Source organism: Streptomyces sp. NBC_01241 (assembly GCF_041435435.1).
In the GTDB taxonomy this organism is placed as follows: domain Bacteria; phylum Actinomycetota; class Actinomycetes; order Streptomycetales; family Streptomycetaceae; genus Streptomyces.
Window position 1 is genome coordinate 804358 of the sequence record NZ_CP108494.1, and the last position, 112834, is coordinate 917191.

The 112834-nt window shown below is 69.5% G+C and carries 107 protein-coding genes and 3 pseudogenes (1 of these 110 cut by a window edge); 65 read left to right on the top strand and 45 right to left on the bottom strand.

Annotated features, from left to right (window positions below; translation table 11 throughout):
* Positions 1-232, bottom strand: partial view of an FAD-binding protein gene (locus tag OG306_RS03050; RefSeq protein WP_266744499.1) — the 5' portion only. 1028 nt of this gene lie to the left of the window's left edge; only the first 232 of its 1260 coding nucleotides appear in the window; it begins with the start codon at positions 230-232; its stop codon lies off the left edge, out of view.
* Positions 233-607: 375 nt separating this feature from the next.
* Here OG306_RS03050 and OG306_RS03055 point away from each other — a divergent pair, with 375 nt between their 5' ends.
* Positions 608-2101, top strand: a complete 1494-nt coding sequence (locus OG306_RS03055) for an exopolysaccharide biosynthesis polyprenyl glycosylphosphotransferase (RefSeq protein WP_406735480.1) — start codon at positions 608-610, stop codon at positions 2099-2101.
* Between the two features lie 114 nt (positions 2102-2215).
* On the opposite strand, the gene OG306_RS03060 is transcribed toward OG306_RS03055, so the two are convergent.
* Positions 2216-3199 (bottom strand): GDP-L-fucose synthase family protein, encoded by a 984-nt coding sequence (locus OG306_RS03060; protein ID WP_371665098.1) that lies wholly within the window; start codon positions 3197-3199, stop codon positions 2216-2218.
* 130 nt (positions 3200-3329) lie between these two features.
* On the opposite strand from OG306_RS03060, the gene gmd reads away from it, so the two are divergent.
* The 5 genes from gmd to OG306_RS03085 are packed head-to-tail and all read left to right on the top strand — an operon-like array spanning position 3330 to position 8407.
* Positions 3330-4343, top strand: coding sequence for a GDP-mannose 4,6-dehydratase (gene gmd, locus OG306_RS03065; protein WP_266744502.1), 1014 nt, complete (start codon positions 3330-3332; stop codon positions 4341-4343).
* Positions 4340-4633: a hypothetical protein gene (locus OG306_RS03070; RefSeq protein ID WP_266744503.1), complete on the top strand. Its 294-nt coding sequence runs from the start codon at positions 4340-4342 to the stop codon at positions 4631-4633. The genes gmd and OG306_RS03070 overlap by 4 nt, the downstream gene beginning before the upstream one ends.
* Positions 4630-6891 (top strand): LamG domain-containing protein, encoded by a 2262-nt coding sequence (locus tag OG306_RS03075; protein ID WP_266907430.1) that lies wholly within the window; start codon positions 4630-4632, stop codon positions 6889-6891. Before OG306_RS03070 ends, OG306_RS03075 begins: the two co-directional genes overlap by 4 nt.
* Positions 6888-7583 (top strand): hypothetical protein, encoded by a 696-nt coding sequence (locus OG306_RS03080; RefSeq protein ID WP_266907428.1) that lies wholly within the window; start codon positions 6888-6890, stop codon positions 7581-7583. Before OG306_RS03075 ends, OG306_RS03080 begins: the two co-directional genes overlap by 4 nt.
* Positions 7580-8407, top strand: a complete 828-nt coding sequence (locus OG306_RS03085; protein WP_266744506.1) for a glycosyltransferase family 2 protein — start codon at positions 7580-7582, stop codon at positions 8405-8407. The genes OG306_RS03080 and OG306_RS03085 overlap by 4 nt, the downstream gene beginning before the upstream one ends.
* A gap of 1 nt (position 8408) precedes the next feature.
* Here the strand turns inward: OG306_RS03085 and OG306_RS03090 are convergent, their stop codons facing one another.
* Positions 8409-9569, bottom strand: a complete 1161-nt coding sequence (locus OG306_RS03090) for a glycosyltransferase (protein ID WP_371665099.1) — start codon at positions 9567-9569, stop codon at positions 8409-8411.
* A 106-nt stretch (positions 9570-9675) separates the two neighbouring features.
* Here OG306_RS03090 and OG306_RS03095 point away from each other — a divergent pair, with 106 nt between their 5' ends.
* A complete protein-coding gene (locus OG306_RS03095) occupies positions 9676-11190 on the top strand; it encodes a hypothetical protein (protein ID WP_266744508.1) in 1515 nt (504 codons plus the stop codon).
* Here OG306_RS03095 and OG306_RS03100 read toward each other — a convergent pair.
* Genes OG306_RS03100 through OG306_RS03110 form a run of 3 tightly spaced genes read right to left on the bottom strand, consistent with a single transcriptional unit; the run spans position 11159 to position 15347 of the window.
* Positions 11159-12403, bottom strand: coding sequence for a hypothetical protein (locus OG306_RS03100; protein WP_266744509.1), 1245 nt, complete (start codon positions 12401-12403; stop codon positions 11159-11161). The genes OG306_RS03095 and OG306_RS03100 overlap by 32 nt on opposite strands.
* On the bottom strand, positions 12400-14085 hold the full coding sequence (locus tag OG306_RS03105) for a lipopolysaccharide biosynthesis protein (protein WP_266744510.1): 1686 nt from the start codon (positions 14083-14085) through the stop codon (positions 12400-12402). Before OG306_RS03105 ends, OG306_RS03100 begins: the two co-directional genes overlap by 4 nt.
* Complete coding sequence (locus tag OG306_RS03110; RefSeq protein WP_266744511.1) at positions 14082-15347, bottom strand: glycosyltransferase; 1266 nt, start codon at positions 15345-15347, stop codon at positions 14082-14084. Before OG306_RS03110 ends, OG306_RS03105 begins: the two co-directional genes overlap by 4 nt.
* Before the next feature lie 209 nt (positions 15348-15556).
* Here OG306_RS03110 and OG306_RS03115 point away from each other — a divergent pair, with 209 nt between their 5' ends.
* Entirely contained in the window at positions 15557-16006 is a 450-nt protein-coding gene (locus tag OG306_RS03115) for an adenylyltransferase/cytidyltransferase family protein (RefSeq protein WP_266744512.1), read from the top strand.
* Here OG306_RS03115 and OG306_RS03120 read toward each other — a convergent pair.
* Both OG306_RS03120 and OG306_RS03125 read right to left on the bottom strand, forming a co-directional pair.
* Positions 15972-16697 (bottom strand): CDP-alcohol phosphatidyltransferase family protein, encoded by a 726-nt coding sequence (locus OG306_RS03120; RefSeq protein WP_266744513.1) that lies wholly within the window; start codon positions 16695-16697, stop codon positions 15972-15974. The genes OG306_RS03115 and OG306_RS03120 overlap by 35 nt on opposite strands.
* Positions 16698-16887: 190 nt before the next feature.
* Positions 16888-17571: a ribonuclease H family protein gene (locus OG306_RS03125; protein ID WP_266744514.1), complete on the bottom strand. Its 684-nt coding sequence runs from the start codon at positions 17569-17571 to the stop codon at positions 16888-16890.
* A gap of 132 nt (positions 17572-17703) precedes the next feature.
* Between OG306_RS03125 and OG306_RS03130 the strand changes: the two genes are divergently transcribed.
* From OG306_RS03130 to OG306_RS03140, 3 genes are all read left to right on the top strand, one after another.
* Positions 17704-17895 (top strand): DUF6381 family protein, encoded by a 192-nt coding sequence (locus OG306_RS03130; protein ID WP_266744515.1) that lies wholly within the window; start codon positions 17704-17706, stop codon positions 17893-17895.
* Positions 17896-17968: 73 nt separating this feature from the next.
* Entirely contained in the window at positions 17969-18166 is a 198-nt protein-coding gene (locus OG306_RS03135) for a hypothetical protein (RefSeq protein ID WP_266744516.1), read from the top strand.
* Between the two features lie 73 nt (positions 18167-18239).
* A complete protein-coding gene (locus OG306_RS03140) occupies positions 18240-19931 on the top strand; it encodes a serine/threonine-protein kinase (RefSeq protein WP_266744517.1) in 1692 nt (563 codons plus the stop codon).
* A 91-nt stretch (positions 19932-20022) separates the two neighbouring features.
* Here OG306_RS03140 and OG306_RS03145 read toward each other — a convergent pair whose 3' ends face one another.
* The 4 genes and pseudogenes from OG306_RS03145 to OG306_RS03160 form a co-directional block, all read right to left on the bottom strand.
* Positions 20023-20664 carry a hypothetical protein gene (locus OG306_RS03145; RefSeq protein ID WP_266744518.1) on the bottom strand — a complete coding sequence of 214 codons (642 nt, stop codon included), beginning with the start codon at positions 20662-20664 and terminating at the stop codon, positions 20023-20025.
* Positions 20661-21401 carry a hypothetical protein gene (locus tag OG306_RS03150; protein ID WP_266907420.1) on the bottom strand — a complete coding sequence of 247 codons (741 nt, stop codon included), beginning with the start codon at positions 21399-21401 and terminating at the stop codon, positions 20661-20663. The genes OG306_RS03145 and OG306_RS03150 overlap by 4 nt, the downstream gene beginning before the upstream one ends.
* A 77-nt stretch (positions 21402-21478) precedes the next feature.
* A pseudogene (locus OG306_RS03155) lies at positions 21479-21649 on the bottom strand (acetylxylan esterase); the annotation flags it as partial.
* A 171-nt stretch (positions 21650-21820) separates the two neighbouring features.
* The gene (locus tag OG306_RS03160; RefSeq protein WP_266744520.1) at positions 21821-22834 is read right to left on the bottom strand and encodes an alpha/beta fold hydrolase; all 1014 of its coding nucleotides are present in this window, start codon (positions 22832-22834) and stop codon (positions 21821-21823) included.
* Between the two features lie 219 nt (positions 22835-23053).
* On the opposite strand from OG306_RS03160, the gene OG306_RS03165 reads away from it, so the two are divergent.
* On the top strand, positions 23054-24178 hold the full coding sequence (locus OG306_RS03165) for a PP2C family protein-serine/threonine phosphatase (RefSeq protein ID WP_266744521.1): 1125 nt from the start codon (positions 23054-23056) through the stop codon (positions 24176-24178).
* Positions 24179-24220: 42 nt separating this feature from the next.
* Here the strand turns inward: OG306_RS03165 and OG306_RS03170 are convergent, their stop codons facing one another.
* The 3 genes from OG306_RS03170 to OG306_RS03180 form a co-directional block, all read right to left on the bottom strand.
* The gene (locus OG306_RS03170; protein ID WP_266744522.1) at positions 24221-25432 is read right to left on the bottom strand and encodes an FUSC family protein; all 1212 of its coding nucleotides are present in this window, start codon (positions 25430-25432) and stop codon (positions 24221-24223) included.
* A complete protein-coding gene (locus OG306_RS03175; protein ID WP_327350022.1) occupies positions 25402-26328 on the bottom strand; it encodes a hypothetical protein in 927 nt (308 codons plus the stop codon). Before OG306_RS03175 ends, OG306_RS03170 begins: the two co-directional genes overlap by 31 nt.
* Positions 26329-26425: 97 nt before the next feature.
* Positions 26426-27394 (bottom strand): hypothetical protein, encoded by a 969-nt coding sequence (locus tag OG306_RS03180; protein WP_371665100.1) that lies wholly within the window; start codon positions 27392-27394, stop codon positions 26426-26428.
* Positions 27395-27774: 380 nt separating this feature from the next.
* On the opposite strand from OG306_RS03180, the gene OG306_RS03185 reads away from it, so the two are divergent.
* On the top strand, positions 27775-28995 hold the full coding sequence (locus OG306_RS03185; protein ID WP_266744525.1) for a cysteine desulfurase-like protein: 1221 nt from the start codon (positions 27775-27777) through the stop codon (positions 28993-28995).
* A 44-nt stretch (positions 28996-29039) separates the two neighbouring features.
* On the opposite strand, the gene OG306_RS03190 is transcribed toward OG306_RS03185, so the two are convergent.
* On the bottom strand, positions 29040-30593 hold the full coding sequence (locus OG306_RS03190) for a glutamate synthase subunit beta (protein ID WP_266744526.1): 1554 nt from the start codon (positions 30591-30593) through the stop codon (positions 29040-29042).
* A 68-nt stretch (positions 30594-30661) separates the two neighbouring features.
* A pseudogene (locus OG306_RS03195) lies at positions 30662-32253 on the bottom strand (IS200/IS605 family accessory protein TnpB-related protein).
* 250 nt (positions 32254-32503) lie between these two features.
* On the opposite strand from OG306_RS03195, the gene OG306_RS03200 reads away from it, so the two are divergent.
* Both OG306_RS03200 and OG306_RS03205 read left to right on the top strand, forming a co-directional pair.
* A complete protein-coding gene (locus tag OG306_RS03200; protein ID WP_266744527.1) occupies positions 32504-32659 on the top strand; it encodes a hypothetical protein in 156 nt (51 codons plus the stop codon).
* A gap of 174 nt (positions 32660-32833) precedes the next feature.
* The gene (locus OG306_RS03205; protein ID WP_266744528.1) at positions 32834-33283 is read left to right on the top strand and encodes a hypothetical protein; all 450 of its coding nucleotides are present in this window, start codon (positions 32834-32836) and stop codon (positions 33281-33283) included.
* An 84-nt stretch (positions 33284-33367) separates the two neighbouring features.
* On the opposite strand, the gene OG306_RS03210 is transcribed toward OG306_RS03205, so the two are convergent.
* Positions 33368-34297, bottom strand: coding sequence for a TIGR03619 family F420-dependent LLM class oxidoreductase (locus tag OG306_RS03210; RefSeq protein WP_266744529.1), 930 nt, complete (start codon positions 34295-34297; stop codon positions 33368-33370).
* A gap of 178 nt (positions 34298-34475) precedes the next feature.
* Positions 34476-35570 carry an MGDG synthase family glycosyltransferase gene (locus tag OG306_RS03215; protein WP_266744530.1) on the bottom strand — a complete coding sequence of 365 codons (1095 nt, stop codon included), beginning with the start codon at positions 35568-35570 and terminating at the stop codon, positions 34476-34478.
* A 366-nt stretch (positions 35571-35936) separates the two neighbouring features.
* On the opposite strand from OG306_RS03215, the gene OG306_RS03220 reads away from it, so the two are divergent.
* Genes OG306_RS03220 through OG306_RS03230 form a run of 3 tightly spaced genes read left to right on the top strand, consistent with a single transcriptional unit; the run spans position 35937 to position 38535 of the window.
* Positions 35937-36749, top strand: coding sequence for an SDR family NAD(P)-dependent oxidoreductase (locus OG306_RS03220; protein WP_266744531.1), 813 nt, complete (start codon positions 35937-35939; stop codon positions 36747-36749).
* 8 nt (positions 36750-36757) lie between these two features.
* Positions 36758-37714 (top strand): DMT family transporter, encoded by a 957-nt coding sequence (locus tag OG306_RS03225; RefSeq protein WP_266744532.1) that lies wholly within the window; start codon positions 36758-36760, stop codon positions 37712-37714.
* A 41-nt stretch (positions 37715-37755) separates the two neighbouring features.
* Positions 37756-38535, top strand: a complete 780-nt coding sequence (locus tag OG306_RS03230; protein ID WP_371665102.1) for a polysaccharide deacetylase family protein — start codon at positions 37756-37758, stop codon at positions 38533-38535.
* Here OG306_RS03230 and OG306_RS03235 read toward each other — a convergent pair.
* Positions 38493-39152, bottom strand: a complete 660-nt coding sequence (locus tag OG306_RS03235; protein ID WP_266752056.1) for a dienelactone hydrolase family protein — start codon at positions 39150-39152, stop codon at positions 38493-38495. The genes OG306_RS03230 and OG306_RS03235 overlap by 43 nt on opposite strands.
* Before the next feature lie 171 nt (positions 39153-39323).
* On the opposite strand from OG306_RS03235, the gene OG306_RS03240 reads away from it, so the two are divergent.
* A complete protein-coding gene (locus tag OG306_RS03240) occupies positions 39324-39548 on the top strand; it encodes a hypothetical protein (protein ID WP_266744534.1) in 225 nt (74 codons plus the stop codon).
* A 43-nt stretch (positions 39549-39591) separates the two neighbouring features.
* Positions 39592-39804, top strand: coding sequence for a hypothetical protein (locus OG306_RS03245; protein WP_266744535.1), 213 nt, complete (start codon positions 39592-39594; stop codon positions 39802-39804).
* Positions 39805-40075: 271 nt separating this feature from the next.
* Here the strand turns inward: OG306_RS03245 and OG306_RS03250 are convergent, their stop codons facing one another.
* Positions 40076-40438 (bottom strand): hypothetical protein, encoded by a 363-nt coding sequence (locus OG306_RS03250; RefSeq protein ID WP_266744536.1) that lies wholly within the window; start codon positions 40436-40438, stop codon positions 40076-40078.
* A 53-nt stretch (positions 40439-40491) separates the two neighbouring features.
* Positions 40492-42144, bottom strand: coding sequence for an aa3-type cytochrome oxidase subunit I (gene ctaD, locus OG306_RS03255; RefSeq protein ID WP_266752057.1), 1653 nt, complete (start codon positions 42142-42144; stop codon positions 40492-40494).
* Between the two features lie 669 nt (positions 42145-42813).
* Between ctaD and OG306_RS03260 the strand changes: the two genes are divergently transcribed.
* Complete coding sequence (locus tag OG306_RS03260; protein ID WP_266744537.1) at positions 42814-44508, top strand: sensor histidine kinase; 1695 nt, start codon at positions 42814-42816, stop codon at positions 44506-44508.
* A gap of 14 nt (positions 44509-44522) precedes the next feature.
* Here OG306_RS03260 and OG306_RS03265 read toward each other — a convergent pair whose 3' ends face one another.
* Complete coding sequence (locus tag OG306_RS03265) at positions 44523-45260, bottom strand: response regulator (protein ID WP_266752058.1); 738 nt, start codon at positions 45258-45260, stop codon at positions 44523-44525.
* A gap of 263 nt (positions 45261-45523) precedes the next feature.
* On the opposite strand from OG306_RS03265, the gene OG306_RS03270 reads away from it, so the two are divergent.
* Positions 45524-46861 (top strand): globin domain-containing protein, encoded by a 1338-nt coding sequence (locus OG306_RS03270; RefSeq protein WP_266744538.1) that lies wholly within the window; start codon positions 45524-45526, stop codon positions 46859-46861.
* Here OG306_RS03270 and OG306_RS03275 read toward each other — a convergent pair.
* Together OG306_RS03275 and OG306_RS03280 are read right to left on the bottom strand one after the other, a co-directional pair.
* Entirely contained in the window at positions 46812-47486 is a 675-nt protein-coding gene (locus OG306_RS03275; protein ID WP_266907407.1) for a vitamin K epoxide reductase family protein, read from the bottom strand. The two genes, OG306_RS03270 and OG306_RS03275, sit on opposite strands and share 50 nt — an antisense overlap.
* Positions 47483-47962, bottom strand: coding sequence for a hypothetical protein (locus OG306_RS03280; protein WP_266752059.1), 480 nt, complete (start codon positions 47960-47962; stop codon positions 47483-47485). Before OG306_RS03280 ends, OG306_RS03275 begins: the two co-directional genes overlap by 4 nt.
* Positions 47963-48201: 239 nt before the next feature.
* On the opposite strand from OG306_RS03280, the gene OG306_RS03285 reads away from it, so the two are divergent.
* On the top strand, positions 48202-48708 hold the full coding sequence (locus tag OG306_RS03285; protein ID WP_371665103.1) for a pyridoxamine 5'-phosphate oxidase family protein: 507 nt from the start codon (positions 48202-48204) through the stop codon (positions 48706-48708).
* A gap of 422 nt (positions 48709-49130) precedes the next feature.
* Here the strand turns inward: OG306_RS03285 and OG306_RS03290 are convergent, their stop codons facing one another.
* Positions 49131-49805 (bottom strand): ScbR family autoregulator-binding transcription factor, encoded by a 675-nt coding sequence (locus OG306_RS03290; protein WP_371665104.1) that lies wholly within the window; start codon positions 49803-49805, stop codon positions 49131-49133.
* A 551-nt stretch (positions 49806-50356) separates the two neighbouring features.
* On the opposite strand from OG306_RS03290, the gene OG306_RS03295 reads away from it, so the two are divergent.
* Together OG306_RS03295 and OG306_RS03300 are read left to right on the top strand one after the other, a co-directional pair.
* Positions 50357-51037 (top strand): HAD family hydrolase, encoded by a 681-nt coding sequence (locus OG306_RS03295; protein ID WP_266744542.1) that lies wholly within the window; start codon positions 50357-50359, stop codon positions 51035-51037.
* A 476-nt stretch (positions 51038-51513) separates the two neighbouring features.
* Positions 51514-52443, top strand: a complete 930-nt coding sequence (locus tag OG306_RS03300; protein ID WP_371665105.1) for a pyridoxamine 5'-phosphate oxidase family protein — start codon at positions 51514-51516, stop codon at positions 52441-52443.
* A 356-nt stretch (positions 52444-52799) separates the two neighbouring features.
* On the opposite strand, the gene OG306_RS03305 is transcribed toward OG306_RS03300, so the two are convergent.
* A complete protein-coding gene (locus tag OG306_RS03305; RefSeq protein ID WP_432762228.1) occupies positions 52800-53000 on the bottom strand; it encodes a hypothetical protein in 201 nt (66 codons plus the stop codon).
* Between the two features lie 165 nt (positions 53001-53165).
* On the opposite strand from OG306_RS03305, the gene OG306_RS03310 reads away from it, so the two are divergent.
* The 10 genes from OG306_RS03310 to OG306_RS03355 all read left to right on the top strand — a co-directional run bounded on the left by OG306_RS03310 (position 53166) and on the right by OG306_RS03355 (position 61448).
* On the top strand, positions 53166-53657 hold the full coding sequence (locus tag OG306_RS03310) for a hypothetical protein (protein WP_371665106.1): 492 nt from the start codon (positions 53166-53168) through the stop codon (positions 53655-53657).
* A gap of 53 nt (positions 53658-53710) precedes the next feature.
* Positions 53711-54559 carry a hypothetical protein gene (locus tag OG306_RS03315; protein ID WP_266907401.1) on the top strand — a complete coding sequence of 283 codons (849 nt, stop codon included), beginning with the start codon at positions 53711-53713 and terminating at the stop codon, positions 54557-54559.
* Positions 54546-55952 carry a V-type ATPase 116kDa subunit family protein gene (locus tag OG306_RS03320; RefSeq protein WP_371665107.1) on the top strand — a complete coding sequence of 469 codons (1407 nt, stop codon included), beginning with the start codon at positions 54546-54548 and terminating at the stop codon, positions 55950-55952. Before OG306_RS03315 ends, OG306_RS03320 begins: the two co-directional genes overlap by 14 nt.
* On the top strand, positions 55949-56365 hold the full coding sequence (locus OG306_RS03325) for an ATP synthase subunit C (protein WP_266744547.1): 417 nt from the start codon (positions 55949-55951) through the stop codon (positions 56363-56365). Before OG306_RS03320 ends, OG306_RS03325 begins: the two co-directional genes overlap by 4 nt.
* Before the next feature lie 2 nt (positions 56366-56367).
* Complete coding sequence (locus OG306_RS03330) at positions 56368-56589, top strand: V-type ATP synthase subunit F (RefSeq protein WP_266744548.1); 222 nt, start codon at positions 56368-56370, stop codon at positions 56587-56589.
* Entirely contained in the window at positions 56586-57110 is a 525-nt protein-coding gene (locus OG306_RS03335; protein ID WP_266744549.1) for a V-type ATP synthase subunit E, read from the top strand. The genes OG306_RS03330 and OG306_RS03335 overlap by 4 nt, the downstream gene beginning before the upstream one ends.
* The gene (locus tag OG306_RS03340) at positions 57098-58840 is read left to right on the top strand and encodes a V-type ATP synthase subunit A (protein ID WP_266744550.1); all 1743 of its coding nucleotides are present in this window, start codon (positions 57098-57100) and stop codon (positions 58838-58840) included. Before OG306_RS03335 ends, OG306_RS03340 begins: the two co-directional genes overlap by 13 nt.
* The gene (locus OG306_RS03345) at positions 58837-60216 is read left to right on the top strand and encodes a V-type ATP synthase subunit B (protein ID WP_266744551.1); all 1380 of its coding nucleotides are present in this window, start codon (positions 58837-58839) and stop codon (positions 60214-60216) included. The genes OG306_RS03340 and OG306_RS03345 overlap by 4 nt, the downstream gene beginning before the upstream one ends.
* Entirely contained in the window at positions 60213-60848 is a 636-nt protein-coding gene (locus OG306_RS03350) for a V-type ATP synthase subunit D (RefSeq protein WP_371665108.1), read from the top strand. The genes OG306_RS03345 and OG306_RS03350 overlap by 4 nt, the downstream gene beginning before the upstream one ends.
* A gap of 318 nt (positions 60849-61166) precedes the next feature.
* Positions 61167-61448 (top strand): dsRBD fold-containing protein, encoded by a 282-nt coding sequence (locus tag OG306_RS03355; RefSeq protein WP_371665109.1) that lies wholly within the window; start codon positions 61167-61169, stop codon positions 61446-61448.
* Positions 61449-61809: 361 nt separating this feature from the next.
* Here OG306_RS03355 and OG306_RS03360 read toward each other — a convergent pair whose 3' ends face one another.
* The 5 genes from OG306_RS03360 to OG306_RS03380 are packed head-to-tail and all read right to left on the bottom strand — an operon-like array spanning position 61810 to position 66409.
* Positions 61810-63177, bottom strand: coding sequence for a Ni/Fe hydrogenase subunit alpha (locus OG306_RS03360; RefSeq protein WP_266744554.1), 1368 nt, complete (start codon positions 63175-63177; stop codon positions 61810-61812).
* Positions 63174-63956, bottom strand: a complete 783-nt coding sequence (locus tag OG306_RS03365; protein ID WP_266907397.1) for an oxidoreductase — start codon at positions 63954-63956, stop codon at positions 63174-63176. The genes OG306_RS03360 and OG306_RS03365 overlap by 4 nt, the downstream gene beginning before the upstream one ends.
* Position 63957: 1 nt before the next feature.
* The gene (locus OG306_RS03370) at positions 63958-64794 is read right to left on the bottom strand and encodes an FAD/NAD(P)-binding protein (RefSeq protein WP_266907395.1); all 837 of its coding nucleotides are present in this window, start codon (positions 64792-64794) and stop codon (positions 63958-63960) included.
* Positions 64794-65252: a Crp/Fnr family transcriptional regulator gene (locus OG306_RS03375; protein ID WP_266744557.1), complete on the bottom strand. Its 459-nt coding sequence runs from the start codon at positions 65250-65252 to the stop codon at positions 64794-64796. Before OG306_RS03375 ends, OG306_RS03370 begins: the two co-directional genes overlap by 1 nt.
* Complete coding sequence (locus OG306_RS03380; protein WP_266744558.1) at positions 65249-66409, bottom strand: 4Fe-4S dicluster domain-containing protein; 1161 nt, start codon at positions 66407-66409, stop codon at positions 65249-65251. Before OG306_RS03380 ends, OG306_RS03375 begins: the two co-directional genes overlap by 4 nt.
* Positions 66410-66587: 178 nt before the next feature.
* Between OG306_RS03380 and OG306_RS03385 the strand changes: the two genes are divergently transcribed.
* From OG306_RS03385 to ppk2, 8 genes and pseudogenes are all read left to right on the top strand, one after another.
* Positions 66588-67091, top strand: a complete 504-nt coding sequence (locus OG306_RS03385) for a hydrogenase maturation protease (RefSeq protein WP_266744559.1) — start codon at positions 66588-66590, stop codon at positions 67089-67091.
* A 72-nt stretch (positions 67092-67163) separates the two neighbouring features.
* Positions 67164-67493: an Hsp20/alpha crystallin family protein gene (locus tag OG306_RS03390; protein WP_323183780.1), complete on the top strand. Its 330-nt coding sequence runs from the start codon at positions 67164-67166 to the stop codon at positions 67491-67493.
* A gap of 355 nt (positions 67494-67848) precedes the next feature.
* Positions 67849-68037, top strand: a complete 189-nt coding sequence (locus tag OG306_RS03395) for a hypothetical protein (RefSeq protein ID WP_266744560.1) — start codon at positions 67849-67851, stop codon at positions 68035-68037.
* Positions 68034-68711, top strand: a complete 678-nt coding sequence (locus OG306_RS03400; RefSeq protein ID WP_266744561.1) for a cytochrome b N-terminal domain-containing protein — start codon at positions 68034-68036, stop codon at positions 68709-68711. The genes OG306_RS03395 and OG306_RS03400 overlap by 4 nt, the downstream gene beginning before the upstream one ends.
* A complete protein-coding gene (locus OG306_RS03405; RefSeq protein WP_266744562.1) occupies positions 68708-69670 on the top strand; it encodes a hypothetical protein in 963 nt (320 codons plus the stop codon). The genes OG306_RS03400 and OG306_RS03405 overlap by 4 nt, the downstream gene beginning before the upstream one ends.
* 522 nt (positions 69671-70192) lie before the next feature.
* Positions 70193-70471: an SHOCT domain-containing protein gene (locus OG306_RS03410; RefSeq protein WP_266752060.1), complete on the top strand. Its 279-nt coding sequence runs from the start codon at positions 70193-70195 to the stop codon at positions 70469-70471.
* Complete coding sequence (locus OG306_RS03415; RefSeq protein WP_266744563.1) at positions 70468-71058, top strand: hypothetical protein; 591 nt, start codon at positions 70468-70470, stop codon at positions 71056-71058. Before OG306_RS03410 ends, OG306_RS03415 begins: the two co-directional genes overlap by 4 nt.
* 146 nt (positions 71059-71204) lie before the next feature.
* Positions 71205-72087 (top strand): annotated as a pseudogene (gene ppk2 / locus OG306_RS03420) (polyphosphate kinase 2).
* On the opposite strand, the gene OG306_RS03425 reads toward ppk2, so the two are convergent.
* A complete protein-coding gene (locus tag OG306_RS03425) occupies positions 72000-72902 on the bottom strand; it encodes a universal stress protein (RefSeq protein ID WP_266752061.1) in 903 nt (300 codons plus the stop codon). The pseudogene ppk2 and the gene OG306_RS03425 sit on opposite strands and share 88 nt — an antisense overlap.
* Positions 72903-73225: 323 nt before the next feature.
* Here OG306_RS03425 and OG306_RS03430 point away from each other — a divergent pair, with 323 nt between their 5' ends.
* From OG306_RS03430 to OG306_RS03445, 4 genes are all read left to right on the top strand, one after another.
* Positions 73226-74572 (top strand): nicotinate phosphoribosyltransferase, encoded by a 1347-nt coding sequence (locus tag OG306_RS03430; protein WP_266744564.1) that lies wholly within the window; start codon positions 73226-73228, stop codon positions 74570-74572.
* Positions 74573-74748: 176 nt separating this feature from the next.
* Positions 74749-75210 carry a cyclic nucleotide-binding domain-containing protein gene (locus OG306_RS03435; protein WP_266744565.1) on the top strand — a complete coding sequence of 154 codons (462 nt, stop codon included), beginning with the start codon at positions 74749-74751 and terminating at the stop codon, positions 75208-75210.
* 42 nt (positions 75211-75252) lie between these two features.
* On the top strand, positions 75253-75876 hold the full coding sequence (locus tag OG306_RS03440; protein WP_266907391.1) for a CBS domain-containing protein: 624 nt from the start codon (positions 75253-75255) through the stop codon (positions 75874-75876).
* 406 nt (positions 75877-76282) lie between these two features.
* Positions 76283-78235 carry a multicopper oxidase family protein gene (locus tag OG306_RS03445; protein ID WP_266744567.1) on the top strand — a complete coding sequence of 651 codons (1953 nt, stop codon included), beginning with the start codon at positions 76283-76285 and terminating at the stop codon, positions 78233-78235.
* Between the two features lie 362 nt (positions 78236-78597).
* On the opposite strand, the gene OG306_RS03450 is transcribed toward OG306_RS03445, so the two are convergent.
* On the bottom strand, positions 78598-79458 hold the full coding sequence (locus OG306_RS03450; protein WP_371665111.1) for a universal stress protein: 861 nt from the start codon (positions 79456-79458) through the stop codon (positions 78598-78600).
* On the bottom strand, positions 79455-80357 hold the full coding sequence (locus OG306_RS03455) for a universal stress protein (protein WP_266744569.1): 903 nt from the start codon (positions 80355-80357) through the stop codon (positions 79455-79457). Before OG306_RS03455 ends, OG306_RS03450 begins: the two co-directional genes overlap by 4 nt.
* 282 nt (positions 80358-80639) lie before the next feature.
* Here OG306_RS03455 and OG306_RS03460 point away from each other — a divergent pair, with 282 nt between their 5' ends.
* The 10 genes from OG306_RS03460 (at position 80640) to OG306_RS03505 (ending at position 91133) form a co-directional block, all read left to right on the top strand.
* On the top strand, positions 80640-81338 hold the full coding sequence (locus OG306_RS03460; RefSeq protein ID WP_266907388.1) for a CBS domain-containing protein: 699 nt from the start codon (positions 80640-80642) through the stop codon (positions 81336-81338).
* Positions 81339-81421: 83 nt separating this feature from the next.
* Positions 81422-83212 (top strand): acetate--CoA ligase, encoded by a 1791-nt coding sequence (gene acsA / locus OG306_RS03465; protein ID WP_266744571.1) that lies wholly within the window; start codon positions 81422-81424, stop codon positions 83210-83212.
* A 25-nt stretch (positions 83213-83237) separates the two neighbouring features.
* Positions 83238-84305 carry a pyruvate dehydrogenase (acetyl-transferring) E1 component subunit alpha gene (gene pdhA, locus OG306_RS03470; RefSeq protein ID WP_266907387.1) on the top strand — a complete coding sequence of 356 codons (1068 nt, stop codon included), beginning with the start codon at positions 83238-83240 and terminating at the stop codon, positions 84303-84305.
* Positions 84302-85303, top strand: a complete 1002-nt coding sequence (locus OG306_RS03475; RefSeq protein ID WP_266744573.1) for an alpha-ketoacid dehydrogenase subunit beta — start codon at positions 84302-84304, stop codon at positions 85301-85303. Before pdhA ends, OG306_RS03475 begins: the two co-directional genes overlap by 4 nt.
* 1 nt (position 85304) lies before the next feature.
* Positions 85305-86693 carry a dihydrolipoamide acetyltransferase family protein gene (locus OG306_RS03480; protein WP_371665112.1) on the top strand — a complete coding sequence of 463 codons (1389 nt, stop codon included), beginning with the start codon at positions 85305-85307 and terminating at the stop codon, positions 86691-86693.
* Positions 86690-86944: an acyl carrier protein gene (locus OG306_RS03485; RefSeq protein ID WP_266744575.1), complete on the top strand. Its 255-nt coding sequence runs from the start codon at positions 86690-86692 to the stop codon at positions 86942-86944. The genes OG306_RS03480 and OG306_RS03485 overlap by 4 nt, the downstream gene beginning before the upstream one ends.
* A 119-nt stretch (positions 86945-87063) precedes the next feature.
* Entirely contained in the window at positions 87064-88653 is a 1590-nt protein-coding gene (locus tag OG306_RS03490; protein ID WP_371665113.1) for a CBS domain-containing protein, read from the top strand.
* 241 nt (positions 88654-88894) lie between these two features.
* Positions 88895-89497: a CBS domain-containing protein gene (locus OG306_RS03495; protein WP_266744578.1), complete on the top strand. Its 603-nt coding sequence runs from the start codon at positions 88895-88897 to the stop codon at positions 89495-89497.
* Positions 89498-89510: 13 nt separating this feature from the next.
* The gene (locus OG306_RS03500) at positions 89511-90137 is read left to right on the top strand and encodes a CBS domain-containing protein (RefSeq protein ID WP_266744579.1); all 627 of its coding nucleotides are present in this window, start codon (positions 89511-89513) and stop codon (positions 90135-90137) included.
* 120 nt (positions 90138-90257) lie between these two features.
* The gene (locus tag OG306_RS03505; protein WP_266744580.1) at positions 90258-91133 is read left to right on the top strand and encodes a universal stress protein; all 876 of its coding nucleotides are present in this window, start codon (positions 90258-90260) and stop codon (positions 91131-91133) included.
* Positions 91134-91217: 84 nt separating this feature from the next.
* Here OG306_RS03505 and OG306_RS03510 read toward each other — a convergent pair whose 3' ends face one another.
* The 6 genes from OG306_RS03510 to OG306_RS03535 all read right to left on the bottom strand — a co-directional run bounded on the left by OG306_RS03510 (position 91218) and on the right by OG306_RS03535 (position 100019).
* Positions 91218-91673, bottom strand: a complete 456-nt coding sequence (locus OG306_RS03510) for an Hsp20/alpha crystallin family protein (RefSeq protein ID WP_266744581.1) — start codon at positions 91671-91673, stop codon at positions 91218-91220.
* Positions 91674-91729: 56 nt separating this feature from the next.
* Complete coding sequence (locus tag OG306_RS03515; RefSeq protein WP_266752062.1) at positions 91730-92722, bottom strand: putative PEP-binding protein; 993 nt, start codon at positions 92720-92722, stop codon at positions 91730-91732.
* Positions 92723-92747: 25 nt separating this feature from the next.
* A complete protein-coding gene (gene ppsA, locus OG306_RS03520; protein WP_371665114.1) occupies positions 92748-94169 on the bottom strand; it encodes a phosphoenolpyruvate synthase in 1422 nt (473 codons plus the stop codon).
* Positions 94170-94500: 331 nt separating this feature from the next.
* Entirely contained in the window at positions 94501-95910 is a 1410-nt protein-coding gene (locus OG306_RS03525; protein WP_266907788.1) for an AAA family ATPase, read from the bottom strand.
* 216 nt (positions 95911-96126) lie between these two features.
* Complete coding sequence (locus tag OG306_RS03530) at positions 96127-98529, bottom strand: glycoside hydrolase family 65 protein (protein WP_266744584.1); 2403 nt, start codon at positions 98527-98529, stop codon at positions 96127-96129.
* Positions 98530-98945: 416 nt separating this feature from the next.
* Positions 98946-100019 carry an alcohol dehydrogenase catalytic domain-containing protein gene (locus tag OG306_RS03535; RefSeq protein ID WP_266744585.1) on the bottom strand — a complete coding sequence of 358 codons (1074 nt, stop codon included), beginning with the start codon at positions 100017-100019 and terminating at the stop codon, positions 98946-98948.
* Positions 100020-100197: 178 nt separating this feature from the next.
* Here OG306_RS03535 and OG306_RS03540 point away from each other — a divergent pair, with 178 nt between their 5' ends.
* The 4 genes from OG306_RS03540 to OG306_RS03555 all read left to right on the top strand — a co-directional run bounded on the left by OG306_RS03540 (position 100198) and on the right by OG306_RS03555 (position 104585).
* A complete protein-coding gene (locus OG306_RS03540; protein ID WP_266744586.1) occupies positions 100198-101625 on the top strand; it encodes an MBL fold metallo-hydrolase RNA specificity domain-containing protein in 1428 nt (475 codons plus the stop codon).
* A gap of 210 nt (positions 101626-101835) precedes the next feature.
* Positions 101836-102489, top strand: coding sequence for a CBS domain-containing protein (locus OG306_RS03545; protein ID WP_371665115.1), 654 nt, complete (start codon positions 101836-101838; stop codon positions 102487-102489).
* Positions 102490-102647: 158 nt separating this feature from the next.
* Positions 102648-103649 carry an Acg family FMN-binding oxidoreductase gene (locus OG306_RS03550; protein WP_266744588.1) on the top strand — a complete coding sequence of 334 codons (1002 nt, stop codon included), beginning with the start codon at positions 102648-102650 and terminating at the stop codon, positions 103647-103649.
* A gap of 60 nt (positions 103650-103709) precedes the next feature.
* Positions 103710-104585 carry a universal stress protein gene (locus OG306_RS03555; RefSeq protein WP_266744589.1) on the top strand — a complete coding sequence of 292 codons (876 nt, stop codon included), beginning with the start codon at positions 103710-103712 and terminating at the stop codon, positions 104583-104585.
* 323 nt (positions 104586-104908) lie between these two features.
* On the opposite strand, the gene OG306_RS03560 is transcribed toward OG306_RS03555, so the two are convergent.
* Positions 104909-105514: an Rv1733c family protein gene (locus OG306_RS03560; protein WP_266744590.1), complete on the bottom strand. Its 606-nt coding sequence runs from the start codon at positions 105512-105514 to the stop codon at positions 104909-104911.
* 259 nt (positions 105515-105773) lie between these two features.
* On the opposite strand from OG306_RS03560, the gene OG306_RS03565 reads away from it, so the two are divergent.
* The 3 genes from OG306_RS03565 to OG306_RS03575 all read left to right on the top strand — a co-directional run bounded on the left by OG306_RS03565 (position 105774) and on the right by OG306_RS03575 (position 107973).
* A complete protein-coding gene (locus OG306_RS03565) occupies positions 105774-106505 on the top strand; it encodes a helix-turn-helix domain-containing protein (RefSeq protein ID WP_371665116.1) in 732 nt (243 codons plus the stop codon).
* A gap of 191 nt (positions 106506-106696) precedes the next feature.
* The gene (locus tag OG306_RS03570) at positions 106697-107158 is read left to right on the top strand and encodes a Crp/Fnr family transcriptional regulator (RefSeq protein ID WP_266744592.1); all 462 of its coding nucleotides are present in this window, start codon (positions 106697-106699) and stop codon (positions 107156-107158) included.
* Positions 107159-107268: 110 nt separating this feature from the next.
* The gene (locus OG306_RS03575; RefSeq protein WP_266744593.1) at positions 107269-107973 is read left to right on the top strand and encodes a response regulator; all 705 of its coding nucleotides are present in this window, start codon (positions 107269-107271) and stop codon (positions 107971-107973) included.
* Positions 107974-108033: 60 nt separating this feature from the next.
* On the opposite strand, the gene OG306_RS03580 is transcribed toward OG306_RS03575, so the two are convergent.
* The 3 genes from OG306_RS03580 to OG306_RS03590 form a co-directional block, all read right to left on the bottom strand.
* Complete coding sequence (locus OG306_RS03580) at positions 108034-109755, bottom strand: GAF domain-containing protein (RefSeq protein ID WP_432762229.1); 1722 nt, start codon at positions 109753-109755, stop codon at positions 108034-108036.
* 682 nt (positions 109756-110437) lie between these two features.
* Positions 110438-111310: a CBS domain-containing protein gene (locus OG306_RS03585; RefSeq protein ID WP_266907378.1), complete on the bottom strand. Its 873-nt coding sequence runs from the start codon at positions 111308-111310 to the stop codon at positions 110438-110440.
* 293 nt (positions 111311-111603) lie between these two features.
* On the bottom strand, positions 111604-112023 hold the full coding sequence (locus OG306_RS03590; RefSeq protein ID WP_266744596.1) for a CBS domain-containing protein: 420 nt from the start codon (positions 112021-112023) through the stop codon (positions 111604-111606).
* A gap of 449 nt (positions 112024-112472) precedes the next feature.
* Between OG306_RS03590 and OG306_RS03595 the strand changes: the two genes are divergently transcribed.
* Complete coding sequence (locus tag OG306_RS03595; protein ID WP_327259502.1) at positions 112473-112646, top strand: SHOCT domain-containing protein; 174 nt, start codon at positions 112473-112475, stop codon at positions 112644-112646.
* The last annotated feature ends 188 nt before the right edge of the window (positions 112647-112834 follow it).

Consider the following 112834-nt stretch of genomic DNA (forward strand, 5'->3'; position numbering starts at 1 on the left):
CGGTGACCGCTCCGGCCTTCGGGTCGATCTCGATCCTGCGGGGCAGCCCCGCCAGGGACACCAGCTCACCCCGGGTATCGGCGACGGTGTTGAAGGAATGCCGGGTCCCGAGCGCGTGCACCGCGGTCGCGGCGGACACCGTTTCCCGCAGCTCGGCCTCGGAGCGGGGGGTGCTCAGCCGCCGTGCTCCGAAGGTGATGTTTCCGGCCCAGTTCTTCTCCACGGGAGTCACCGCACGTCCCCACTCTCGTTCCTGGCCGGGTGACCTGATCCCGACGGTGCATCCTCCCAGACGAGCCTGTTGCTGCAACCATGCGACTGGACCTACATGTCCGCACACCGTCCGATTCCAGCACCCTCCAAATGCGAACAGTCACCCACAGACCCAGCGATCCGGCGCGGAACGGGATGAGTTCAGAGTCAGTGCGCATGTCTGAACTTCACTGGAACTCCAGCGAAATGGCACGTGTGTGGATATCGTGCACCGAGCGCGGGCGCATCCGTCAGTCCATGGGATCGGCGGATGCGTCCTGTTTGTGGCGATGCAACTGTGACTGGGGGGTTCATGGGGCATGTCGAGCTACCCGATTCGGACAGATCAGGACCCGTGGGACTGGCGGGGGCGCCGCGTCCACGGACTGCTTCAAATCGGCCTCGCGGCAAAGAACTTGACGATGCATGGAGGGCGCCTGCAGGACAACGCGAACGTTCGGGGCCGGCTGCGGCCAGAAGACGGTCGGGCCGGCGCCTGCAGGTCGTCATCGGCGTCGAACTGCTCGGCCTGGGGATTCCGGCATGGCTCGTCCTGTGGGCGGGCGGCCAGCCGCGGCCCGGGGTCGCCGCGGCGGTGGCCGCGCTGGCGTGGTCGGGTGTACGGGCCGTGCGCGGCCGGTACACGGGCCGGTCTCCGGGCGATCCGCCGGGGGTGCTGACCACGGCCGGCGACTGGCTGCTCCTCATCGGCGTGCTCGCCGTGCTGCGGACCATGACCGGTGACGCGGTCGATCCCGTGACGGCGGTCGTGGCACTGCTGCCCGGTCTGCCGGCGGGCCTGGCTGCTTGGGGGGTACGGCGGTTGCGGCGGCATCGGACGGTGCGGCGGGTACTGGTGGTCGGTGAGGCTTCGAGGGTGGAACGAGCGGTGCGGCTGCTGGGTTCCCGCGCGGATCATCCGTACCGGGTCGTGGCCGCCGTACCGGTGGGGACCGCGCCGCTGGAGTGCGAGGTCCAGGTGCCGGGCCGGCTCGCACCGGCACCGGCCGACGACGACGCGTCGACGGTGCTGGGCGGCGCCTTCGCCCATGATGCCGACCTGGCTCTGGTGGTGCCCGGGCCGCAGCTCTCCGAGGAGCGGCTTCGCCGGCTCTCCTGGGGACTGCACGACGGCGGGCTTCCGCTCTCCGTGCTGTCGGAGCTCTCGGGCATAGCGGCCGGCCGGATACGGCCGGCCGCCGCCGCCGGGCTGACCCTGCTGCACGTCGCACCGCCGGTGCGCCGGGGACCGCAGATGATCCTGAAGGCCATGGTGGACCGCATCGGCGCCGCGCTCGGCCTGCTGGTCCTGGCGCCTCTGCTGCTCCTGATCGGGGCGGCGGTGCGGCTCGGCTCCGACGGGCCGGCGCTCCACCGTCAGATCCGCCACGGGCAGCACAGCCGGCCGTTCACGATGTGGAAGTTCCGGACGATGGTGGTCGATGCCGAGAGGCACAAGCAGCAGCTCATCACGGCGAACGAGAAAGACGGCCCGATGTTCAAGATGCGCCGCGACCCCCGGGTGACCGGAATCGGCCGTCTGCTGCGCCGGACGTCTCTGGACGAGCTGCCGCAACTGCTCAATGTGCTCCGGGGCGACATGTCACTGGTCGGTCCACGGCCTCCCCTGCCGGAGGAGGTGTCCCGCTACGACGAACGGGAGCTGAGGAGGCTCGCCGTCAAACCCGGGCTGACCGGCCTGTGGCAGGTCAGCGGACGTTCGGACCTGTCCTGGCAGGAGACCGTCTCGCTCGACCTGTGGTACGTCGACAACTGGTCGGTGGCCACGGACATGGGACTCATGGCCCGTACGCTGCGCGCCGTCACCGACGGCCGCGGGGCGTACTGAGAGCGGCGGCCGTCGATGCGAGGAGTGCGGGACAACCGGCCGTTCGGGGCCGGTGGGACGGGCGGCCGTCGCATTGCGGCGGCCGGCCCGTGCCGGTGGACCGGTCGGCTCCGCTCAGACCTGTGCGGTCCGCCGCTCCAGCCACCACGCATACGTGCGGGCGATCCCGTCGCGCAGCGGGATGCGCGGTGCGAAGCCGAGGGCCGTGAGCCGGGAGATGTCGAGCAGCTTGCGCGGGGTGCCGTCGGGCTTCGACGTGTCCCACGCGATGGAACCCTGATAGCACGTCACATTCTTTACGGTTTCGGCGAGTTCGCGGATCGTCAGGTCCTGGCCGCAGCCGATGTTGACGGGTTCGTCGCCGTCGTAGCGCTCCAGCAGCAGGAGGCACGCGTCGGCCAGATCGTCGACGTGCAGGAATTCGCGGCGCGGGCTGCCGGAGCCCCACAGCGTGACCGTGGGCGAGCCGTCCCGCCACGCCTCGTGGAAGCGACGGATCAGCGCGGGCAGTACGTGCGAGGTCTCCAGGTCGAAGTTGTCGCCCGGACCGTAGAGGTTGGTGGGCATGGCGCTGATGTACGCGGCGCCGAACTGCCGGCGGTAGGACCGGACCTGCACGATTCCGGCGATCTTGGCCAGTGCGTACGCCTCGTTGGTCGGCTCCAACGGGCCGGTGAGCAGGGCACTTTCCGGGATCGGCTGCGGGGCGTTCCGGGGGTAGATGCAGGACGAGCCGAGAAAGAGCAGCCGCTCGACCCCGGCGCAGTGCGCTCCGGCGACGACGCTCAGCTGGATGCGCAGATTGTCCTCCAGGAACTGCACCGGATACGTGCTGTTGGCCATGATCCCGCCGACCTTGGCGGCGGCCAGCACCACGGCGTCCGGACGGGTCTCGCGGAGGAATGTCTCGGTCCGCGCGGCGTCGCGCAGATCGAGGTGGTCGCGATCGCGGGTGATCACCTCGTGTCCGGCAGCGGTGAGGCGGCGTACCACCGCCGAGCCGACCAGGCCGCGGTGGCCCGCGACGAATATGCGGGCACCGGGCCGTAGGAGGGGGCGGACGGATTCCTGGGGAGGGCCGGGGAGATCAGTCGTCATGGCTCGGATTGTGCCAGCAGCGACGGACCAGGGTGACGTTTTGCCGTAGATCGCTCAATTGCGAAATTTCGGTGCGAAGCAATTTCGGTGTGAACCAACAGCCTTTCAGGCGAACACAGAGGGGGTAGTCGTGGCGAAGACCGCGCTCATCACCGGCGTGACCGGACAGGACGGTTCGTACCTGTCCGAGCTGCTGCTCGACAAGGGGTACACGGTCCATGGACTGATACGCCGCTCGTCGAGCTTCAACACCGAGCGGATCGACCACATCTACCAGGGACCGGAGGAGGACGACCGTTCTTTCGTCCTGCACCACGCCGACCTCGCCGACGGGGTCGCTCTGGTGAATCTGCTGCGCGACATCCGGCCGGACGAGGTCTACAACCTGGGTGCGCAGTCGCATGTCCGCGTGTCGTTCGACGCCCCGCTGTACACCGGTGACATCACCGGTCTCGGAACCATCCGGCTGCTGGAGGCCGTCCGCGCGAGCGGTATCGACACCCGGATCTATCAGGCGTCGTCGTCGGAGATGTTCGGCGCGACACCGCCGCCGCAGAACGAGAAGACGCCGTTCCACCCGCGGAGCCCGTACAGCGTCGCCAAGGTGTATTCGTACTGGGCGACCGTCAACTACCGTGAGGCGTACGGGATGTTCGCGGTGAACGGGATTCTCTTCAACCACGAGTCCCCGCGCCGCGGCGAGACCTTCGTGACCCGGAAGATCACCCGTGGGGTGGCCAGGATCAAGGCGGGTCTGCAGACCCATCTCCATCTGGGCAATCTCGACGCCGTGCGCGACTGGGGGTACGCCCCCGAGTACGTCGACGCGATGTGGCGGATGCTGCAGCGCGACAGCCCGGACGACTACGTGGTGGCCACCGGCGAGGGCGTCAGCGTCCGGCAGTTCCTGGAGTACGCCTTCGCCCACGCGGGGCTGGACTGGCGGGAGCACGTCCGCTACGACGCCAAGTACGAGCGTCCCAGCGAGGTCGACGCGCTGATCGGTGACGCCGCCAAGGCCGAGGAACTGCTCGGCTGGAAGCCGGCGGTGAAGTCGCAGGAGCTCGCCAGGATCATGGTCGAGGCGGACATCCGCCAGCTCTCCGACCAACTCGCCGGAACAGCCGTGCGGGTGGACCGATGAGACATCCGTACCTGTCCGACGGCCGGACCGGCACACCGGCCGGTCCTGCGGACACCCACAACACCCGGCAGCCGCTTCCGGTGGCCCCGCCGGGGAGCGACCCGGGCGCGATCCCCGCCTCCACCGGCTGCCCGGTGGAGGCGAGCACGTCCGCACTGGTCCGGGCCCCCGGCCCGGTCCGCCCACTCGTCCCGGCCGGCAGCGGACCGGACCGTCCCCGCCGCCGGCCGGACGAGGCAGAAACCGCGGTCCCAGGGCCGCAGCTCGTTCTCACCTTCGGAGCTGAATGATGAACGGAAGTACGGGGCGCAGACCCGCCGGACGCAGAAGGGCACGGGCTACGGCCGCTGCGCTCTGCCTGCTCGCCGGAACCCTGACCGCCGCCGCGTCCGGGGGCTCCCCCGCCGCGGCCCTCACCCCGCCGGTCTCGCTGACCGCGGACAATCTCACCACCTGGCAGACCAACGGCATCGTCTGGTCGATGGCTGCCTCGGACGCCGGTGTCGTCTACACCGGCGGCACCTTCTCCACCGTCCGGCCACCGGGCGCGCCCGCCGGCACCTCCGAACAGCCCGCGGTGAACTTCGCCGCGTTCGACGCGGCGACGGGTGCGCCGACGGGGTGCACGCTGTCGTTCACGCTCTCCTCGGGTACGGCGACGGTACGGACCCTGGCGCTCTCGCCCGACCAGAAGACCCTGTACGTCGGTGGGCAGTTCGGGGCGGTGAGCGGGGTCGGGGTGAGCAATATCGCCGCGATCGACACCGCGACCTGCACCCCGCGCCAGGACTTCAAGTTCTCCGTCTCCGCGACCGTACGGGCCCTGGCCGTCACCGCCGACACCGTCTACCTGGGCGGTGACTTCAACACCGTGGCGGGACAGACCCGGAACAAGTTCGCCGCGGTCACCACCGCCGGCGCGCTGAAGCCGTGGACGGCCAACGCGGACGAGATCGGCCGGGCCGTCGAGCTGACGCCCGACGGCAAGAACGTGCTGCTCGGCGGAAACTTCTTCACCGTCAACGGCACCACCTCGCACGCGCTGGCCGTGGTGGACGCCACGACCGGGGCCGTGGCCAAGAGCTATCCGGCGGGATTCATCCCGAACACGTCCACGGTGCAGGACATCACCACCGATGCCACCGGCTTCTACACCGCCAACGAGGGCACCGGAGGCGGTGTCTTCGACGGCCGCATCGCGCTGAACCTCAGCGATTTCGAGCAGCGCTGGCGGGACACCTGCCTGGGCGCCACCCAGGCCGTCCTCGTACACAACGGCGTTCTGTACAGCGGCAGTCACGCGCACGACTGCGCCAGCATGGGTGAGTTCCCCGACCAGCCGCGCAAGCATCTGCTGGCCCAGTCCGTCGACGATCCGAAGCTGCTCCCCTGGTTCCCGGACACCAACGACGGCATCGGGGAGCCGGTCGGACCGCGGGTGATGACGCAGACCGACAAGGGCGGTCATCACTATCTGTGGGTGGGCGGCGAGTTCACCACCGTCAACGGCTCCGCACAGCAGGGCCTCACCCGGTTCGCCGACGGCCCGGACACCGGGGCGCCGTGGGTGCCGAACGTCAGCCTGTCCACCGTTGCCGCGGGCGAGGTCGAGGTCAACTGGCAGACGAGCTTCGACGCCGACGACGGTGAGCTCACCTACCGGATCTACAAGGACGGTGCGAGCACCCCGGTGTACACCACGACGGGCTACTCGCTGTTCTGGGACCGGCCACAGCTGAGGTGGACCGATACGGACGTGTCCGCGGGTGAGACCCACTCGTACCGGATCAGTGCGAGCGACGGCACCAACACCAGTGCCAAGTCGCCCGCCCTGTCCGCCACCGTGGCATCAACGGCCGAGAAGTACCCCGCCAAGGTGCTGGCGGACGGTGCTTCGCTGTACTGGCGGTACGACGAGGGCACCTCGACCTTCGCCGGAGACACCAGCAGTGGGCTGGACAACGGATTCCTGCGCAACTCCCCCGCCTACCGGCAGACGCCGGCCGCCGTGGCGGGTGGCTCGACCGCGATCGGCTTCAACGGATCGAACCAGTACGCGTACAGCAACAGGCGTCATGCGCAGCCCACCAGGTTCTCGGTGGAGACCTGGATCAAGACGACGACCACCAAGGGAGGGAAGATCATCGGCTTCGGCAACGTGACCATGCAGAACAGCAACCAGTACGACAAGCATGTGTACATGAGCAATGACGGGCGGCTGATCTTCGGGGTCTACAGCGGCGGTACCAGGACCATCACCACGCCCGCTGCCTACAACGACGGTACCTGGCACCATGTCGTCGCCACACAGGGCACCGGCGGCATGGCGCTGTACGTGGACGGGCAGCTGCGTGCCTCGAACGCCCTGTACACCGGCAACGAGAACTACAGCGGCTACTGGAGGGTGGGCGGGGACAACCTGAACAGCTGGCCGAACCAGCCGACGAGCAGCTTCTTCGCCGGGCAGATCGACGAGACCGCCGTCTACCCGACCGCGCTGAGCAGCGCGCAGGTCAGTGCCCATTACGCGCTGAGGACGGGTGGATGAGGTATCCGTTCCCGGCCGGCGCCGCCGTCGTCGTAATGACGGCGGCGCTGGCCGCCTGCGGCTCGTCCTTTGACGGGCACAACGCGGCGGGCGATGGAAGGGCATCGGCCACCCGGGCCCCTGTCACGGCCCCTTCGGCGGGTCCCGGCGCCACCGCGTCCAACGGCGCCCCGGCACAGCGGACGAGCGAACCACCGAAGCTGCCCACCGATGAACTCACCCCGGCCACCGGCTCCTTCGACAAGAAGCAGAAGAAGTATCTGGTCGGCCGTGTGCCCAAGGGCATGGACCCGGCTGCCGTGCTCCAGACCGGTCAGGAGACCTGCGACAAGCTGACGTACCTCGTGAAGGTCGACCGGGACACGGCGGTCGGCGCGATCGTGACAGGTGAGATCGCCGATGCGAAACCCGCCGTCGAGCACCTCTGCACCCAGCACGCAGAGCTGGTGCAGGAGGCCTCGCGGGGGTACGCGGACGGCACCTACAAGGACGAGCAGATCCGGCCCGGCAAGTACCACGACGTCACTCCCACCGAGAACTGCACCTGGCAGATCACCGGGGCGAACGGCAAGAACCTGGTGTCGGGCTCCTCCGCCGCCGGGAAACGGGCCGTGATCACCCTCCCCGACGCGGCCCGCGCCTTCACCTCCACAGGCTGCTACGCCTGGCTGCCCGAAGGAGAGCATAAATGAGCAAGCTGCCGATAGCCGTGGCGATCCCCACGAAGAACGAGGGGCTCAACATCGCCGAGGCGGTGAAGTCGGTGCTCGGCCACTTCGAGGCGGTCGTCGTCGTCGACTCGCACAGTACGGACGACACGGCGAAGATCGCCGAGGAGTGCGGGGCCGAGGTGATCGCGTACACCTGGGACGGCGGTCATCCGCGTAAGAAGCAGTGGTGCCTCGACCACGTCCGCACGGATCTGGACTGGATTCTGCTGCTCGACGGGGACGAGCGACTGAGCCCCGGACTGCTGGCCGAACTGCGCCGGATCTTCGCCGATCCCGGCGCGCCAAGACCTGCCGCGTACGACATACCACTGGGCTACTGGTTCTCCGGGAAGCGGCTCCGGCACGGCTACACCATCCGCAAGCGGTCACTGACCGACCGCACCCGCTGCCGGTACCCGGAGGTCGGGGATCTGGACGCACCGGGCATCGGCGAGGTCGAGGGGCACTACCAGCCGGTCGCCGAGTCGGCGGCCCCGCTCCGCAATCCGATCGAGCACCAGGATCTCGACCCGGTGACGGCCTGGTTCGAGCGGCACAACCGGTACTCGGACTGGGAGGCGTGGCTGGAGCACCACCCCGAGGTCAAGGAGCAGGTGCGGAGGGTGAAGTCGCGCCAGGGGCAGCTGTTCCACAAGGCGCCCTTCAAGCCCCTGGTGTCGTTCGCGTACATGTATGTGTACCGGCGGGGATTCCTCGACGGGCGGGCGGGCTTCGACTTCGCGCTGGCGATGAGCTTCTACCGCTGGCAGATCGCGCTCAAGTCCCGTGAGCGGAAGCCCGTTTGACTCAGCGCGCCTTCCGGCGGACCACGTCCTCGTAGGTCCGCCGGAGGGTCCGGGTCACGGCCTCGATGGTGAAGTCCTTGTTGACCAGGTCCCAAGCCGCTTTCCCCGCAAGGTCGTTGGCTGCGGGTTCGAGGAGTTCCAGAATCGCCCCGGCCACCTTGAGCGCGTTCTTCCCGTCCTCGCCGACCCGGCTGTCGATCACCCGGCCGGCCCCGGCCCGCGCGACATCGTCCGCGAGGCCACTGGTGCGGGTGATGACCACGGGGGTGCCGACGGACATCGCTTCGAGGACGGAGACGGCGAGGGGTTCCTCGATCGACGGCAGTACGTACACATCGGCCTGCCGGTCCGCGGCCAGAACCTCTTCGTGGCCGAGCGGTCCCCTGTGGTGGAGGGCATCCATCACCCCCAGTTCGCGGGCGAGTTCGAGAGTCGCCAGCAGCGCTCCGGTATCGGGTCCGGCGAGCACGAACCGGGCGTCCGGGTGCTCGGCCAGGACCGTCGGAATCGCGGCGACGAAGTCCTGCGGACGCTTGCGCTCCTGGATCCGGCCCAGGAAGAGGACCGTCGGCGGCCGCCCCGGCGCGCGGGCGGGCTTCGGCTTCTGCGGCCGTACACCGTTGACCAGCCGTACGGTGCGGGTCAACGGCACCGGCGCGGCAACGGCGTTCACATCGAGGCGTTCCATCTCGGTCAGATGCAGCACGGCGTCGGCTTCGCGCAGCACCTTGCGTACGCCCAGCAGATCGGTCAGCTGGGCGACCCGCTTCTCGGTCGGGTCCACCATGCCGTGGGTCTGGACGACCAGGGGCGTGCGGGAGGCCAGCGCGAGCAGCGCGACGGGGAGCGTCACCAGGTCGCGCATCAGATGGACATGGACGAGATCGGCGCCGCGCATCATGCGCCGGGCGGCGAGCAGGAGAGCACCGGAGGTGATTCCGCTGACCTCGAACACGGGAAGCAGATGACGGGCGCGGAAGAGAAGGACCGGGACTCCCTCGACCTCCCGCGGCAACCGCCCCTCGAAGCCGTCGCCCAGTGCCATGATGCGGGCGTCATCGCCGCCGGCCCGCTGGACCTTCGCCAGATTGAGCGCCACCCTTGTCGGACCGCCGAACGCGTGGTCCGGAGTGTGCAGTGTGACGACGTGCAGAATCTTCACCAGAGTTCCCCTCAGTCTCGGCCGGTCTTTTACAGACTAGTCATCCAAACCCCCCAAGTGGGTTGATTCGTTAGAGTGTTCACAGATCCACTGAACGGGGGGGCAGATGACGTCTGTGCACGAGGCGGCGCCGTCCGCCCCCGTACCGGAGCACGGCCCGCAGGACCCGGGCCGGCCGTCGGCGAAGCCCCTGTCGTGGGCCATGCTGTCGCGCGCCTTCGCCGTGCCGCTCATCCTCGGCCTGGTCTGCTTCCTGCCCGCGGTGATCGCCGCGCAGCCAGGCACCGGAGTCCGGGACAGCGCGTACTGGCTGCAGCTCGTGCTGACCTGCTACGCGGGGGCCCGGCTCGCCACGATGATCCTGTCCACCCGGCGCCGCCTGTTGCAGGGCGTCTTCTGGATGTTCGTGTACATCGCGATGGGGGTGGCGCCGTTCGCGCAGGTGGTCATCGGGCAGACCCCCACCCCGATGGTCGGGCCGCGGTCGGATCTGGTGACGGCCATCGCACTGGTCCTGGTGGGGTGTGCGGCGTTCGACCTCGGGGCGCTGCTGGCGTCCCGGCGCCCGCTGCGCCGCCGGGCCACCGCACGCTCCGGGAGCGGTCCGGCTACGGCGCACCGGGGCCGGCTCAGGCTGTTGGTGGTGCTGGCCTTCGCGGCGAGCGGCTATTATATCGTGAAGCTCGGCGGGCCCGCCATCTTCTTCACCAGTCGCCAGGAGATCAGCGCCTCGGTCGCGGCCAGCGGGGTGGTGTCGGACGAGTCCCATGTGGGGTCGGCCTTCCTCAAGGGCTTCGGTACGGTACCCGCGCTGCTCGGGCTGCTCTTCTGGACCCGTCGGCTGGTGACCTCGCGCCGGGCCCGGCGTTCCCCCTCGACGGTGCTTGTCTGGTGTGCGTTGCTGGTCCTCAACGCCATCGTCAACAACCCGATTTCCAATGCTCGTTACTGGTTCGTGACCGTACTGGTCTCGCTCCTGTTCACCGCGTTCCCGAGCAGCGCGGCAATGTACCGCTCGGTGCTGGCCACGGGGGTGATCGGGGCGTTGGTGCTGTTCCCGTACGCGGACCGGTTCCGCTACGACAGCCCCGGGTACCGGCCGGTGGATTCGTCGTCGGTCTTCGAGCCGCTGGCCACCAAGGACTACGACCAGGCGGTGATGTTCGCCAACACCGTCTCCTGGGTCGACACCCGGGGCCACACCTATGGGCGTCAACTGGCGGGCTCCGCACTGTTCTTCGTGCCCCGGTCGGTGTGGAGCGGCAAGCCGGATGACACCGGGGTGCGCGTCGGCCAGTGGATGGGGATGAACATGACCAATCTGTCGGCGCCGCTGTGGACCGAGCTCTGGGTCGACTTCGGCGCTCCGGGCATGGTCGGTGCGTTCGCACTGATCGGGTACGCCGCGGCACGCACCGACCGGCGTTACGCGCGCGCCGTCTCCCGGGACGGTCCGGGCCCAGGCAGTGTTCTGGCGATCGCCGCTCCGCTGATCGCCGGGTACACCTTCATCCTGTTGCGCGGGCCGCTGTTGCAGTCCGTCGGGAAGCTGGCGATCGCGGCCCTGTGTCTGCTGCTGGTCACCAGTTTCAGGAGCCGGAGCGGATGGCGCGCGCGCTGACGGGCGGCTGGTCGCCCGCGGTGCGGCGGCTCAGCCGGGTCACCCGGGTCCAGGTGGCCACCGCCTTGCAGACGGATCCCAGGCACAGACCCCAGGCCGCGCCCGGCACCCCGCCGAGCACATAGCCGCCGGTGAGGAAGGCCACGGCGGCGAGTGAGAAGACCACCTGGATGGCGAGGGTGGTACGGGGGTCGAGCATCCGCAGGGCCAGCAGTCCGCAGGTGCCGACGGCCATCGCCGCGTACTGACTGCCGGTCGCGGGGAGCAGGGCGGCCGCCGTGGGCCAGGTGTCGCCGAGCAGATGGCGGCCGATCCCGTCGGGCAGCAGGGCGAGCGCGGTGGCCCAGGCGGCAGCCGTGACGGCCAGGACGGCGGCGAGGGTCGCCGTGGCGCGTACCCTGCGCCGTTCGGAGGAGAGCCGTCCGAGCAGCGGCGGGCCGAAGCCGGTGGCCGAGGTGAACAGCACGTTCAGCGGTCCGAAGAGAGTGGTCGCGCCGCGCAGGGCGCCGACCACCAGCGGGTTGCCGACCGTGCCGAGCGCGAGTACGGAGAGCTGACTGGTGGCGTTTCCCACGCCGAACTCCACCACGAAGCGCCACCCCAGATGTCCTCGCCGCAGCAGGGCCGTGAGCCGCAGCGGTGTTCCGGCCACTCTGCGGTGCAGCAGGGCGGCCGACAGCAGCAGGGCCGGCAGCGCGGACAGTCCCCAGACGGTGACGAGCCGGGCGGCCGGGGCGCCGTGGGGCTGCGTGGCCAGCGCGCCCAGCACACAGGCCAGTCTGAGCACGTCACCCGCCAGTGCCAGCTGCGGCAGGTGCAGGGTGGAGAAGGCGTACCGCATGGTGTCCTGCCCCAGCACCACCGGCAGAACCAGTCCCAGCATCATCAGGGCACGGGCGGTGGCGCCCGGCAGCGGCAGGCAGACGGCGGCGAGCAGGGCGCCGAGCCCGGCCGCGGCGAGCAGGGTGAAGGTGACCGCGGACCGGCACGCGCCGCCCACTTCGTCGCTCTCGCCGCGCCGCAGGACGAGCGGCTGCCCGGTGTAGGCACCGAAGACGCCCAGCAGGACGGTGAAGACCAGATAGACCGCCGAGAAGCGGGCGAAGTCGGCCACGGTGGAGAGCCGGGCGGCGGCCACCAGCACCAGGATGTTGGTGAGCGCCGCGACGCCCTGGTCCGCGACCGAGCAGAGGATCGCGGTCCGTGCCCTCATCTGTGTTCCGCGGTGGAGTCGAAGGTGCGCAGGCCGAGGGTCTCGGCGGGGTCACCGGCGCGCTCGGGGCCGTGGCCGTCCTCGGCCCGGCCGGGCCGGTCCCCGCCCGCGCGGCGCTTGCCGGCCTTCTTGCGGGCCTTCTTGCGGGCCAGGCGCTCGTGGCGGCCTTGGCCGGGGTGCAGCAGGGCGCCGAGCACGGTGCCGCCGGCCGCTCCGATGATCTCGCCGATCCGTTCCAGGTCGCTGCGGTGCACCTCGCGGGGGTCGCAGACCACCATGACACCCTCCACCCGGTCGATCAGCGCGACGGCGTCGGCGTACGACAGCACGGGCGGAGCCAGCACGATGACGACGACGCCCGGCCGGTCGCCCTCGGAGACGATCCGTCCGACGGGCGCGGAGGTCAGGGCCCGCGGCACGTTGTCCGTGCGCCGGCCCGCTATCAGGGTGAAGGCGCCCGATCCGGGGACGTCCACGTTCATTCGGCTCCCCGACGGCCAGGGCCGTTCGCCCTCCGCCGCCCAGCGCGGCCGGGCGCCCTGCACGGCCGGGCCGAGGGCCCTGGCCAGGGACGGGGTACGCAGATCCGCCTCCATCAGGAGTACGTCCCGTCCCATCTCGGCGAAGGCCGCGGCCAGGTTGACGGCGGCGGCGGCCGGCGCGTCGCCGTCCCCGCGCGGGGACGTGACCAGGAGCCTGCGGCGCTGGGCGAACGACGGATCGTAGGCGAGCCGGAAGGCGACCGCCCGGTACTCCTCGGCGAGCCGGCTCCCGCTCCGCCCGATGGCGAGCAGCCCGCCCGCCGCTGCCCGCTCCCTGGGCAGGGTGCCGAGCAGCGGGGCGCCGAGCGAGCGGACCAGCTCCCGGGTGGAACGCACGGCCGGGTCGAAGACGAGCCGTACCCAGGACAGCAGCAGTCCGAGCGCGAGACCGACGACACCGCCGAGTCCCAGCAGCAGGGGAAGTCCCGCGCCGGTGGGCGCGGTGGGCGCGGCGGGCTTCTTGGTGAGGTAGCCGGGGGTCGTGTCCAGGGCGCGCAACTCGGAGATCTTCCGGCTCAGTTCGGAGATCGACACGACGAGGTTGGCGCGGGCGCTGGTCACGTCGTTGCTTCCGACGGACTGCTCGGCGAGTTGGTCGCGCTGTTCGGTGAGCGGCTTCAGCTGGGCGCGGTAGCCGTCGACCATGTTGGCGATGCTGTCCTCGGTGCGTTGCCGGCGGATCTCCAGGTAGGCGTCGGCGAGCGCCTGGGCCCGCGCCCTCGCGAGGGCGGGGGTGCGGCCGGTGTACGTGAAGCGGAGCACGAGGGTGTTGGGCGGGTTGGTGACCTGGAGGCCGGACAGCAGGGTCCCGACCTCCACCCGGTCGCCGCTCCTGGCCAGGGACCCGATGGCCAGGGTGCCGACGGTGTCGCTGACGGCGGTCTGCCGCTCGGAGCCGATGTTGATGCCCTTGTCGGCGGAGGCGCCCGCGGCGAAGGGGTCGGAGGCGGCGGACCGTACGACGACCTCGCCCGTCGACGTGTAGCTCTCCTCGCCGCTGAGGGCGAGCCAGCCGCCGCCGAGCAGTCCGAGGGCCACTCCGGAGGCGAGCAGTGCGCGGTAGCGCAGGAGCTGGCGGAACTGGTCCCGCAGCAGCGCGGGTTCGTCCTGGTCCTCCAGGGCGCGGATCGGCTGGGTCATCGGCGTGGTCTCCCTTGTGCGTCCGCGAGGACCTCGGTGAGCAGTGCGTCGAAGCGGGCGAGGCCCGCCTCCCGGCTCAGGTGTCGTGCGACGTACCGCGGCCCGTTGGCGCCGAGCCGGTCCGCCTCGGCCGGTGTTTCGGCGAGCTTGCGTACGGCCGAGAGCAGCGCGGCAGGGTCCTCCGGCGCGACGAGGATCCCGGCGCCGGACCGGTGGATCTCCTGGGCGGTGCCGCCCCCGTCGGCGACCGAGGCGACGACGGGGCGGCCCGAGACGAAGTACGAGGTGAGTTTGGACGGGACGCTCATGTCGAGCACGGACGCCCGCTGGGTCACCGCGAGTACATCGGCGGCGGCGAGAATGTCGGTGAACTCCTCGGAGGCGGCCGACGGCAGGAAATCGAGGTTGCGCAGGCCCGCCGCGCGCCCCAGCAGCGCCGCGCGCTGGTTCCCGTCCCCCATCAGCACGAAGCGGATCCCCGGTGCCAGCCGGGCCGCGTCGACGAGGACGTCCAGGCCCTGCTTGAGCCCCATGTTCCCGGAGTGCAGGACCACGGGGGCGCCCTCGCTCCAGCCGAGTCTCGCCCTCGTCCGGGCACGGTCGGCCGAAGGCGCCTGCACGTGCGACCAGTTGGGGACGAGACGGATGCGTGCGGGGTCCACGCCGTACGCGGTGACGCGCGGGACGAAGGTCTCGTGGATGACGCCGACGAGGGCGGCGCCGCGCAGCGCGTAACGTTCGGCCGCCGAGGCGACGGCCGCTGCCCGGCCACCGCCCCGGATTCCGCTCTGCGCGGCGGCGGCGCCCATCAGATCCTGCACGACCGGTATGTACGGCACGTTCCGGCGGCGGGCCAGCCGGGCCCCGATGACGCCGCCCGCGAGGCTGGGCAGCTGGGAGATCACCGCGTCCGGCGGGCGCGGAAGGGGCGGCCCCAGCAGTCCGTGCCCGAGCACCGTCGCCTCGAACGCGGCTCGGCGCAGGGCGCTCTGCCGGGACGGCACATAGTGTCTTCGCCGGTGGACGGTGACCCCGGCCCGCTTCTCGGTGACCCGCCACACGCCCCGGTACCCGGCCTCGGTCCGCCAGGACGGATAGTGCGGCATACCGGTCAGTACATGGGTCTCGGCCCCGGACGCGGCCCAGTGCTCGGCGAGCTGCGCGGCGTACGGTCCGATGCCCGTCAGCTCGGGCGCGTAGTTGGTCGAGACGAGCAGCAGCGTACGGCCCTCGAACGGTGTGTGACGGTCGGCATCGGACATGGACGCTCGCCTTCCCCCCGGAAAATCTGTGTTCCCCCAAGGAACAGCCCCAAAAGTGAGCTTATCCGTTCACGTGATGCGCAAGTGGTCTTCACAGTAAGGTCGTTGCAGCATCAACACCGATACCGATATCCCGCTCCACCGGATGCCATGTCCGGACAACCGCCGCGGGACACGGACATCACGTTCACCGTGGGGGGAGAGAACGGATGGTGCACAGGGTCGGCTACGCGCCGGGTGTCTACGACCTGTTCCACATTGGGCACCTGAACATCCTGCGGCATGCCCGCAGCCAGTGCGACTACCTCGTCGCGGGCGTCGTCTCGGACGAGATGGCCGCGCTCGCCAAGGGCCACAAGCCGGTGATTCCGCTGCCGGAACGGCTGGAGATCGTACGCAGCGTCCGGTACGTGGACGCGGCGTTCGTCGAGACGGTGCCCGACAAGGTCGAGACCTGGCAGCAGGTCAGGTTCGACGTCATCTTCAAGGGGGACGACTGGCGGGACACGGAGAAGGGCAAGCGGCTCGAGCGCGACTTCGCCGAGGTCGGCGTGGAGGTGGTGTACTTCCCGTACACCGTGCACACGTCCAGCACCCAGCTGCGCCGGGCGCTGGACACGCTCGTCAGTCCGCAGCCCGGAGCGCTTTCAGCTCCCTGAACCACTTGGCGAGGAACGCCACCAGGAACAGCGCGTGCACGACGGCGAGCACCGCGTATCCGATGCGGAACGCGGTCCGGTCGCCGAGCAGCAGGAACACCAGGCAGAACACCCCGTAGTCGGCGGGCAGCAGCGCCACGGCCCGCACCCGGGACACCGGGCCGCTGCCGCCCGCCGGCGACCGGACGGCCGCCTTGCCCAGCTGCTCACGCAACAGCCCCGCGCAGAAGGCCAGCACGGCGGCGAACAGGAAGCCCAGCGGCAGGAGCAGCCAGCCCTGGGACGGCAGACCGAAGAAGCGCTGGAACGAGATCAGGACAGCGGTGTGTACGAGAATCATCTTGGCGCAGTCCACGACATGGTCCAGCCACTCGCCGTCCGGCCCTCCCCGCCCGGTCAGCCTGGCCAGCTGCCCGTCGGCCGAATCGAGGGCGAAGCCGACGGCGAGGCCCGCGTACACCCCACCCGCGAGCCCCCAGGACGGCCGGACGAGCGCCACCGCGGCGATGGCGGCGAAGGTGAACGCCGCACTGATCAAGGTGACTTGATTGGGCGACAGCCCGATACGGTACGCGGCGGCGGCGAACACCCGGCCGGCCGGCCGGTTCACGTACCGCGAGTACAGCGACACCCCCTTGGCCGTCTTCTGCGCACCACGCAACTCACGCAGAACCGTGCCCGTGCTTCCCATACGCCCCCCAGCGTGTCGCGGTTGCCCCCGGCGGCACGGCAGGGCACCGGTGGTGCACCGCGGTTGCCGCCTCCGGAGCCGCATCATGGCACGCGGCCGGTGTCGCGCGTGGCCACTCGCCCGCTTCCGCCGCCGTCGACCGGCGCCCGCCGGGCCCGCGCCGGGTGCGCGGGCCCGGCGCGACCGCGCTTCAGGCGGACGCGGTGCGGCACTCCGGGTGGCCCCAGCCGTTCGGGTTCTTGGCGATCATCTCCTGGGCCGCATAAGACTTTCCGCAGTGGCAGCGGCCGGCGAACCGGGCCCGGATTGTTCCACCGGAACGCGCCGCACCTCCCGCCTTCTTCGCCGCAACGCTCTTGCTCCGCCCCTCCGTCGCGCGGGCGGGAGCGGGCTTCGGCAACTGCGAACCGTGCGCGGTACCGGCCGGCCGCTGCGCCACAGCGGCCTCGCTCGCGGCCTGATCGGCAAGGGCGTTGAGCGGGTCCCCGTCCACCTGGTGGGCGGGGACGTAGACGAACTTCACGGCACGGCCGGTCAGCAGGGCGTCGATACCCGCCACCAGGTCACGGTTGGCCACCGGCTTTCCCGCCGAGGTCTTCCAGCCGTTGCGCTTCCACCCCGGCAGCCACTTCGTCACCGCGTTCATCGCGTACTGCGAGTCCATCCGCACCTCGACCGGCACGGACGGGTCCGTGGACTCCAACAGCTCCCGCAACGCCGTGAGTTCGGCGATGTTATTGGTGGCAGTCCCCAGCGGGCCGGCCTCCCAGCGCTCCGGTCGCCCCTGCGCATCGGCCACGACCCACGCCCAGGCCGCAGGCCCCGGATTGCCCTTCGATGCCCCGTCACACGCGGCGATGATGCTCTCGTTCATGCCCCCGATCATGCCAGCGCCGCGCCACCCCCTCGGCACACGGTCACATTGAGTGACGATTCGAGGTGCGGTGAACCGGCGGCGCTGGTTCTCTGATGGAGCCCGCTCTTCCCAACCGCACAAGGAGCGATGATGAGCGTTGCACGTGAATCCGGTGACCGTGCGCAGCAGCTGCGCGACAAGGCCCGGCAGATGAACGAGGCCGCTGAGCGCACCACCGACCCTGAGCAGCGCCAGCGGCTCCAGGAGAAGGCCCGCAAGCTGCAGGAGCAGATCGAGCAGCAGGGCAACATGGGCAGCGGGAACATTCGCCCGCCCAAGTAGTACCCGCTTCACGTAGTACCCGCTTCACGTAGTACCTGTCTCACGCGAACGGCCGACGTCTCGCCACTCTTCCATGAGTGAGTGGCAGCCGTCGGCCGTTTCGCTGCGGCGGGGCCGCGCGCGCCTTCGGGTGGCCGGCCCGTCGCTCACACCGTGTGAGGGCGCGGCGGTGGTCACCGCCCTGCGCCGGGTGGCGGTCGACGTGGTGCGGCTGCGGTTGCGGCCGTTCCAGATCATGACGCTGCGGCTCACGCCGGGCGACGACGTGTGAGGCGTTCGGGGCGGGTGGGCACCGCTGTGAGTCCGCCCCGTACCCTCTTTTCCATGAACGCTGGGGGGGGCCTGTGCGCCGTGTAATCGACGACCGTTTCGAACTGGTGAGCAGGCTCAGCAGTGGCGGTATGGGCACGGTGTGGCGGGCTCACGACCTGGCTCTGCACCGCGATGTGGCGCTCAAGGAAGTACGGCCTCCGGACCCCGCGCTCGCCGAGAACGACCCGGAGTCGGCCCGGCTGCTGCGCGAGCGGGCGCTGCGTGAGGCCCGTGCGCTTGCCCGGCTCGACCACCCGGGTGTCGTCACGGTGCACCACATCGTGGACGGCGGCGATCACCCGTACCCGTGGATCGTGATGGAGCCGGTGCCCGGCGCCTCGCTCGCGGAGCGCCTCGCCGAGGGCACGCTCACCCCGGTCGAGGCCGCGGAGCTCGGCCGCGGGGTGCTGTCGGCGCTGCGCGCCGCCCACGCCGCGGGAATCCTGCACCGGGACGTCAAGCCCGCCAACGTACTGCTGCGGGCCGACGGCAGCCCGGTGCTCACCGACTTCGGCATCGCGGCGATCCGCGAGTCGACCAGCCTGACGGCGACCGGCTCCATCATCGGCTCCCCCGACTACATGGCGCCGGAGCGGATCCGCGGTGCGGAGGGCGACCCCTCGTCGGACCTGTGGTCGCTCGGCATGATGCTGTACGTCGCGGTGGAGGGCCGTCATCCGCTGCGTCGGGCGACGACGCTGGCGACGCTGGCGGCCGTGCTCGACGAGGAGATCCCGGCGCCCCTGCAGGCCGGTCCGCTGGCTCCCGTACTGACCGCGCTGCTGACCCGGGACACGGTGGCCAGGCCCGGCCCCGAGGAACTGGACCGGATGCTGGCGGCGGTGAGCGCGCCGGCCGTGACGCCGCCCGGGCGGGACCCCCGCCTCCCGCGGGATGCCGTACCGCCGCACCGGGAGCCGCTCACGCTGCGGGACGCGATACCGTCCGGCCCGACGGCCGTCCTGCCCACCGCCCCCGTCCGGCGTCCGGCCGGCGCATCCGGGCCCGGTAGCCGGCCGGTCCCCGCTTCCCCGCGTCCGGAGCCCGCGACGCTGGGCACCCAGGAGATCCGTCGCCGGATCCGGCAGGGCCGCGCCGTCGCGATCACCACCGCTCTCGCCGGGACCGCCCTGACCGGCGTCCTGGTGTGGTCGCTGGTGCCCGACCCGGACACGAAGACTTCCGGCAGCACCCCGTCCGCCCCGGCCCGGGCCTCCCACGGTCCCTCGGCCGCCGGGAACGACGGGGCGAAGGAGGCGAACGAGGCGCGGACCAAGGATCTGCTGACGCCCGCCGGGGCCCGGTCCGTCATCGCCGCGCTCAAGCCGGTGATGGGCGGCACCCGGATCACCTCTTTCACGCTGTTCGAGGAGCACGCGCGCGTCGAGGCCCCGGTATCGACGAACAAGAACCTGTACGACGTCTACGCGTACCAGGACGGCGAGGCCACCCGCGAACGGGCCGGCGGCACCCTCGCGCCGGGTGCCAAGTCCGTGGACCTGGAGAAGATCGACTGGGACGCCCTCCCGGGGCTGATCCGCCGGGCGGACAAGGAGCTCGGTGTCGCCGAGCCCACCGGCCACTACGTGGACATCGATGCGGCCTCGCCGTTCGACGACTACCGGCCGACCCTCAGCGTCTACGTCTCCGACGAGTACGGCGGCGCCTACCTGCGGGCCGACATCAACGGCAAGGTGCTCAAGAAGTACCCGCGCAACGGCTGAGTTCGGCTCAGAGGCTGTCGGGCGACCTCCGGCCGGAAAGCGGACGCGGTCTGGTGCGTGGCCGCCCGATCGGAGGTCGCCCGACAGCCTCTCAGCCCAGCACCCGTACCAGCACCAGCAGCACGGCCGCGATCACCACGCCCGACGCCAGCGCGCGGAAGCCGGCCGGAACACCGCCGGCACGGCGCTTCACCTCGGCCGTCGGCGGGACGAGGCTGTTCGCGCGGGCCAGCCACTCGCGCGGCGGGTTGTTGGGGATGACGACCCGCCAGGGCTGCTCGGGGTCGTACTCGACGACCGCCCTGGACCTGTGCAGCAGCCCCTGCAGGTCGAGGGGGTGACGGACCTCGATCCGGTACGGGGGCAGCTCGTCGGTCACCACGGTCAGGTCGAAGGCGAACACGGACTTCACGGCCTGCCCGTCGGCGACCGGCCTGCCGTTCTCCTTGTTCACCGCCTTCACCCCGTTGACCACGGCGGGCGCGAAGGCGCGCGGGCCGCCGGAGCGCAGCCCGGGGGCGGCGATGCCCGACTTCATGTCCTCGGCCGCCCTGCCGTACGCCGTCAGGGCCAGGGCCGTCACGGGGAGCGCGAGCATCAGCAGCCAGCGGGGGCCGTCCACGGCGCCCTGGACCACTGCGGCCAGCGCGAGGCCGGTGCCGAGCGCGGACACCACGATGAACAGCCTGAAGAAGCGGCGCAGGGAGGACGCGGGGGAGGTCGACGTGGTCATGAGAGGCGCAGCACCTTCCGGCGGGGGATGACGACCCTGGTGAGGGCCGGGTCGCCGGGGCGCTCGGCGTCGTACAGGGCGAGGACGTCCCGCTTGAGGGCGACGCGTTCCACGACGGCCGGGACCTCGTGGCGCACCCCGGCCGTGTCGTCGAACACCACGGTGACCTCGCCGTACTTGCGGCCCACCGACCGCCAGCCCGCCAGCACCGCGTCGGCCGTGGTGTAGCGGCGCGAAAGCCTGCGCAGCCCCGCGGTGCGCCGCAGGCTGACGGCCGCGCCCCACCAGGCGGCGAGGCATCCCGCGCCCGCGACGGACCACAGGATGACGAGCCAGGTGGAGACGGAGAAACCGCTGATCGGGAGGAGGAGGCTGAAGGAGGGCGTGGAGTCGTACTCGACCAGGCCCTCCGTCAGCGCGTCGTACCAGCCGGCGATCGTGGCGAGGGCACAGAGCACGACCATCGCCCCGGGCGTGGCCCGGTGCAGGAATCGGGCGGAGAGCAGACCGAGGACGACGGCCGAGCCCGCTCCGAGGAGGCCGGACGCGGAAGCGAGCTGGTCGCTGGCGCAGCCGCCGGTCCCGTCGCAGCTCCACTGCACGGAGACGGCCTCGTGACTGGCGATGTACCACATCATCCAGACCTGCCACACCATCAGCGCGCAGGCGATGGCACGCATCGCCTGTGCATAGCTGCCGCACTGTCCACCCTTGTCCTGGCCCCGTAGCGGGGCCATGACGTGCCCCGGTGGACCATATACGTGCTGTCCACCCTCTGTCCGTGATCCACACCACCCGCCGGACCGCGACAGGCTCAGCCGGCTTTCTCCAGGGTCTTGGGAACCCGGCGGAGTTGAGCGGCCTCCTGGAACATGGCGCCGCCTTCGTGCCTGTTGAACGGGTAGACCTCGATCTCCGTCTCACCCCGGTACGCGTTGTGGGCGGCGAAGACCGTGGACGGCGGGCAGGTCTGTTCCATGAGGGCGAACGGCGCCCGCCATCCACGGATCGTGACGGTGCGCGCCTTCGCCTGAGTCCGGTCGCGGCCCAGCGGCGCCCTGTGCGGCGCGTGTCCGGCCGGTCCGGTCTGTGGGGCGCGCCCGTGACCGGAGCAGGGCGGTTCCGGTCACCGGGACCGGCCTGCTCCGGGGTCTCCTCAGAGAGCCGTGCCGGTGCCGTCGGCGCCGGCGGCACCGGCGCGGCGTCTGCGTGCCGCCGCTGCGAGGCCCGCGCCGGTCAGGATGCTCACGCCCGCGAGGGCGCCCAGGGAGGTCAGGACCAGGCGGCTGGTACCCGTCGGGGCCATCGGTGAGTCCGCCGGTGTCCGGTCTCCGGCGGCCTGCCGGATCAGATCGGCGACGACGTCGGGGTGCGAGATCATCGCGGCGTGGGAGGAGTCGACCTCGATGGTGTGCGACTTGGCGCGCTTGGCCTCGAAGCGTTCGAGGTCCGGGGCGATGGCCTTGTCCCGGGTCGCGACCAGCGCCCAGGACGGGATGGTCCGCCAGGCCGCCGCGGTCGCCTTGTCCATGAACGCGGCTCCGCTGATGGGGTGTTGGGCGGCGGCCAGCGCGGCCGCGGTGTCCGGCGGCACGTCCGCCGCGAAGACGTCGTGGAACTTCTCCGACCGGATGTACAGGTCGGTGCCCTCCTTGCCGTCGGAGCCCAGGGTCGGCACCGGCTTCAGGGCCGTGTTCAGGTCGCTCCCCGCGAACTTCGTGCCCAGATCCGCGAGCCCCTCGCCCTTGTCCGGCATGAACGCGGACACGTACACCAGTGATGTGACGTTCGGGTTCCCGGCGGCGGCGTTGCCGATCACCGCACCGCCGTAGGAATGCCCGGCCAGCACGATCGGTCCCTTGATGGTCTTGAGAACGGCGGCGAGGGACGCGGAGTCACCGGCGAGCCCGCGCAGCGGATTGACCGGGACCGTGACCTGGTACCCGTGACGTTTCAGGCGTTCCACCACGCCGTTCCAGCCCGAGGCATCGGCGAACGCGCCGTGCACCAGCACCACCGTGGGCTTGGCGGCGGCCGGATCGCCGCCGTCGGCTGCGGCGGCGGGTACGGGGGCAGTGGTCAGGGCGGCCGTGGTGAGCGCTGCGGCGAGGGTCTGCGCGCGACGCCCGCGTATCCGTCTCCGCGGGGCGAGGAAGGTCGAGACGGTCATGCTGTTCTCTCTTCGTCGTGGACCGGTTGATTGGGCTCAGCGTCGCCAGGCCCGGCCCGAACAGCTCGACACGAGGAGCAGGAGAGTGAAGACCGCCGACGTTCGGGTGAGAAGTGAGCGACGCGGAGTGGCGGTGCGGGAGGGTCCTGCCACTCCTCGTACGCCGTGGTGACCGTCCCACGAGGGGCGGTGGCGGACCGGGTGAGGTATTCCGGAAGCATGGCGTCCCGGCGATTCCTGCAACAGTTCCGCGAGTCCGGACGGCGCAGGAACTCACTCGTGGCGATGCCGTTCGCGCTGATCGCCCTCGTCACGGTGGTGGACATCGTCACGCCGCCAGATGTCCATCTCGGCCCGTTCCTGGTGGCGGCACCCGCGCTGACCGCCTCGTTCGCCGGGCCGTACCTGACGGCGTTCGTCGGTGCCGTCGCCGTACTGGCCCAGTCCCTCGTGGCCGTCGGACACACCGAAGTCAGCGACCTCAACCACACCTACCAGATCGTCGCGCTCATCCTCATCTCCGCCTTCGTCACCTTCTTCGCCCACCTGAGAGACCGCAACGAGCTGGCGGTGACGCAGTTGCGTTCGGTGGCCGAAGCGGCGCAGCGTGTGGTGCTGTGGCCGCTGCCGGTACGAAGTGGCCCGCTGCGCATCGCCTCGGTCTATCTGGCCGCGGAGGCGGAGGCGCAGATCGGAGGCGATCTCTACGCGGCCGCCCGCACCGGCGACGGCACCCGGCTGATCATCGGAGATGTACGTGGTAAGGGGCTGTCCGCGATCGGTGAGGCAGCAAGTGTGCTGGGTGCCTTCCACGCGCTGTCCCGCCAGGAGTCGCGGCTGCCGGATCTGGTGGCGCATCTGGAGGCAAGCGTCACCCCGGAGCAGGGCTTCGCCGTCCCTGACGACGGCGACGACGAGGATCTCGCGGAGTCCTTCGTCACCGCGGCCGTTCTCGACATCCCCGATGCCGGCGCCGAGCTCCACCTGGTCAGCTGCGGTCATCCACCGCCGTTGCTGCTGCGGGCGGGCGAGGCGATCCCGCTCGATGTGCGAGTGCCCGCCCCGCCGCTCGGTCTGGCACAACTGGTGGTCACCGAACACATGACGGAGACGTTCGCCTTCGGCGTCGGCGACACCCTGCTTCTGTACACGGACGGTGTCATCGAGTCCCGGGACCGGTGGGGGGTCTTCTATCCGCTCCGGGAACGGGCCGCTTCGCGGTGCGGCCAGGACCCGGAAAGCCTGCTGAACTCGCTCTGCGCCGACCTCGTCCGCCATGCCGGTGGCCGGCTGAGCGACGACGCGGCACTGGTCGCCATCGAACGGCTCCCGGCTCCGGGGTGACCGCCGACGGCCTCCGCGCGACGGCCGACGTCTCGCTCGGGCTCAGTTCTGGCGGCCTCGCAGCCGGCGCGACACGGCACGCAGCCAGGGGTGGCGTTCGTGCACGTGCGCCGAACGCCGGTCGAGCTCCTTGCCCAGGCGTTCCGTGCGCTTGTCGATGTCGAGCTCGTCCAGAATCCGGTCCACCTCGGCGAGCAGGGCTCCGTGCAACTGCCACTGTCCGGGGTGTTCCTGAACGGCCTCGAGAAGCAGGTCCGCCACCCGGTCCCGGGTCGTGCGGCTGACGGCGAGTGCGCGGGCCAGCCGGTCCTCCGCCTCCTCGGCGTTCTCCGCGACCGGAGTGGTGATCAGCTCCGAGAAGCTCTCGATGGCTCCGGCCATCTGCCCGAACAGCTCCTTCAGGGGTGCGGCGACGGCGGCGGGGAACAGCGTCTCCTCGGTACGGGTCTTGGCCAGGTCGGTCAGCGTGCGGGACAGCACCCGCAGCACCACGGCGCAGATCTCCAGGGTGTCCAGACCGGTGCGCAGCACGACCCGGTACAGCAGTCCCTGCCGGACGCGCGGATTGAGCGTGAGGCCTTCCTCGGCCTGCCGGAGCGAGGCGTCGACCTCCACGATGTCGTGGTCCAGCCGGCGGGCCTCGTGAAGCCGGTCGGCCGCCCGCTGGACGGAGATGTGACCCGTGACGTCGTCCCCCATGGCACGGAACATGTGTCCCATCGCCCGGGCCAGGCTGTCGATGGAGGCGCCCGCGGGCTGTACCCACACCGGTGGCGCGAAGAGCAGGTTGAACAGCAGTCCCACGCCCGCGCCGATCAGGGTTTCCAGCACGCGGTCCCATGCGGTGTACGCAACCTGCGAGACGCCCAGGACGAGCATCGCGCTGATCGCCACCTCGGGGACGAACTCGTCGACCCGCACCAGCCGCCCGATGATCAGCGAGGCGAAGATCGTCAGTCCGAGGCTCCACCAGCTGAGGCCGACCAGGGCGCTGAGCGCGGTGGCGATGAGCACCCCGACCACGACCGAGTTCACCCGGCGGATCCCGGTGGTGAGGGTCGCGTAGAGGGTGACCTGTACGACGAGGAGGGCGGTGAGCGGTGCCGTGAGCGGTGCGGGATTCGGCAGGGTCCACACCGCGACGACGTAGGCGATGACGGAGGCTGCCGTGGAGCGCAGGGTCTGCGCCCCCACGGGTTCGGTCGTGCGCCGGACAAGCTTGATCACGGGCTCGGATACGGATACTGCTGGCATCTCTGTCCCATGCCCGCCCGCACACCGTCACACCGCCTCGGCGCACCGAACCCCACCGTACGGCCGTGCCCGTACGCGTCGGATGCGCCACGGGCACGACGGCCGCACCTGCCGCATCTGCCACGTTCAGGAATACGGATCGACGGTGCCGTGGCCCGCTGTGAGCAGTGCCCGTACCGGCAGTCCGCCCACCGCCTCCAGCACGGCCCGGTACAGGCCGCCGGCGGTCGGCAGGGCGCCCGCCTCGGTGCCGAGGGTGAGGTGGACCAGCGGCTCCTCGGCTCCGCCCCACCAGTCCGGCAGGGCGTCCGGTTCGGGGTTTCGTGATAGCGGTGGGTCAGGGCGTACGGCGAGGGGTCCAGGGAGGCCGGCAGGCGCGTCAGATACGGGGAATCCCGGAGCCGTTCGACGATGCCGGGGCCGTACGGTCCGAGTACGGGGCGCAGCAGCGTGTCGGTGGACCGGGCGAACCCGGCGGCGGAGACCGCCACCCGCGCGTGCGGGATGCCCTGGTGCTCGGCGGCCACCACCGACGCGAACTCGTAGGCCTCGTGCACCACGAGGTCGGGCCGCCACTCACGGCAGGCCGCCTCCAGCGTGGGCAGCATCGCGGTGACGCACAGCCGGCCGAACACCTCCCTGGTCATGAGGGACACCCCGTCGTCCGGGGGCAGTTCCAGGACGCGCGTCATCACGCGCGTCATCACGCGCGTCAGTTCGTCGTCCGGCGGCCGCGCTCCGATGCGGTACGGCTGTTCCCGGGCCGCGAGTGCCGCTCCGAGTCCCGGTGGCGCGACGACGAGGACGTCGTCGCCCCGTGCCGTGCACGCGTCGATGAGGGGGACCAGTGGGTGGAAGTGGCCCGCGCCGGTGGTCGAGGCGAAAAGTACCCGCATGGGCCGAGCCTAGGGCGGCCGGCCCCTTGCCCACAGCCCCGCTTTCCGCCTCTTCCCGCTTCTTCCCGCCGCCCTCTTTCCGCCTCTTTCCGGCGCTTCAGCTCGCGAATCCCACGTGCACGTGGTCGTGATGGGTGGCGTCGGTGAAGAACTGATTCGCCATCGCGCCCCCGGTGAGCCGGATCGGTCCGCCGACGTTGTACGAGCCGGCCGCTGCCGCGTCCCGCATGAACGATTCGGTCAGCCGGTGCGGGGTGGCCGGATCGACGACCTCGTGTCCGTCGATCCGCCATACGTCGAAGGCGCGGCCCGGTGGGTGGTCGCTGGGCCGGTCGGTGCCGAACACGTACAACGGATGTCCGGAGCGGAACACGGTGATGTCCATCCGATACGCGCCGGCCAGTCGCAGCAGGGCCCGCAGGGCGGCCGGGTGGATGTGTCCGCTGCGGATGTCGGCCTCCGCCGCGGGCGGCAGGCCGATCCGCGGGTCGGCCAGCACCTGCCGCGCCGCCGCGGGCAGCGAAGCGGCGGCGGCGCCGGGGCGGCCCGGGTGGAGCGCGGTGACCTCCCAGCGGGGCCGCGCCCGGCTCAGGCGTACGTCGACGGTCGTGCCGCCCGCGTGCCCGGGGGTCCATTGGCGGCAGACCACCATCACGCTGGCCGTGTCCGCCAGAATCCCGCCGTACTGCGCGTCGATCACCTGGAGCGCGGCACCGTCGCTGGTGGACTCGTCGGGCCGCAGCGGGCCCGCCGAGTCCACCAGTGACGGTGCGGCCCCCAGCGCGGCCACCCGCTTCTTCGCCGCGGCCGCGCTCCCCTGCCCGGCGGGCCACGCGCCGATCGCCTCCACCACCTGTACGGCGCGGAGTTTCACGTCGGGGTCCACATCGTCGCGGCCGGGACGCCAGGCCGTGGTCGTGGGCAGCGGCGGCGAGGAGGACTGCGGCGTGGACGCGGATGTGGACGGTCCGGCCGCGGTCCGGGAGGTTGCCGTGCAGCCCGCGGTGCCCACGAGCAGACCACCGGTGCCGAGCAGCAGGGCGCGTCGGCCGAGTGGTTGGCGCATGCGATCGCCCCGTTCCCGTTCGGGGCCCACGTCACGGGGGCGGGTGCCCGTAACAGATGGTGCCCGTACAGATGTCGATGGTCCGCCACCGGACTCAGCGTCGCCGGGACGGGCGGTGACGGCGCGGCCCCGACAGCAACGGAGTGACGCGGACCGCCCGCCCGGCCGGGGCGGTGCTGCGCCGCGTTGGCCTTCTGTGGTCAGGGCTGACGACCGGGTGAGGTCGTAAGCACGAGGTTCTGACCGGTCCTCACCTGGTCGGTGCGCAGCGGCCGTCTCCCGCTGGGGTCGACGGCGGCCCCGCGCTCCCTGCCCGGCGGGGTTCCCGGGGGCCTCCGTACGGTGGAACCTGCCTCGTCCTCTCGTCTCCAGGAGCACGCATGACCTTCGACGTCGACGCTGTCCGCGCCCAGATCCCCGCCCTGAAGTCGGGCTCCGCCCGGTTCGACGCCCCCGGCGGCACCCAGACACCGCAACCGGTGATCGACGCCATCGCGGACGCACTGGCCAACCCGCTCGCCAACCGGGGCCGTCTCACCGAGGGCGAGCGCAACGCGGAGGCGGTCGTGATCCGCGCCCGCCGCGCGCTGGCCGACCTGCTGGGCGCCGATCCGCGGGGCATCGTGTTCGGCCGCAGCTCCACCCAGCTTACCTACGATCTGTCCCGCACCCTGGCGAAGAACTGGGGACCGGGCGACGAAGTGGTCGTCAGCAGTCTCGACCACGACTCCAACATCCGCCCCTGGATCCAGGCGGCCGAGGCCATGGGCGCCACGGTCCGCTGGGCGGAGTTCGACCCGGCCACCGGTGAACTGACGGCCGATGACATCGCCGCCGTACTCTCGGCGCGCACCCGCCTGGTCGCCGTGACCGCGGCGTCCAACCTGATCGGTACACGCCCCGGCATTCCCGCCGTCGCCGACGTGGTGCACCGGGCAGGAGCCCTGTTGCACGTCGACGCGGTGCACTACGCCTCGCACGCCGCCGTCGACCTGCGCGGTCTCGGAGCCGACTTCCTGGTCTGCTCGCCGTACAAATTCCTCGGCCCGCACCTGGGCGTCCTGGCGAGCCGTCCCGAGTTGCTGGAGACGCTGCGGCCGGACAAGCTGCTGCCCTCCACCGACGTGGTTCCCGAGCGCTTCGAACTGGGCACCCTTCCGTACGAACTGCTGGCCGGGGCCGCTGCGGCGGTGGACTTCCTCGCCTCGCTGGCCCCCGGGATCGACGGCACCCGGCGGGAACGGCTGCTCGCCGCCTTCGCGGCGATCGAGGCCCATGAGGACGCCCTGCGGGCCCGTATGGAGAAGGGACTGGCGGGCCTCGGTGGCATCACCGTGCACTCCCGGGCCGCACACCGCACGCCCACGCTGCTGCTGACCCTGGCGGGCCGCAGCGCCACCGCCGCCTCGCAGTACTTGGCGGAGCGGGACATCGTCGCCCCGGCCGGATCCTTCTACGCACTGGAGGCTTCCCGTCGGCTCGGGCTCGGAGAGGCGGGCGGAGTGCGGATCGGCCTGGCGCCCTACAACAACGAAGCGGACGTCGACCGCCTGCTGGACGCGCTCTCCGGCCTCCTCGGCACCGCGCCCGACGAGGGCTGACCCGGGCCGCCCGGCCGCACCACCGGTGGATCCTGTCCCCGCGCTCAGGCGATGAAGGGGCGGTCGTAGGGGGCGATGGGGGCCGGGAGCACCGTGGAGCCGCGCAGATAGCGGTCCGTCGCGGCGGCGACGGACCGTCCCTCCGCGATGGCCCACACCACGAGGGACTGGCCGCGGCCCGCGTCACCGGCGATGAAGACCCCGCCGTTCCCGGCGCGGGCCGCCCGCGCGCGCGAGCCCTCCGGGACCGCCCCTTCAGCTGTCTCAACTGCTTCCACTGATTCCGCCGTCTCAGCGGCGAAGGTGGCATCCCGGGCGAAGTTTCCCCGGCCGTCCAGGGTGAGTCCGAGCTGCCGCACGAGGCCGGTGTCGCGTTCGGGACCGAAGAAGCCGAGGGCGAGCAGGACGAGATCTGCCGGCAGCACCTGCTCCGTCTCCGGCAGCGGCCTTCTGCCCTCGGGCTCCACCTCGGCCAGGCGCAGCGCCCGCACGTGGCCGGTCCGGTCCCCTTCGAAGCGGAGGGTGGCGGAGGAGAACAGTCTCGGATCCGCGCCGTCCCGCCCCCGGGCCTCCTCGTGGGCGTGGGATATCCGATAGACCTTCGGGTACACGGGCCAGGGCTCGGTTTCCCGCCGGGCGGCACCGGGCTCCGGGTTGATGTCGAGCTGTACGGCGGAGGCCGCCCCCTGGCGCAGGACAGTGCCCAGACAGTCCGATCCGGTGTCCCCGCCGCCGATGATCACCACGTGTCTGTCCTCGGCGGTGACGACCGGCACGTCGCGGTCGCCCTCCACGGCCCGGTTGGCCAGGGTCAGGTACTCCATGGCCTGGTGGATGCCGTACAACTCGCGGCCCGGGACGGGCAGCTCCCGTCGCCCGGTGGCTCCGACGGCGACGACGAGCGCGTCGTACCGGTCCGCGAGCTCGGCGGCGTCGAGATCGCCCCCGACGTCCACGCCCGTACGGAACTTGGTGCCCTCCGTCCGCATCTGCTCGACACGGCGGTCGAGGTGGCACTTCTCCATCTTGAACGCGGGAATGCCGTAGCGCAGCAGTCCGCCGACGCGGTCGGCGCGCTCGTAGACGGCGACGGTGTGTCCGGCGCGGGTGAGTTGCTGCGCTGCCGCCAGTCCCGCCGGTCCCGAACCGATGACGGCGACGGTCTTGCCGCTGAGCCGCTCGGGCGGCTGCGGCGTGGTGTAACCGCGCGCCCAGCTCTCGTCGGCGATCGCCTGCTCGACATTCTTGATCGTCACCGGATCGGCGTTGATGGTGAGCACGCAGGCGTCCTCGCACGGCGCCGGGCACAACCGCCCGGTGAACTCGGGGAAGTTGTTCGTCGCGTGCAGCCGCTCGGCCGCTGCCCACCAGTCGCCCTTGCGCGCGTACGCGTTCCACTCGGGGATGAGGTTTCCCAGCGGGCAGCCGCTGTGACAGAACGGTATGCCGCAGTCCATGCACCGCCCCGCCTGCTGGGACACAAGTGGAAGCCTGGCCTGCCCCGCGTAGACCTCGTTCCAGTCGCTCAGCCGTTCCTGGACCGGGCGCGCCGGGACGGGCCGGCGGGGGGTCCTGAGGAAGCCGTGGGGGTCGGTCATGCGCCGCCTCCGTCGCTGACTCGCGGTGCACAGGCGTTACGGCCAGACTACGCCCGCAACCACCGTTCCTAACCATGCATGAGTGAGTCCTGGACCCACTCATGTGTACTGGGCGCATCCCGAACGGTGTTGGATGCACTCGGTCCCCGCTTTCTCTTCCCGCTCGGCGGCACGCCTCCAGGGGCGTGGTCCGTTGCGGGTGGGCGGGTTCCGTCACGTCCTCGGGTGCCTGGTGGGGCCTGGGCGGTCCGATGCCCCGCACGATCACTCCGGTCGTGTGGGGGCGGTGCCGTCCGACGCCGGACCGGATGTCCGAGGGCGCGTCGTCCGATCGCGATACCGGCGGCATCATGACGGGGCATTCTGCGGTGCGGGGTGGCCAGCGGTTTCTGCCAGTGCTGGGCACCCCACATCGAGGTGTAGGCCGGGTCGACCGCGACAATGCTCAGGCCGTGTTCGGCGGCCATGGAGACCAGCCGGGCCTTGAACTTCCCGGTCGGAATACCGGAGATCAGCTGCCGGAACCGATTTCTGCGGCCGTGCTTCTCGCGGGTCTTCTCGGTCGTGAAGTCGAGGTCTTCGATGGCGATCGCGGCGACACCGGCCTGCTTGGCCCAATTGATGAGGCGGGTCAGTGCGTGGCGGATCTGGGCGTCGCGATGGGTGGTGGTGCCGGAGAGGTCGTAGCCGAAGCGGTTCGGCTCGCCGACAGGGTTGCCGCGTGGGTCGAGGTGGTAGGCGGCGAAGTGGTCGGCACCGCCTCCAGCGGGATGGTCTGGACGGCGGGGCGTTGCCAGGAGGCGGTGAGGTACCAGCGGCCACGGTCGGTGTCGAGGTGGATGCGGTAGGCGACGGCCCGGTTCGCGGCGATGCGGTCGGCCCACTCCACGCCCCGGTGCGCAAATGCCACGGTGGCGGTGAGGGTGTACCGACCGTGCTTGGCGTTGGCCAGGTGCGCGAGCGGGGCAGGCAGCTTGATCGATACCTCACCGTCCGGGGCGACGCGGATCGTCTCGTTCCCGAACCGCTTCCCGGCCTCGCCGTCGGCAGCAAGAAACCAGCGCTCCGCTTCCCAGCGTTCCCGCCACTGCTCCTCGGTGAGGTGGGCGTGGGCGAGATGGTGGCGGGTGTTGAGGAGACGTCTGCCGCCCCGCACGACCCGGACGCGTCCGGCCTGCCGGTCGGCGACAGCGGCATAGTGCCGCGCTTCCAGCGCAGCGAGACGGCGGGACTTGCGAAACCACTCACCCTTGGAGCGGTAGCCACCGGCTGTCCACTTCGTGCCCCGCGCGCCGATGGGGAGGGACAGGCGGTGCCGCAGCGTCCTGATCCCGGCCTCCAGATTCCGGATATGCGCCGCCTGACAACGGCGCGCCAGCGCCCACTGGTCGTGCGTGGCCTTGGTGATCGCACCCGCGATCCGCGACGACGACCGTGCCGTCAGGCCCCGCATACGCGACGCCCAGGTCTCCGCGCCGTGCTCGAGACCATCCGCACAGCGAACCTTGAGATCACGCGAAGCGAGCGCACCCTGATACGCACCGACCGCGCGCAGAACCTTCTCGTCCTGGGGCGTGAGGTGCTTGAGACGGTCCCGGACCGCCACCCCACACGGCCCCGGCACCACGAAGGCCGCAGCCAACTTCCTTAACCCACCCACCACATCACCTCCTCCCTCCAGGCCGGGCAACTGCCACCCAGCCCAACGAGCACCAAACGCCAAGGTCACCCATTCGGCCCCAGAACTTCTGTTCCCGCGCCATGAAGCCGCCGACAGGACTCACTCCTACTCACTACAACGCAGCAAACCGGCAGCAGCTCACACCCCCCCCCGTTCCTTGCCGGGCCACCGGCCGGACGACGCGATACGCTCGTTTTTGTAGGCACGCGTTCCGACCACGGAGGCGGCCATGAGCGAGTACGACGAGTACCCGACGCCGTCACAGGCAGAGGGCGAGCGGCTGGAAGAGGACATGAACCCGGCCGAGGAGCGGCACCCCGCCACGATGCGGACCCAGCCGTCGCAGGCCGAGGGTGAGCGCCGAGCGGAGGATGCCGAGAGCTGAAAGAGGCGGCAGCTGTACGGTGGCGGCTCCTTGCCGGTTCGTGCCGGAGCGAGTTCCACACGTACAGCTGCTGCGTACGGCGCCTCGGGGAAGTCCGCACCCGGCGGTCCGGCGCGGCACGTATACGCCCCTGGGGGTGGTGCGCGTGTCCGTAGGCGAAGGAGGTCCGCCCGTATGGATTCCGATCGTGCCGGCCGGTTGGTGTCGGCGCTTCGTGACCGCAATGTGATGGCCCACCTCGTGGACGCGGGAGTCTACGAGTTCGGGATCCGGGTGGTCCTCGACGAGGGGATCGAGGCGCTGTGGGATGTCGACGGGGCCTCCGGTCTCGACGCGGAGATCGTCAGCGACGGGGTACTCATCGGCTTCGTCCCCCATGTGCCCGGCTCGGAGAGCTTCACCGAGGAGCAGCTCGTGGAGAGCATCGCGACGACGCGGTACTCGACGGAGGGGCTCGGTCCGCCCAGCGGCACTCCTGCCCCGGCCGCACCCCCGGCCGCAGAGACCGCGTCCCTCCACGAGACCGCGCCGTCACCCACTCCCCCGGTCACTCCGCCCGTCGCCCGGTACCAGCGCCGGTCCCACTGGATCCGGCGGGGCAAGGAGAGCGGGCCCGGGCACTGACCGGACGCCCGCGTCGCCCGGCACGCGGGGCCCGGCCGGCTGGGGGGGGTGGGCCTCGTGAGCCCGGCCATCGTCGCGCCCTTGTCAGACGCCCGCGGCCCGCGCCGTCTCGTACACCTCGGTCGCCACGTCGATCAGCTCCGCGGCGTCGCGCGTCGTGCCCTGGAGGTCCAGCAGGATCTCCGGTACGCCCGTCGCGGCGTGTGCCACCAGGTCCTCGACGATCTGCGCCACGCTCCCGTGGAAGGGCTGCCGGTCCGCGCCCTCGAACGGCTTGGCGGTGTACCGCGCGTTGGCGCGGGCGCAGACGCCGAGCGGACGCTCCCGGCCGCGCTCGGCGGCCACGTCCCGTACCCGCTGCCATTGCTCGGTCAGCTGGGCGGCGCCCATGGCCACGGGCATCCAGCCGTCCGCCCGGTCCACCAGTCGGCGGGTGGCACGGGTGCTGTTCGCGGGCAGGTAGACCGGGATGGGACGCACCGGCTTCGGGCCGACCTCGGACGGGGCAATGGTGGTCAGCTCGCCCTCGTACGAGACGGGGTCCGGGCCCCAGACGGCCGCGCACACGTCCAGCAGCTCGTCCAGGACCGCGCCGCGCTTCTCGAAGGGCGCGACGGAAGCGGCCGCGTACTCGTCCAGGGACCAGCCCGTGCCGAGGCCCGCGATCACTCGTCCCCCGCTCGCGACGTCCAGCGAGGCGAGCGACCGGGCCAGCTGGAACGGCACGTGCAGCGGCGCGACCAGGACGCTGGTGCCCAGCCGCGCCCGGCCGGTGGCCGCGGCGGCCAGCGCGAGCGTGACCAACGGGTCGGCGACGCTGCGGTACTGATCGGGCCACGGCAGCCCCGGTACGCCGTACAGCCCCTGGGTGGCCGGTTCGGGGAACAGGACACGCTCGAAAACCCAGAGGCTCGCGTATCCGGTCTCCTCCGCCGCGCGGGCCACGGTGGCCACATCGCGGCCGATGTCGTACTGCTTCATCTGCGGGAGTCCGAGACCGAGTGAGATCGGCATGAATGCGCTCCTTCATGATGGCTGCGGAACAACTACCTCAGAACACTTACGTCTTTCCCGCCCGGTGACCATCGAAGGACACGGCGTGCGGGGCCTCGTCGTCCGCCGCACGGCCCGCTCCCGGACGGCGCCGGTGAGGCCGGGCAGCGCGGCGGTACGTGGTCGCGGGCCGATCGGCTCAGGCCGGTCGCGCCAGGGCCTGCAGGGGGAGCACTCCCGCGCCGGAGAACAGGCCGCGGGCCGCGCTGACGCGCCGTTCGCGCGCCGGGCCCGGTGCGGTCAGGCGGTCCAGGGAGCGCAGCAGCGCCCGGGGGTCCGTCGCGTAGTCGGTGAGACCGTGCTCCGCCATACGCCGGACGCCTTCCCTGCCATGGCCCGGAATGGCCCGGTAGCCGATCACCGGAACTCCCGCGGCCATAGCTTCGAGTGCCGTTTGACCTGCCGCGTTGTCGATGAGTGCGCGGGATGCGCTCATGAGGCCCGGCATGTCGTCGACCCAGCCCGCCGCGCGTACATGCGCGAGGCGTGACAGTTCCCGGCGCAACCGGGTGTTCGTACCGCAGAGCACGACCGGTACGTATCCCGCCGCGGCCACCAGGCGCGCGGTCCCGGCCACACGCGATCCGGCCCCCCAGGCGCCCGTCGAGATCAGCACGGGCGGCCGGCCCGGCGAGACGAGACGTCGCCGCCAGTCCGCCGCCGTCGGTGCCGGGGCGTGGAACCGGGGTGCCACCATCGCGCCGGACACGACCGTCGGACGCCGTACCGCTTGCCGTACCTGATGTGCGAGATCGGACGTGAGGCACAGATGGAGATCGTTGCCCGGGTGCAGCCACTGGCGGTGAACGGCGAAGTCGGTGATGACGACGGCGCTCGGGATCGTGAGCGCGCCGCGGGCGCGGAGTCCGCCGGTGAGCTGGGCGGCGAGGTGGAAGACGGGGACGATCACGTCCGGCCGCTGCCACGCGACGAGGTCGAGCAGCCGTCGCTGCGCGAGGACCGCCAACGGGGAACTGCCGGGCCGGGGACCGCCGCCGGTCCGGAAGAAGGCCGCGTACAGCGCCGAATAGACCACGGGCATGCGGCAGACGGCCGTCCGGTAGAAGGAGCGCAGTGCGCCGCCGATTCCCGGGGGCAGCAGGTCGAGGACATCGACCGTCGTCGTCCGCCCTCCGCCGGCCTCCAGTCTGCGGGCCAGTTCGGCGGCCACCACGTGGTGGCCGGAGCCCATGCCGGCGCTCAGGATCAGGAAGCGTCCTGGCGCCGCGTTCATCGGACGTACGCTCCGGGTACTCCCTGCTCGCCGTCCGGCGCGGGGCCGTGTTGACGGGACCTCCACCGGTAGCAGCGGAAGCCCCCCGTGCGGAGCGCTCCGCACGGGTCCGGTAGCTCGGTCGGACGAGCGGCAGGCACGTGATCACCTCCGAGGTCGGCAGCCCTGGGAGTATCCGTCGGAACGGGCGCGGAACCCGGTACTTCCGTCCTGTCGGTGCGTTCGGTGCAGTGAGGTGTGGGCTTCAACGGTTTTACGGGAGCCCACTCGGGCTACCCCTAACCAGACCCGACACCGCAATGCCCGCGTCCGCGGTCTTCGAGGGGCGGGCCACCGTGCCGCACAGTACTGAGACAGGGAGAGGCCATGCCACGTGTTCCGTGCATCGCTCGCGGCGTGCCGGGTGGCGACGCGTCGGACGGTCATGTCACCAGGGCCGGGGTGGCCCTGGTGACGGGGGCCTCCTCGGGTATCGGGGCCGCGGTGTCACAGCGGATCGCCGCCGAAGGCGGCTGGCGGCTTCTGGTGAGCGGGCGCGACCGGCAGCGGCTCGACGGTATCGCGGCGACGACGTGCTCGACGCCGCTGTACGCGGACCTGATGTCGCTCGACAGTACGGAGCAACTGGTCGAGGAGGCCCTCGACACCGCCGGTCGGGTGGACCTGCTCGTCGCGGCGGCCGGGGTCGGCTGGGCGGGCTCCTTCCACGCGATGCCGGCTGCCGCCGCCGACCGGGTCCTCACCGTGGATCTGGTGTCCGTCGTCCATCTCGTACGGCTGTTGCTGCCGCACATGCTCGCGGCGGGGCGCGGACACATCATGCTGATCGGGTCGGTGGCGGGATCCACCGGCGTCCGCGGTGAGGCGGTCTATTCGGCGGCGAAGGCTGCCCTTGCCGCCTTCGCGGACGCTCTGCGCTACGAATTGAAGGGAACCGGTGTGCGCATCACGCACATGGTCCCCGGTGTGGTGGACACGCCGTTCTTCGAACGACGAGGGATGCCGTACGCCCGTTCGTGGCCCCGGCCGATGGCGCCGGAACGCGTCGCCGACGCGGTCTGGGAGGCCTTCACGGCGGACCGTGAGGAGGTGTACGTCCCCGGTTGGCTGCGCTTGCCGGGGTGTGTGCGCTCCGTGGCTCCCGGGCTCTATCACCGGCTCGCGGCCCGCTTCGGCTGATCGGCGACATGAACGTCCTCGCCGTGGTTCTGGCGCTGTGGGCGGCCCTCGCCAATGGCGCGGCATCCGTGCTGCAGCGGCGCGCCGCCATGGAGCAGGCGGAGTCCGAGGCGGTGGGCGGCGGGCCGGCGGTGCGGCAGGGGATGCGCGCTCTGGCGCGGCTGGTGCGCCGGCGCTTCTGGCTGGCCGGTGTGACGGTGCTCGGGCTGTCCGCGCTCCTGCAGGCGGGGGCGCTGGCGGTCGGCAGCCTGTCTGTGGTGCAGCCGCTGATGGCGAGCGAACTCCTCTTCACCCTGCTGCTCGGCACCGTGGTCTTCCATCACCGTCCGGGCGGCCGCACCTGGCTGTCCTTCCTGATGCTCGCCGCAGGTCTGGCGCTCTTCCTGGCCGCCGTCGGCCCGTCGGCCGGGGAGGGAACCGGAATGGCCGGTGCCTGGCTGCCTGTCGGAATCCTCGCCGCCACCGCAGTGCTCGCGCTGCTCCTGGTGGCCCGTACGCTCACCGGCGCCGCCGGCGCCGCGGTGCTGGGCTGTGCCACGGCCGTCTCCTTCGCCTGCACGGCCGCTCTGATCAAGGAGGTCACCGGCCGGGTCCCGGAGGGAGCGGCCGTGGTCTTCACGACGGGGTACGTGTACGCGCTGGGCTGCGCCGGTCTGCTGAGTCTGCTGCTGTTGCAGAGCGCTTTGCGTGCCGGGACCCTGGCCGCTTCCCAGCCGGCGCTCACGCTCGGGGACGCGCTGGTGAGTGTGGTGCTGGGGAAGGCCCTGTTCGGCGAGCGGATCGCGCTGGGTGATCATCTGCTGCCGGCCACGCTGGGTGCGTGCCTGGTGGCTGCCGGCACGGTGGGCCTGTCGCTCTCCCCGGCGGTCGCGGGTCACTGGGATGCCACGAGAACGACCCGGCGGCACGGCGGCGCCGACCGACTGGCGACGGCCGCCGACGACGAAGGGACAGAAGCCCGTTGAGCCCCCGGCACAGCAGGATCCTCCTCGCGCTCCGTGCCCCATTGACCGTGTCGGCCCTCGTGCTGACCGCTCATGTCGCCCCGGCCGGCACATGGCTGCCGGGGCTGCGCCGGACGTGCTTTCCCGCCCTGGCCGGACTCGGCCACCCCAGGCATGTCGCCCTGACCTTCGATGACGGCCCGGACCCCCGCTCCACCCCGCTCTTCCTCGACGCACTGGACCGGCTGTCCGCCCGCGCCACCTTCTTCGTGCTCGGGGAAAGTCTGCTGCGCCATCCGGAACTCGGCCGTGACATCGTCCGCCGCGGCCATGAACTCGCCGTTCACGGCTGGACACACAGCCGCCCATGGCTTCCCGCCCCCGGCCGGGACCTGCGCGAGGTCTCCCGTGCCGCCGAAGCGGTGCGAAGGGTCTCGGGCGTCCGGCCGTTGTGGTACCGGCCGCCGTACGGAGTCCTGACCGGCGGCCGGTGGACCGCCGCACTGGCCTGCGGGCTGCGACCGGTGCTGTGGTCGGCCTGGGGGCGGGAATGGGCGAAGGACGCGACGTCCGAGGGGGTTCTGGCGACCGTGCGCGGCGGGCTGCGCGGCGGCGGGACGGTCCTCCTGCACGATGCCGATCAGTCGGCGTCGTGCCAGTGGCAGCCGGTACTCACGACGCTGCCGGAACTGATCAACGGCTTGCGGACGGCCGGGCTGACCGTCGGCCCGCTCGCCGACCACGGCCTTGCGCCGGCACGGCGGACGGGGTTGAGCGCGCCGGTTCCGACGGAGGGACCTCACGGCCGCTCTTCTTCCTGTCCCGGACGCAGGAACCACTGACGCGCGGCATCCGCGACGTCTTCCAGGGCACCTGGTTCCTCGAACAAATGTGTGGCACCGGGAATCACGTGGAGCCGGTGCGGCACACGCAGTTGCTCGGCCGCCTCCCGGTTCAGCATCAGTACGTGCCCGTCGTCGCCGCCCACGATCAGCAGCACAGGGGACCGCACCCGGCTCAGCGCCTCAGCAGCCAGGTCGGGGCGGCCGCCACGGGACACGACGGACCGGACACGGCCGGGCCGCTCGGCCGCCGCCACGAGGGCCGCGGCGGCCCCGGTGCTCGCGCCGAAGAGCCCCAGAGGCAGCTCCGCCGTGGACGGCCGGTCGCCGAGCCAGTCGACCGCGGACACCAGGCGTCGCCCGAGCAGGCCGATGTCGAAGCGGTACTGCCCCGACACGGCGTCCAATCGCTCCTCCTGCTCGGTCAGCAGGTCCAGCAGCAGCGTGCCCAGCCCCGCCTCCCGCAGGGACGCGGCCACGGCCCTGTTGCGCGGGCTGTGGCGCGAGCTGCCGCTGCCGTGGGCGAAGAGCACCACGCCCGCGGCCTGCTCGGGAATCACCAGGTCGCCGACGATCGCCGATCCGTCGACAGGTAGGGAAACCGCTTCGGATCTCATCACTGTCATCGTCTCCTTCCCGAGGTGCGCCGAGGTGCGCCGAGGTGCGGCCGCGCGCACGGAGCGGGATCACCGGCGTGCACGGTGCGACGTCGCATGTACGCTCCCCCACGCGTCCGGGTCCGTGTTCCCACGGTCGCGCGAGCCGTCGCCGCAGGCCACCCTGGAGTCATGGCGACACCACCGATCACCATCCACGCACCGACGCCGTCCGGCGGCCGGCTCGTGACCGTGCACATCAACAGCCGCGACGAGAAGCTCGGCATGGCACACAGCGATCAGGACCTCGTCGTGTTCCTCGCCGACGCCGGGCTGGCGAACCCGGAGCTGATCCTCAACAACCCCGCCGTGGTCCAGTGGCAGGGCACCGCAGCGCATCGCTACGAGAGCGCCTGACCCACCGCGAGCGTCGGTGCCCGCGCGGGCGCACCCTGGGGACATGGGTGCTCCGATCGTCGTGCACCGCCCGGCACCGGGCACGGGCGGCCGGGCGGTCACCATCAACGGTGGTCTCGCCGGCCTCGCACACAGTGACCGCGACCTGATCGGTTTCCTGCGGCGGGCCGGGGTCTACGACGCCGAGCACCTCCTCGACGACCCGGCCTGGATCGAATGGCGCGAGGGCCGGGCCCACTGCTACGAAGCAAAATGACCGGCGGGACGAACGTGTGCGTGCTCGTCCCGCCGCGCCGGGACCCGCCTCCGTCGAAGCGGCGGGGACATCACGGTGCGCGCCGCGAGGCGCGGGCAGCGAGGCGCGGGCAGCGACCGGATGATCGCCTCTTCGAGCACCTACGCGTTACCCGGCCCGAAGGGCTCCACCTGGCAACGGAAGCGAGCCGGGTCCACCGCCGGCGGTTCGCTGCCGTGCCACGCGACGGTTCGCCGAAGCCGATGAGGCGTTCCGGTGCACAAGGAGCGGCTCATTGCTCGTCCTCGGTGGTCCCGACCGGGTCGGCGGTCCGTGCCGGAAAGAGCACGGACCAGCGAGCTTCCTCCTCACGCTGCTCCTCGCTCCGTCGCAGCCACGCCTGGACGGTCAGGGACACCACGGCGGTGGTGCCCGCGACCGCCAGCAACGCGGCCATGCTCGGATCGACCGGTATGAGCAGCAGAAACATTGTGAGGGCCGCCGACACCCAGCCGGTCAGCACAGCGGCCGCGGCCAGTCGCCGGGAGCGCGGCCGGTCCTGGCCGGCCCGCAGATCGATATAGGCGGGCAGGTACCAGACGTTGCCGGATGCGAAGAGCACGACGACACCGACCGCCAGAACACCGTGGGACATCGGGGAGCACTCTCCTGAGAGCGGGATTGCGGGAGGGGGGAGAGAGGGAAGGATCAGTGCGGCACTGCGGGTTCGAGTTCAAGTGCGGCGATCTCCGGATGGTGCAGATCGAAGGCCGGGGACTCGCTGCGGATTCGGGGCAGGGAAGCGAAGTTGTGCCGGGGCGGAGGGCAGGACGTGGCCCATTCCAGGGAGCGGCCATAACCCCAGGGGTCGTCGACGGTGATCTTCCTGCCGTACTGGCTGGTCTTCCAGACGTTGTAGAAGAAGGGCAGGAACGACAGTCCGAGGAGGAATGAGCCGATGGTGGAGAGGGTGTTGAGAGCGGTGAAACCGTCAGCGGCAAGATAGTCCGCGTACCTGCGCGGCATTCCCTCGGCTCCGAGCCAGTGCTGCACGAGGAACGTGAGGTGGAAGCCGACCGTCAGCACCCAGAACGTGATCTTGCCCAGGCGCTCGTCGAGCATTTTGCCGGTGAACTTCGGCCACCAGAAATGGAACCCGGCGAACATCGCGTACACGACCGTACCGAAGAGCGTGTAGTGGAAGTGGGCGACAACGAAGTACGAGTCGGAGACATGGAAGTCCAGTGGCGGTGAGGCCAGGATGACTCCGGTCAGTCCGCCGAAGACGAATGTGATCAGAAATCCAGTGGTCCACAGCATCGGTGTCTCGAAGGACAGCGACCCTTTCCACATCGTGCCGATCCAGTTGAAGAACTTCACTCCGGTCGGTACGGCGATCAGGAAGGTCATGAAGGCGAAGAAGGGCAGCAGTACGCCACCGGTCACATACATGTGATGGGCCCAGACGGTGACGGACAGGCCGGCGATGGCGATCGTCGCGGCGACGAGACCGATATAGCCGAACATCGGCTTCCGGGAGAAGACCGGAATGATCTCGGAAACGATACCGAAGAACGGCAGAGCCAGTACATAGACCTCTGGGTGGCCGAAGAACCAGAAGAGGTGCTGCCACAGAAGCGCGCCTCCGTTGGCGGGATCGAAGATGTGTGAGCCGAACTTCCGGTCCATCTCCAGCGCGAAGAGTGCCGCGGCCAGGACCGGGAAGACCATGAGGATGAGTACGGCGGTCAGCAGTACGTTCCAGGTGAAGATCGACATCCGGAACATGGTCATTCCTGGGGCACGCATGCAGATGATGGTGGTGATGAAATTCACCGCTCCGAGGATGGAACCGAAGCCGGAAAGTGCCACGCCCATGATCCACATGTCGGCGCCGATGCCCGGCGAATGCGTGGCGTCGGACAACGGGGCATAGGCGAACCATCCGAAGTCCGCGGCGCCCTGCGGAGTGAGGAACCCCGCGGCGGCAATCAGTGAACCGAAGAGGAACAACCAGTACGCCAGCATGTTCAGTCGCGGAAACGCCACATCAGGTGCGCCGATCTGAAGCGGCATGAGCCAATTGGCGAATCCTGTGAACAGCGGCATCGCGAACAGGAGCAGCATCACCGACCCATGCATGGTGAATGCCTGGTTGAACTGCTCGTTGGAAATGATCTGCGTCCCGGGACGGGCGAGTTCGGCACGCATCACGAGTGCCATCGCGCCGCCGATCAGGAAGAAGACGAACGCGGTGACGAGATAGAGCGTGCCTATCTGCTTGTGGTCGGTCGTCGTGAGCCACGAGACGACGATCCGCCCGCGAGACGAACGGCCCGGCAGATCGGTGCCGGGTCGCATCGCCGGCTCTTTCGCGTCGGCCCGGGTGGCCCGGCGACCGTTCCTGGTGGAGTGCGCGTCGACGATGGCGGCTCCGGGTCCGGGGGGCACCGGCCCCTGTGAGGGGGCGGCCTGATTGCCCTGAGATTCCATTGCGTCCACCGGACCGTGTCCTCCAGCTCTTGCGGTTCTTCGAGCGCTCCCCGGTCGCACGGGGCAGAGGGGAGCGGTCGGAAAGGTCCGGCGGATCGCGAGGGGACGGACCGGACCTTCCCGGCCGCACCATGCTGGCCGTGAGCGTCGAAGCCCTCCAGGGACCGACAGGTACCTTCCACGGGGCCGTCCGGCCCTACTGCCGACCCGTCAGGCGGCCGACCGGCCTCACCCGAGCCGGTTCCGGGGGCGACAGTGCACCGCCGGGCACTTCGGCCCCGTGGCTGCCGTAGGCTGACCGTCCGTGGACCGGTCCCAGCCGTGCGGTGATCCGGTGAGCATTTTCCCGGCATACGGCACACGGACCCAGAGAGCGGCGCCCCGATGACAGAGACAGCACCTACCGCGGCCGACTCCCCCTTGGCCGACTCCCCCTTGGGAGTTCCCTCTCCCGGCTCCGCCTCCCCTGTCCCCGACTCGCCCGGAGCCCCCTGCCCCGGTCCGGCCATCTGGCCTCAGCCCAGTCGGCCGGACAGGATGCGCAGTCTGCTGGACGCCGTGATGAGTCTGGGGCGGGGCCTGGAACTGCCCGAGGTGCTCCGCGGGATCGTGGAGGCCGCCGTGACGCTGACCGACGCGGAGTACGGAGCGCTCGGCATTGTCGGCGACGGGCAGAAGCTGCTGGAGTTCCTGCCGGTCGGCATATCGGAGGAGCTCGCCGCCGTGATCGGCCAGACGCCGTGCGGGCGCGGAATCCTCGGTGAGCTGATCCATCACCCGGAACCGCTGCGGCTCACCGATCTGAGCCGCCATCCGCGCAGCTTCGGATTTCCGCCCCATCATCCCCCGATGCGCACCTTCCTCGGGGTGCCGGTGCGGGTTCGCGACGAGGTGTTCGGCAACCTCTACCTCACCGAAAAGCGGGGCGGAGTGAGTTTCGACGCCGACGACGAGGCAGTGCTGACCACCTTGTCGATCGCGGCCGGGGTCGCCATCGACAACGCCCGCATGTACGACGAGAGCCGTCGCCGGGAGCGGCGTCTGGAGGCACTGGGCGAGATCACTCGCGCCCTGCTCTCGGGGACGGACACCGACGAGGTGCTGCATCTGATCGCCGAGCGGGCGATGGAGGTGGCGGGGGCCGACCGGGCCGCGATTCTGTTGCCGACGCCCCCCGCGTCCCTCTCCGGAGTTTCGGAGACGTCCGGGGCCGAGGCACGTCTCACCGTTGTCGTCGCCCACGGCAAGGACTCCGAAAGCGTGGCGGGACTGTCCGTACCCGCGCGGGGATCACTGGCCGGACTCGCCGCGCGTACCGGGACACCGGTGCACTGCGCCGATGTCCGCACCGATCCCCGGGCCCACCCGTTCGGCGACGGTGCCGAGGACGGTCTGGGGCCGGTGGTGACGGTGCCTTTGCGAGTCGACACCGGGGCAAGGGGCGCGCTGCGCCTTGGGCGGCCGGTGGACCGCCCGCCGTTCGACGACACCGAGGTAGCGCTCGTCTCGGGCTTCGCCGACCAGGCGGCCATCGCCCTGGAACTGGCCCGTAGGCGGGCCGAGTCCGAGGAACTCGCCGTCATGCACGACCGGGACCGGATCGCCCGCGATCTGCACGATCTGGCGATCCAGCGTCTCTTCGCGACCGGGATGACTCTCCAGAGCACCACGCGTGCCATCGCGGACCGGCCGGACGCGGCCGAGCGGGTCAGCCGGGCGGTGGATGATCTGGACACCACGATCCGGATCATCCGGTCCACCATCTTCGATCTGCGGACGGCGGACGGTTCGGGCCGTGGCGGGCTGCGGCACCGGATGACGGAGACCGCTCGCACGGCGGCACACGCCCTGGGTTTCCGGCCCTCTGTGCGGATCGACGGGCCGGTGGACACCACGGTGCCGGACGAACTGGCCGAACACGTGCTGGCGGTCGCCGCCGAGGCGGTGTCCAATGCCTCTCGCCATGCCCGTGCCACTCGTATCGCCATCGTGCTGTCGGCCGACGACGCAGTGACCCTGACCGTCACCGACAACGGCATCGGAATCCGGGACGGTGTCACGACCGCGCCCGGGACAGGGGCAGCGTCCGATGCCGACGAGCCGGCCGCCGGGCGCCTCGGAGGGCTGGCCAATATGCGTACGCGGGCGGAGCTGTGCGGCGGCACACTGGCCATCGAACGGCCGGCGGACGGCGGCACCCGGATCATCTGGCGCGTGCCGCTCCACGACTGACGCCTGAGCGCCCGTCAGCTTCCCGGGGCCGGGGGCCACCCCTGACGGTCCTTGATCCGGCCGACGAGCATCGCGGCCTGGATACGGCGGGCCACGCCCAGTTTTGCGAGGATCGAGGAGATACGGTTCTTGACGGTCTTCTCGGCCAGGAAGAGACGTTCCGCGATCTCTCGGTTGGTGAGGCCCTCGCCGATGAGATCCAGGATCTGCCTTTCCCTGGGCGTGAGTCCGTCCAGTTCCGATGCCTCCGACGCCTCGGCAGGGGTGCGCTGGGGGCCCCGCAGCCGTGCCATCACGCGGGCGGTCGTCCGTGGATCGAGCATCGAGGTGCCTGACGCGACCGTGCGTACGGCGGCGATCAGATCGGCTCCGTTGATCTGCTTCAGCACGTACCCCGCAGCGCCCGCCATGATGGCGTCGAACAGCGCCTCGTCATCATCGAACGACGTCAGCATCAGGCAGGCGAGTTCGGGCATCAGGGCACGCAACTCCCGGCATACCTCGATACCGGCGTGGTCACCGCCCTGGTCGTCGCCGAGACGGACATCCAGTACGGCGACCTGCGGCCTGCTGGCCGGTACGCGGGCCAGCGCCTCCCGGGCGTCGGACGCCTCGCCGACGACCTCGATGCCGTCCTCGGCTTCCAGCAGGTCGCGTACGCCGCGCCGTACCACCTCGTGGTCGTCCAGGATGAAGACGCGTACGGGGGTCGCGGACTGCGACGGGGGCGTGCTCGGCGGGGTGGTGCTCAGTGGGGTGTTCGCGAACTCATTCACATCATGCTCGATCGGTTCGGGGAGAGGGCCGGAACCAGTATGTGCCGGTCCGCAGGCCTGTTCCCGCCGGGGTGCCAGGGCATGGCAAACGGCGTCTGAACAGGGCCGAAAGGCCCTGTCACCGGGGGCCGGTCAGCGGGCAGGACGCGGTGCCATACTGACGCCGCCAAGATCGTCCGGGCACCACGGACATCCCCTTCCGGCCACCCCACTGCGCTGCACCGAGGAGCCATCGGCCCATGAACACCCCGAGCGAGGACTACCACGCACTGCTCGCACGGCATGACGCGATGCGGCTGCGACGACGCATCCTGACCCCGTCCGACAGCCGCCCCGAACCGTGGAGCGCCAAGGCCCCGCAGGCGTACGACGGAACTGCCGACCAGCGCCTGATCAGCGACTTCCTGCCACTGGTGAGCCCGCTGGAGGAGCTGATCGCCGAACTGTACCGGCTGCTGTTCGAGCGGCATCCGTATCTACGGTCATTGTTCCCCGAGTCGATGGCGTTCCAACAGGTTCATCTCGTAGGAATCTTCCGCTATCTGATCGGCAATCTGCACCGTACGGACGAGATGATCGGCGTCTTCGAACAGTTGGGGCGCGACCATCGCAAGCTCGGTGTGCGCCCCGCGCATTTCGAGGCCTTCGAGGCGGCGCTGATCGAGGCACTGCGCGTGCGCGCGGGCGCCCGGTGGACCAGCGCGCTGGGGGACGCCTGGCTGCGGATGTTGCGGCTGGCTGTTTCGGCGATGGTCAGGGGCGCGGACGAGGCGATCGCCGAACCGCCCAGCTGGGAGGCGACAGTGACCTCGCACGAACTCCGCACGCCCGATCTCGCGGTGCTGCGGGTACGGCCCCACCAGCCCTACGCCTTCGAGGCCGGACAGTACGCGTCCATGGAGTCGCCACTGCTGGAACAGGCATGGCGTCCCTACTATCTGGCTCGCGCGCCGCATCCGGACGGTGAGCTGGAGTTCCATGTACGGGCCCGGGGCGCCGGCGGGGTGAGCGATGCGCTGGTGCACGGTACACGGGAGGGCGGCACCGTCCGTCTCAGCGCCGCGCGCGGCGCGCTGGCGCTGCCCGATCTCATTCCGTCCGCAGACATTCTGCTGATCGCCTCCGGTACGGGCTGGGCCCCGATGAAGGCGCTGCTCCAGCGGATCGATGCCGACCGGTCCCGTGCGCACCGGGTACGGCTGCTGCTCGGTCTCGCCGCGCCGCAGGACAGGGCGGCGGTCGAAGAGATGTACGACGCGGCATATCTGGAGGCGTTCCGGCGCGGACGCCCCTGGCTGACCGTCATCGCGGCTGATACAGCGGATGCCCGCTTCGCGGGCGCCGGGCTGCGGGCCCTGAACGGAACACTGACTCCACGGCGTGGAGCCGCCGCCCCGCAGCACGCCTTTCTGGCCCTGGCCCCCGAGGTCTCCACGACCGGGCCGGCGCAGGCCCTCACCGCGCGGCTGGTCGCCGCCGGAGTACCGGTCGCACACATCCATCACGAGACCACCGGCATCGACGCGGTCACAGAAACGTCTGCCAGTACGACCAGAACCGGGTTGCTATCAGCATGACGAGGGCCAGGCACCAGGTCACCGGCACCACGAGGGGGAACTCCAGCACCACCGCGACCAGGGCGCGTGGGGCAGGCAGGACACCATGGCGCAGATTGTGCACCGTGGTGTGGCAGAACATGAAGATGGTGGCCACCCACACGAGCACGCACCACAGGCAGAGGGCGCCTATGTCGTACAACGCCTGCGTCATCAGCCACATGCAGAAGCCGACGCCGAACAGCGCGCCGAGGTTCAGCCCCAACCAGTACCAGCGCCGATAGCGGGCGCCTGCAAGCAGGCCCGCGCCGGTCCCCATCACCACCCCGAAGGCGACAAGCCCGATGAGCGGATTGGGAAAGCCGAACACCGACGCCTGCTCGCTGCGCATCACATTCGTGCAGGACACCACGGGGCTCAGCGAGCAGGCGGGCACGAAGCCGGGGTCGGCGAGCAGTTCGAACTTGTCGATCGTGATGACGAAGGAGCCGAGCAGCCCGAGCGCGGCGGTGATCACCAACAGCCACCCGAACCCCTGCCTCGCCCCGGCGCTCTCCCGGCCGTAGCCCGCCCCGGACGCACTGGACCGGTCGTCGGTCTCGGGTTCTTCCGCGGTCCTCCCCGCCCCACGCTCGGCCGGTTTCATGTCCGCCCCCTTACGCAACCGTCCGGCCAGACGACCTCCACCCGGATTCCTCGCGCACGCGCGAAGGCAACCAGATGTGCGGTGGCGTCCCGGCCGTCCGACGGCGATCCGTCCCACACGGCGAGCACGGTCCGGCACGTCTCCACCAGACGTTCATCAGCGCTGACACACGCGTTGCGGTCGGCCGGATCGAGAGCCACCAGCCGTACGTGTTCGGCCAGGACCAGCAATTCGCCTGCGGCCGACCGGTCCCGCTCAGGCAGCACGGCGGGAACAGCGCCCTGGGCCGGCAGCAGCACTGTCAGCTTCCGCCCGGCCTCCCGGGCGGCCCGCCCGAACACCAGCGGCAGCCCCGCCCCGACCCGCACCAAGGCGGCCGCACCCTCTGCCAAGCGGTCCAGCCGTGCTCTCAGTTCGTCTTCCACCAGATCCAGGGTTCTCTTGCCGAGGTCTTTGTGCCCGACGACTGCGATCACCACGTTTCCCTCCTGCTCTCGCACCCGCACCGTCCGAACGCTCCCACATGCCACGTCACGGCCCGCCCAGGAGCGGTTACTTGACCGGTCCGCAGCATGTGACGCACCGCAGTGAACCCATCGGAGGTCGGACGCCGATAGGGCCGTTCGGCCCTGGGGCCGTTCGACCCTGGCGTGGGGACGGGCCACACGATGTACTCATGCGGCAGGTGAGCAGACCAGGAGACGAGGCAGCCCCCATGAACCACTCATGCCATCAGTCGCCCCAGCCGTCGGTGCGCACGGCTGTGACCACACCACCGGAGGCGGCACCGTTCTCGGGTCCGGCGGCCACCGGGCCGCGCCGCACGGTCGAGTTGACGGGTACCCAGGCACTGAGCCTGCTCGGCAGGACGTCGCTCGGGCGGATCGTCTTCACTCAGCGCGCGCTGCCCGCCATCCGACCGGTGAACCATCTGCTGGACCACGGTCAGATCGTCATCCTGACCCATCAGGACTCGGATCTGTTCGCCCAGGCCCACGACCATGGCGATCGGGGAGTCGTGGTCGCCTACCAGGCCGATGACATCGATCCGCTGACCCATCTGGGCTGGAGTGTCGTCGTCACGGGGTACTGCCGCCCGGTCGCCGATCCGGACGCGCTGACGCGCTACCAGCGGCTGCTGCGGCCCTGGTCGGGCCCGGTGATGAACTGTGCGGTACGCATCCGTCCGCATCTGGTCACCGGAATCCGGCTGGCCGTCTGACCCAGTACTTGCATGCGGAATGTCGGCCCACGCGTGCTGCGGGCGGAGCCGTGCACCCGGGCGGCCGCAGCCCGGAGTGAGGCCGGCCCCGACGAGCGCGGGATCGCGGAGGATCCTGCCACGGCGTCAGTGCCGCTGATATCGCGCTGTCCAGGCCGGACTGCGGACCGTCTCGGCCAACAGCGCGGCCCCTGGCCGCGACATCGCACGGCGACCACCGCCCTCGACACGGACACGCGGCAATGACCCCCGTTACACCTGTTCATCCGAAGAGTGCTTCTCTCCACGCGACGACCAGAACCTTGGCTCCTTCATGAGGCACTCAGTGCATCTCGGGCTCCGCAGCCCCTTCCTTCCGGTCCGGACCGCACTCCTGCTTCGCGCTCCGGAAGCATTCCTCGAAGCCCAACGACTCCGGACCGTCACCCGGCCCAGGCGGGCGGGCCGTTCACGGAAAACCGGGCTCGCGCTCGTGCGATCAGGACGGCCGGGTCGGGGCGCGCCTGCAGCACGTTCAGGATCAGGAGCCACCACTGGTCCAGCCGGGACCCGAGTTCCTGCTCCCTCGCCACCTCGTCGGTGAGGTTGTACAGACCGTACAGCGCGCACACGAGCGTTGTGGCAGTACCCGATGGCTCGATCCCCTCGGCGAGTTCACCCTTGGACCGGGCCTCGGCCAGAAGCCGCGTGACGGCCCCGGTCCAGGCGGCAAACGGTGCCGGCACGGCCGCGTCGATGCTGCGGCGCTCGGCCCACAGACGGGCGCCTGCGCGGGCTACGACGTCCTCGCGCAGGACTCTGGCGACTTCGAAGCTCAGGGCGACGAGTTTCTCGAGCGGCGGGACGCCCGGGTCCGTGTAGTACGGGGTCAATTGCGGCCATGCGGCGAACTGTTCGCGGACGACGGCGAGGGCGAGCTTCTCCTTGCTGGAGTAGTGAAAGTAGACGGCTCCACTGGTCTTCCCCGAGCGGCCGCTTATGTCATTGATGCTGGTGCCCACATATCCCCGTTCGACAAAAAGATGTGCTGCGGCTTCCAATAGGGATCTCCGGATTGCCCGCGCCCTGTCTTGCACGTATGTTCCACCTTCGTTCATTTATTCGAAATAAGGGACGCAGGGAGGTAGTGCGCCCGCACATTGGCGACGCTTCGCCGCCAATCGCACAACTTTTATTATCTTCGACTGTGCGTGCATACGGGTGACATTGATAAATCGCGGCCACATCCCGATGCCTCCGCGAACGGGACTGCTCCATACGGCCACTGGCACACGATGCACCCCAACTGACCTGATTTGCGGTCCAGTTGACCAAACCCACTGCACTCCACAACCGGCCTCCGGCGCGCTCCGCCCCTGCGCGCCTAGCCTGCAACCGGCCTGCCGTCAAACACTCGAAGTAGTGATTGCGCCCCTCTTCCCACAAAATTAACGTAGCGATCACGATGTTTTCAGGCTCGACCCATGCGGCGGATGGCGCCTGCAGCGGTGGGCCCCACGGAGGCGAATCGATCGCCTCGGCGCGCGGTCAGGAAAGACCGCTCGGCATCCCAAGTCCCAGCAGTCGAGCGCATCTCTCCCGCAGTCCGACATCTCACCGAACTCGGCGACACAGCGGGAATTGCACTCTCTCCGAGAACGGCAGAGAAATGACAGCTCATAGCTTCTTCGACTGGTCTCCGGCCGCCATCGTCTTCGATTGCGACGGAACCCTGATGGACACCGAACGTCACTGGCAGGACGCACGCAACAGAGTCTTCAGAGAGTTCGGTCTCAAGCCCCCGGCCGGATTCGCCGAGCGAGCCAAGGGAGTGCATTACACCGAGTGCGGGAGCCTCATGGCCAGAGAGACCGGAAAGCCCGACCTCACCGACGATATGACCCATTCGCTTCTCCGACACTTCACGGCGCTGGTCGCCGCAGACCCTGTCACCATGCCGGGCGCGGCGGCGCTGGTCCGTCTGGCCGCCCGCCACCTGCCGCTCGCGGTCGCCAGCAACTGCCCGCTGGACATGGTGGAGTCCAGCCTGGATCGAGCCGGACTGCTGGGCCACTTCGGCCACATCGTCGTCGCGGGCGCCGGATTGCGGCCCAAGCCCCATCCCGACGTCTACGCCTCCGCGGCAGATCTCTGTGGCGTGCGGCCGCAGGACGCGCTGGCGGTCGAGGACTCCGTCATCGGTATCGACTCGGCGCGAGCCGCCGGCCTACGCGCTCTGGGTGTCGGCCCTCGCCCTGCCGGACGGGGGGCGGACCGGGCCGATTTATGGGTCAGCACCCTGGCCGACCCGGAGCTGGTGGCCTGGGCCAACGCCTGGATCGCCGACTGATCGTTTCGGAATGAGGTTCGCAGGCGTCTCAAGCAGATGATGCCGCAGGCGACTTCGGTAGATTTCAAGCCCAGTGAGACGGTCGTGAGGCTATGAGGTTTGTGGTGCGGGTTCCCTGCGCTCGGCTGGGTCGTTGATCCAGGCCGTCTGGGGTATCTCGGGTGGTCTGGGGCGACGGCCGAAGCGTTCGGGATGGCGGGCGTACGCCTCGGCGAGGGTGAACCGTCCCGCCTTCCCCCGCTGGAGCGGGTTGTGGCCCCCGTTCACTCGTTTCGGCGCGCACCAGAACCACCGGCCCCTCGGCCCGCGCCACGAGGGCATGCTGGCGCAGATGAGCCGGCCAGGCTCGTCGGTGGACCAGTGGGCCCGGTACCAGCCCGCCCGGCCCCGCGAAAACGCGGCTTCTCATCCCGTGCGGTGACACGCCACGCGTGGCACGTTGGGTACAGCAACATGATGAGGAATTGGTGGCGATCATGCGAGCTCACCTCGGCGATCAGCTCGTTGTCGAAAGCCCGGCCACCGGTGCCGGCAGGCGCGACGGCGAGATTGTCGGACTGCACCACGAGGACGGAACACCTCCCTACGACGTGCGCTGGTCGGATACCGACCAGGTGACGCTCGTGTTCCCCGGGCCCGACGCCCATATCCACCACCTTGAACACCAGCCCGACAGATCCCGTGAGCCATCCCGGCCGGACATGGCCGAGGCCGAGGCCGGTGCCGAGCCCGAGTCCGCCAGGACCCGGCACGATGGCGCGCCCAACCCCGGCGACATCGGCCGACGCGTGGCCATGGAACGCGAGCGGCAGGGGCTCAGCCGCGCGGAAACAGCCCGCCGCGCCAGAATGGCACCGGAGTACCTGGCATACCTCGAACAGCATCCGGCCGACCCGAGTCCGGCCAGCCTCATCAGCCTGGCCGACGCGCTCGGCACCACCGTCGCAGCCCTGCGCGGAGGCGGCATCGACCTGCCCCCCGGCCAGGGCCAGGCACTCCTGCACCCCCGGCTGCAGGACCTCGACCCCGACGAATGCCGCGCCCGGCTCTCCACACACGGCGTAGGACGCATCGCGGTGTCAACACCCGATGGCCCGGCAGTCTTTCCAGTGAACTACGAGGTCATCGACGGCACCATCGCTTTCCGGACCGCGCCTGACTCAGTGCCCGCGACAGCCGGGGGAACAGATGTCGCATTCGAGGTCGACAACGTGGACGAGGCCATGAGCCAAGGCTGGAGCGTCCTTGCCGTAGGCCCTGCGCGGATCGTTACAGAACCCGACGCACTGCGACGGCTCGCCGATCACGCCCACACCACGCCCTGGGCAGGAGGCGAACGCAACACATGGGTATCGATCCGTCCCACGCGCCTCACAGGGCGGCGCATCAGTCCAGCTGATCAGTAACCGACAGCGGACAGCCACGAGGCCCGGCGGGCATTCCACGACCACGATCCAGCCCCGACCGCACAGCGATCGCGACCCATGGGCCCGCCGACTCACGTATAGAGGCTTCGACGATCCAGGAACCTGCTCACCGACGCGTGCAACAGCGCTGGTCTACGGCGCGTGGCCGTGGCGCCTTGTCCGTCTCCAGGGCCGCCTTGACTTCCATGTACGGCTGATTGCGACCGAGTCATGCCGTATGCCGGACTCGACACCCGTTCCGACGGTCTCAAGGGCACTCGAGGACGATCTGTGCAGGCCCGTGGGCCCAGCCCTCCCATCCGCAGGGGCGACTGTGAGCCCAGGGGCCGTGCGGCCTACGGGACCACGGTCGCCGTCCGAGCACGCAGCTCCTGGCCGGCCCGGCCCGAGTCACGGGCACGCAGGCCGAAGATGGTGGACCGAATGATCTTGCTGGTCTCGGCCAGATCATCCACCGCACGCAGCAACCGCTCGCTCGCCTGTGGCTGATCCACGAGCCGTACCACGCTCTTCAGCGCCGTCCCCGTGGCGAACAACTGCTGAATGGCCGGGTTGTGCAGATCTCGTTGACCGGTCGGGCGCCATCCGATGAGCTGCGAAGAGACCGCGGTACTTCAGTGCGGGCCGAGCGGCCCAGTCCAGGGCGACAGCGGTGTTGCCGCCGTGGACACTGATATGGGGATACACCTTAAGGAGCTTTCGTGGCGGCGTTCAGGGACTTCCTGATGCGGTTCCGTCCGGTCGGCTCGCCGGGCCGGGCGGCGCCTACGGGGGTGCCCGCAGACCGCTCGGCGGACCTATCAGCCGAACTGGTCCCAGTGCTCTCTCACCTGGAGCACGCCGAGACCGAAGCACAGCGGATCCGCGAGGAGGCCGCTCAACAGGTGGAACAGAACCGACGGGCCACCGCCGACCAGGCCGAGAAGATCGTGAGGCAGGCCCGGATCCGCGCCCGTGAAGTACGGGCGGAGAGCGCCACGCAGGCCAGCGGCCTGGCCAAGAGCGAGGCGGCGCAATGTCTTGCGGAGTCGGAGCGCGAAGCCGCCCTGCTGCAGCGCCGAGCGCAGCAACGCATGGCTTTCCTCGTCAACAGCGTGGTGGCGGACGTCGCACAACTCGGCGCCTCCGCTGAGCCCGCAGGGGGACTCTCCGGGGGGAGGTCCCCGTGGGAGCGGGATGGGTCGCGGGAGTGACCCGGGCCAGAGCCATGGTGTCGCGCCGCCTAGGACCCCGTGCCGCCCGGGAGGTGGCTGCAGCGGCGACGCTCGATGACGCCCTCGGGCACCTCGCGGTTACGGCGTACCGGCGCGGCCTCGACACGGAGGCCGGACTGGCGGCCGCCCAGCGCTCCGTCGCAGCGACTCTGCTGTGGCATCTGCGAGTACTCGCGGGCTGGCTGCCGCGTCAGGGGGCGGGCGCAGTCCGCGTGCTGGCGTCCGGGTTCGAGGTCGCCAACGTGGACGCGCACCTGCGCGCGCTGTCGGGCACGAACGCCGACAGCCCCGACCCGTACCGGCTCGGCGGGCTGGCGACGGCCTGGCCTCGGCTCGCCGAAACCAGATCGCGGGCCGAGCTGCGGAGCGCGCTGGCCGGCTGTGCGTGGGGCGATCCGGGGGACGACTCGGCGGCGGCGGTGAGCACCGGCCTGCGGATCTCGGCCGCCGCCCGCACGGCCGGTGCCGTGCCCGAGGCGGTGTCCTGGGCAGCAGGGCGCCTTGCCCTGCTGGTCGGCCGCGAGCTGTTCGTTCACGGTCGTCGGCTGACGGAGCCGTCCGCTCGGCGCGCTGCCCGGGTCCTAGGCTCCGGGGCCCTGCACGCCGGGGCCTTCGCCGACTTCCGTCGGCAACTGCCGGGCACGGCGCGCTGGGCGGTGGACGGTGTCGAGGAGCCGGCCGGCCTCTGGCGGGCCGAGGCGCACTGGTGGGCGCGGGTCGAGCAGGACGGCTCCGCGCTGCTGACCGGTTCACGGCTGGACGCCAAGCCGGTTGTCGGTGCGGTCGCGTTGCTCTCCACTGACGCCTGGCGGGTACGGGCGGCGCTGGAGTCGGCCGCACGGGGCGGCGGACCGCTGGAGGCGTTCGATGCGCTGGTCTGAGGCCGCGAAGCCGGTTCCCATGCAACGGGTGGCGATCATCGCGCCGCGCGAGGCGCTCCGGGAGACTCTGGTGCGGCTCGCGGACGCCGGGTGCGTAGAAATCGACCGACCCGAGGGCGCCGGGCAGGGCGAGCGTGGACCGGCCGCGCGTCGGCTGCAGCGTCTGCGTGCCGAGCTGCCAAGAGCGGCGCTCTCCGCTGCCCCTCCCGACCTCGACGCCCTCGAACGCGAAGGCCGCGCGGATCTGCTGGCGGGCGAGGCGCAACTTGAGGAGCTTTTCGTCAGCGCTGTACGGCGCGGAAACGTGGTGGCGCTGGCAGGCTGGTGCCCGGCCGCCCAAGTACCTGCGACGGCCGCGCGGTTGGTCGATCTCGGCGGTGTCCTGGTGCCGTTGAAGCTACCGCGGGGAGTCGACCCGCCGACCCTGTTGCGCAGCAGTGGACCGGTGCATCGTTCGTTCACGCCACTGGTGCGCACCTACGGGACGGTGCCGTACGCCGATGTCGACCCGACGTGGCCGGCCGGGATCGCGTACGTGGTGATGTTCGGCATGATGTTCGGCGACGCGGGGCATGGTGCTCTGCTGCTCCTGATGGCGCTTCTGCTGCGTGGCGGCCGCCCCCGGAGACTGGTGCGGCTCCGTGCGATGTGGCCCTTCGTTGCGGGGGCCGGGGGCACGAGCATGGCGTTCGGCTTCGCCTACGGGGAGTTCTTCGGCCCGACGATGGTCCTTCCCGTGCTCTGGGTGGCCCCTCTGGACCACCCCGAACGGCTGCTCACGGCTGCCGTCGCAGTCGGCGTGGTGCTGCTCGCGCTGGCGTACGTCGCGGGGATCGTCAACCGCTGGCGGGAGGGTGGCCCGGCGCGGGCGCTGTACGCGGTCTCAGGCATGGCGGGTTCGGCCCTGTTCCTCGGACTCGCCGGCCTCGCCGCGGGTGGGTATCTGCACCACACGCTTCTCACCCTCACGGGAGCCGTGATCGCGGCCGGCGGTCTCGGGCTGGCAGCCTCGGGGCTGTTCGCCGCTTCGGGCGGTGGGGTTCCCGGTGCGATGCAGACCACGATCCAGCTCTTCGACGCGGTGGTGCGGATCTTCTCGAACACGGTCTCCTTCGCACGGCTGGCCGCCTTCGGGCTGACGCACGCGGCGCTCGGCGACATCGTGTGGAGAGGAACGACCGCGCTGGCCCACGCGGGTCCGGGCGGGCTGATAGGGGCTGCGGCGGTCTTCACCGTCGGCAATGCCCTTGCGTTCTCTCTGGAGGCGCTGGTAGCGGGCGTACAGGCCCTGCGGCTGGAGTTCTACGAGCTGTTCTCCCGGGTCTTCGAGACCTGGGGCCGGCCCTTCCGCCCTTGGCATGTGTCCGCGCAACGTACGGAGGTGGCACCGTGATCGCCTGGCTCATCGCCCTTCCTGTCCTCGCGGTGATCTTTCCCGTCACCCGCCGACTGGCGCGGCGGCGCGGCCGTGCCGCCCTCCGGTTGATCATCGCCACCGACGCGCTGCTCTTCGGCGGCGCACTGGCGCTGCTGATGGTGGCGCTCAACGGCGGCGTCGCGCGGGCGGCATCCAGCACGGCTGCCGAGTCCGGAACCAACTCCGCCGCTCTGATCGGCGCCGCGATCGCGGTCGCCGGGGCCTCGATCGGTGCGTCGATCGCGGTCGCCTACACCGGAGCGGCGGCGCTGGCTGCCATGAGCGAGCGCCCCGAGCTGTTCGGCCGGGCCATGGTCATCGTCGGACTCGCCGAAGGAATCGCCATCTACGGGCTGGTCGTCGCTGTCCTGCTGCTGGGCAAGGCCTGACCATGGGGCACGTGGCAGCCATCGGGGAACGGGTACGGGTGGCCGGGCTGTCTCTGGCCGGGGTGAGAGTCCTGGTCGCCGAGGAGCCCGATGCGGTCCGACGGGCCTGGCGGAGCCTGTCCGGCGAAGTCACGCTGGTGATCGTCACCCCGGCCGCAGCTGAGATGCTCGGCCGAGCAGCCTTGGAGAGCACGCGGCCGCTGACCGCGGTGATGCCGGCATGACGACTCCCGCCGCTGGACAGACAGACGCCCTCGCGACGGTACGCGCCGAGTTGCTGCGCTCGGCGCGGGCCGACGCCGAAACGCTGCTCGCCCAGGCTGCGCGCGACGACGAGGCGGTGCTCGACCGCGCGAGGGCCGAGGCCGAGGAGATCGTGGAACAGGCCCGCCGCGAGGGTGCGGCCGAGGGTGCGGCCGTCGGAGCCGCCGAACTGCTGCGGGCCCACCGGAGCGCCAGGTCCCGCGAACTGGCCGTCCGCCGGGAGGCGTACGAGGAGCTGCGCCGCCAGGTGACAGAACGCGTCCGGGCCCTGCGGCACACAACGGACTACCCCGGTCTACGCGACCGGCTGGAGCGGCGGGCCCGGAAGGTTCTCGGCCCTGACGCCACCGTCACCGAACAGCCCGGCGGCGGGGTGGTCGCCCACGCGGCCGGGCGGCGGGCCGACTTCACCCTTGACGTACTCGCCGCCCGCGCGCTCGACCGACTGGGTGCACACACGGAAGCTCTGTGGACGCCGTGACCGGCTCGCCCCGAGCCGATGCTCGGATCCTGCGGGTGGCGGGGCCGCTGGTCGAGCTGGAGTACACCGGCGACACCGCCATGAACGACCTGGTCTCCCTCGGAGAGGCCGGGCTGCCCGGCGAGGTGGTAGCGATCACCGATGACGTCGTGACGGCCCAGGCGTACGAGTACACCGGCGGACTGGCCCCTGGCCACCGCGCCCGCCCCCAGGGCGGCCCGCTGTCGGCACGCCTGGGCCCCGGTCTGCTCGGCGGGATCTTCGATGGCCTGCTCCGCCCCCTGTCAGGCAGCGAGGACTGGCTGCTGCCCGGAAGCGGCGGGAGCGGAACCGCGGGGCGTACCTGGTCCTTCTCCCCTTCCGTGGCAGCCGGTGATCAGGTGACGGAGGGACAGGTACTCGGCGAGGTGCGGGAGGCGGGTCCTGTGCGGACGCGGATCCTGGTACCGCCCGGCTGCGCCGGTCCGGTGCAGGAGATCGTCCGGGAAGGGGGCTACCCACAGGATTCGGTGCTGGCCGTCGTCGGCGGCGCCCAGGTACGGATGACCACCGACTGGCCGATCCGTCGGCCACGCCCTGTGCGCGAACGCCTCGACGCCCACCAGACGCTCAACACCGGCCAGCGCGTGATCGACCTGCTCTTCCCCGTGGCCCGTGGCAGTACGGTCGCCGTCCCCGGCGGTTTCGGAACCGGCAAGACCATGCTGCTCCAGCAGATCGCCAAGTGGTGCGACGCAGACGTCATTGTCTATGTCGGCTGCGGCGAGCGCGGCAACGAGATGGCCGATGTCATCGTCGAACTCTCCGAGCTCGTGGACCCCCGCACCGGGGGCCGGCTGGCCGAGCGCACGGTGGTCGTCGCCAACACCTCCAACATGCCGATGATGGCCCGCGAGGCCAGCATCTACACCGGTGCCACGGTCGCCGAGTACTTCCGGGACATGGGGCGAGACGTCGTGGTCATTGCCGACTCCACGTCGCGATGGGCCGAAGCGCTGCGCGAATTCGCCTCCCGCACCGGCGCTCTGCCGGCCGAGGAGGGCTACCCAGCGGGCCTCGCCTCGGCGATCGCCGCCTTCTACGAGCGGGCCGGTGCGGTGACCACCCTCGGCGGGGACCTGGGCTCGGTCACCGTGATCGGCGCGGTGTCCCCGCCCGGGGCGGACATGGCCGAGCCGGTGACCGCCCACACCGAGCGGTTCGTGCGCTGCCTGTGGACGCTGGACCGCGAGCTCGCCTACGCCCGCCGCTACCCGGCGATCTCCTGGGCGGGCTCCTTCTCCCGCGACGCCGACGTGCTCGCAGCCGGGCACGCGGAGGCCGGCGACCCGGCCTGGCAAGGCAGGCGGGCCGCGATCAGCGCCCTGCTGGCGGAGGCCGACCGGCTCACCGATCTCGTCGACCTCATCGGTATCACCGCGCTCCCCGACCAGGAGCGCATCAGTGTGCTCGGCGGCCAACTGGTACGCGAAGCGGTGCTCCAGCAGAGCGCCCTTTCCGACCAGGACGCCTACTGCGGCCCGGAGAAGGCATCGGCTCTGGCCGAAGCGGTCCTCACGGTCGTCGCGCGGTGCCGGGAACTGGCCGAGGCCGATGTGCCGGCAGGCTCCATCGAGGAGGCGGACTTCGGCCCCCTGCTGCGCGCCCGCGAGGAAGTCGACCCGCACGACTCGGCGGGCGTGGCTCTGCGGCGGGACGCCGTGCTCGCCGTACTGCAGGAGCTGACGTGACCACCTGGGGCGAAGTCGAGTACACGGCCGTCCGTGAGCTGCGCGGCCCGCTCGCCGTCGTCGAAGAGGTGAGCGGGGTCGGCTGGGACGAGTTCGTCCGGATCACTCTGGAGTCCGGCGAGCAGCGGCACGGCCTCGTACTGGAAGTGGACCGCGAAGTCGCTGTGGTGCAGGTCCTGGAGGACACCGCCGGCATCGATCCCTCACGCGTGCGAATGGCCTTCGCCGGAGAGCCGCTGTGCATCCCGGTCGGCCCCGGCTGGCTGGGCCGGGTCTGCAACGGCCGCGGCGAGCCGGCCGACGGCGGGCCACCGGTCTTCGGTCCCACCACTGCGGCCGTCGGCGGCACTCCGATCAACCCGGTGCGGCGGGAGCCGCCCGGAGAGCCGGTGCTTACCGGTGTCGCCGCTGTCGACGGTCTCACCACCCTGGTGCGCGGGCAGAAGCTGCCGGTCTTCTCCGTCGCAGGTCTGCCCCATCTGGAGCTGTCCGTCCAGATCGCCGCCCAGTCCACCACCGGTGGAGAGCCGTTCTGCGTGGTCTTCGCCGGTATGGGGCTCACCCACGCCGACGCCTCCTTCGTCCGGAACGCCCTTGAGGAGCGTTCCGCCGCCCACGAGCTGGTGCTGCTGCTCAACATGGCCGACGACCCTGTCATCGAACGGATCCTCACCCCGCGCCTGGCGCTCACCATCGCCGAGAACCTCGCATTCGACGGTGGCAGGCACGTCCTCGTGGTGATGACCGACATGACCAGCTATGCCGAGGCGTTGCGCGAGGTGTCCGCGGCGCGCGGCGAGATCCCGGCCCGTCGTGCCTACCCCGGCTACCTCTACAGCGACCTCGCCTCCCTGTACGAGCGCTGCGGGCGGATCCGGGGCCGGCCCGGCTCCGTCACTGTCCTGCCGGTGCTCACCATGCCCGCGGGCGACATCACCCACCCGGTTCCCGATCTGACCGGGTACATCACCGAAGGCCAGATCGTGCTCTCCCGCGAGACCCACGCGCAGGGTGTCTACCCGCCTGTGGACGCGCTCTCCTCGCTCTCCCGTCTGATGCGCAAGGGCGCGGGCCCGGGCCGCACTCGCGACGACCATCTCGATGTCGCGGCGCAGCTGCTGGCCGCCCTCGCCCGCGCCCGCCAGGTCCGCGAACTCACCGACCTGGTCGGGCAGGCGGCCCTGAGTCCGACCGACCGCCGGTACCTGGAGTTCGACCGCGCCTTCCTGCACCGCTTCGTAGACCAGCGACCCGACGAACTGCGCACCCTCGACCAGACCCTGGACCGCGCCTGGCAGGTGCTTCTCACCCTCCCCCGCAGTCAGCTCGCCATGCTGCCGACCGCCCTCCTCGATGCGCACGGATCGGGACCATGAGCACCTTTCGAGCTCCGCCCGGGCGTGCCGGACGCCTCCGTCTGCGACACGGCCTGGACATCGCCGAGCGCGGCGCGGACCTCCTCGAACAGAAGCTCCGCATCCTGCATGCCGAGCACCAGCGTCTGCAACGGGCCGAGGAGGCAGCCGCACGTGCGTGGCACGAGCGGCTGCGGGAGGCCGAAGCCTGGCTGCTGCGCGGGCTCCTGCTGAGCGGTGAGGGGGCCCTGGAGGGGGCAGCAGAGGCACTGGACCCCACCGATGTCGAGGCCCACTGGACCAGTTTCATGGGCGTCCGGTACCCGACGAACGTCTCCTGTATCGTGCCCGACCGCTCACCCGCCGCAGCCGCGCCGGCCAACACCGCCCTGGTACACGCTGAGGCCGCATACCGGGAAGCAGTCCGGGCGGCCGCCGAGCACGCCACAGCCGCGGCCGCCATGCGCATCATCGGCGCGGAAGTGCTGAGCACTCGTCAGCGGGTCCGCGCCTTGCAACGCCACTGGATCCCAAACCTGCGCGAGGCACTCACCCACACCGAGCTCGCCCTGGAACAGAGCGAACACGAAGACGCCGTACGACGACGCTGGGCCTCCAGCGCGCTGCGGGAAGAACGACCGAGCTCGCAATGACACACCATCCGTCCCCGGCACGGGAGGCCACGTGCAGCCCTGCCCTCGGACGGGCCCCGCAGGGCGTGCTCACGGGAACGGCCCACAGGGCGTGCCGGACGGACCTGTCCGGCACGCCCTGTGGGCCAGTAGGCCCAAGCCCGGGACAGCTCACACGGCGCAGTATGGAGGTCGGGGCAATTCGAGAAGGATCCGTTGTCGTGCCGTATCCGGGAGTCGGTCCTGCTCCGCCGACGTGGAAGCCCGGCGTGTCGACGGCGGTCGACGGTGGCCTCATCCCCGGCAGCCTGGACCATTCAGCGGAAGGAAGTCTTGGCCATGACCCGGCACACCAGCACCGAGAAGCCACGCAGCAAGCAGTGGAGCGTGCGTCTGGACCTCTTCGAGGAAGGTGACCTCACCAAGGTTCACGCCGTCCTCGACACCGGCGACACCACCCTTCGGAGTCACGCCGCCGCCCAGCGCAACCCTCACGACACCCCCGTTCCCGAGATCGGCGACGAGTACGCCGTCGGCCGGGCCCTGATCGACCTCGGCAACCAGCTGCTCCGCGCCGGAGAAACCGACTCCGCGTCGGGTGACCTGGCCGCGCCCGGTTGAACGGGCGTCGAGAGCAGCCGTCCCGGCTGGTGGGCAGGAAGAGATTTGCCATGGCCGAGCGGTCCCTACCCCTGGAAGAGCCGCTTCCGCAGGGCTCGGCCGGAGTTGTGGCGCCGCCACTGCACAACAGTCGGCCGTGGCGCTTCCGTCCAATGTCCGACGCGCTCCGGATGCACCTGTACGTGGCCCCGATGCGTGCCGTGCCGCACTCCCCTGCGGTCTGCGCAGTTCGCGCACGCTGACCTCCATCGAGGTGCAGGGGCGGCTATTGCAGTCCGACCGCAACAAGCTGCGTCGGCGCGGCGGCCGACGCTGGACCGGTGAGCCGGCGCGCCGATTCACACACCGCCTCGTTCGGCTTTCAGGTTCGATCGACGGTGAGGTCGAGGAAGTGGGCCGAGCAGGAGATGCACGGGTCGTGATTGCGGATCGCCCGTTCGCACAGGGTGGTCAGCTCCGCGTCGGTGGGGTCGCCGTCTCCCAGGCGTTCCTGCACGATGCGGCGGAGGTCCTCCTCGACCGCGCCGAGGTTCTGCGCGGTCGGCGGGACCAGGCCGGCGTCGGTGACGGTCCCTTCGGAGTCGAGGGTGTAGCGGTGGTACAGGAGACCGCGCGGCGCCTCGGTCGCCCCATGCCCGGTACCGGCTCGTGAGGGCACGTCGGCATAGGGGCGCGGCGGGGGTTCGTAGGCGTCGATGATCCGCAGTGCCTCGTCGGCCGCGTACAGCACCTCAACCGCCCGGACGATGATGCTACGGAAGGGGTTTCGACAGACCGTGCCCTGCCGGGGGTCGCCGAGTCCGGCGTCGTGGGCGGCCTGGAGGGCGATCGGGGACAGCCAGCGGCCGCTGATGGCGTACCGGGCGAGCGAGCCGGTGAGATGGCGGCGGTCGTCCAGCAGGGAGTGGAGGGCGGTGGAGTGGGGTACCTGGCTCTCGGTGACGTGGACGCCGAAATCGTGGACCCCGAAGGCACGCGTGGGCAGCGCGCGGTCGGACTCGGGGGGAAGGCCGGCGGTGTGCGGCGCGGCCATGACGGTCGGGGTGCCGGACTCGATGGCATAGGTGCCGGGCTCGGACAGGGCGAACAGGTCGTTGTCGCAGCCGGCATCGGGGAACTCGAAGCCGGCCACCCAACGCACGGTCTCGGCCGCGTCGTCGCGAGCCCGGCGCAACCGCTCGGCCAACGGGCGCAGCTCGTTCGTGGTCGGGATGCGGTGGAAGCCACCGAGTCGCACATTGACCGGGTGGATCGCCCGGCCACCCAGCAGTTCCAGGATCGCGTTGCCGGCCTGCTTGAGCCGAAGGCCGCGTTCGACGTCGGCACGTCGGGTGCGGGCCATGTCGATGAAGCTGTCGCAGCCGAGGAAGTCGGGCGCGTGGAGGAGGTGGATGTGCAGCGTCTGGCTCTCGATCCACTCACCGCAGTAGAGCAGTCTCCGTAACGCGGCCAACTGTCCTTCCACGACGACTCCGCAGGCGTCCTCGATCGCTCGGCAGGCGCTCAGCTGGTACGCGACCGGGCAGATCCCGCACACCCGGGAGGTGATGTCGGGCGGCTCGGTGTAGGAGCGTCCGCGCAGGAATGCCTCGAAGAAGCGTGGCGGTTCGTAGATCGCCAGTCGGGCCTCGGCGACCTCGGCGCCGTCCATGCGCAAGTACAGTGCGCCCTCGCCCTCGACGCGGGCGAGCGATCCGATGTGCAACACCCTTGAGCCGCGGTGGGTCATCCTTCCAGTTCCTTCCGGGAGGCCGCGTCGAACTCGGGAGCGGCGGTATTGAAGGTGCGCAGCACCCGCACCACGTCGAGGGTGTCCATGCCGTCGCGGCGCAGGAGGGGGATGAACGAGGGGAAGTTGGTCGAGTTGGACGGGCCGAAGCAGCCGTAACAGCCTCGTCCGTACGCGGGGCAGATCGCACCGCATCCGGCATGGGTGACCGGACCCAGGCAGGGCGTGCCGTGGGCTACTGTCACGCAGACCGTGCCGCGCTGCTTGCACTCGAAGCAGACGCTGTGCGCGGGTACGTCGGGTTTGCGTTCGGCCAGGTAGGCGGTGATGACCTCCACCAGTTGGCCTCGGTCGATGGGGCAGCCGCGCAGCTCGAAGTCCACCGGGACATGGGCGCTGATGGGTGTGGAGGTGGCGAGGGTCTCGATGTAGTCCGGCCTGGCGTAGACGGCGGTCTGGAAGTCGGCGACGTCCGCGTAGTTGCGCAGCGCCTGGACGCCGCCTGCGGTCGCGCACGCCCCGATGGTCACCAACCGCTTGGAGACAGCCCGGATGTGCTGGATCCGGTCGACGTCCTGCTGGGTGGTCACCGATCCCTCGACCAGCGACAGGTCGTACGGGCCCGGCGCGTCGGCGCTGGAAGCCTCCAGGAAGTGTGAGATCTCCACCCTCTCGGCGATGCCGAGGAGTTCGTCCTCGCAGTCCAGCAAAGTGAGCTGGCATCCGTCGCAGGAGGCGAACTTCCAGACGGCGAGTTTCGGGCGGTCGCTCGCGGCCATGTCACAACTCCCGGACCATCAGAAGGGGTTGGGCCTTGGTCCAGCTGACGACGGGGCCGTCGCGGCAGAGCAGGAGAGGGCCGAGCTGGCAGTGCCCGCAGTGGCCGGTGGCACAGTGCATATTGCGTTCCAGCGAGACCCGGATCCGCTCCGGATCGACGCCGCGGTGCACCAGTTCGCCGGCGGTGGCGCGCATCATCGGCTCGGGGCCGCAGATGAACGCCGACGTTGTCCCGGGGCCGAAGGCGGCCCGGTCGAGCAGGGTCGTGACGACGCCGACCTCGCCCTGCCACAGCGGGTCCGCGCGGTCCACGGTGGTCAGGATCCGGGCAGCCGACTGCCAGCCGCGAACGTCCTCGGCGTAGAGCAGCTCGTGGGGCGTGCGCGCTCCGATGAGAACGTTCAGCCGTCCGTAACGCTCGGGGGCGGCGAGCACGTCGCGTACGAGCGGGCGCAGCGGCGCCAGACCGATACCGCCGGCCACGACGAGCAGGTCGTTCCCCACCGCGGCGGGGAGTTCCCAGCCGGTGCCGAACGGACCGCGCACTCCGACCGTGTCACCACGCCGCAGCCCATGCAGCGCGCCGGAGACCGCTCCGACCGTGCGGACGGTGTGCGTCAGCCGGTGCCCGTCGATCCCGGAGACCGACAACGGGATATCGCCGACGCCGAAGGCGTACACCATCGCAAACTGCCCAGGAGCGAAGGGCTGCAGGGCCGAGCGGACCGGTTCCAGGACGATCGTGGCGGTGTCGGACGTCTCGCCCTCGCGTTCCACCACCCGGTACGGAATGGGGACAGTTCCAGGCCGAGCAGTCAATGGTGCGGCAGCCGTCATCACGACTCACCGGCGTCGGGGGGCCCGTACAGGTCGAGCAGGCGGATGCGGGTGGCCCTCAGCCGCCGTGCGATCACCTGCGCAACGCAGTTGGTCAACGCCAAGCCGAACGACGGATCCTTCTCACACGCGGCTCGGACCCGCTCCGCGTCGAACTCCGACGCCGACACGGTGCTGCGGGCCTGCGCGCCGAGGTGCCAGCGATACGGCTCGAACAACCAGGACCAGCCCACCAGATCGCCTTCACCAAGGGTCTCCACGACTGCCTCGCGCCGGCCCGGGACGTGGACGTCGAGCGCAATGAGCCCGGAACGGATGATCCAGAACCGGTCGGCGACGCCGTCCTCCTCGAAGATGCGGGTGCCACCGGGGAAGGAGACATCGTGGGCGAACGTGAACAGCCGCTCGCGGTGGCCGGGCGACAGGGCCCCGAGAAACCCGTGGCGAACAACGGTCATTGTGGGCCCTCCCCCGGCTCCTGTCGGGCGGCCTCCCGTTCCAGGTTCAGCGCATGGGCCTCCTCTGTGATGTCGATACCGACCGGGCACCACACGATGCAGCGCCCGCAGCCGACACACCCGGAGCTGTCGAACTGGTCGTACCAGGTGCCGAGTTTGTGGGTGGCCCACTGCCGGTAGCGACTACGCGAGGAGTTACGGACCGGGCCCGCCTGCAGGTGGGAGAAATCCAGATCGAAGCAGGACTCCCAGCGCCGCCACCGCTCGGCGTGGTCTCCGGTGAGGTCCGTGACGTCCTCGGTGGTGGTGCAGAAGCAGGTCGGGCAGACCATGGTGCAGTTTCCGCAGGTCAGGCAGCGGGCCGCGACGTCGTCCCAGCGCTCGGCCGTGAGGGTCTCGCGCATCAGCATCTGCAGGTCCACCAGCGGCATGCTGCGGCCCATGCGATCGGCCGCGTCGGCGACACGCTCACTGGCCGCGGTCCGAGTTGCTGCGTCGGCAGGACGGCGTGGCAGCTCGGCAAGTACCGACTGCCCCTCTTCACTCCCGGTGCGCACCAGGAAGCGGTGGCCGTCGGAATCGAGCACCTCGGTCAGCGCCAGGTCGTAGCCGGGTCCCACGGCCGGCCCGGTGCCCATGGACACGCAGAAGCAGGTGGCACCCGGCTCGGTACACTCCGCCGCCACCAAGAAGGCCCGCTCACGACGCCCACGGTACGCCGGGTCGCTGTACATCCCGCCGGTCAGCACCCGGTCCTGGATCGCGATGGCCCGCAGGTCACAGGGGCGCACGCCGAGGAACGCGTACGACGGCGGTGATGTCCGGTCCTCGGTCACCACCAGCTCGCCGTCGGCACCGCGATCGGCGGTCCACTGCCGCTCGCGCGGCGGGTGCAGGAACGTCTTCCAGGACTGAGGGCCCGCACTGTGCGCGAACACGGCGCCGTCCTCGCGGGCACGCAGCCGGTAGACGCCTGCCTCCAACTCGACTCCCCAGCCGTAGGGGAGTTCCGCGCCGCCGGAGATCTCGGACAGGACGATCGCCCCGTCCCGTACGGTCGGTCCCACGACCGTACGGCCACGCCTCGCCAGGACCGTGATCAGCGCGTCCAGGCCGCCCTTGTCGATCACCGCGGCCGTGCCGCCGTCGTCCGCCATCGCCAACCTTCCGAACGCCGCCGATGATGCCTTCCCGGCCAGTATGCGCACGGACCTGCCGCCCGGCATCGGCCGACCGGCCCCTGCGTGGTCCAGGTGGCTGCGTCCGTCACCCCGTACGGACCCCGCGCGGACCCGGTACAACTGGCAAGCCTGTCCGGTGGGAAGGGGTAGGTGCGTGCACCTCACTACGCGGATCGCCGTCATCGGCGTCGGGAACGAGTTCCGCCACGACGACGGTGTGGGTTGGGCCGTCGTGGCCCAACTGGCAGAACGAGCCAAGGAACGGCCACTGCCGAGCGGGACCGCTCTTCTGGTGTGCGACGGCGACCCCGCCCGACTGATCGCCCTGTGGGAAGGCGCCGACCTCGCCATCCTGGTGGACGCCGCACACGCACACCCCGGGCATCCCGGTCGGCTACATCGCCTGAAACTGGACAATGGGCAGCTGTCGCAGACGGGCAGTGCGACGAGTTCCCACGGGCTCGGGCTCGGCGACGCCGTCGAACTCGCCCGCGAACTGGACCGCCTACCCGGACAACTGGTCGTCTACGCCGTCGAGGGAGCCAACAGCAGCCTGGGCATCGGCCTGTCAGCACCCGTGGCAGCCATCGTGGAACCGCTCGCCAAGCGGATCGCGGAAGAAATCGCGCTGCACGTGGGTTCTGCCGGCAGCCGATAGGCGCGCACTTGCGCCACTGCGGACGCCGAAGCCCACCTGTGCAGGACCAATGCCGGACTGAAGGACTCCGCCATGTGCCGATGCTCAGTGAGGCGGCCTCATACAGCGTCTGGGAATTGCGACCGGGAAGAGTGGTGGGGTGTCTCGGCGCACGATTCGCCGGGCGAGATCGGGGTCAGCAAGCGGGAACTGCGCATTACCGGGGAGTGCAAAGAGCGTGAGCGCGAAGGCGTCTTGCGGCGCGGCACCCGGCGGACCGGACACTTCGAATACCGGGCGCTGCTGCCCGCCGAAGTCAAGGCCGAAGAGATCACGGCCACCCTGGCCGACGGGGTGCTTAACGTGACCGTTCCCAAGGCCGAGGCAGTCAAGCCGCGACACATCGAGATCACTGAAAGTTGACGTGCAGCCGCGCCTGGCTCCCGTACGTCGGGCGGAGAATCTTTGATCGCCGTCCGCCCCACTTCGGCAGGTCGGCCGGAATCCTGTCGGCCTGAGATTCACAGCCATGACTTGTATCTACGGAGGCATGGCTCGGTCATGCGTGCCTTCTGCAGTGCGTGCACCCCTGCGGGCCCACTGCACCAGGCCGTACCTTCCCTCCGGCGCCGCCCCGAGTCGGAGGTCGGCCTCACTACCCGACCGAGAGCGTGAACAGGCGAACCTCTGCGCCGGTTGGCGGCCGCAGCGGGCGTGGACTCGACCCTGCTGATAGTCCTCGGTAGGTGGACGCCATACCGGGAAAGGGGTAGCCACGATGGCAGACGGACCGATGCACCCAGAACATGTCCTGAGTGCGTCCGTGGATCTGAGCGGCACCGGGTACTACGTCCACTGGGGCGTACTGCAGATCTCGGCGGCAAACCTTGTGGTCATCGCCCTGATGCTGATCGTTTTCGCGCTGGCGCTGCTGCTGCCCTTCCCCCGCGGTCGGCAGCGGCGATGAGCGGCGCCGCAGGGCGGACCGGCGGCCCGGATGACAACTCGGCAGGAGGGTGGACCGGCGCTGTGCAGCGGCGCGCCCTGCGCGCGTTGCCCCCGGACAAGCTGCTGCCCACCACCCAGCCGGAGTACGTGGCCTCCTGGATCTACGTGTTCGGTGTCCTCACCCTGTCCAGTCTGGTGGTGGTCATCACCACCGGATGCGTCCTGGCGCTCTTTGGCCCCGCGTGGTGGCACGTATCAGGCGTCGGCAGGTACATCAACAGCCTGCACCTGTGGAGCGTGGAACTGTTCATGTTCGTCATGGTCGTCCACCTGTGGGGAAAGTTCTTCATGGCCGCCTGGCGCGGACGGCGGGCACTGACCTGGATCACCGGGGCCGTCGTCTTCATCGCTTCGATCGGCGCCGCCTTCACCGGCTACCTGGTACAACAGAACTTCGACTCCCAGTGGATCGCGGGCCAGGCCAAAGACGGCCTTAACTCGGTGGGCATCGGCGCCTGGTTCAACGTGCTGGACTTCGGTCAGATGTTCATGTGGCACATCGTGCTGCTGCCCATGGCGGTGGCCGTCCTCGCGGTGTGGCACATGCTGCTGGTGCGGCTGCGTGGCGTGGTGCCGCCCATCGGGACCACCACGCCCGAGCCCGTCCCCGACAGATCACGGGAGCCCGCATGAGGGCACGAAAGGCCCACCGCAAACCGGTGCCCGACCCCGGCGCCTTCCCTCAGCGGCCGTACGACCTGGTCAAGGAGCTCACCATCGCGCTGGTGGCGACCACACTGCTGACGGTCGGGCTCGCGGCGGTCTTCTCCTCACCCGACGAGAAACCGATCACCCTGGCCCGCTGGGCGAGGGCCGCCCCCAACGACTTCACCGCCACCGCCGTCGCCGAACTGGGCGGCACCAGCGGCACCGCGCAGTACGGCCCCCCGTACACCACCACCCCGGGTGCCGGGCAGAAGATCGGGCCGGTGAACCTCCAACGCGCCGCCGGGGTGACCACACCGATCGACACCGCACGCGACTTCGTGCTCCGCCCGCTCACCGCCGCACCAGAACCTGCTGCCGTATCCTCCGGGCTGGCCGCTTGGCGCACCGCCCCCGCCCGCCGTCAACAGCAATGGGCCGCCGCCTACATCAACGCGCTCGGCAAGGCCCCCGGAGGCGCCCCGGCCCTGGTCCCGCCCGGCGACTACGGCCCCGTTCCCGTCCTGACCTCCCGCCTGCTGGAGCTCGCAAAGACGGGGGCACTCGACGGCCAACTACTGGCTGTCGGAAACTTCTACGAGACGGACTACACCAAACCGCTGCTCTTCCTGAGCGACGGCTCGTACCTCGAAGACCAGGCCCGCGCCCAACACCTGGCCGGTGACCAGTGGGGGATGATGAACGAGACCGGCAACTATCCCGGTCAGCCCTGGTTGTGGCTGTACACGTTCTGGTACCAGATCGAACCGTTCAGCAGCTCAGGTAACGCCGACGCCCTGGTCTGGGGCCTGATGGCTCTGCTCACCCTCGCGTTCGTCCTGGTGCCGTTCATTCCAGGCGTCCGGTCGATCCCGCGATGGACTGGGATCTATCGCCTCGTCTGGCGCGACTACTACCGCTCACGCCGGACGACACGGCAGCACTGACGGTACGGGCACCCGTATCACCTCGGACTCGCCGATCACGATGTACTCGACGGCGGCCTGCTTACCCGGGACTTGCGAGGGCCTTGCCGTGCAAGGCGGCATCCAGGTTCGCGCGGTCCGGGCCGAGCGGACCTTGGGCAGGTCCGCAGTCACCTGGACGGGACTGATGTCGGGCGGGGCCGGGATGTTGCCCCTCCCGGTGCTCACCGGGTTCAGGGTCTGCCGGAACGCGTCGGCGTAGCTCGCCTCGTCCGGCGGTGGTGCGCCGCTGCTTCAAGCCCTCCCGGGAGGCGAATCGCGGAGCTCACCAGCCCGCTCGCACCCGGCGACCGCATGCGCTGCGGCGCCGCTCGGGGGATGGGCGGCGGTACGGCGGCCTCACGCTGCGATCGATCTTCAGGCCGCGGGCATGAGCCCCTGGGGCCGTTCGGCCCAGCACCGGAAGCCATGCTCCCGATTTCCCTCGAAGGCGTTCCTCACCCACGCTGAAATTGAGGGAACCAGCCAAAGGAAGTGATCGGCATGATGTGGTACGACGGCGGCTGGGGCTGGGGCGGCTGGTTCGTCATGGCCGTGGTCATGGTGCTTTTCTTCGCATTGCTGATCGCTGGCATCGTTGCCCTTGTCCACTACCTGACCAGCGCCCACCGTGGCCACCAGCCTGGCTCGCCTCCTCCCTCCGGCGAGCATGGGTGGGGAGGCAGGCGGGCAGAGGACCTGCTCGCCGAGCGGTTCGCCCGCGGGGAAATCGACGAAGACGAATACAAACATCGCCTCGCGCTGCTGCGGGAACAGCGATGATCACGGACCGCCAACGCCGGATGTGGCTGGTCTTGGGCGGTGCCACCGCGGCGCTGCTGCTGGGCATTGCCACGACGGCGCTGTTGGCCACGACCGGCGCCTTCCGCAGTCCACACCCCGCCATCTGGCGGGCGCCGAGCGCCGCGCGGTGCACAGCGCCCCCGCTGCCCGGTCAGGTGGTGCAGGTGACCTTGGCCGATATGGGCCACCCCAGCGGTCCAGGCCCCGGCTGGAGCGGAATGCGCATGATGCGTCTGATCGCTCACCCCACCACCGTCACGGCCGGAACAGTGTCGCTGCGCGCGGTCAACGCCGGATACCTCACGCACGAGGTGATGGTGCTGCCGCTGTCCACGGCCCAGGCCCCAGGACAGCGGCCTACCGGTCCGGACAGGCGCATCGATGAGACAGGCAGCCTCGGCGAGGCGTCACGCAGCTGCGGCGCGGGCGCGGGAGACGGCATCGCCCCGGAATCGACCGGATGGATCACGCTGACGCTGCGGCCCGGCCGCTACGAACTGGTCTGCAACATCCCCGGCCACTACCTGGCCGGTATGTACACCGAACTCGACGTCACCGGCCGCTAGCTAGCTAGCGCCAGCCGGCTCAGGTGCGCCGGTAGCGGGCAGGCCGGGACGAGCGGCGACCGCCGGAGCCCACCGGGTCCACGCAGCGAAGCTCGTTCGGCGCTGTCGCTTGACTTCGGGCATGGTCTCCTCCATATCGTCGTCCCATGTCGGACGGGAAAGGCTCGGGCGAGCCCGGAAAGCTGCCGCGCTCGCTGTACGAGCGGGAGCTGTACCGGCTTCAGACCGAGCTCGTGAAGCTCCAGGAGTGGGTGCGGGCCGAAGGCGCTCGGCTCGTCGTGGTGTTCGAGGGACGTGACGCGGCGGGCAAGGGCAGCACGATCAAGCGCGTCACCGAACCCCTCAATCCCCGGTTGGCGCGTATCGTCGCTCTGCCGCGGCCCACCGAGCGCGAGCGCGGCCAGTGGTATTTCCAGCGCTATGTCGAGCATCTTCCAGCCGCGGGGGGAAGTGGTCCTGCTCGACCGGAGCTGGTACAACCGCGCCGGCGTCGAGCGCGTCATGGGTTTTTGCACCATGGAGGAACACCAGCGGTTCCTTCGCCAGTGCCCGATCTTCGAGCGGATGCTGGTGGAGGACGGCATTCTGTTGCGCAAATCCTGGTTCTCGGTGAGTGACGCGGTGCAGGAGGAGCGGTTCCGACGCCGACTGCAGGATCCCACCCGCCGGTGGAAACTCTCGCCGATGGACCTGGAATCGATCACCCGCTGGGAGGCCTATTCGCGAGCGAAGGACGAGATGTTCGTCCATACCGACATCTCGGAGGCTCCGTGGTACGTCGTCGAGAGCGACGACAAGCGCCGGGCCCGGCTCAACATGATCGCCCATCTGCTGTCGACCGTTCCGTACGAGGCAGTCGCTCCGCCGGTGATCGAACTGCCTCGGCGGCCTCCGGCCACCGGGTACCAACGGCCGCCGAGGCCCCGACCACGCGTCGCAACTCAGGAAGTGAGGCGAGGGGTCTCACACCACAAGGCCCCCAGAGGTACGACGGCCACCGGACAATCGGCGTGGTGGAGCAGGGTATGAGCGACTCGGCCGAGCTGGAGTCCGAGGTGGCCGCGGCGGCGATGCGCTCCGACGACGATCAGGTCCGCGGCGGCCGAGCGCTGGACCAGCACTTTTGCAGCCGTTTCCTCGACCGCCGCTGAGTGCAGCCGGACCGTCGGGTGATCACGTACGAACTCGGCCACCGCTTCGTCGATCAGGGTCGCCGCACGTTCCTTGTGGTACAGGTACTCACCGGCAGTACGCCGGGGGTCGGCACGGTTGTGCGCTGGACAGCGCCAAGCATGTACGGCATCCAGGACGCAGCCCCTTGCCCCGGCCTCACGGAAGGCGAACCGGACCGCCGCCGATCCTCCCTCCGATTCCCCGACACCCACGAGGATCCGCCCATGCGTGCCTTCGATACCGGCCTTGTCACCGCGCACGACGATGACGGGACAAGGGGCCCGCGCGGCCACGGCCAGGCTGACCGAGCCGAGCAGAAGTCCGGTGAGCCCGCCAAGGCCTCGCTCCCCGGTGATCAGCGCCTCGGCGTTGTGCCCCTCGTGCAAAAGGGCAATCACCGCGTCCTCGGGCGTCACCTCGACCGAGACGTCGACGTCCGGATGACGGCGGCGGGCACGCTCAGCGGCGGTTTCGACGATGCTGTCGGCGAGCGCCTGCTCCGAAGGACGGCCGAGGCTGAGCGCCAGCGCGGCGCCCTCGTACTGCTCCCACCTGGACGCGTACACCAGCCGCAGCGGCAGCCCATGAAGGGCCGCCTCGTCGACGGCCCAGTCGACCGCCCGCAGGCTGGTCTCCGATCCGTCCACACCCGAGACCAGGGGCAGCTTCATCATTCCCACCGCCTTCCACTCGACCGGGTAAGAAGTACCTGCCCTCACAGTTGCACTGGAGTGGGCCGTTCGTGAGGACCGGTTCGGCCCGGATACGAAACGTTCGGCCCCCCTTCGTGGTCCGGCTGGTCCGCACGCACGACGTGCTCTTTGACAGCGGCAGAAGAGACTCGGCGGTGCTGGTTGCCGCCCCGGCGTCTGGCTGGCCCACGAGACGCAGGAGGCCGATAGTGGAGGGAGGAGTGCAGGGCAGTGCGGCGCGAGCGCGCGGGGCCGGGCGGCAGTCCCGGAAGGGATGACGCGACGGGGAGGAGGTGCCGTCGATGTCGAATGCCACGAGCACCGACCTCTACGAGGTCACGATGGCTCAGTCGTATCTGAGCGAAGGAATGACAGGCTCGGCCACGTTCAGTCTGTTCGTGCGCAAACTGCCGCCGGACCGAGGCTTCCTTGTCTGTGCCGGGCTGGATTCGGTCCTCGATTTCCTCTCCGCCTATCGTGTAGACGCAGATGACGTGGACGTCTTCGCTTCCGTGCTGGGACGGCGGCCCGAGGATCTGGCACCGCTGCTCGGCCTGGAATTCAGCGGCGAAGTCCGGGCAGTACCCGAAGGGCACGTCGTGCTGGCCGGAGAACCGCTACTGGAAATCACTGCACCCCTCCCGCAGGCCCAGCTCGTCGAGACCTACGTACTCAACCAGCTCAACCATCAGACCTCCGTCGCCTCCAAATGTGCCCGGTGTGTCCTGGCCGCCGACGGACACCCGGTCGTGGACTTCTCCCTGCGCCGCACTCACGGCATCGAAGCCGGACACCAGGCCGCCCGGCTGGGTGCCATGGTCGGCTTCGCCGGAACCAGCAATGTGGCGGCGGCTCACTCGGAGGGCCTGACCGCGGTCGGCACGATGGCCCACTCGTACATCGAGGCGTTCGGTGCCGAGGAGGACGCGTTCCGGGCCTTCGCCCGGTCCCATCCGGGCCCGGTGACACTTCTCGTGGACACCTACGACACCGTGACAGGCGTGGCGACGGCGGCGCGCGTGCTGCGCGATCTGAGGCTCGGCCCGGGCTGCGCCATCCGGCTGGACAGCGGTGACCTCGGAGCCCTGGCCGTACAGGCGCGGACCATCCTCGATGCTGCCGGCCTCCAGAAGACACGGATTGTGGCGAGCGGTGGTCTCGACGAGTTCGCCGTGGACCGTCTGGTCCGCTCCGAAGCGCCCATCGATACGTACGCGGTCGGCACCCGGATCGGCGTCTGTGCAGATGCCCCCTATCTGGATTCCGCATACAAGCTGGTCGAGTACGCCGGGCGGCCGGTGATGAAACTGTCATCGGCCAAGGTGACGGCGCCCGGACGTAAGCAGGTGTTCCGAAGGCCGGGATACGCGGATCTGATAGCCCTCGTCGATGAGCAGCCGCCTCCGGACGGCGTCCCGCTGCTGGAGTCGGTCATGCGGGAGGGGCGACGCGTTTCGGAACGCGCAGAGCTGGACACAGCCCGGCAAAGGTTCATGACCGACCTCGCCGCACTGCCGCCCGGGGCCCGCACCATAAGAGCGCCCGTCGCGCCAAAAGCGGAACTCTCACAACGCCTCAGCTCACTCACCGCAGATGTCCGCCGGTATATCGAGAAGAATCTACTGGGTAGCGCTCACGGAGCCGTCTGATCCGATCTCGCGATCGGGCGCAAGGAGTGACTCGGCCGACGGATCCGTCAAGTGCTCTGAGATCGCAGAGCCTGCCCACCAGGGCCGGACGGGACCGCGGCGGGGGCCGGTCGACTCATGTCCGTGAACCGGCCGTCCGGCGATGCTGAAATCGGAGGCTACAGAGGAGGCCACCGATGAGCGTTTCTCCGACTCGCATCACCGCAGCCCTGCCTGCCCAGTACCGTGCCCGCCTGATGCAGATCGGACAGGAGGTCAATTTCGCGGAGGGAGTCCGCCTCTTCCAAGAAGGGGACCACGCAGACCGCTTCTGGATCCTGCGCTCGGGCACCGTCACGCTGGAAATCCGCGTACCGGGCAGTTCCCCGGCAGCGATCGAGAGCCTCGGCTCCGGCGAACTGGTCGGCTGGGCCTGGCTGTTCGAGCCCTACGTCTGGCACCTCGGAGCAGAGGCGATGACGCCTGTCCGTACCCATGAGTTCGACGCGGCGACCGTGCGCATGATGATGGACGCGGATCCCGCCTTCGGTTCGGCCATCGGTCATTGGGTCGGGCAGGTTCTCGCCCACCGGTTGCAGGCCACTCGGATCCGTCTGCTCGATCGCTACGCCCCTCATGGCAGCGGCGGGTTTGTGTGAGTACGCCGTCGTGCCACCACCCAACAGCTTACGGAGCACCCCATGGCTGCATCCAGGTACACCGTCAGCGACGTCATGACCCACACGGCTGTGGCCATCGGCCGCGATGCCTCGTACAAGGAGATCGTCGAGCTGATGCATCAGTGGAAGGTCAGCGCCGTGCCGGTCCTCGAAGGCGAGGGCCGCGTCGTCGGGGTCGTCTCCGAGGCGGACCTGCTGCCGAAGGAGGAGTTCCGGCAGGACGACCCGAAGCTGCCCGGCCAATGGGAGGAGGCGTCCAAGGCCGACGCGGTGCTGGCCGAGGAGCTGATGTCGAGTCCGGCCGTCACCGTCCACCCCAATGCCACGCTCGCCGAGGCCGCCCGCATCATGGCGCGCAAGCAAGTGAAACGACTGCCCGTCGTGAACGATCTCGGCATGCTGGAGGGCGTCGTGAGCCGCAGCGACCTCTTGAAGGTGTTCCTGCGCCCGGACGAGGAGATCGACGAAGAGATCCGATCCGCTGTTGTCGCCGAACTCTCTCCCTCGGACCGGGTGGAATTCTCGGTGCTGGATGGTGTCGTCACCCTGCGTGGACCTCTCCGGAACCGTTCCCTGGTACCCCTTCTGGCTCGGGCCATTCGCGCGGTGGAAGGCGTCGTGGACGTGCGCATGGAGCTTGACTGAAGTTCCCTCCAGGCACTGCGTCCCACAACAACAGGTCCGACTCCGCCGCGCGGCCGGTCGCGACCGGCAGGATATCGACGGGTGAAGTTCCTCCGGCGGAGTGGACCCTCGGCCTCTGCGCGGCGGGGCCAGTGTCGTGACTGCGCTGCTGCTGAAACCCGGCCGGTCCGTACCAGTCTCCTTGATCAAGCCGACTGTCGCCACCCCGTCGTAAGCCATGCTTCGTGAACGCCACGGCGTGCAGAGCCGGGCGAGCTGAAACACTGCGCCTGCACGAAGATCTTGGTCCTCGACGTTCCGAGTGGCTCTTCTTCGTTGTGTCGGAAACACTGGAACGGTTTCTGGGACTGCAGCCGATGGTTTCTGGGACTGCAGCCGATGGGGGGCCGTGTCCAGGAGGACGCATATGGCCACAAGGCGACAATTCATCAAGGCCGGCCTCGTCGGCGGAAGCTGCCTCTTCATCCCCACCGGGTCTACCTTCGCACGGGTCTGGCCGGGGATCCCCAGCCGCGTCCTGGACCCGACGCGCATCGGCAAGTACGTCACCGAGCTCGCCGTCCCGCCGGTGATGCCCTGGGCCGAGAAGGACGAGGCAGGACGCGTCGACCACTACACGATCGCTGCTCAGCAGTTCCGGCAGCAGATCCTGCCGGCCGGTATGCCCGCCACAACGGTGTGGGGATACGGATCGACCCGGCATCCGGGAAGCTTCTCCTACCCGTCACGCACCGTCGAGGCGACCTTCGGCCGGGCCATACGGGTCACGTGGGTGAACCAGCTGCTCGACCGCCACGGCAACCATCTGCCGCACCTGCTGCCGGTGGACCCCACACTGCACTGGGCCAACCCCCAAGGCGGCATCCCACGGCGTGATACACGGCCGGCCTTCACCTCGACACCCGGCCCCTATACCGGCCCCGTGCCGATCGTGACCCACCTGCACGGGGGACACAACACGCAGGAGAGCGACGGATACCCCGAGGCGTGGTACCTGCCCCGCGCATCCGACATTCCCGACGGATACGCACGGGTGGGCACCTTCTACGAACATTTCAGGACACTGTTCGAGAACCAGTTCGACGCAATGTGGAAGCCTGGAGCCGCCGTATTCCAGTACGCCAACCAGGAGCGTGCCGCCACCTCCTGGTTCCATGACCACGCTCTCGGGGTCACCCGGCTGAACGTCTACGCAGGGCTGGCGGGCTTCTACCTCCTGCGCGGCGGGCCGGCCGACCTCCCGGACGGTGTGCTTCCGGGGCCGGCGCCGAAACTCGGCGACCCCCCGGGAAAGCACTACTACGAGATCCCGGTCGTCATCCAGGACCGCTCGTTCTCCACCGACGGCAGCCTGTTCTACCCGGCGAGCCGCGCATCCTTCGACCACTTCACCGGGCCCTACATCCCCGGCAGTGACATCTCCCCCATCTGGAACCCGGAGTTCTTCGGCAACACGATGGTGACCAACGGCCGTACCTGGCCCACTCTCTCCGTCGAGCCGCGCCGCTACCGCCTGCGGTTCCTCAACGGCTGCAACGCACGCTTCCTGATCCTGAAGATCGTCACCGACCCGATGGCCCCTCGTCCCGCGGACCCGGTGCTCCCCTTCTGGCAGATCGGTTCGGAGGGAGGCTTCCTGCCCGCACCCGTACAGCGTGACCAACTGCTCACCGCCCCCGCCGAACGCGCCGACGTCGTCGTGGACTTCACCTCCATCCCGGTCGGCACTGATCTCTACCTCATCAACGAGGGGCCCGACGAGCCGTTCAGGGGCGGGAGAGCAGGCACGGACTTCCGGCCGGCATCCCCCGGGACCACGGGACAGGTCATGAAATTCACGGTGGCACGACCACTCGCCACGCCGGACAGGACCATACCCCCCGCCCACCTCACCCTTCCGCCGTTCGAACCACTGGGCCCAGCGAGCCACACGCGGCAGGTCTCCCTGCAGGAGCAGAACTCCGCGGTCCTGCGGGGCGTGGGCCCCCGCGTGGTGATGCTCGGCACCCTGGACCGGCACGGAAACCCGACCCCCATGGGATGGGGCGATCCCATCACGGAGACCCCGGCACTCGGGGCGACCGAGATCTGGGAAATACACAACTCCACCAGCGACGCCCACCCGATCCACATCCACGAGGTTCAGTTCCAGGTCGTCGACCGGCAGAGCACCGGGCACAACCCAAGACCGCCAGAGCCCTGGGAGAGCGGTTTCAAGGACACGGTGATCGCCTATCCGCACGCCATCACCCGGGTCAAGGCCACCTTCGACCGGGCGGGACAGTACGTGTGGCACTGCCACATGCTCGAACACGAGGACAACGAGATGATGCGGCCGTACCGTGTCGGCCCTCACTGAACGCCGAAGCACCGACTGCGCGGGTGCCTCATCAGGCGGGTTCTTGACGGACTCGCACCGGATGCTTCGATGAGCTCGGCGTCGGCAGCAACGGATGCCGTCCTCTGCCCTCGCCGAGCAGCAAGACGTCGCCGGGCACCACAACAGCTGCGGCAACCTCCCGTGCGGTGCCGTCACGCAGGACGCGGACGATTGGTGCCGACAGGGCCGCCACGGCGTGGCCGGCACGGATCTCCTGGCACCTCCGCCGCCTCGTTGCGGCGGTGCTCGGCCGGACGCCGCTCGGCCTCCGGACCAAGCCAGCCCGTAGAGCTCCTGTCCGGGCTTCCTCTCCCCGGCCGGGGTGGTCGTCACCGCGGGGTTCACACCAGGGGAACTGTGATTACCGGGCAGTGTGCCCGGTGCAGCAGTCCGTGGACAACGGAGCCGAGCCGCATGCCCGTGTAGCCGCCCCGGCCACGGCGGCCCACGATGACGGCCAGAGCGTGTTCGGACGCCCCGGCCAGTTCCTCCACCGGATGTCCCATAGGCACCTCGTGCGTCAGGTGCACGTCCGGGTACTTCGACGACCAGCCCGCCGTGGTCTCGTAGAGCATGCGCCGCTGAGCCTGCACGGCAACCTGCTCGTCCTGGAACATGACTACGGGTGGCTGCCAGACCGAGACGGCGCGGAGTGCGGCTCCCCGGAGGTCGGCCTCCTCGAACGCCAGCCCCAGCGCCGCCTTCGAGGACTCACTGCCGTCGATTCCCACGACCAGATAAGTGGGTTCCTGCGTGATGTGCTCCGCGTCGCCCACGACCACCACGGGACAGCGCGCCTGGGCCGTGACGGGGACGACGAGAGAGCCGGCACTGAAGTATTCCGCCGTACGGCTCAGGTGCCGGGACCCGAGAACGACCATGCGGGCCCGCGCGGACAGCCCGCCCAGCACGGCAGCCGGGAATCCGTCGAGCAGATCGGTGGCCGGCCGCAGTTGCGGATGGCGCGCGCGGGCCCAGTCGGCGCCTTCCCGAAGGGCGTCCGCCCCTGCTTGGAGCATGGCCTGTCTGCCTGGGCTGTCATCGCCGTGGTGCCGGTCGCGCGACGGCGGTACGGCCACGACGAGCCGGAGTTCCAGCCCGCGTCGATGCGCCTCGTCAGCAGCCCAGGCCAATGACAGGTGCCAGTTCCTGGCCGGATCGATACCGATGACGAGTTCACGGCGTTCGTCAGTGCCCATCACGGCTCGCTCCCGTGCCCGGAACCGTGCCGCGGAATGAGCTGCACGGGGCAGTGCGCGTGGTGCAGAAGGCTGTGCGTCGCCCGCCCGAGGGTGGGGCCGATGAAACCGGGCGATCGCCGTCCGCCCATCACCAGCAGATCCGCGTGGCGCGATGCCTCCACCAGGACCCCGGCGACGGTCAGGCTCTTCTCGGCTTCCGCCTGCACGTTCAGGTCCGGGAATTCGCCGCGGATCCGGTCCGTCACGGTCATCAGGTGATGGACGTGTTCGCCGGCGATCGCTTCGATATCGTCGAGCATGGTCACGGCGAGTCCGGCGGATTCGAGAATGTTCCACACGTGCAGCAGCCGCAGCGAAGCCTTACGGATCTCGGCTTCGCGCGCCGCGTAGCGGGCGCATTCGGTGTCGTGATCGTCACGGACCGCGGCGAGCACCACTCCGGTCTCGCTCCCGTTGTCGGTGCCCCTGACCACGATGACCGGTGCCGTGGCGCCTGCGGCGAGCTTCAGGCCGACGGATCCGAGCATGAGGTTCTTGAACCCGCCGAGACCGCGGTTGCCCACTACGACAGTGCCGCGCATGCCGGCGGTCCGGTGCAGGCTGGGGACGGGTGCACTGCGGCTGAACTCCGTGGTGACGTGCAGACCGGAGTACCGTTCTTCGACGGCAGCGGCGGTTTCCCGCAGTAGTTCGCGGCCCGCGCTGCGAACGCGCTCGATACTCTCCGCCGAGAGGTAGAGAACCCGGCCGTCCGTGTCTGCCGCGTAGACGATGCGCAGCGGGCTCTCGCGGCGAGTGGCCTCGGTCGCTGCCCACAACGCCGCCCGGCGGGCCGGCTCGGAGCCGTCGACACCGACGATGACGGAGCCCAGTTCCGGGCTGCCGGTGGTGCCTTTCATGGTTCCTCCTCACCGAGGGCCACCGAAGGGTCGACTCTCAGGCTGGCACCACGGGCCCCTGCGGAGAGAGGGCCACTCAGGACCGCCCGGGGGCCCAATGGACCCTGTCGAGAGAATCCTGCCGTGCACGGGTGCCCGGACGCCCGATCCGGGTCCGACCGGTCCCGGCCACGACCCATTCGGCCCTCCTCCTCTCAGTACGGTCCGGCGGATCGTGGTCCGTGGATAACCTGCGGGCGCTGCGTCCATGCGGCTCCCTGCGAGAAGGCAGGAGGCGCCTCCATGAAGCGCATCAAAGTGGGAGATCTGATGACCGACGAGGTCGTCTCGGTCGTCCCGGTCACCTCCTTCAAAGAGGTTGCGAAGCTACTTGCCCAGCACAACATCAGCGGACTGCCCGTGCTCGACGACGAGGATCGGGTCGTCGGCATCGTCTCCGAGAGTGACCTGCTGAACCGACAGGCGGCGAGGCACCTCGTGACGGGCGACTTCCCCGACGCCGCCGTCGGGACCGCAGTCTCGTCCGGAGCGGAATTCACCGCTGCCGAGGTCATGTCGACACCGGCGGTGACCGTCCACGCGGACGAGACCGCACCGGACGCCGCCCGGCTGATGATGCGCAGTGGCGTGGAGCGGCTCCCGGTCGTGGACGACGAGGACAGACTCGTCGGTATCGTGACGCGCCGGGACCTGCTGCGTGTCTTTCTGCGCCCCGACGCGGAGATACGACGGCGCCTCGTCGAGGACGTGCTTGTGGGCACCATGGGGCTCAGAGCCGACGTGGTCACCGTCCATGCAGTGGACGGCGTTGTCACCCTGGAAGGCCGGCTGGAGAGCCAGAGCCAGATCGCTGTCCTGACCTTCCTTGCCGAGCAGCTCGACGGGGTGGTCGCGGTCGTGAGCCATGTGTCCGCACCCGTGGACGGCCCCGTATCCGCCTCCTCACAGTGGACCGAGCACGGGCTGTCCGCAGAGCCATGAGGACGCGCTGCTGCCATCGCCGCTCATAGCTGTGCGCCGCAGCATCTCCTTCAGGATTCCAGTGCGAGGACGAGGACCCGGCCATGGACCATCGCATCATCCACAAGCAGCCCGGGCCCGGCGTCGCCTTCGAACTCCAGGATTATGAGCGGACCCGCGCCGAATTCACCTGGGACGAGGCTCGGTCGCGGCTGGCCGGATTGCCCGGTGGCGGGCTGAACATGGGATACGAAGCCGTGGACCGCCAAGTGGCCGCAGGCCTTGGCGGTCGGGAGGCGCTGCGCTGCGTTGCAGCGGACGACACGGTCACCTATATCAGTTATGGCGAGCTCGCCTGCCTCACGGGCCGCTTCGCGAACGCACTCACGGCCATGGGGGTGGCTCGGCAGGAGATGGTGTTCACGCTCCTGGGCCGTTGCCCGGAGCTCTACGCGACGGTGCTGGGCACGCTGCGCGGCGCCCGCGTGCTGTGCCCGTTGTTCTCCGCGTTCGGCCCGGAGCCCGTACGCCAGCGGCTGGAGTTGGGCGACGCCCGGGTTCTTGTCACCACGCAGGAGCTGTACCGACGCAAGGTGGAGGAGAACAGGCACCGCCTGCCGCGCTTGGAGCACGTGCTGCTCGTCGGCCCCGTCAAAAATCCGCCGCCTGGAACGGTTTCGTTCGCCGAGATCATGAAGCAGGCATCGCCGGAGTACACCGTTCCTCCCACCGATTCGGAGGATATGGCTCTGCTCCATTTCACCAGCGGCACAACCGGGACTCCCAAGGGCGCGGTCCACGTGCACGATGCCGTCGTCGCCCATCACGCGACGGCGGCCTTCGCACTCGACCTCCGCCCGGGCGATATCTACTGGTGCACGGCGGATCCCGGGTGGGTGACCGGTACTTCGTACGGGATCATCGCTCCGCTCACGCACGGAGTGACCCTCGTGGTGGACGAGGGCGACTTCGACGTACACCGCTGGTACCGCATCCTGGACAACCAAAAGGTCACCGCCTGGTACACGGCGCCAACCGCGATCCGCATGCTGATGCGCGCCACCCCCCGGAACGGGACGAGGAAGCTCCCGGGGCCGTACGACTTGTCGGCCCTCCGCTTCATCGCCAGCGTGGGCGAGCCGCTGAACCCCGAAGCCGTCCTTTGGGGGCAGGACGTCCTCGGCCTGCCGATCCATGACAACTGGTGGCAGACGGAGACGGGCGCCATCATGATCGCCAACTTTGCCTCCAGCGACATCCGCCCGGGCTCCATGGGACGTCCCCTGCCCGGAGTCGACGCCGGCCTTCTCGAACGTGGCGAGAACGGCCGCGCCGAGGTCACCGACGGACACGTGCACGTGATCGGCGAACCGGGCATCGAGGGAGAGCTGGCACTGCGTCCGGGCTGGCCGTCCATGTTCCGGGGCTATCTGCACGAAGAAACCCGCTACGCGGCATGCTTCGCGGACGGCTGGTACCTCACGGGCGATCTCGCGAAGCGGGACCAGGACGGTTGGTTCTGGTTCGTGGGCCGCGCCGATGACGTCATCAAATCGGCAGGACACCTGATCGGTCCGTTCGAGGTGGAGAGTGTGCTCATGGAGCACCCCGCCGTCACGGAAGCGGGCGTCATCGGCCGTCCGGATCCTGTCGTGGGAGCGGTCGTCAAGGCATACGTGTCGCTGCGGCCGGGCCACGCACCCGACGCCCACCTGAAGCGAGAACTTCTGGCGTTCGCACGGCGGCGACTGGGGCCCGCCGTGGCTCCCAGGGAGATCGATTTCGAGCAGAACCTCCCCAGGACCCGCAGCGGCAAAGTCATGCGTCGGGTGCTGCGTGCCCGCGAAATGGGGCTGCCCGAAGGAGACCTGTCCACGGTCGAGAACCCGGGATGACGCACTCGCGAGAGAAGGCACGACGATGAGCACCACCACCGCGCGGACCGACGAACGAGCCCGTCCGGCAGCGCGCAAGGGCACGCGCAAGAAGGCGTCCACCACCACTGCCCACCGCGCGACCGCATCCGATCACCGTCTTTCCCTCCTCCGGCAGATGCTCGTCATCCGCCGATTCGAAGAACGGTGCGTCGAGCTCTACAGCAGCACGAAGATCCGAGGATTCGTCCACCTCTACATTGGTGAGGAGGCCGTCGCCGTTGGCGTGAACGAGGCCCTGCGCCAGGAGGACGCCGTGGTGTCCACCTACCGCGAGCACGGGCATGCTCTGGCCCGCGGTGTGCCCGCCGACGCGGTAATGGCCGAGATGTACGGCAAAGTCACCGGTTGCAGCCGTGGACACGGCGGTTCGATGCACCTGTTCGATGCAGACCGCCGTTTCTACGGTGGCAACGCGATCGTGGCCGGTGGGCTGCCTTTGGCGGCCGGACTCGCACTTGCCGACCGGATGCGTGGCGGCACTCGTGTCACCTGTTGCTTCTTCGGTGACGGCGCCTTCGCGGAAGGTGAGTTCCACGAAACGGCCAACCTCGCGGCACTGTGGCGGCTGCCCCTGCTGCTGGTCTGTGAGAACAACCTGTACGCCATGGGAACGAGCCTGGCCCGTGAACACGCGCAGACCAACCTCGCGATGCGCGCTTCGTCCTACGGCATGCCCGCCTGGACCGTCGACGGCATGGACGTGCTCGCCGTCGAAGCCGCCGCCCTCCAGGCCGCGGAATCCATACGGGCGGGCAACGGACCGCACTTCCTCGAAGCCCAGACCTACCGGTTCCGCGCCCACTCCATGTACGACCCGGACCGCTACCGGGCCAAGTCCGAAATCGAGCAGTGGAAAGAACGCGACCCGCTCCAAGGACTGGCCGACCGGATGCGTTCAGAAGGACAGCTCGAGGACCGGACGATGGAACAGCTGGAGCAGGACGTGCTCGATGTGATCGAGCGCGCCGTTCGGTCGGCGGAGGACGCGCCGGCGGAGCCCGTCGCAGACCTGCTCCGCTACGTGACGAGTGAACCGGGGAACACCCCATGAACACGCGCCGGGCATCCACAAAGGCTCCCCCACCGACCACCTACCGGGAAGCCCTCCGCGAGGCACTGCGCGAGGCACTGCACGACGAGCGGGTTTTCCTCATGGGAGAGGACGTAGGCAGATACGGCGGATGCTTCGGCGTCAGCCTGGGACTCCTGGAAGAGTTCGGACCCGACCGGATCAGGGACACTCCCCTGTCGGAGTCCGCGTTCGTCGGCGCGGGCATCGGTGCCGCGCTCGGCGGGATGCGGCCGGTGGTCGAGATCATGACCGTCAACTTCAGCCTCCTCGCGCTGGATCAGATCCTCAACAACGCGGCCACCCTGCTGCACATGTCCGGCGGGCAGCTGAGCGTACCCGTGGTGATCCGCATGACCACCGGAGCGGGACGGCAGCTCGGCGCTCAGCACTCCCACAGTCTGGAGGGCTGGTACGCCCACATCCCCGGGATTCGCGTGCTCGCACCGGCGACCCTGGACGACGCGCGGCATATGCTGGCGGCCGCCCTCGCCGACCCGGACCCGGTATTGATCTTCGAGCACGGCAGCCTGTACAACGCCGCGGGCGTCCTGGATCCCACCATTGAGGCCGTCGACCTCGACAGTGCCGCAGTTCGCAGGCCCGGCAAGGATGTCTCTGTCATCACGTACGGCGGTTCACTGTCGAAGGCCATGGCCGCCGCGGACATCCTCTCAGGGGACGGCATCAGCGCGGAGGTCCTCGATCTGCGTGCCCTGCGTCCCCTCGACGATGCCACCGTCATGGAATCCGTGGGCCGCACGCACCGGGCCGTGGTTGTGGACGAGGCATGGCGCAGCGGCAGTCTCGCCGCGGAGATCTCGGCCCGCATTACCGAACAGGTGTTCTACGAGCTCGACGCCCCGGTGCAGCGCGTATGCAGCGCAGAAGTACCCATTCCCTATGCCCGGCAACTCGAAGAGGCAGCGCTGCCCCAACCCGCGTCGATCGTGGATGCGGTGCGTCTGGCGGTGAGCTGACATGACCGAATTCACCATGCCTTCCCTGGGCGCAGACATGGACGAAGGCACTCTGGTCGAATGGCTGGTCAACCCCGGCGATGCCGTGTCGAAGGGGGATGTTGTCGCGGTCGTGGAAACGGCCAAATCAACCATCGAGGTCGAGTGTTTCGACTCAGGTACCGTCAGTGCTCTCCTGGTCGCCCCAGGAACCAAGGTGCCGGTCGGCACCCCCATGGCAGTCATCGGCCCCGCGACCGAACCCACTGCCCACACCCCTGCGCCACAGCCGACCGAGCCGTCTCCCGGCTTCTACCCGGCCCCGGTTCGGGCAGTCACCCGGGCCGGCGACGCCGTGTCGACCCCTTTGGTGAGGCACTTGGCACAGAAGAAGGACATAGACCTGTCCACCATGCATGGTTCAGGCAAAGGGGGCCAGATCACCCGCGCCGATGTCGAGAAGGCGGCATCCCCGCCACGGCACCGGGTGCCGGCATCGCCACTCGCCCGCCGTCTGGCGCGGTCGTTGGACGTCGATCTGGAAGGGGTCCGGGGGACCGGGCAGAACGGCACAGTCAGAGCCGACGACGTGCGTGCCGCGGCGGGAAAGCGTGCGCACCGTACACAGCGTGCGCACCGTACACAAGGACCGCGCCCACCAGCGCCAGAACCGCCGGCCATGCCCCCGTCGGGCGCACCCCCGGTTCGCCCGTCAGTAAAGTCCAGGCCCGATACCCTCACCACGGGAGCGCCGACCACGCGTTCGGCGATCTCTGCGCTGATGACCCGCGCCAACCGCGACATTCCCCACTACTACCTGTCGACAACGATCGATCTCGCGGCCGCCACGGCGTGGATGCTCAACCGGAACGCGAACGGACCCGTGGGGGAACGGCTCGTGCCTGCGGCTTTGCTGCTGAAGTCCGCCGCACTGGCCGCACGGCAGGTGCCGCAGCTGAACGGCTATTGGAAGGATGGTGCCTTCGTCCCGGCAGATGGTGTTCGGCTCGGCATCGCCGTGTCCCTGCGCGGTGGTGGCCTGGCGGCACCTGCACTGGCGAACGCTGACACCATGTCCCTGCCGGAGCTGATGAAGGCCCTCAGGGACCTGGTCTCACGGGCCCGCCGCGGGCGTCTGCGTGCTTCGGAAATCGCCGACCCAACGCTTACGGTGACGAACCTCGGCGACCAGGGTGTGGAGACTGTGTTCGGGGTGATCTACCCACCGCAGGTCGCGCTCGTCGGACTGGGGTGTGTCGTCGAGCGTCCTGTAGCCGTGGAAGGGATGCTCACGGTGCACCCAACCGTGACAGCCACGCTCTCCGCCGATCACCGCGCAAGTGACGGTGCGACCGGCGCACGCTTCCTGGCAGCACTCGACCGACTGCTCCAAGGACCGGAGGAACTGTGAACCGCGATGAGGCTTTCGAGTTGATCAAGCAAGTCCTGACAGACGTGGTGCCCGGCGCCGATCTCGACGCGCTCTCACCCGACGAGAACTTCCGGGACGGTCTGGAGATGGATTCGCTGGACTTCCTGAACTTCATCGAGGCGCTGAGCGGGCGCACGGGCCTTCCCCTTCCTGAGACGGACTATCCCTCGCTGAACACACTCAACGCGTGCGCGGACTATGTCGCCTCGCGCACTCCCACCGCCTATTAGACGGGGCTGGTCGGCCCCGCAAGGGCCCACATGGCCCCTACTCCGCTCCTGCCTCGCAGGCCAGGCTGAGAAACGGATCGGAAACGGATCGCAGACCTGCGACGCACGGGAGTTCCGCCATGAAGCACCTCGCGACCGTCGGCCTCGACGGCTCCCCCGAGAGCCGGGCGGCCGCGGACCGGGGCGCCCAGAAGGCGCCCTTTCGGGAAGTGCTGAGGCTCGTCCACGTCACCGACCGGCCCATCGGCCCTGCCATTCGTCGACTGGGCCGAGAGACGGCCAGTCGACGGGCCGGTGAGGCGCCCGGCGAGGCACTGAAGGATGTGCACCGTCGGCACCAGCATCCGAAGGTCGTCATCCGGTGGCTCCCCGGCAAGCCGGTCGCCGCCCCGGCCGCCGAAGCGAACGACGCGGACCTGCTCGTCCTCGGTTCCTGCGGCCTGGGCGGCTTGGTGGGTTTCCTCGCCGGCGCAGTGGGCACGGCGCCCCTCGTAGCGACCGAAACCCCGGTAGCCCTCGTATGGGCGGCGGATATACCCGAGAACACCGGGCCCGGCAGGTACGACGAAATGGTCGTGGGCACCGATATCCACGGAGCACCCGACGAGGTTCTCGCCCTTGCCTTCGAAGAGACCGCCCGTCGCGTTTGCGCCTTGCGGGCGGTCCACGGCTGGAACCCCACTCCCGCCCACAGGTTCTTCCCGTTCCTCGACTCCGACGACGAACGGGTAGCAGGCCGGAGTTCCGCACAGATGCTGGACGCACTGCTGCTGCCCTGGCGCCGCAGATTCCCGTCGGTGAGCGCCGACCGGATAGCACTCATGGGATCCCGCTGGTCGTCAACCGGTCCAGGCCGCGGCCGGCGCGGACCTCGTCGTCGGTCGGCACCTGCGCCGCTCTCCTCCGGGTGCCCGCTTCCGGCAGGTGACCCATGCCGTCCTGCATCACACCGCCGCCCGCACCGGTCGCCGTCGTCGCCCACGACTGACGCCCCTGCACGAAAGGGAAATCGGACCATGATGCACCGCACTGTCGCCGAAGTCATGACCCGGGACGTGGCCACGGCCAGCCCCGAAGCGTCGCTCAAGACGGTCGCCTGGAGCCTCGCCTACAACAACGTCTCGGCCTTGCCCGTCGTGGACACCCACCACCACCCCATCGGCATCGTCTCCGAGGCCGACCTGCTCCGCCGGCAGGCCGGTCTGCCGGAAGCAGAGGGCCGTGACCAATTGCGCGGGACGGCGGCCGTGAACCACCGCACCATGGACGCCCGCACCGCCGGTGATCTCATGTCCACTCCCGTGCTGACGGCCCGGCCCGCGTGGAGCATCGTCGAGACAGCGCGCTTCCTGAACGAGCGGGGTGTCAAACGGCTTCCGGTCATCGATGACACGGGCATGCTCGTGGGCATCGTCAGCCGCTCGGATCTGCTGCGCCCCATGCTCCGCCGCGACGACGCCATACACGAAGAAATCGTCGACGAGGTGCTGGGCCGGACTCTCCGGATGACACCCGGGGGCGTGACAGTGACCGTTCAGGAAGGAGTCGTCACCCTGAGCGGAAGAGCGGAGGAGCGTTCAACCATTCCGATCATCGAACTCCTTTGCCTTTCCGTCGACGGCGTCGTCAGTGTCGACCAGTCCCTCGAATACGCCGTGGACGATCTGCCGCCGGATCTCGATCCGGCGCGTGACGCCGACAATCCCTGAGCGCTCATGTCATGGGACGGAAGAAGCCAACCGCTTCTCGCGGTTCCTGATCGTGCGGTGCACGGCCATCAGCCGCTTCTCCGCATCCTCGCAATGGCTCCTTCCGCCAATTTCACGAAAGCACCGTTCGTACCGGGAGAACAGGGCCGAACAGTCCCCGGCGCACCCCGGATGGTCCTACCGTCGGCCGACAGCGCTGCCGAGGCTCGGAAATACGGGGTCCCTTGTTTTTGGAGGAACCATGAAACATCTGCGTACCGTCGACGACGTGATGACGCACGCCGTTATCACGGTCAATCGCGGAGCGCCGTTCAAGGACATCGTGGAGACCATGCGGCAATGGCGGATCAGTGCTCTGCCCGTCGTGTCGGACGAGGGACGAGTCGTCGGCGTGGTCTCCGAAGCAGACCTTTTGCTCAAGGCGCAGGGCGTAGATGAGTCCCGCGCCGTCTGCGCCGGTCAGCTGATGACCGTACCCGCCGTGACGGTGCCCCGGAGTGCAAGCATCGCGGGTGCCGCTCGACTGATGGCCCGCGGCCACCTCAAGCGGCTACCGGTCATCGAAGACGACGGACGCATCGTGGGCGTGGTCAGCCGGGGTGATCTGCTGAAGATCTACCTCCGCCCGGACGAGGACATCGCCCAGGAGCTGCGCGAGCTGATCATGACTCAGCTCATCCCGGCGGGCTCTGCGACCGTCTACGTGCAGGTGTCCGACGGCATCGTCCATCTGAACGGCGCCATCCCCGACCCGTCACTCAGTGACGTGCTGGTGCGTGTCGCGCGCACGGTGCCGGGAGTCGTGAACGTGGTGGCCCGGTTCGAGTCCGATGTTCCCGCGTGAATGGAGAGCGACGATGAGGCATCGCAGCGTCTCCGACCTCATGACGCCCACGGCCGTCAGCGTCCAGCGCGGCACCACGTTCAAGGAGATCGCCCGGCTCCTGGACGAGTTCGGCGTCACCGCCGTGCCCGTAGTGGACGAGAAACAACGCCCCGTGGGTGTCGTTTCCGAAGCCGACCTGCTCCGCAGGCACGACTCCGGGAGTGGCGCGAACACCGCCGTCGATCTCATGAGCCACCCGGCGATCACCGCGGCTCCCGGGTGGAGCGCCGTCCGCGCCGCCCGCGTCATGGAGAAGCACAAGGTCAAGAGGCTCCCCGTAGTCGACAGCGAAGGCCGGCTGATCGGGGTCCTGAGCCGCAGCGATCTCCTGCAACTCTTCCTGCGCAGGGACCACGCAATCCAGGAAGAAATCCTCGAAGACGTCCTGACGCACACACTCCGGCTCAGTCCCTCGTCGCTGACCGTCGAGGTCACCGACGGCCTCGTGACCCTCAGCGGCACCGTGATTCGGCACAGCCTCGTCCCCGTAGTGATGCGTCTGTGCCGGAGCGTCGACGGAGTCGTGGACGTGATCAATCGGCTCGACTACGAGCAGGACGACCTGCCTGTGGATGTACGAACGGGCACCCAGCGGTAGAAGATGGCCTGAAGCGCCGACACGTACGCGGATTCGCCACCGCCCCGGGAACGTCACCTCCAGACGTACGGCGGAAACGATTCCCCACCCCGAGTCAGCCACTGTCCGAGGAAGCCCATCATGAACCCACGCATTGTCGTCGGCCTCGACGGATCCACAGAAAGCGTCGCGGCATCCCATTGGGCCGCGCGGGAAGCAGTCCTTCGCGACGCGCCACTGCACCTCGTTCATGCCGAAGAATGGTTTTCACCCCTCAACATTCCTGCCGCCAGGTCCGATCTGCGCCGCCAGTGGGCGCAGTCCCTCCTTCTCGAGGCTTCCAAGGAGCTGATGCAGAAACACCCCGAGCTGGACATCAGCACCGAATCACTCGACGGCCAACCGGCCGACTCACTGGCCGGTGCCACAGCAAGCGCGGGCATGCTGGTCCTCGGCTCCCGAGGACTGGGCACGCTCAAGGGTTTCGCCCTCGGTTCTGTCGGCATGGCAGTCATCCACGCCGTGGAAGAGCCCGTTGTCCTGGTGCGCGCGACGGAGGACGCGCTGCCGCACGCCGAGGGACGGCACTTGGACCGTAACGTGGTCGTGGGCGTCGACATCGGTCAGCCGTGCGACGCCCTGCTCGCCTTCGCGTTCGACGAGGCATCACGGCGGGGCTGCACACTCCATGCTCTGCACAGTTGGATGCTGCCCCCACTGGCGGGATCCGGATCCACGTACAATCCGGAAGTCAATGCCCAGATCGCCCAGAGCATGCGAACCGGCCTGGACGATGTGCTGAAGCCCTGGCGGGACAGGTACCCGGCTGTCAGCCTCGACACGCGGGTAGTGGTCGGACACGCTTCCGAGCAAATCCTGGAGACAGGTTCCGAAGCAGGCCTCGTAGTCGTCGGCCGTCGCATCCGCCGGTCCTCGATCGGCCCGCATATCGGTCCGATCACTCACGCAATCCTCCATCACTCCACCGCGCCCGTCGCCGTCATCGCTCACGAATGACGACGTCGTCCTGCCGGGCGCACCCTTCTCATGCCTGGGCCACAACGGTGTCGAACCCGTCTCCACGAAGGGACCTGCCGTTTGTCACGGCTCGCCGCGACCGTTGGTCTTGGTCCGCTTCACGGGAATGGTGCGTGCGGTTTCCGCCGTCTCGGGCTCCATCGCCACACGAACGGTGAGGATGCCGTCCTCGTACTCTGCTTCAACCCCTTCGGGTGGAATCGGCGCCGGCAGACGAACGGTGCGGTGGAAGGAGCCGTAACGGAACTCCGAGTGGTCCTTCTCCTCCTTGCTCTCCGTGTGTTCGGCGCTGACGGTGAGGGTATCGCCCTCGACCGTGATGTTGATGTCCTTCGCGGGGTCCATCCCGGGAAGCTCGGCGCGCAGCGTGTACTGCCCCTCCTGGCTGGTCACCTCGATGGGAATCGGGTGGACGTGGGGCATCGGCCGCCACATCGGGAAGCGGGGGAGGTCGGTTCCGAACCAGTCGACGAGGTCGGGGAAGACGCTGCGCCTGCGTTCCATCTGGGTTCCGGACATTGTGCTCTCCGTCTCCGGCGCCCTGTCGGCGCCTTTGTTCGGTTCCTGGTTCATCTTCAGTCGCTGAACGACAGGCCCGCTTGGGGCTGTCGGGTCCCGGATGGGACCGTTCGGCCCTCCCCGTGCAGGTTGAGTTCGGCAGCAGCCACGTGCTGCTTCACCACGACGAAGCTGTCCGGTGCCACTGAGATCGAGTCGATGCCGGTCTTCACCAGGAATTCCGTGAAGGCCGGGTCGTCGCTGGGGCGCTGGCCGCAGAGGCCAACCGTGCGGCCGGCGGACTGGGCGCGCGGGACAAGGCTCTGGATGCTGCGCGTGACTGCGGGGTTGGTCTCGTCGAAGACATGGGCGAGGGCTTCGGAGTCGCGGTCGACGCCCAGAGTGAGCTGGGTCAGGTCGTTGCTCCCGATGGAGAAGCCGTCGAAACGCTGGGCGAAGTCCTCGGCCAGGATGACGTTGGAGGGGATCTCCGCCATGACGTACACCTTGAGGCCGTTCTCGCCCCGGCGCAGCCCCTGCTCCGCCATGACGTCCAGAACCCGGTCGGCCTCTTCGAGGGTGCGGCAGAAGGGGATCATGATGATGACGTTCGTGAGGCCCATCTCGTTGCGAACCCGGCGCAGTGCCCGGCATTCCAGGGCGAATCCTTCGCGGTAACCGTCGCTGTAGTAGCGGCTCGCGCCGCGCCAGCCGATCACGGGATTCGCCTCGACCGGTTCGAAGGCGCGGCCGCCCAGCAGCCGCGCGTACTCGTTGGTCTTGAAGTCGCTGGTCCGTACGACGACCGGGGCGGGCCAGCGGGATGCGGCGATGCGTGCCACGCCGTAGGCCAGTCGGTCGACGAAGTACTGACCGCGGTCGAGGTGGCCCTCGGTGAGCTGATCGATGACGCAGAGGTCATGCTGGTTCACTCGCTCAGGGTGCAGCAGCGCCATGGGGTGGGCCTTGACCTGGTGGGCGACGATGAACTCCAGGCGCGCGAGCCCGACGCCGTCGGCGGGCAGGCGCCACCAGCGGAAGGCGGCGGACGGATCGGCAAGATTGAGCATCACGCGGGTCCGGGTAGCAGGGAGTTCAGCGAGATATATCTCGCTCCTCGTAGGCCAGCAGTCCCGCGTAGACCCGGCCGCGGGCTCCCTCGGCGCAGGAGACGGTCGCGTCCTGGCCGTTGCGCAACACCTCGGTAGCCCTGCCGGTGCCGACTACGGCGGGGACGCCGAGTTCGCGGCTGACGATGGCAGCGTGCGAGGTCCGGCCGCCGTGGTCGGTGACGATCGCGGAGGCCCGCTTCATGACCGGTTCCCAGTCGGGGTCGGTGATGCCGGTGACAAGCACCCCGCCGGTCGGGAAGCGGCCGAGCTCCACAGGCGAGTCGAGGACAACGGCCGGGCCGGAACCGATGGCCTCGCCAACCGCTGTGCCCTCGATGAGGCTCTGCCCCGGGGTGACGGTCAGGCGGCAGCGACGCAACGTCGTTGTACGGCGGCGGGACTGGACGGTTTCGGGGCGGGCCTGGACAACCGCCAGCTCTCCGGTCAGGCCGTCCTTGGCCCATTCCAGGTCCATGGGGCATCCGTAGTGCTCCTCGGCGGTCATCGCCCATTCGGCCAGCAGCCGGACCTCCGTATCCGTCAGGACACGTCGCGAGCGCTCCTCGCCGGTCGTGTCGACGGTCCGGGTGAGTCCGTGCTCTCCATAGACCGCCTTCTTCCGCTTCGCTCCGATCCGTACGTCGATCACAGGATCCAGTGCGGGGTCCTTCAGGCTCGGCTTGAAGACCGTGTGCTCATCGGGGTCGACCTGGCCACTGACGACGGTCTCGCCCAGGCCCCACGCCGCGCTGACCACGATGACCTCGGGGAAGCCGCTCTCAGGGTCGAGAGTGAAGATCACTCCGGCGCCAGCGAGGTCCGATCGGACCATGACCTGGATGCCTACGGAGAGAGCCACCGCGAGGTGGTCGAAGCCCATCCGCTCCCGGTAGTCGATCACGCGGTCGGTGAACAGCGAGGCAAAACAGCGGTGACAGGACTGCAACAGCTGGGCAGGCCCGCGCACATTCAGGTATGTCTCCTGCTGGCCGGCGAAGCTCGCCTGAGGCAGGTCCTCCGCAGTGGCACTGCTTCGCACGGCGACCTCGGGATCCTCTCCACCCTGGTCGCTCGCGAGCTGCTCGTACGCGGAGACGAGCTCGGTCCGCAGCCCGGCCGGCAGCGGCTCGGCCATGATCATCGACCGGATCGCCGCCCCCACCTCGTCCAGCACGGCCCCGTCGTGCAAGCGCACAATCTGCTCCGCGATCCGCGCACGCAGTCCGTGGCTGTCGAGCAATTCCCTGTACGCGTCCGCCGTCGTCGCGAAACCAGGAGGCACCCGCACGCCTGCGGCTGCCAGATGTGCGGTCATCTCTCCCAGAGAGGCATTCTTGCCACCGACCCGGCCGACATCCTGCCGGCCGAGCTCTGCGAACGGTACGACGCGTCGAGCGGTTGCCATGATGTCCTCCGCCTTGTTTGCGGTGGCCGCGGGCTTCAGTAGGGCATCGGCCGACCGGAGGGGGTACGCAGATCCGGCTTCGCGGGCTTGTGCGGCCGCCTCGGCCGTATCCGGATCCGAATGCGCTGCATCGTTGTCACCCCTTCGGGAGGTGGAGCCGGAAGAGCGTCCGGCTTCCACGATCGTTCCCGGCGGTGTCATCGCCGCAGCACCAAGGGGGGCAGGAGCACGAGGCCGAACGGGCCGTACCGGCGAGGGACCGATCGGCCCATGGCCAGGGTCGGCCCGGAAGGGTGAGCGCCGATGCGAAGTCATCGCGAAGCGGCGTCCGCTAGGTGCCCCGGTACAGGCGCTCAAGATCAACAAGCATGACCTCGCCACGCGCATGCGCCGCATGCAACTCGGGGCTGAACCCCGAAGCGCCGTAGAGAGCCAGGCGGACGCGGCTGACATCCTCACGGGAGCCGAGTCCGTCCAGGATGCGCCGCAGGCGTTGCAAATGGTGGATGTCAATGCCGGTATGCCATCGTGCGAGCCCCACCGACAGAAGGGGGCCGCTCATGTGACCCTCCCGTCCGCGGACCACGACCTCGGCATCGAGCCCGGCCGTAGCCGACGGGTCGCTGAGGGAGCCGTACGACGCCGTGACGTGCTCGGCACCGACGGTGGCCGGGTCGGCGAAACGGGCCGCCCACTCCCTGCAAACCTGGGCGAACCGGGGTTCGGCGACGAGAGAGTTGAAATCCGTTCGCGCGTCTTCCCACACCGTCTCGGCCTCGCTCTGCTCAAGAGCGGCCCTGCGCGGGCGCGCCACGGCGTGCTCGAACGCGAGGAGCGGGTCCGTGATGCTATGGCGTGTGATCCCCGGCTGCAGTCCGTCCGCCTGCGATTGGAGCACACCGTGGTCACGGAGGAGGACAAGTGCGCGCAAGGCATCAGTGAGTTGCTGTCCCAGGAAGGTGGCTATGTCGCCGTGGGTCGTGCAGCCTTTGGCCAGGGCGGCGAGTACGGAGTGACAAGCCCCGTGACTCCAGGGCCCGATTTCCTCGTCAAGGAGGTGGCGAGCCTCGTGGAACAGCGGGGTGCACGGATTCAGGACGGTGCGGCAGACCCAGGCATCGAAGTCGTCACGATCGACGGGAACGTCGTCGCCCACGTAGTCGTACCGGTAGGCGGGCGTCCCGCCTACGACCGTGTAGACGAGGAAGGCGAGCCTCGGATCGTCGATGCCCCACAGCTGCGCCGCCCTGCGGAAGTTCAGGGGCTGGATGTCGAGCTTCAGAGCGGCGAGGGCGTGCAACGGCGAAGACTGTGCGAACAGCCGGGTCATGACCGGTGCGGTCTCACCACCGAGCAGCAATCGCGCACGGCTTTCCAGGGGCGCTCGGTCGAGGTGCCGGAGGGCACCGTGGATGACGGACGGCAAGGCTGGGCTCGCCGCGACGAGGTCGGGGAACGAGTCGATGATGACGGGCAGTGGTCTGGCGTCACCCAGCGCCAGCAAGGCATCGATTCCTTCCTTCCAGTCACGCCAGTGGCTGGGCTGTGCGACCTGCCGGTATCGCGCATACTCCTCGCCCACCCTGCGCAAGGACTCGGCTTCGGTGGCTTCCTGTCCGCAGAAATAGAACCCTCCCGTGGCTCGTGCCACCGACTCCAGCAGCAGCGTCTTGCCCTGGCGGGGCCGCCCCATGACGACGCCCAGGCCCGTTCCCGGACGCGGATCGGTCGAGAATGACACCAAGGCTGCCCATTCGTCCTCCCTGTCGAAGAGGCGATCGGGCTTGGCTGCGCGTTCAGGGGCCACGATCGAGGTTCGTTGCTGTCCGTGTACGGCATTCACGCCATGCACCTCCGGAACCAGCTGGCGGCTACTCCATTCTCGGGCGCGCGGTCGTCAGGCGCGCGCTGTGCCGACCGTCGTCGTCACGACGGACCGCACGGAATCCGCACGGGGTCACCCCAGCGGCAGACGGAACCAACGTTGCTCCCCCGCGGCCATGGTCACCAGCCGCTCGCCGGGCAGACACACGGACAGAGAGGCATTGAGTCGCGAGTGGGGCACGCGAATCCCCACCCGGCCCGGAAGGAGCCGCACGCGGATGTCCCGGTGCCCGCGGTAACAGAACGTGAACGAGCAGCGAGGCACCTCCCGGAGCGCGCTGGGGTCGATCCGGAGTCCGTCCGGGCCTGCTTCCAGACCCGCGACACCTCTTTCGATGAGATCGAGAGTGCCGGCCATGGCACCGAGGTGGATGCCTTCGCCGGTGGTGCCGCCCTGAATGTCCGCCACGTCGCTGAGCAGGGCTTCCTCACAGTACCGCCAGGCATCCGGGCCTTTCTCGCGGGCGAGGACCCATCCGTGAACGAGACTGCTGAGGGTCGATCCGTGACTGGTACGAGCCAGGTAGTAATTGACGGTCGTACGCCACACTTCGTCATCGAGCCGGTATTCGAGACGGTCGAAGATTTCCTGCAGCTCGGCGGGGCGGAAGAGATAGCCGAGCATGAGTGCGTCGGCCTGCTTGGATACCTGATAGCGGTTGACCGTGTCCCCCTCGGACTCCAGGATCCGGTCGAGGCGGCGGATGTCGCAGTAGCGGGAGCGGTAGGCGTCCCAGTCCAGTTCTGCCAGTTCGCCATAACCCTCGAACTGGCTGATGACACCGCCGTGGAACGGCACGTACACCCGGCGGGAGATGTCCTCCCAGCGATTCAGCGTCTCGTCGTCCAGCCCGAGTTGTTCAGCCAGCTCCCGCCGCCGGGCCGCAGGCAGCCCGTTGAACAGCTCCAGTGCGCGTGCGAGCGCCCAGGCCGCGGTCACGTTGGTGTACGCGTTGTCGTCGATCCCGGGAGCAGCGGCCTCGGGGTAGGCGTCGTGGTATTCGTCGGGGCCGACGACACCGCGGATGCGGTAGCGGTCGCGATCGGTGTCGTACGTGGCCACGGCGTCCCAGTAGCCGGCGATGTCGAGCAACAGCTCTGCTCCTGGGCCTTGGACGAACCCGGTGTCGCCGGTGCTGTGCCCGTACCGCCACACGTTCCAGGCGATGGCCGATCCGACATGGTGCTGCAAGTGCGAGTGGTCGGTCAGCCAGCGGCCCGATCGGGGGTTGAGATGCAGCGTTTGCGTCTCCTCAGCGCCTGAACTAGCGCTCTGCCAGGGGAACATCGCTCCTCGAAAGCCCGCCCGCCGGGCTGCGGTACGGGCCGCGGGCAGGCGACGGTGCCGGTACATGAGAAGGCTCCGCGCCACTTCCGGGAAGTGCAGGGTGATGTAGGGCAGCACGAACAACTCGTCCCAGAAGACATGCCCCCGGTACGCCTCACCGTGCAGGCCCCTGGCCGGCACTCCGACGTCCAGCTCGGCCGTGTGCGGGGAAAGCGTCTGTAGGACGTGGAAGAGATGGAGGCGAAGGATGCGGCCCGATTCGCCAGGCGCCTTCAGTTCACCCTGGCTCCACAGACGTTCCCAAGCGACGCGGTGGAAAGCGAGCAGGGCCGCGAACGCCGCCGCGTGTGATACATGCTCGACGGCAAGCGAGACGGGCTCACTCAGCGGGCGGTCCTGGGATGTGTACAACGCGGCGCATTTCACGACGGCGGCAGAATGTCCGCGGGAGACCGGCAGCCTGAATTTCTGGACCGTTCCGGTCTCCGTGCAACTCGTCCCCACTGCGACGAGGGGCCGCGCCGACGTTCTGACCGCGATGGCGATCCGGATGTGGGACGAACGGGTCCGGCAGGACAGCCAGGCCACGCCGTCCGCTTCGACTCCGGCACAGTGGCCGGTGAGATGGCGTCCGTTCAGACCGCGGTAGCGCTCGACACCGGCGTTGGTGACGTTGCCGTCGATGATGGACTCGACTTCGATGGCCCCGCTCCAGCCGTACCCACGGAACGTGGTCCGCTGGGCGGCGAGATACGGGTCGCCCATGTGGACGAGCCTCGTGTGGGTGACACCGATTCGGCGGCCGAGGCCGTCCTGGAAGAACAAGCGACGAGTGAGAATGCCGCCCCTCAGATCGAGAGAGACGCTGTAGCGCCGCAGACTCGGGTCATCGGGTGTGAGCCACTCCCCTGCCGGTCCGTCGTCCGGCAGGCAGCGATAACGCAGGCGCGACCAGTCGGGCAGATTGACCATCTCCTCGTTACCGACCCGCTTTCCTGCGACGTCCGAGAAGAGCCGATTGGAACACCCGGCTGCGTAAGTCCCTGGATAGTGGACCGTGTCGGCAGGCAACTCGGGCGCGGCCCCCCGGGTGGCGAACCTGCCATTGCCGAGTGTGCACAGAGCCTCGATCGTCCGCTCCCTCTTGGGGTCGTAGCCGCTGAAGTCCCAGGTCCATGCTGTGCTCATGACCACTCTCCGCAGCAATCCTCGGTCGCAGGGTCACGGTCCGGCCACCTGGCGTCCCGGCCATGGGCACACCGGTGCGGTTCAGCGTCCGGGGCCGTTGACCGGCCATCGACGAGCGGGCCGGCAGGGCGGCGAAGCCGTGCTTCCGCACCGGCATGAGCACCGTCGACGGCCACCGCGTCGAAGGGGTTGGTGCCCAGCGTTTTCATGAACACGCGTTCCTTTCTTCCCCGGCGGCAATCGCCCTTCGTCCACAGTGAGCCCGTGTTCCGTACGAGCGGGTCGGTCACGGACCCCGCGGCGTGCTCTTCAGGCACGGGCGGCATGACAAGGCGCCGGATCGACAGGCCCGGCGGACCCCTCGATGGCAGTGGGTACCGGACCTGTCCTGCTCATGGTCTTCACGCCCCTTGGGCTTACGGCTGAGCCGGGGCGATGATCTCGGTGTGCTGCGATCCCCCCAGCGCCACCTTGAGGGCACCGGTGTCCCCGGCACGGGAGAACACCTCGTAGGCCTCCTCCACCTGTCCCAGTTCGAAGCGGTGGGTGATCAATGGGGCCGAAGGCAGCCGCCCGGCGGCCATCATGCGCAGCAACATGGGCGTGGAGTACGTGTCGACCAGCCCCGTCGTGATGGTGACGTTCTTGGCCCACAGGTCTTCGAGGTGCAGCGTGGCCGACGTGCCATGGACGCCGATGTTCGCGACACGGCCTCCGGGCCGGACCATGCGGGTGCACATCTCGAAGGCTTCGGGCACGCCGACGGCTTCGATGACGACGTCGGCACCGAGCCCCTCGGTGAGGTCCTCGACGAGTTGTTCGGGTTCCTCGGCCGCGCTCGCTGTCGCATCCGCGCCCAGGGAGCGCGCGGCGGCCAGCCGGGATTCGGCGAGGTCGACGGCGATGACACGTCCCGGGCTGTAGAGGCCCGCGCCGACGATGGCGGCGAGCCCGATGGGGCCGACTCCGACCACGACGACGGTGTCGCCGGGCCGTACGCCGCCGTTCAGCACACCGACCTCGTAGGCGGTCGGGAAGATGTCGGCAAGCAGCACGCCGTCATAGCTGTCGACAGAAGCCGGCAAGGAGTGCACGGACAGGTCGGCAAAGGGCACCCGTACGTATTCGGCCTGGGTGCCGTCGATGGTGTGGCCGAGCACCCAGCCGCCACCGCCACGGCACTGCCCGTAGTGGCCCTCACGGCAGAAGCGGCACCGGCCACACGCGGATATGCACGAGATCAGTACACGGTCGCCGGGGCGGATCGTACGGACGTCGGCCCCGGCCTCGACCACGGTGCCGACGGCTTCGTGCCCCAGCACCCGGCCGGGAGCCACCTCGGGCACGTCGCCCTTGAGAATGTGCAGGTCGGTACCGCAGATGGTGACGACGTCGACGCGGACGACGGCGTCGGCAGCGTCCTTGACCGAGGGGTCCGGGACGTCCTGCCATGCGGTCTGCCCCGGGCCCTGGAATACGAGTGCCTTCACGACCTCGCCCCTCTCCTCTGTCTCCTCCGGTGAGGTTCCCCTCATGCTGACCCGGCACGGGCCCGCCCCGCATGGGCCGGTCGGTCCCCGCCGAGGCCTGTCGGGCCCATCCCGCCCCGGGGCCGGGGGTGTGATGGTGAAGACGGCTGGCTGCCACCCGCCGAAGAAGGGAGCGGCGATGTCCGAGGCAGAACCACACCCGGCCGCACCCGCGTCAAGACCCGCGCTGCTGCGCTTCCTCGGCGGCGTCCGGACCGTCACCGGCAGCAAGTTCCTCATCGAGAGCGACCATGCCCGGGTCCTCCTGGACTGCGGCCTCTTCCAAGGCGTCGCGGACCTGCGCCGCCGCAACTGGGCGAAGCTGCCGTGTGACGCCTCATCCATTCACGCCGTGGTCATCACCCATGCCCACCTGGACCACTGCGGCTATCTGCCCCGACTGGTTCGACACGGCTTCCGGGGACCGATCCTGACGAGCGCCCACACCGCCCGGCTCGCCGAAATCGTGCTCCGTGACAGCGCGCGCCTCCAGATGGAGGCGGCCCAGCACGCCAACGAACACGGCTGGTCCAAACACCGGCCCGCCAGACCGCTCTACGACGAAACCGACGTCGATACCACCGTCAGGTTCTTCGACCCCGTCCCGGTCGGCAGCGAAGTCGAGATCATGGCCGGCACCCGGCTCACACTGCACCGCGGTGGACACATCCTCGGCTCGGCCTGGGCCCACCTGACCCTTGAGGACGGCCACACTCTCGCCGCCAGCGGCGACCTCGGCCGCCCCGGCCACCCACTGCTGCTGCCGGCGCAACCGTTCACCGGCGCCGACGTGCTACTGACGGAGTCGACGTACGGCGACCGTCGTCACGAACCCGAGAAAGCCCAGGCCGAATTCGCAGCCGTACTCACACGTACCCTTGCGCGCGGCGGTACCGCCGTCATCCCCGCCTTCGCGATCGACCGCACCGAGGTCGTCCTCCACGAACTCGCCGGGCTGCGCCACAAGGGGATCCTGCCGCAGTCCGTTCCCGTCTATGTGGACAGTCCCATGGCTCTGGCCGCACTCGACGTCTATCGCGACGCGCTGCGTGCGCATTCCTCCGAGATCCGGCCCGAGATTCTCGCCCGAGGCGAACAAGCGATCAGCCCTGCCCCGTTCCTGGCGGCCCGGACCGTCCAGGAGTCCATCGACATCAACAGCACGCCCGGTCCCGCCGTCATCGTGTCCTCGGCCGGCATGGCCACCGGCGGCCGGGTCCTGCACCACCTCCACCGGCTCCTGCCCAATCCACGCAATGCCGTCGTCATCGTCGGTTTCGCAGTCACCGGCACCAGGGCCCGCGACCTCGTCGACGGTGCCCGCACACTCAAGATGTTCGGCGAGTACGTACCCGTACGCGCGGAGGTGGCCGACCTCCCGCACTTCTCGGCACACGCCGATGCCGACCAGATCATGGACTGGCTGCGCGGCGCCCCCGCACCGCGCACGACCTATGTGGTCCACGGCGAGGAGTCGTCGTCCGATGCCCTGCGGGACCGGATCGACCGAGAGCTTGGCTGGACAGCGGTCGTACCCAGACCCGGAGAGGCCGTCCTGGTCCGCTGACCGACTCCGGGCAGCTTGCGCGATCTGACACCACGAGGCTCTCTCGCAGCTCGTTCCCCCCAGCGCGAGGCTGCGAGTGAGGGACGGGAGGCACACCATGAACTCCATGGAGTCTCCGCTCGTCGCGGATTCGACGCCATGGCCGCATCTGACCTGCTCACCCCCACATCAGCAGTCGGCCGCTCACCCGCACCCATCGAGGAACCTGCCATGACCTCCGCCCGGTACACCGTCGACGACGTCATGACGAAGAACGTCATCGCCATCACCCGTGACACGGAATTCAAGGAGATCGCCGCCTGCATGAAACAGTGGAAGGTCACCGCCGTGCCCGTCATCGAAGGCGAGGGCCACGTCGTCGGCGTCGTCTCCGAAGCCGACCTGCTCCCCAAGGAGGAATTCCACGGGCACAGGATGGGCTTGATCGAGCAGATGTACCGACCGGGGGACACCACCAAGGCCGGCGCGGTCCGGGCCGAGGAACTGATGACGAGTCCCGCCATCACGGTGAACCCTGACGTGCCCCTCCCGCAGGCCGCCCGGCTGATGGCCGACCAGCGCGTCAAGCGCCTCCCGGTCGTCGACGCCGACGGCAACCTCAAGGGCATCGTCAGTCGCGCCGATCTCCTCAAGATCTTCCTGCGTCCCGACGACGACCTCGCCGCAGAAATACGCCACGAGGTCGTCGACCGGCTGTTCCCCGCCCCGCACCAAAACGTGAAGGTCAGCGTCACCCGCGGTGTGGCCACACTCACCGGTCGGATCCACGACGCCACCCTCATTCCCGTCGCCGCCCGCCTCGCTCAATCCGTGGAAGGCGTCGTCAACGTGGACTGCCGGCTCGAAAGCCAGGCATCCGCCTAGACCTCGACGGTCCGGCATCCGCCTGGACAGGGAACGGATGTGGCCCTGCCAAAGGGCCATCCGGATCCGAGCGAGGGACGAACGGCCCATACGTGCAGGGCGGCGATCCGCTTCATGCTGAAACCATCGACCATTCCCGACTCCCCGGGAGACCCACGATGCTCACCAGAGCGCTCGACGACACCACACTGGCCGACCTCGTCGCCGATGCCACCGCCGCCCCGTCGATGCACAACGCCCAGCCCTGGCAGTTCCGCTACACCCGCGCCGGCCGCACCCTCACGCTCCGGGCGGACTTCGAGCGCGCCATGCCGGAGGCCGACCCCGCCACCCGCGCACTGCATGTGGGCTGCGGCGCGGCCCTGCTGAATCTGCGGGTGTCTGCCGCCCACCACGGCCTGGAGGCGGTCACCGCGCTGCTACCAGAACCGTCGGACCCGGCCGTACTGGCCACCGTCCGTCTCGGCGTCCGCCCCCACGTTCCGCAGGAGTCCGCGGATGAAGCGCTCGCCGCTCTCCACCCCGCGATCCGGGACCGGCACACCAGCCGCTACCCGTTCGACGAACGGGTCGTCCCCGAAGACGTCCGCGCAGACCTCGCCGGCGCGGCCCGTACCGAGGGCGCGGACTTCGCGTTCCTGACCCCGACCCATCTGGAGACCGTGCTCGAACTGATCCGGGACGCCGAGGGATACGACCGCGGGGACCCGGCACGGGAGGCGGAGCAGGAGCACTGGACCCGGAACACGAAGACCGAGGCGCCCGTCGACGGAATCCCCGACTACGCCTTCGGCCCCCGCGACGCCTCCGAACACGCCACCACCCGCGACTTCGCGGGAACCCGGGTCATACCCGGCCGAGCCCGTGTCCTGTTCGAGAACCGGCCTCAACTGGCCCTGCTGAGCACCCCGGGCGACCGCCCCACGGACTGGCTGCACGCCGGTCAGGCCCTGGAACGCGTACTGCTCACCGCCACGCTCCACCAGGTGTCTGCCTCGTTCGCGACCCAGCCCCTCGAATGGCCCGACCTGCGATGGATCCTGCGCGACCCGGTCTACGGCACGGGACACCCGCAGATGATCATCCGTCTGGGATACGGGCCGAGCGGCCCACGCACACCGCGACGTCCCCTGGACCAGGTACTGACCATCGAACCGTAGAAACCCGCACCGTATGCATCGAGACAGGCAGCCACCCGCACAGGAAAGGCGGTGGGAGCGATGCAGCTCCCGATAGTCGTCGGAGTGGACGGATCGGAGGGCAGTCTCCGTGCCCTGGACTGGGCCGCGGCGGAAGCGGCACGCTCACGGCGCCCCCTGCGCGTCGTCCACGCGTCGCTGTGGGAGCGCTACGAAGGCATGCGTCCCACCTTCGACACCGAGCGTCCGGCCGAGCAGGTCCTCGCCGAGCATCTCGTCGCGTCTGCACAGGAACGTGCGCAACGCCTCCATGCGGAGATGAGCGTGGTCGCCGACGTGCAGCCCGAAGACCCGGTGAACGCGCTGGTGCGCGAGAGCCATGAGGCAGCCCTGGTCGCCGTCGGCTCCCGCGGCCGCGGCCGGATCGCCGGGATGCTCCTGGGGTCCGTCAGCCTCGCCCTCGCGGGCCGGTCCCACTGCCCGGTTGTCGTGATCCCGGCGACCGCACCGAACGCTCAGCCGAAGCCGGGCCGCATCGTCGTCGGAATCGGCGACGCCGCAGGACCGTCGGCAGCCGCCCGTTTCGCACTCGCCCAGGCGACAGCGCGCCACGGCGAGCTGATCGCCGTACGCGCCTGGCGCTGCCCCGCCCACGAAGCTGCGGATCATCCGCTCCTCGCGGGCTCGCCCGCCTCCACGCACCGCCAACAGGCCGAGGAACACCTCGAAGACGTACTGGCGGTACTGGAGCGGACCGAGTCCGATGCCGTTGTCCACCGATCCGTGCTGCAGGGACCCGTGCATCAGGTACTGATCGAAGAGGCCGAGGGCGCAGAACTTCTGGTCGTCGGTGCGCGCCATGCCGACGGCCGCCACGGGCTGCGCCCCGGTCCTGTGAATCACGCGGTGTTGCACTATGCTCCCTGCCCCGTCGCCGTCGTCCCGGACACCCGCTGAGCGCGGCCGCGACACCGGCCCTCCGGGGGGCGCCTTCATCAAGGGTGGGGAACGACGACCGGGCAGTGCGCGTGGTGCAGGACAGTCGCCGACACGACCCGATGACGATCACGTCGGCGTCGGCGGTCGCTGCCACCAGCACCTCGGAAACGGATCCGGCACGAACGACGTGCTCGGTCACCGTGAGGTCCGGGAACTCCTTGCGTGAGGTCCGGGAACTCCGTGAGGTCCAGGAACTCCGTGCGTGAGGTCCCGGGAACTCCGTGCGTACGGGCTCGACGAGCCGGGCAGTCGTTGTCGTCTGAGTTGCGGACGCCGCTCTGCTAACGATTTCGGAACTGCTCGGACAGCTCGGCTTCCACCTCGTCCCACTCCTTCTCCCACCCCTTGCACCTGATGATGTCCACCAGCTTCGTGAAGACTTTCCACACTGCGATGAAAAGTCCCGTCGCCACTACGAAAGACCCTGTTGCCGCCAACCATGCAGATGCAACGGCCTGACCGGGCGTCGCGGGTCCACTGCTGGTGGCCACGCCTTGAGCAGTGGTCCAGATCGGTATCGTGGTGCCGGCCGGGCTCCCCGCCCAGACACTGACCACTGCCGTGCGCGCGGTACCGTCGGGCTGTGTCCACCGGACGGGGGCACGCACCGTTGTCTGCGCTCCGACAACTGCAGTGGGGCCGCCGGCGTCGGAAATGAGCCGTGCCTCAACCTTCCTCGTATCGGAGAGCGTGGCGGCATGACGAGTCTCAGCGTCATGCACGGCACGGCCCGTGGCAGCCGATGCCAGGGGTGCCGCCAGTAGGAAGATCACGACCAAGAGCACCTTGCCCCAGCGCTGGATGCGATCCGAGGCACGGATCGGCAGCCCCCGGGTGCTGGGCGCGCTGTGTCCTTGGCCTTCTCCAGGGGGCACTTCTTCAGTCATGATCCGGCCTCATTCCCCTGCTGTACCGACCCCTTGCCCGTAGTGCGTCGCGAACCTGTGGGCAGGAGCGCTTGCCACCATCCTGTACATCCTGTGTGGTCCGCGGCAGGGGCTGAGCGGGTCGCGGGACCGGGCCGGTCGGCCCAAGCGCCGTGCTGCCCGGTGGCACACGATGGAGTGGCGGAACAGCACGCAGAACAGCGACTGGCCCGGCCGCCGGACCGGACCGGACCCGGATCCCATGAAGGATGTGTGGAGCATGGTGCACGGAGAAAGTCACTCATCGGACAGCGCGCCGGACGCATTCCCGCCGGGAGACCTGGGCCGCCGGGTGACGATGCGCCGCGAGCAGCTGCGGCTCAGCCGTGAGGAGGTGGCCGAGCGGGCCGGATCGGCGCCCGGATACGTCCAGTACGTCGAGGAGCGGCAGGCCACACCCGGCATCGGGTTTCTGCTGCGGCTGGCTCAGGCGCTGGAGACCACCGTGGCCGAGCTGACCGGCAGCACGACGGAGCTGCCGCCGGGCATCGGCCGCGCCGGCTATCACACCGAATTGCTCGAACTCGGCCCGCAGGAGTGCCGTCGGCTGTTGTCCACCCACGGAGTGGGCCGGATCGGTGTGACGACGGACGACGGGCCGGCCATCCTGCCGGTCAACTACGTCGTCGATGGTGACCGGATCGCCTATCGCTGTGCCCCCAACACGCTGCCGGCCACCGCGTCGGACCACCCGGTGGCCTTCGAGGTGGATCACATCGACGAGGCGCTGAGCCAGGGGTGGAGCGTACTTCTCGCCGGTACGGCGGCGACCGTCACCGATCCCGAAGCCTCACGCAGGTTGGACGAACTCGCCTACACCACTCCGTGGGCGGGCGGTCCACGGAATGTATGGATAACCATCACCCCCACCCGCATGACCGGGCGCCGCATTCGTGTGCTCGACAGCCACGCCGCGCCGACCAGTGCTGGACCCCGAGATCCCTCGATGTGACGCCACGGATCGGTCCACGGCAGGGTCCAGGCGCACGATGTCGCGGGTTCCGGCCCACCGACCCACGGCGTACCGGCCCGGTGTGCACCCCGTAGGGCACCACGGGGCACGCCCGAGCGCCCCTCCGAAAGCGCGCACATCGTTCAGAGCAGGCGGTCGGGTGCACACCGTCGGCCAGGAACGGAGGTTCCATGTCAACGGCCAGGAGTCTGTTCGACGTGATCCCGCCCGAGAGCCGGGCCCGTTTGTTCGACGAGGCGGCCCATGAAGTGCCGCTGGTCCTCGACGCACGGCTCTTCGAGGAAGGCAGAAGGGCCGACCGCTTCTGGGTCATCCGCTCCGGACGGGTCGAGGTCGACCTCCATGTGCCCGGGCGCCGTGCGGCGGTCATCGAGACACTGGGACAGGACGATCTGCTGGGCTGGTCCTGGCTGTTCCCCCCGCACGTGTGGCACCTGGGTGCGCACGTGATCCAGGCGGGACAGGCCGTGGAATTCGATGCCGCTGCCGTCCGCTCGCTGTGCGAGGCCGATGCGGTGCTGGGCCGGGCGGTCTACAAGTACGTCGCCGAGACGGTGGCGGAGCGACTGTACGGGACACGGAATAGGCTGCTGCAGCTGTACGGTCCCCGGGCCGAGGCCTCCGAAGACTGAACGGTCCGGGGCATGGGACCGTTCGGCCCTGGTGAGTTCCTCCTGCGCCAACCCACTATGAACGAGGCGGGACTGGGACTGCGCCACCCTTGACAGCGAGGAGGGCCACCATGAGCGACGAGAGAGAGTTCTCGGCTCAGAATCCGATCCGCGTGTTCCTGCTGGACGACCACGAGGTCGTCAGGCGCGGCGTGCAGGACCTTCTCGACGCGGAACCCGACATCCAGGTCGTCGGCGATGCCGGTACAGCCGATCACGCACTGGCCCGCGGCCCGGCGCTCCGCCCCGACGTGGCGATTCTCGACGTGCGGCTGCCGGACGGTGATGGGATCACGGTCTGCCGTGAGCTGCGCTCGCGGATGCCGGAACTGGCCTGCCTCATGCTCACCTCGTTCGACGACGACGAAGCACTGCTCGACGCCATCATGGCCGGCGCGGCCGGCTACGTACTCAAGGAGATCAAGGGTGCGGACCTCGTCACCGCCGTCCGCACCCTGGCTTCCGGGCGCTCGACCCTCGACCCGTCGACCACGGCACGGCTGATGAACAGCCTGCGCGAGGAGGAATCCGGCACCGGCCCCGAGGAGGACGACGCGCTGTCCGGGCTGTCCCCGCGGGAGAAGGACGTCCTCGCGCTGATCGGTGAAGGACTGACCAACAGCCAGATCGGCAAACGCCTCTATCTGTCGGAGAAGACGGTCAAGAACCACATCTCCCGTCTGCTGGCCAAGCTCGGTGTCGAGCGCCGCATCCAGGCGGCCGTGATCGCCGCGCACGCCACGGAACCCTCCCCGCCCGGCGCCGGACACCATTAGATCTGTCCGCACCGCCTCTCGAAACCGTGCGGCGCACCACGAGGCGCCCCGGTGTCGGCATCAGGAGAGTCTCAGCGGCACCCGCCAGCTCAGCCGGGTGCCGCCCTGCGAGGACGCCCCCACGTTCATCTCGCCGCCGAGTCTCGCGGCGCGCCGCGCGAGGTTGTCGAGCCCGCTTCGGGAACCGCCGTGCTCGGGCATGCCCACTCCGTTGTCGGACACGACCAGGTTCACCTCCCCTTTTCCCACCACCAGGGAGATGTCCACCGCCGTCGCCCGTGCGTGGCGGGCGACGTTGCTCAGCGCCTCGCCGAGGACCGCGATCACCTGCTCGGCGGTCTCGGCCGGCACATCCGTATCGATCAGCCCGCCCATCCGCAGGGACGGCTGGAAGCCCAGGGTCCGTGCGGTCTGCTCGACCGTGGTCGCCGCCCGGGCGCGCAGCCCCTGGCCCGTACGGCCCGAGTCACGGGCACGGAGCCCGAAAATGGTGGACCGGATGATCTTGATGGTCTCGTCCAGGTCGTCCACCGCGCGCAGCAGCCGCTCGCTCGCCTGCGGCTGTTCCACGAGCCGCACCACGCTCTGCAGCGTCATCCCGGTGGCGAACAGCCGTTGAATGGCCAGGTCGTGCAGATCCCTGGCGATGCGGTCGCGTTCCTCCAGCAGGACTATCTGCTTGGCGGACTCGCGTCGTTCGGTGAGTTCCATCGCCAGGGCCGCTTGTCCGGCGAACAACAGCAGGGGCGTGGTCTCCGAATCGGTGAAGGCGGGACGGTTCCGTACCCGGGCCAGCAGCAGTACCCCACGGGTCCGCTCCCCCGTCACCATCGGGACCGCGACAGCCGGGCCGAGCCCGGGCCACCTCGGGGGGCCTTCGGTGATCCTGGGGTCGTGTGCGACATCCAGGCTGGTAATCGGTTCGCCCGCGTCGAGAGCCGCGCCGACGAACGATCCCTCACGTGGCAGGATCAGACCGCGATGCATCTCGGCGTCCACGCCCGATGCCAGTACCACACGGAGGGACTTTCCCTCGGCGTCGGCGGGAAGTGCCAGGACGCCGAGATCCGCGCCGAGAATACGCGAGGAGTGATCGACGACCATGTGCAGGATGTGTGTGTCGTCCTCTCCGCTCAGGAGGCCCGCGACGATCTCGCTGTTGGCTTCCTGCCAGCGTTGACGGTCGCGCGTCTGCGCATACAGACGGGCGTTCTCGATGGCGACTCCCGCTGCCACCGCGAGTGTCGAGAGCACGGTCTCGTCCTCGGCGTCGAATTCGCGGCCGCCCCGTTTCTCGGTGAGGTACAGGTTGCCGAACACCTTGTCGCGGACCCGGATGGGAACCCCCAGGAACGAGTGCATCCGGGGATGGTTCGGCGGAAACCCGTAGGACGACGGATGTTCGGAGATTTCCGCGAGCCGCAGCGGCTCGGGATGGCGGATCAGCTCGCCGAGGATGCCGTGGCCTTCGGGCAGGGGGCCGATGGCCTCGCGCTGGTTCCGCGTGATGCCCACCGGCAGGAACTGCGTGAGCCGGGTTCCCTCACCAACGACTCCCAGGGCTCCGTACTCGGCATCGACCACAATGGCCGCAGCCTCGACGATGCGGTGCAGCACCTGGGGCAGGTCGAGCCCTCTGCCCACTGACATGACGGCGTTCAACAGGAGGGCCGCCTCGGCCGGGCTGCGCTTCACGGTGTCGAGGCGCCCCTGGAGGCCCTCCGGCAACGTGCTCAGCCGGCGGCGCTCCTCGCCGCAGTGTTCAGTTCCTTTGTCGCCCACGGTGCCTCCGTCTCGCCCCGCACATCCCGGGACCGGCCACATCTCCACGTTAGTGGCCGCGCGCCGAGAAGCACCTGGTGGAAGTGACCCGGCCAGGTGCCCTATGCCCCTGCGGGCCAGGCGGCGAGGCCCGGAACGGCGACACAGAATCGGAGAGAGGAAGCCGGCCCCTGGGGGGCGAGAATCCACCCATTCAGTCCCCCTCCGGACCTCCAAGATCGCGCCATGAGCCCCCACGGCCGGCACGTCCTGAGCGTCCCGCCCATCGAAACCTTCGAGGGCAGATCGCGCAGGGCGGCGTGGGTCGCGATGCCCCGTTCAGGGAGATCGTGGAGACCATACGGCAGTGGCGAACCAGCACCCTGCCGGTGCCATCGGCCGGCCGCGTCATCGGAGCCGCGTCTGGTACCGCATCCCCGGAAGGAACTGCGCGTTGCCGCCGACTACACGACGGCTTCCAAGCGCCCGGCGCGGGTCGGTTCGCTGCCCATCTCCGGAACTGTCCCCGCCCCGCGCAGGGTCGTTCCAGGCGGTGATCTCACACTGCACCGTCAAGAACACGCTCGAAGTCCCTCACGAGATCACCGTCACGCTGGGCCACAGCTCGGGTACCCGGTCGAGTGAGAGACCGGACAACGAGTGCGTGGACCGCGTGCCTGCCGACGGAGTCGAGACTCCTGCGTCACCCAGTGACAGGGTTCAGGTGGTCGGTCACTTCGGTCACGTCGTCGATTTCCTTGATCTCCGCGAGGAGCCGCGGGACATCGGCTTCCACCATCCGGCCACTGACGTCCACCACGCCGTTGCGCACGGTGACCTCAACGGTGTTCCGCGCAGCCGGAAAGTCCTCGGCGAGGATCCTCGACTCAATCTCCTCACGAATCCCACCATCATCGCGTATCAGCGCGTTGAGCAGTGCGTTCCTGTGTACGACACCGATCAGGCGGCCCTCATGGTCCGTCACCGGCAGGCGCTTGAGACGCGACAGGGACGTGAGCCAGGTGGCTTCGGCAACGGTCGAACCAGGGAACACGGTGACGGCCGGAGTGGTCATCAGCGCCTCGGCGGTCTCGGCCCGGGCCTTGTCGTGCAGCCGCCGTTCCCTCAGCCGGCCGATCGCGCCGGGTTCATATCCGGACGCCTCGACCGCGGCCTTCGCCAGCAGGTCGGACACCGACACCACACCCATCACCCGGTCGTCGTCGTCGACCACCGGCAGGGACCCGACGTTTTCACGGGTAAGGCTCCGGGCGATGTCCAGGAACGGCATGTCGCCGTGCACCGATGCGGCCGGTACATCCATGACGTCACGGACCAGCAGAGGCGCGGATTCGGCATCGGACACGGGCTCGGCGGACTCCTTCACCCGCCCGGACGGAGCCGACTCGGGAGCGGTCGGGCGCCGTGCCGCCGCCTGCTTGGCGGACACCGTGGCCACCGTCCCAAGGTAGCGCAACAACATTTCCTGCCGTAGTGGTTCGTCGGACCTCCATGCCTTCCCCGACACCGAGCGGCGAGCTTCGGCCCCTGCCGCGATGTTCTCACGCTCAGTCATGGTGGGCTCCTCACTCTGGCCGAGCCGGCCTACGTTCCCAGTCTTCCGCTGCTGCGGCCGACACCAAGGGCCGGTCGGCCCACGCGGGCCGGCGGACGGCAGGCGCGCACGAAGTCGAGCTCGGCATCCGTTGCGGGGGAAGCCCCTGTGACACCCCACTGACGCCGCTACGACTCATCGCCCTGTACGGGGTGAGGTGCCACGGCGGCTTCGGTGCGGGGGCCGAACACTCACCGCTGGGACGTACCCGAGGGCCGTCTCTTCGAGCAGGACCGGGGCGTCGCCACTGGTGGTCACTTCGCGGCGCACACGACCTCGACGAAGTGACCCACCTGCTCCTCCGGTAGGCGATTTGCGAGGTCCGCCTCGCTGATCATGCCGACCAGGCGATGATTCTCGATGACCGGCAACCGCCGGATCTTGTGCTCCTCCATGGTCCGCAGAACGTCATCCGTGTCGGCCCCGGCGTCGATGCTGATCGGCTTGCCCTGCTCGAGCATGCCCGCGGTCATTCTCTTCGGGTCCTTGCCCTTGGCGAGACACTTCACCACGATGTCGCGGTCGGTGATGATCCCGTGGAGCCTGTCGTCCGGCCCGCAGACCGGGAGGGCTCCGATGTCCAGCTCACTCATCCGGCGCGCTGCGTCCTCCAGCGTCTCGTTCTCCTGGATGCACGTTGCACCAGCGTGCATGATCTCCCGTGCAGTGCTCATGGCCGTCTCCTTCGAGCCTCAGCGTCTACGCGGGCAGAGCCCATGGGTTCGGGCACGCCCGTAATCGGTCCTCCTTGAAGCCAGTGTGGATTCTTCGTATCCCGTACGCATGCCGGCGAAGGGGAGCCACCAAGTGAGCCCTCGCTGCAAGAAGGCTGACGGCCAGGTCACGGCTGCCGCTGTACGGCCCGGCCGGATGCCGCCGGCCGGACCCGCCCCGGCCCCGGGGTGACCGGCGAGGGACCGAACAGCCACCGTGTGGACGCCAGAGGGCCCGAACGGCCCGAAGAGCGAGGCCAATGGGCACTGGCGCACTACCGGTACGCATGGATAGTGGAAGAGTCCCCAGGAGGTGAGCCACGGTGATGTATTGGAATGGTGGCTGGGCCTGGATGGCCCTCATGCCCATACTGTGAATCGCATTGATCAGCCTTGCGGTGTGGGCGGTCATGCGTCTGACGCAGCACTCGGCTGGTCGCCACGACGCCACGGAACCCCGAAATACACCGAGGGAAACGCCGGAGGAGATCCTCGACCGCCGCTTCGCCTCCGGCGAGATCGATGCGGAAGCGTACACCGAGGCGCGCAAACGTCTCGCCGTCCACCGGCCGGGACCCCGGTGACCGGGCTGCGGGGTCATTGGCTGCCGCTCACCGTGCTGGTTGCGGTGGTGGTGACGCCGGTGCGAATGAGGAAGCGCGAGACCTCGCCCGCGTGCTCGGGCCCGGACGGACCTGACGTCGGCGTCAGGTGACACCAGGACAGCCTTACCAGGTGTTACCACGGTATGCGCGCCTCAGCTCACTGGTGG

Bases quoted from the DNA above. Each gene is read 5' to 3' on its own strand.
- OG306_RS03060 (WP_371665098.1), bottom strand. From the start codon at position 3,199: ATGACGACTGATCTCCCCGGCCCTCCCCAGGAATCCGTCCGCCCCCTC.
- OG306_RS03070 (WP_266744503.1), top strand. From the start codon at position 4,340: ATGAGACATCCGTACCTGTCCGACGGCCGGACCGGCACACCGGCCGGT.
- OG306_RS03075 (WP_266907430.1), top strand. From the start codon at position 4,630: ATGATGAACGGAAGTACGGGGCGCAGACCCGCCGGACGCAGAAGGGCA.
- OG306_RS03080 (WP_266907428.1), top strand. From the start codon at position 6,888: ATGAGGTATCCGTTCCCGGCCGGCGCCGCCGTCGTCGTAATGACGGCG.
- OG306_RS03085 (WP_266744506.1), top strand. From the start codon at position 7,580: ATGAGCAAGCTGCCGATAGCCGTGGCGATCCCCACGAAGAACGAGGGG.
- OG306_RS03095 (WP_266744508.1), top strand. From the start codon at position 9,676: ATGACGTCTGTGCACGAGGCGGCGCCGTCCGCCCCCGTACCGGAGCAC.
- OG306_RS03100 (WP_266744509.1), bottom strand. From the start codon at position 12,403: ATGAGGGCACGGACCGCGATCCTCTGCTCGGTCGCGGACCAGGGCGTC.
- OG306_RS03105 (WP_266744510.1), bottom strand. From the start codon at position 14,085: ATGACCCAGCCGATCCGCGCCCTGGAGGACCAGGACGAACCCGCGCTG.
- OG306_RS03110 (WP_266744511.1), bottom strand. From the start codon at position 15,347: ATGTCCGATGCCGACCGTCACACACCGTTCGAGGGCCGTACGCTGCTG.
- OG306_RS03115 (WP_266744512.1), top strand. From the start codon at position 15,557: ATGGTGCACAGGGTCGGCTACGCGCCGGGTGTCTACGACCTGTTCCAC.
- OG306_RS03120 (WP_266744513.1), bottom strand. From the start codon at position 16,697: ATGGGAAGCACGGGCACGGTTCTGCGTGAGTTGCGTGGTGCGCAGAAG.
- OG306_RS03125 (WP_266744514.1), bottom strand. From the start codon at position 17,571: ATGAACGAGAGCATCATCGCCGCGTGTGACGGGGCATCGAAGGGCAAT.
- OG306_RS03130 (WP_266744515.1), top strand. From the start codon at position 17,704: ATGAGCGTTGCACGTGAATCCGGTGACCGTGCGCAGCAGCTGCGCGAC.
- OG306_RS03135 (WP_266744516.1), top strand. From the start codon at position 17,969: ATGAGTGAGTGGCAGCCGTCGGCCGTTTCGCTGCGGCGGGGCCGCGCG.
- OG306_RS03145 (WP_266744518.1), bottom strand. From the start codon at position 20,664: ATGACCACGTCGACCTCCCCCGCGTCCTCCCTGCGCCGCTTCTTCAGG.
- OG306_RS03150 (WP_266907420.1), bottom strand. From the start codon at position 21,401: ATGGCCCCGCTACGGGGCCAGGACAAGGGTGGACAGTGCGGCAGCTAT.
- OG306_RS03160 (WP_266744520.1), bottom strand. From the start codon at position 22,834: ATGACCGTCTCGACCTTCCTCGCCCCGCGGAGACGGATACGCGGGCGT.
- OG306_RS03165 (WP_266744521.1), top strand. From the start codon at position 23,054: ATGGCGTCCCGGCGATTCCTGCAACAGTTCCGCGAGTCCGGACGGCGC.
- OG306_RS03170 (WP_266744522.1), bottom strand. From the start codon at position 25,432: ATGCCAGCAGTATCCGTATCCGAGCCCGTGATCAAGCTTGTCCGGCGC.
- OG306_RS03175 (WP_327350022.1), bottom strand. From the start codon at position 26,328: ATGCGGGTACTTTTCGCCTCGACCACCGGCGCGGGCCACTTCCACCCA.
- OG306_RS03180 (WP_371665100.1), bottom strand. From the start codon at position 27,394: ATGCGCCAACCACTCGGCCGACGCGCCCTGCTGCTCGGCACCGGTGGT.
- OG306_RS03185 (WP_266744525.1), top strand. From the start codon at position 27,775: ATGACCTTCGACGTCGACGCTGTCCGCGCCCAGATCCCCGCCCTGAAG.
- OG306_RS03190 (WP_266744526.1), bottom strand. From the start codon at position 30,593: ATGACCGACCCCCACGGCTTCCTCAGGACCCCCCGCCGGCCCGTCCCG.
- OG306_RS03200 (WP_266744527.1), top strand. From the start codon at position 32,504: ATGAGCGAGTACGACGAGTACCCGACGCCGTCACAGGCAGAGGGCGAG.
- OG306_RS03205 (WP_266744528.1), top strand. From the start codon at position 32,834: ATGGATTCCGATCGTGCCGGCCGGTTGGTGTCGGCGCTTCGTGACCGC.
- OG306_RS03210 (WP_266744529.1), bottom strand. From the start codon at position 34,297: ATGCCGATCTCACTCGGTCTCGGACTCCCGCAGATGAAGCAGTACGAC.
- OG306_RS03215 (WP_266744530.1), bottom strand. From the start codon at position 35,570: ATGAACGCGGCGCCAGGACGCTTCCTGATCCTGAGCGCCGGCATGGGC.
- OG306_RS03220 (WP_266744531.1), top strand. From the start codon at position 35,937: ATGCCACGTGTTCCGTGCATCGCTCGCGGCGTGCCGGGTGGCGACGCG.
- OG306_RS03225 (WP_266744532.1), top strand. From the start codon at position 36,758: ATGAACGTCCTCGCCGTGGTTCTGGCGCTGTGGGCGGCCCTCGCCAAT.
- OG306_RS03235 (WP_266752056.1), bottom strand. From the start codon at position 39,152: ATGAGATCCGAAGCGGTTTCCCTACCTGTCGACGGATCGGCGATCGTC.
- OG306_RS03240 (WP_266744534.1), top strand. From the start codon at position 39,324: ATGGCGACACCACCGATCACCATCCACGCACCGACGCCGTCCGGCGGC.
- OG306_RS03245 (WP_266744535.1), top strand. From the start codon at position 39,592: ATGGGTGCTCCGATCGTCGTGCACCGCCCGGCACCGGGCACGGGCGGC.
- OG306_RS03250 (WP_266744536.1), bottom strand. From the start codon at position 40,438: ATGTCCCACGGTGTTCTGGCGGTCGGTGTCGTCGTGCTCTTCGCATCC.
- ctaD (WP_266752057.1), bottom strand. From the start codon at position 42,144: ATGCGACCCGGCACCGATCTGCCGGGCCGTTCGTCTCGCGGGCGGATC.
- OG306_RS03260 (WP_266744537.1), top strand. From the start codon at position 42,814: ATGCGCAGTCTGCTGGACGCCGTGATGAGTCTGGGGCGGGGCCTGGAA.
- OG306_RS03270 (WP_266744538.1), top strand. From the start codon at position 45,524: ATGAACACCCCGAGCGAGGACTACCACGCACTGCTCGCACGGCATGAC.
- OG306_RS03275 (WP_266907407.1), bottom strand. From the start codon at position 47,486: ATGAAACCGGCCGAGCGTGGGGCGGGGAGGACCGCGGAAGAACCCGAG.
- OG306_RS03285 (WP_371665103.1), top strand. From the start codon at position 48,202: ATGAACCACTCATGCCATCAGTCGCCCCAGCCGTCGGTGCGCACGGCT.
- OG306_RS03290 (WP_371665104.1), bottom strand. From the start codon at position 49,805: ATGAACGAAGGTGGAACATACGTGCAAGACAGGGCGCGGGCAATCCGG.
- OG306_RS03295 (WP_266744542.1), top strand. From the start codon at position 50,357: ATGACAGCTCATAGCTTCTTCGACTGGTCTCCGGCCGCCATCGTCTTC.
- OG306_RS03300 (WP_371665105.1), top strand. From the start codon at position 51,514: ATGCGAGCTCACCTCGGCGATCAGCTCGTTGTCGAAAGCCCGGCCACC.
- OG306_RS03320 (WP_371665107.1), top strand. From the start codon at position 54,546: ATGCGCTGGTCTGAGGCCGCGAAGCCGGTTCCCATGCAACGGGTGGCG.
- OG306_RS03330 (WP_266744548.1), top strand. From the start codon at position 56,368: ATGGGGCACGTGGCAGCCATCGGGGAACGGGTACGGGTGGCCGGGCTG.
- OG306_RS03335 (WP_266744549.1), top strand. From the start codon at position 56,586: ATGACGACTCCCGCCGCTGGACAGACAGACGCCCTCGCGACGGTACGC.
- OG306_RS03350 (WP_371665108.1), top strand. From the start codon at position 60,213: ATGAGCACCTTTCGAGCTCCGCCCGGGCGTGCCGGACGCCTCCGTCTG.
- OG306_RS03355 (WP_371665109.1), top strand. From the start codon at position 61,167: ATGACCCGGCACACCAGCACCGAGAAGCCACGCAGCAAGCAGTGGAGC.
- OG306_RS03360 (WP_266744554.1), bottom strand. From the start codon at position 63,177: ATGACCCACCGCGGCTCAAGGGTGTTGCACATCGGATCGCTCGCCCGC.
- OG306_RS03365 (WP_266907397.1), bottom strand. From the start codon at position 63,956: ATGGCCGCGAGCGACCGCCCGAAACTCGCCGTCTGGAAGTTCGCCTCC.
- OG306_RS03370 (WP_266907395.1), bottom strand. From the start codon at position 64,794: ATGACGGCTGCCGCACCATTGACTGCTCGGCCTGGAACTGTCCCCATT.
- OG306_RS03375 (WP_266744557.1), bottom strand. From the start codon at position 65,252: ATGACCGTTGTTCGCCACGGGTTTCTCGGGGCCCTGTCGCCCGGCCAC.
- OG306_RS03380 (WP_266744558.1), bottom strand. From the start codon at position 66,409: ATGGCGGACGACGGCGGCACGGCCGCGGTGATCGACAAGGGCGGCCTG.
- OG306_RS03390 (WP_323183780.1), top strand. From the start codon at position 67,164: ATGTGCCGATGCTCAGTGAGGCGGCCTCATACAGCGTCTGGGAATTGC.
- OG306_RS03395 (WP_266744560.1), top strand. From the start codon at position 67,849: ATGGCAGACGGACCGATGCACCCAGAACATGTCCTGAGTGCGTCCGTG.
- OG306_RS03400 (WP_266744561.1), top strand. From the start codon at position 68,034: ATGAGCGGCGCCGCAGGGCGGACCGGCGGCCCGGATGACAACTCGGCA.
- OG306_RS03405 (WP_266744562.1), top strand. From the start codon at position 68,708: ATGAGGGCACGAAAGGCCCACCGCAAACCGGTGCCCGACCCCGGCGCC.
- OG306_RS03410 (WP_266752060.1), top strand. From the start codon at position 70,193: ATGATGTGGTACGACGGCGGCTGGGGCTGGGGCGGCTGGTTCGTCATG.
- OG306_RS03415 (WP_266744563.1), top strand. From the start codon at position 70,468: ATGATCACGGACCGCCAACGCCGGATGTGGCTGGTCTTGGGCGGTGCC.
- OG306_RS03425 (WP_266752061.1), bottom strand. From the start codon at position 72,902: ATGAAGCTGCCCCTGGTCTCGGGTGTGGACGGATCGGAGACCAGCCTG.
- OG306_RS03430 (WP_266744564.1), top strand. From the start codon at position 73,226: ATGTCGAATGCCACGAGCACCGACCTCTACGAGGTCACGATGGCTCAG.
- OG306_RS03435 (WP_266744565.1), top strand. From the start codon at position 74,749: ATGAGCGTTTCTCCGACTCGCATCACCGCAGCCCTGCCTGCCCAGTAC.
- OG306_RS03440 (WP_266907391.1), top strand. From the start codon at position 75,253: ATGGCTGCATCCAGGTACACCGTCAGCGACGTCATGACCCACACGGCT.
- OG306_RS03445 (WP_266744567.1), top strand. From the start codon at position 76,283: ATGGCCACAAGGCGACAATTCATCAAGGCCGGCCTCGTCGGCGGAAGC.
- OG306_RS03455 (WP_266744569.1), bottom strand. From the start codon at position 80,357: ATGAAAGGCACCACCGGCAGCCCGGAACTGGGCTCCGTCATCGTCGGT.
- OG306_RS03460 (WP_266907388.1), top strand. From the start codon at position 80,640: ATGAAGCGCATCAAAGTGGGAGATCTGATGACCGACGAGGTCGTCTCG.
- acsA (WP_266744571.1), top strand. From the start codon at position 81,422: ATGGACCATCGCATCATCCACAAGCAGCCCGGGCCCGGCGTCGCCTTC.
- pdhA (WP_266907387.1), top strand. From the start codon at position 83,238: ATGAGCACCACCACCGCGCGGACCGACGAACGAGCCCGTCCGGCAGCG.
- OG306_RS03475 (WP_266744573.1), top strand. From the start codon at position 84,302: ATGAACACGCGCCGGGCATCCACAAAGGCTCCCCCACCGACCACCTAC.
- OG306_RS03480 (WP_371665112.1), top strand. From the start codon at position 85,305: ATGACCGAATTCACCATGCCTTCCCTGGGCGCAGACATGGACGAAGGC.
- OG306_RS03490 (WP_371665113.1), top strand. From the start codon at position 87,064: ATGAAGCACCTCGCGACCGTCGGCCTCGACGGCTCCCCCGAGAGCCGG.
- OG306_RS03495 (WP_266744578.1), top strand. From the start codon at position 88,895: ATGAAACATCTGCGTACCGTCGACGACGTGATGACGCACGCCGTTATC.
- OG306_RS03500 (WP_266744579.1), top strand. From the start codon at position 89,511: ATGAGGCATCGCAGCGTCTCCGACCTCATGACGCCCACGGCCGTCAGC.
- OG306_RS03505 (WP_266744580.1), top strand. From the start codon at position 90,258: ATGAACCCACGCATTGTCGTCGGCCTCGACGGATCCACAGAAAGCGTC.
- OG306_RS03510 (WP_266744581.1), bottom strand. From the start codon at position 91,673: ATGTCCGGAACCCAGATGGAACGCAGGCGCAGCGTCTTCCCCGACCTC.
- OG306_RS03515 (WP_266752062.1), bottom strand. From the start codon at position 92,722: ATGCTCAATCTTGCCGATCCGTCCGCCGCCTTCCGCTGGTGGCGCCTG.
- ppsA (WP_371665114.1), bottom strand. From the start codon at position 94,169: ATGGCAACCGCTCGACGCGTCGTACCGTTCGCAGAGCTCGGCCGGCAG.
- OG306_RS03530 (WP_266744584.1), bottom strand. From the start codon at position 98,529: ATGAGCACAGCATGGACCTGGGACTTCAGCGGCTACGACCCCAAGAGG.
- OG306_RS03540 (WP_266744586.1), top strand. From the start codon at position 100,198: ATGTCCGAGGCAGAACCACACCCGGCCGCACCCGCGTCAAGACCCGCG.
- OG306_RS03545 (WP_371665115.1), top strand. From the start codon at position 101,836: ATGACCTCCGCCCGGTACACCGTCGACGACGTCATGACGAAGAACGTC.
- OG306_RS03550 (WP_266744588.1), top strand. From the start codon at position 102,648: ATGCTCACCAGAGCGCTCGACGACACCACACTGGCCGACCTCGTCGCC.
- OG306_RS03555 (WP_266744589.1), top strand. From the start codon at position 103,710: ATGCAGCTCCCGATAGTCGTCGGAGTGGACGGATCGGAGGGCAGTCTC.
- OG306_RS03560 (WP_266744590.1), bottom strand. From the start codon at position 105,514: ATGACTGAAGAAGTGCCCCCTGGAGAAGGCCAAGGACACAGCGCGCCC.
- OG306_RS03565 (WP_371665116.1), top strand. From the start codon at position 105,774: ATGGTGCACGGAGAAAGTCACTCATCGGACAGCGCGCCGGACGCATTC.
- OG306_RS03570 (WP_266744592.1), top strand. From the start codon at position 106,697: ATGTCAACGGCCAGGAGTCTGTTCGACGTGATCCCGCCCGAGAGCCGG.
- OG306_RS03575 (WP_266744593.1), top strand. From the start codon at position 107,269: ATGAGCGACGAGAGAGAGTTCTCGGCTCAGAATCCGATCCGCGTGTTC.
- OG306_RS03585 (WP_266907378.1), bottom strand. From the start codon at position 111,310: ATGACTGAGCGTGAGAACATCGCGGCAGGGGCCGAAGCTCGCCGCTCG.
- OG306_RS03590 (WP_266744596.1), bottom strand. From the start codon at position 112,023: ATGAGCACTGCACGGGAGATCATGCACGCTGGTGCAACGTGCATCCAG.
- OG306_RS03595 (WP_327259502.1), top strand. From the start codon at position 112,473: ATGCGTCTGACGCAGCACTCGGCTGGTCGCCACGACGCCACGGAACCC.